This is a genomic window from Serratia sp. SCBI, assembly GCF_000747565.1.
Lineage (GTDB): Bacteria > Pseudomonadota > Gammaproteobacteria > Enterobacterales > Enterobacteriaceae > Serratia > Serratia ureilytica.
The window spans coordinates 3,389,892-3,505,234 of the sequence record NZ_CP003424.1; the positions used below are offsets into that span (position 1 = coordinate 3,389,892).

The 115,343-nt window shown below is 59.5% G+C and carries 95 protein-coding genes, 3 tRNA genes and 5 pseudogenes (2 of these 103 cut by a window edge); 46 read left to right on the plus strand and 57 right to left on the minus strand.

Annotated elements, in window-relative coordinates; genetic code table 11:
- The 8 genes and pseudogenes from SERRSCBI_RS15905 to SERRSCBI_RS15940 form a co-directional block, all read right to left on the minus strand.
- A protein-coding gene (locus SERRSCBI_RS15905) for an FGGY-family carbohydrate kinase (protein ID WP_042785037.1) crosses the window boundary here: on the minus strand, positions 1–1,010 show its 5' portion. The gene continues 478 nt to the left of window position 1, outside the view; 1,010 of the gene's 1,488 nt are visible here — the first part of the coding sequence; the start codon lies at positions 1,008–1,010; its stop codon lies beyond the left edge, outside the window.
- 8 nt (positions 1,011–1,018) lie between these two features.
- Entirely contained in the window at positions 1,019–2,008 is a 990-nt protein-coding gene (locus tag SERRSCBI_RS15910; protein WP_042785039.1) for an ABC transporter permease, read from the minus strand.
- The gene (locus tag SERRSCBI_RS15915) at positions 2,005–3,495 is read right to left on the minus strand and encodes a sugar ABC transporter ATP-binding protein (RefSeq protein WP_042785040.1); all 1,491 of its coding nucleotides are present in this window, start codon (positions 3,493–3,495) and stop codon (positions 2,005–2,007) included. Before SERRSCBI_RS15915 ends, SERRSCBI_RS15910 begins: the two co-directional genes overlap by 4 nt.
- 54 nt (positions 3,496–3,549) lie before the next feature.
- Positions 3,550–4,467 carry an ABC transporter substrate-binding protein gene (locus tag SERRSCBI_RS15920; RefSeq protein ID WP_016927010.1) on the minus strand — a complete coding sequence of 306 codons (918 nt, stop codon included), beginning with the start codon at positions 4,465–4,467 and terminating at the stop codon, positions 3,550–3,552.
- A 137-nt stretch (positions 4,468–4,604) separates the two neighbouring features.
- Positions 4,605–5,671, minus strand: a pseudogene (locus tag SERRSCBI_RS15925) (alcohol dehydrogenase catalytic domain-containing protein).
- 355 nt (positions 5,672–6,026) lie between these two features.
- On the minus strand, positions 6,027–6,344 hold the full coding sequence (tmaR, locus tag SERRSCBI_RS15930) for a PTS system regulator TmaR (protein WP_004935612.1): 318 nt from the start codon (positions 6,342–6,344) through the stop codon (positions 6,027–6,029).
- A 160-nt stretch (positions 6,345–6,504) separates the two neighbouring features.
- Positions 6,505–7,572 (minus strand): FUSC family protein, encoded by a 1,068-nt coding sequence (locus SERRSCBI_RS15935; protein ID WP_033643781.1) that lies wholly within the window; start codon positions 7,570–7,572, stop codon positions 6,505–6,507.
- Positions 7,573–7,666: 94 nt separating this feature from the next.
- Entirely contained in the window at positions 7,667–8,434 is a 768-nt protein-coding gene (locus SERRSCBI_RS15940; protein ID WP_042785041.1) for an N-acetylmuramoyl-L-alanine amidase, read from the minus strand.
- A gap of 176 nt (positions 8,435–8,610) precedes the next feature.
- Between SERRSCBI_RS15940 and SERRSCBI_RS15945 the strand changes: the two genes are divergently transcribed.
- Positions 8,611–9,357: a helix-turn-helix transcriptional regulator gene (locus SERRSCBI_RS15945; RefSeq protein WP_033643785.1), complete on the plus strand. Its 747-nt coding sequence runs from the start codon at positions 8,611–8,613 to the stop codon at positions 9,355–9,357.
- Between the two features lie 36 nt (positions 9,358–9,393).
- Here the strand turns inward: SERRSCBI_RS15945 and SERRSCBI_RS15950 are convergent, their stop codons facing one another.
- Positions 9,394–10,503 (minus strand): SDR family oxidoreductase, encoded by a 1,110-nt coding sequence (locus tag SERRSCBI_RS15950; RefSeq protein ID WP_033644325.1) that lies wholly within the window; start codon positions 10,501–10,503, stop codon positions 9,394–9,396.
- Positions 10,504–11,021: 518 nt separating this feature from the next.
- Between SERRSCBI_RS15950 and SERRSCBI_RS15955 the strand changes: the two genes are divergently transcribed.
- Together SERRSCBI_RS15955 and sbcB are read left to right on the plus strand one after the other, a co-directional pair.
- Positions 11,022–11,210, plus strand: coding sequence for a DNA polymerase III subunit theta (locus SERRSCBI_RS15955; RefSeq protein WP_033643787.1), 189 nt, complete (start codon positions 11,022–11,024; stop codon positions 11,208–11,210).
- A gap of 90 nt (positions 11,211–11,300) precedes the next feature.
- The gene (gene sbcB / locus SERRSCBI_RS15960; protein WP_033643788.1) at positions 11,301–12,728 is read left to right on the plus strand and encodes an exodeoxyribonuclease I; all 1,428 of its coding nucleotides are present in this window, start codon (positions 11,301–11,303) and stop codon (positions 12,726–12,728) included.
- A 70-nt stretch (positions 12,729–12,798) separates the two neighbouring features.
- Here sbcB and SERRSCBI_RS15965 read toward each other — a convergent pair whose 3' ends face one another.
- Positions 12,799–14,166 carry an APC family permease gene (locus tag SERRSCBI_RS15965; RefSeq protein ID WP_025303526.1) on the minus strand — a complete coding sequence of 456 codons (1,368 nt, stop codon included), beginning with the start codon at positions 14,164–14,166 and terminating at the stop codon, positions 12,799–12,801.
- Positions 14,167–14,701: 535 nt separating this feature from the next.
- Complete coding sequence (locus SERRSCBI_RS15970) at positions 14,702–16,120, minus strand: glutamine synthetase family protein (RefSeq protein WP_042785043.1); 1,419 nt, start codon at positions 16,118–16,120, stop codon at positions 14,702–14,704.
- A gap of 395 nt (positions 16,121–16,515) precedes the next feature.
- Here SERRSCBI_RS15970 and puuR point away from each other — a divergent pair, with 395 nt between their 5' ends.
- The 5 genes from puuR (at position 16,516) to SERRSCBI_RS15995 (ending at position 22,966) form a co-directional block, all read left to right on the plus strand.
- Complete coding sequence (gene puuR, locus SERRSCBI_RS15975; protein WP_042785044.1) at positions 16,516–17,073, plus strand: HTH-type transcriptional regulator PuuR; 558 nt, start codon at positions 16,516–16,518, stop codon at positions 17,071–17,073.
- Positions 17,074–17,227: 154 nt separating this feature from the next.
- On the plus strand, positions 17,228–18,739 hold the full coding sequence (locus SERRSCBI_RS15980) for a sugar ABC transporter ATP-binding protein (RefSeq protein ID WP_042785046.1): 1,512 nt from the start codon (positions 17,228–17,230) through the stop codon (positions 18,737–18,739).
- Positions 18,736–19,731: an ABC transporter permease gene (locus SERRSCBI_RS15985; RefSeq protein WP_042785047.1), complete on the plus strand. Its 996-nt coding sequence runs from the start codon at positions 18,736–18,738 to the stop codon at positions 19,729–19,731. The genes SERRSCBI_RS15980 and SERRSCBI_RS15985 overlap by 4 nt, the downstream gene beginning before the upstream one ends.
- A gap of 244 nt (positions 19,732–19,975) precedes the next feature.
- Positions 19,976–21,964, plus strand: a complete 1,989-nt coding sequence (locus SERRSCBI_RS15990; protein WP_042785048.1) for a ligand-gated channel protein — start codon at positions 19,976–19,978, stop codon at positions 21,962–21,964.
- A gap of 78 nt (positions 21,965–22,042) precedes the next feature.
- A complete protein-coding gene (locus tag SERRSCBI_RS15995; protein ID WP_042785049.1) occupies positions 22,043–22,966 on the plus strand; it encodes a siderophore ABC transporter substrate-binding protein in 924 nt (307 codons plus the stop codon).
- 32 nt (positions 22,967–22,998) lie between these two features.
- On the opposite strand, the gene SERRSCBI_RS16000 is transcribed toward SERRSCBI_RS15995, so the two are convergent.
- Both SERRSCBI_RS16000 and SERRSCBI_RS16005 read right to left on the minus strand, forming a co-directional pair.
- Positions 22,999–23,787, minus strand: a complete 789-nt coding sequence (locus SERRSCBI_RS16000) for an ABC transporter ATP-binding protein (protein ID WP_033643795.1) — start codon at positions 23,785–23,787, stop codon at positions 22,999–23,001.
- The gene (locus SERRSCBI_RS16005) at positions 23,784–24,761 is read right to left on the minus strand and encodes an iron ABC transporter permease (protein WP_071883567.1); all 978 of its coding nucleotides are present in this window, start codon (positions 24,759–24,761) and stop codon (positions 23,784–23,786) included. The genes SERRSCBI_RS16000 and SERRSCBI_RS16005 overlap by 4 nt, the downstream gene beginning before the upstream one ends.
- Before the next feature lie 477 nt (positions 24,762–25,238).
- Between SERRSCBI_RS16005 and SERRSCBI_RS16010 the strand changes: the two genes are divergently transcribed.
- Entirely contained in the window at positions 25,239–26,339 is a 1,101-nt protein-coding gene (locus SERRSCBI_RS16010; RefSeq protein ID WP_042785051.1) for a diguanylate cyclase domain-containing protein, read from the plus strand.
- A 46-nt stretch (positions 26,340–26,385) separates the two neighbouring features.
- Here the strand turns inward: SERRSCBI_RS16010 and SERRSCBI_RS16015 are convergent, their stop codons facing one another.
- From SERRSCBI_RS16015 to SERRSCBI_RS16025, 3 genes are all read right to left on the minus strand, one after another.
- Positions 26,386–27,864 (minus strand): amino acid permease, encoded by a 1,479-nt coding sequence (locus tag SERRSCBI_RS16015; protein ID WP_033643798.1) that lies wholly within the window; start codon positions 27,862–27,864, stop codon positions 26,386–26,388.
- Positions 27,865–28,085: 221 nt separating this feature from the next.
- Positions 28,086–28,952 (minus strand): DNA-binding transcriptional regulator YeiE, encoded by an 867-nt coding sequence (yieE, locus tag SERRSCBI_RS16020; protein ID WP_021505917.1) that lies wholly within the window; start codon positions 28,950–28,952, stop codon positions 28,086–28,088.
- 98 nt (positions 28,953–29,050) lie between these two features.
- Positions 29,051–29,248 carry a hypothetical protein gene (locus SERRSCBI_RS16025; protein ID WP_033643799.1) on the minus strand — a complete coding sequence of 66 codons (198 nt, stop codon included), beginning with the start codon at positions 29,246–29,248 and terminating at the stop codon, positions 29,051–29,053.
- A gap of 193 nt (positions 29,249–29,441) precedes the next feature.
- Here SERRSCBI_RS16025 and SERRSCBI_RS16030 point away from each other — a divergent pair.
- Positions 29,442–30,511 (plus strand): annotated as a pseudogene (locus tag SERRSCBI_RS16030) (YeiH family protein).
- Positions 30,512–30,609: 98 nt separating this feature from the next.
- Positions 30,610–31,449, plus strand: coding sequence for a deoxyribonuclease IV (gene nfo / locus SERRSCBI_RS16035; RefSeq protein WP_033643802.1), 840 nt, complete (start codon positions 30,610–30,612; stop codon positions 31,447–31,449).
- 62 nt (positions 31,450–31,511) lie between these two features.
- Here the strand turns inward: nfo and fruA are convergent, their stop codons facing one another.
- The 3 genes from fruA to fruB are packed head-to-tail and all read right to left on the minus strand — an operon-like array spanning position 31,512 to position 35,277.
- Complete coding sequence (fruA, locus tag SERRSCBI_RS16040; protein WP_042785052.1) at positions 31,512–33,194, minus strand: PTS fructose transporter subunit IIBC; 1,683 nt, start codon at positions 33,192–33,194, stop codon at positions 31,512–31,514.
- An 11-nt stretch (positions 33,195–33,205) separates the two neighbouring features.
- Positions 33,206–34,147, minus strand: a complete 942-nt coding sequence (gene fruK, locus SERRSCBI_RS16045) for a 1-phosphofructokinase (protein WP_015378523.1) — start codon at positions 34,145–34,147, stop codon at positions 33,206–33,208.
- Positions 34,144–35,277, minus strand: a complete 1,134-nt coding sequence (fruB, locus tag SERRSCBI_RS16050) for a fused PTS fructose transporter subunit IIA/HPr protein (RefSeq protein ID WP_033643805.1) — start codon at positions 35,275–35,277, stop codon at positions 34,144–34,146. Before fruB ends, fruK begins: the two co-directional genes overlap by 4 nt.
- A 247-nt stretch (positions 35,278–35,524) precedes the next feature.
- Between fruB and SERRSCBI_RS16055 the strand changes: the two genes are divergently transcribed.
- From SERRSCBI_RS16055 to SERRSCBI_RS16070, 4 genes are all read left to right on the plus strand, one after another.
- On the plus strand, positions 35,525–35,947 hold the full coding sequence (locus SERRSCBI_RS16055) for an NUDIX hydrolase (protein ID WP_042785053.1): 423 nt from the start codon (positions 35,525–35,527) through the stop codon (positions 35,945–35,947).
- A 231-nt stretch (positions 35,948–36,178) separates the two neighbouring features.
- Positions 36,179–37,339 carry a NapC/NirT family cytochrome c gene (locus tag SERRSCBI_RS16060; protein WP_042785054.1) on the plus strand — a complete coding sequence of 387 codons (1,161 nt, stop codon included), beginning with the start codon at positions 36,179–36,181 and terminating at the stop codon, positions 37,337–37,339.
- Between the two features lie 12 nt (positions 37,340–37,351).
- A complete protein-coding gene (gene torA, locus SERRSCBI_RS16065) occupies positions 37,352–39,826 on the plus strand; it encodes a trimethylamine-N-oxide reductase TorA (RefSeq protein ID WP_033652537.1) in 2,475 nt (824 codons plus the stop codon).
- A 155-nt stretch (positions 39,827–39,981) separates the two neighbouring features.
- Complete coding sequence (locus tag SERRSCBI_RS16070) at positions 39,982–41,157, plus strand: sugar efflux transporter (protein WP_042785055.1); 1,176 nt, start codon at positions 39,982–39,984, stop codon at positions 41,155–41,157.
- On the opposite strand, the gene SERRSCBI_RS16075 is transcribed toward SERRSCBI_RS16070, so the two are convergent.
- Positions 41,154–41,408 (minus strand): YkgJ family cysteine cluster protein, encoded by a 255-nt coding sequence (locus SERRSCBI_RS16075; RefSeq protein ID WP_019453627.1) that lies wholly within the window; start codon positions 41,406–41,408, stop codon positions 41,154–41,156. The genes SERRSCBI_RS16070 and SERRSCBI_RS16075 overlap by 4 nt on opposite strands.
- A gap of 271 nt (positions 41,409–41,679) precedes the next feature.
- Here SERRSCBI_RS16075 and mtr point away from each other — a divergent pair, with 271 nt between their 5' ends.
- Complete coding sequence (gene mtr / locus SERRSCBI_RS16080) at positions 41,680–42,924, plus strand: tryptophan permease (RefSeq protein ID WP_042785056.1); 1,245 nt, start codon at positions 41,680–41,682, stop codon at positions 42,922–42,924.
- A 126-nt stretch (positions 42,925–43,050) separates the two neighbouring features.
- Positions 43,051–43,623: an elongation factor P-like protein YeiP gene (yeiP, locus tag SERRSCBI_RS16085; protein WP_004935725.1), complete on the plus strand. Its 573-nt coding sequence runs from the start codon at positions 43,051–43,053 to the stop codon at positions 43,621–43,623.
- A 42-nt stretch (positions 43,624–43,665) separates the two neighbouring features.
- On the opposite strand, the gene uxuA is transcribed toward yeiP, so the two are convergent.
- Complete coding sequence (gene uxuA / locus SERRSCBI_RS16090; protein WP_042785058.1) at positions 43,666–44,856, minus strand: mannonate dehydratase; 1,191 nt, start codon at positions 44,854–44,856, stop codon at positions 43,666–43,668.
- 292 nt (positions 44,857–45,148) lie between these two features.
- Here uxuA and SERRSCBI_RS16095 point away from each other — a divergent pair, with 292 nt between their 5' ends.
- Positions 45,149–46,621, plus strand: coding sequence for a mannitol dehydrogenase family protein (locus SERRSCBI_RS16095; RefSeq protein ID WP_042785059.1), 1,473 nt, complete (start codon positions 45,149–45,151; stop codon positions 46,619–46,621).
- A gap of 61 nt (positions 46,622–46,682) precedes the next feature.
- Here the strand turns inward: SERRSCBI_RS16095 and SERRSCBI_RS16100 are convergent, their stop codons facing one another.
- Positions 46,683–46,991, minus strand: coding sequence for a type 1 fimbrial protein (locus tag SERRSCBI_RS16100; protein ID WP_004935734.1), 309 nt, complete (start codon positions 46,989–46,991; stop codon positions 46,683–46,685).
- Positions 46,992–47,311: 320 nt separating this feature from the next.
- Between SERRSCBI_RS16100 and SERRSCBI_RS16105 the strand changes: the two genes are divergently transcribed.
- The 8 genes from SERRSCBI_RS16105 to yejF all read left to right on the plus strand — a co-directional run bounded on the left by SERRSCBI_RS16105 (position 47,312) and on the right by yejF (position 57,679).
- A complete protein-coding gene (locus tag SERRSCBI_RS16105) occupies positions 47,312–48,286 on the plus strand; it encodes a GTP-binding protein (RefSeq protein WP_033652532.1) in 975 nt (324 codons plus the stop codon).
- 78 nt (positions 48,287–48,364) lie between these two features.
- Positions 48,365–49,075 carry a phosphatase PAP2 family protein gene (locus SERRSCBI_RS16110; protein WP_033643814.1) on the plus strand — a complete coding sequence of 237 codons (711 nt, stop codon included), beginning with the start codon at positions 48,365–48,367 and terminating at the stop codon, positions 49,073–49,075.
- Between the two features lie 410 nt (positions 49,076–49,485).
- On the plus strand, positions 49,486–50,061 hold the full coding sequence (mepS, locus tag SERRSCBI_RS16115; protein WP_033643815.1) for a bifunctional murein DD-endopeptidase/murein LD-carboxypeptidase: 576 nt from the start codon (positions 49,486–49,488) through the stop codon (positions 50,059–50,061).
- A gap of 393 nt (positions 50,062–50,454) precedes the next feature.
- Positions 50,455–52,047 carry a cyclic di-GMP phosphodiesterase gene (locus SERRSCBI_RS16120; RefSeq protein WP_042785060.1) on the plus strand — a complete coding sequence of 531 codons (1,593 nt, stop codon included), beginning with the start codon at positions 50,455–50,457 and terminating at the stop codon, positions 52,045–52,047.
- An 82-nt stretch (positions 52,048–52,129) separates the two neighbouring features.
- Entirely contained in the window at positions 52,130–53,941 is a 1,812-nt protein-coding gene (locus SERRSCBI_RS16125) for an extracellular solute-binding protein (RefSeq protein WP_042785061.1), read from the plus strand.
- Between the two features lie 9 nt (positions 53,942–53,950).
- Entirely contained in the window at positions 53,951–55,045 is a 1,095-nt protein-coding gene (locus tag SERRSCBI_RS16130; RefSeq protein WP_033643818.1) for a microcin C ABC transporter permease YejB, read from the plus strand.
- Positions 55,042–56,067, plus strand: a complete 1,026-nt coding sequence (locus SERRSCBI_RS16135) for an ABC transporter permease (RefSeq protein WP_042785062.1) — start codon at positions 55,042–55,044, stop codon at positions 56,065–56,067. The genes SERRSCBI_RS16130 and SERRSCBI_RS16135 overlap by 4 nt, the downstream gene beginning before the upstream one ends.
- Position 56,068: 1 nt before the next feature.
- Complete coding sequence (gene yejF / locus SERRSCBI_RS16140) at positions 56,069–57,679, plus strand: microcin C ABC transporter ATP-binding protein YejF (protein WP_042785063.1); 1,611 nt, start codon at positions 56,069–56,071, stop codon at positions 57,677–57,679.
- An 8-nt stretch (positions 57,680–57,687) separates the two neighbouring features.
- Here yejF and SERRSCBI_RS16145 read toward each other — a convergent pair whose 3' ends face one another.
- The 3 genes from SERRSCBI_RS16145 to rsuA all read right to left on the minus strand — a co-directional run bounded on the left by SERRSCBI_RS16145 (position 57,688) and on the right by rsuA (position 60,579).
- On the minus strand, positions 57,688–58,032 hold the full coding sequence (locus SERRSCBI_RS16145) for a YejG family protein (protein ID WP_004935763.1): 345 nt from the start codon (positions 58,030–58,032) through the stop codon (positions 57,688–57,690).
- A 595-nt stretch (positions 58,033–58,627) separates the two neighbouring features.
- The gene (locus tag SERRSCBI_RS16150; RefSeq protein WP_042785064.1) at positions 58,628–59,824 is read right to left on the minus strand and encodes a Bcr/CflA family multidrug efflux MFS transporter; all 1,197 of its coding nucleotides are present in this window, start codon (positions 59,822–59,824) and stop codon (positions 58,628–58,630) included.
- Positions 59,825–59,865: 41 nt separating this feature from the next.
- Entirely contained in the window at positions 59,866–60,579 is a 714-nt protein-coding gene (gene rsuA, locus SERRSCBI_RS16155; RefSeq protein WP_033652527.1) for a 16S rRNA pseudouridine(516) synthase RsuA, read from the minus strand.
- A gap of 315 nt (positions 60,580–60,894) precedes the next feature.
- On the opposite strand from rsuA, the gene SERRSCBI_RS16160 reads away from it, so the two are divergent.
- Together SERRSCBI_RS16160 and rplY are read left to right on the plus strand one after the other, a co-directional pair.
- A complete protein-coding gene (locus SERRSCBI_RS16160; RefSeq protein ID WP_042785066.1) occupies positions 60,895–62,652 on the plus strand; it encodes a DEAD/DEAH box helicase in 1,758 nt (585 codons plus the stop codon).
- A 162-nt stretch (positions 62,653–62,814) separates the two neighbouring features.
- Positions 62,815–63,099 carry a 50S ribosomal protein L25 gene (rplY, locus tag SERRSCBI_RS16165; protein WP_004935776.1) on the plus strand — a complete coding sequence of 95 codons (285 nt, stop codon included), beginning with the start codon at positions 62,815–62,817 and terminating at the stop codon, positions 63,097–63,099.
- An 84-nt stretch (positions 63,100–63,183) separates the two neighbouring features.
- Here the strand turns inward: rplY and yejK are convergent, their stop codons facing one another.
- Positions 63,184–64,191 carry a nucleoid-associated protein YejK gene (yejK, locus tag SERRSCBI_RS16170; RefSeq protein WP_042785067.1) on the minus strand — a complete coding sequence of 336 codons (1,008 nt, stop codon included), beginning with the start codon at positions 64,189–64,191 and terminating at the stop codon, positions 63,184–63,186.
- Between the two features lie 211 nt (positions 64,192–64,402).
- Between yejK and SERRSCBI_RS16175 the strand changes: the two genes are divergently transcribed.
- The 3 genes from SERRSCBI_RS16175 (at position 64,403) to SERRSCBI_RS16185 (ending at position 66,576) form a co-directional block, all read left to right on the plus strand.
- Entirely contained in the window at positions 64,403–64,630 is a 228-nt protein-coding gene (locus SERRSCBI_RS16175; RefSeq protein ID WP_004935782.1) for a YejL family protein, read from the plus strand.
- A 9-nt stretch (positions 64,631–64,639) separates the two neighbouring features.
- Positions 64,640–66,421: an LPS biosynthesis-modulating metalloenzyme YejM gene (yejM, locus tag SERRSCBI_RS16180; RefSeq protein ID WP_033652524.1), complete on the plus strand. Its 1,782-nt coding sequence runs from the start codon at positions 64,640–64,642 to the stop codon at positions 66,419–66,421.
- A 78-nt stretch (positions 66,422–66,499) separates the two neighbouring features.
- Positions 66,500–66,576, plus strand: a tRNA-Pro gene (locus tag SERRSCBI_RS16185).
- A 138-nt stretch (positions 66,577–66,714) separates the two neighbouring features.
- On the opposite strand, the gene maiA is transcribed toward SERRSCBI_RS16185, so the two are convergent.
- From maiA to SERRSCBI_RS16205, 4 genes are read right to left on the minus strand one after another with little or no spacing between them, the layout of a single operon-like run.
- On the minus strand, positions 66,715–67,359 hold the full coding sequence (maiA, locus tag SERRSCBI_RS16190) for a maleylacetoacetate isomerase (protein ID WP_033643826.1): 645 nt from the start codon (positions 67,357–67,359) through the stop codon (positions 66,715–66,717).
- A 20-nt stretch (positions 67,360–67,379) separates the two neighbouring features.
- Positions 67,380–68,081, minus strand: a complete 702-nt coding sequence (locus SERRSCBI_RS16195; protein ID WP_042785068.1) for a fumarylacetoacetate hydrolase family protein — start codon at positions 68,079–68,081, stop codon at positions 67,380–67,382.
- 15 nt (positions 68,082–68,096) lie between these two features.
- Positions 68,097–69,134 (minus strand): gentisate 1,2-dioxygenase, encoded by a 1,038-nt coding sequence (gene gtdA / locus SERRSCBI_RS16200; RefSeq protein WP_042785069.1) that lies wholly within the window; start codon positions 69,132–69,134, stop codon positions 68,097–68,099.
- A 19-nt stretch (positions 69,135–69,153) separates the two neighbouring features.
- Complete coding sequence (locus SERRSCBI_RS16205) at positions 69,154–70,503, minus strand: aromatic acid/H+ symport family MFS transporter (RefSeq protein WP_042785071.1); 1,350 nt, start codon at positions 70,501–70,503, stop codon at positions 69,154–69,156.
- Positions 70,504–70,628: 125 nt separating this feature from the next.
- Between SERRSCBI_RS16205 and SERRSCBI_RS16210 the strand changes: the two are divergent.
- Positions 70,629–71,539, plus strand: a pseudogene (locus tag SERRSCBI_RS16210) (LysR family transcriptional regulator).
- 177 nt (positions 71,540–71,716) lie between these two features.
- Entirely contained in the window at positions 71,717–71,959 is a 243-nt protein-coding gene (locus SERRSCBI_RS16215; protein ID WP_042785072.1) for a DinI family protein, read from the plus strand.
- Between the two features lie 157 nt (positions 71,960–72,116).
- Here the strand turns inward: SERRSCBI_RS16215 and SERRSCBI_RS16220 are convergent, their stop codons facing one another.
- The 16 genes from SERRSCBI_RS16220 to SERRSCBI_RS16295 form a co-directional block, all read right to left on the minus strand.
- Positions 72,117–74,138 (minus strand): prophage tail fiber N-terminal domain-containing protein, encoded by a 2,022-nt coding sequence (locus tag SERRSCBI_RS16220; protein ID WP_071883568.1) that lies wholly within the window; start codon positions 74,136–74,138, stop codon positions 72,117–72,119.
- Positions 74,135–75,295, minus strand: coding sequence for a tail fiber domain-containing protein (locus SERRSCBI_RS16225; RefSeq protein ID WP_042785073.1), 1,161 nt, complete (start codon positions 75,293–75,295; stop codon positions 74,135–74,137). Before SERRSCBI_RS16225 ends, SERRSCBI_RS16220 begins: the two co-directional genes overlap by 4 nt.
- A 50-nt stretch (positions 75,296–75,345) precedes the next feature.
- A complete protein-coding gene (locus tag SERRSCBI_RS16230) occupies positions 75,346–78,933 on the minus strand; it encodes a DUF1983 domain-containing protein (protein WP_042785074.1) in 3,588 nt (1,195 codons plus the stop codon).
- A gap of 53 nt (positions 78,934–78,986) precedes the next feature.
- Positions 78,987–79,505, minus strand: a complete 519-nt coding sequence (locus SERRSCBI_RS16235; protein WP_369795935.1) for a tail assembly protein — start codon at positions 79,503–79,505, stop codon at positions 78,987–78,989.
- 120 nt (positions 79,506–79,625) lie between these two features.
- A complete protein-coding gene (locus SERRSCBI_RS24800; protein WP_127554718.1) occupies positions 79,626–79,958 on the minus strand; it encodes a hypothetical protein in 333 nt (110 codons plus the stop codon).
- Between the two features lie 37 nt (positions 79,959–79,995).
- Positions 79,996–80,700, minus strand: a complete 705-nt coding sequence (locus SERRSCBI_RS16240; protein WP_033652515.1) for a C40 family peptidase — start codon at positions 80,698–80,700, stop codon at positions 79,996–79,998.
- Positions 80,701–80,709: 9 nt separating this feature from the next.
- Positions 80,710–81,462, minus strand: coding sequence for a phage minor tail protein L (locus SERRSCBI_RS16245; RefSeq protein WP_033639816.1), 753 nt, complete (start codon positions 81,460–81,462; stop codon positions 80,710–80,712).
- A gap of 9 nt (positions 81,463–81,471) precedes the next feature.
- Positions 81,472–81,810 carry a phage tail protein gene (locus SERRSCBI_RS16250; protein WP_019453671.1) on the minus strand — a complete coding sequence of 113 codons (339 nt, stop codon included), beginning with the start codon at positions 81,808–81,810 and terminating at the stop codon, positions 81,472–81,474.
- Positions 81,810–84,149, minus strand: a complete 2,340-nt coding sequence (locus tag SERRSCBI_RS16255) for a phage tail tape measure protein (protein ID WP_042785076.1) — start codon at positions 84,147–84,149, stop codon at positions 81,810–81,812. The genes SERRSCBI_RS16250 and SERRSCBI_RS16255 overlap by 1 nt, the downstream gene beginning before the upstream one ends.
- A 231-nt stretch (positions 84,150–84,380) precedes the next feature.
- Positions 84,381–84,746, minus strand: a complete 366-nt coding sequence (locus SERRSCBI_RS16265; RefSeq protein WP_025160180.1) for a phage tail protein — start codon at positions 84,744–84,746, stop codon at positions 84,381–84,383.
- A gap of 126 nt (positions 84,747–84,872) precedes the next feature.
- Positions 84,873–85,328: a major tail shaft subunit gene (locus SERRSCBI_RS16270; RefSeq protein WP_033652513.1), complete on the minus strand. Its 456-nt coding sequence runs from the start codon at positions 85,326–85,328 to the stop codon at positions 84,873–84,875.
- A gap of 40 nt (positions 85,329–85,368) precedes the next feature.
- Entirely contained in the window at positions 85,369–85,761 is a 393-nt protein-coding gene (locus tag SERRSCBI_RS16275) for a hypothetical protein (protein ID WP_042785077.1), read from the minus strand.
- Positions 85,758–86,147, minus strand: a complete 390-nt coding sequence (locus SERRSCBI_RS16280; protein WP_042785078.1) for a hypothetical protein — start codon at positions 86,145–86,147, stop codon at positions 85,758–85,760. The genes SERRSCBI_RS16275 and SERRSCBI_RS16280 overlap by 4 nt, the downstream gene beginning before the upstream one ends.
- Positions 86,148–86,204: 57 nt before the next feature.
- Positions 86,205–86,645 (minus strand): lysozyme, encoded by a 441-nt coding sequence (locus SERRSCBI_RS16285; RefSeq protein ID WP_042785079.1) that lies wholly within the window; start codon positions 86,643–86,645, stop codon positions 86,205–86,207.
- Complete coding sequence (locus tag SERRSCBI_RS16290) at positions 86,632–86,952, minus strand: phage holin family protein (RefSeq protein WP_033652509.1); 321 nt, start codon at positions 86,950–86,952, stop codon at positions 86,632–86,634. Before SERRSCBI_RS16290 ends, SERRSCBI_RS16285 begins: the two co-directional genes overlap by 14 nt.
- A 901-nt stretch (positions 86,953–87,853) precedes the next feature.
- Complete coding sequence (locus SERRSCBI_RS16295) at positions 87,854–88,216, minus strand: antiterminator Q family protein (RefSeq protein ID WP_042785760.1); 363 nt, start codon at positions 88,214–88,216, stop codon at positions 87,854–87,856.
- A 242-nt stretch (positions 88,217–88,458) separates the two neighbouring features.
- On the opposite strand from SERRSCBI_RS16295, the gene SERRSCBI_RS16300 reads away from it, so the two are divergent.
- Positions 88,459–89,136 (plus strand): LexA family transcriptional regulator, encoded by a 678-nt coding sequence (locus SERRSCBI_RS16300; RefSeq protein WP_042785081.1) that lies wholly within the window; start codon positions 88,459–88,461, stop codon positions 89,134–89,136.
- Between the two features lie 91 nt (positions 89,137–89,227).
- On the opposite strand, the gene SERRSCBI_RS16305 is transcribed toward SERRSCBI_RS16300, so the two are convergent.
- The 4 genes from SERRSCBI_RS16305 to SERRSCBI_RS16320 all read right to left on the minus strand — a co-directional run bounded on the left by SERRSCBI_RS16305 (position 89,228) and on the right by SERRSCBI_RS16320 (position 90,479).
- Positions 89,228–89,303: transfer RNA gene (locus SERRSCBI_RS16305), tRNA-Thr, on the minus strand.
- 6 nt (positions 89,304–89,309) lie between these two features.
- Positions 89,310–89,397 (minus strand) — tRNA-Ser (locus SERRSCBI_RS16310).
- A 157-nt stretch (positions 89,398–89,554) separates the two neighbouring features.
- A complete protein-coding gene (gene osmE, locus SERRSCBI_RS16315) occupies positions 89,555–89,884 on the minus strand; it encodes an osmotically-inducible lipoprotein OsmE (RefSeq protein WP_004935874.1) in 330 nt (109 codons plus the stop codon).
- Positions 89,885–90,011: 127 nt separating this feature from the next.
- The gene (locus tag SERRSCBI_RS16320) at positions 90,012–90,479 is read right to left on the minus strand and encodes a nuclear transport factor 2 family protein (protein WP_033643833.1); all 468 of its coding nucleotides are present in this window, start codon (positions 90,477–90,479) and stop codon (positions 90,012–90,014) included.
- Between the two features lie 108 nt (positions 90,480–90,587).
- On the opposite strand from SERRSCBI_RS16320, the gene SERRSCBI_RS16325 reads away from it, so the two are divergent.
- Positions 90,588–91,166, plus strand: coding sequence for a TetR/AcrR family transcriptional regulator (locus tag SERRSCBI_RS16325; RefSeq protein WP_033643834.1), 579 nt, complete (start codon positions 90,588–90,590; stop codon positions 91,164–91,166).
- On the opposite strand, the gene SERRSCBI_RS16330 is transcribed toward SERRSCBI_RS16325, so the two are convergent.
- Both SERRSCBI_RS16330 and ompC read right to left on the minus strand, forming a co-directional pair.
- Positions 91,160–91,576 carry a VOC family protein gene (locus tag SERRSCBI_RS16330; RefSeq protein ID WP_033651921.1) on the minus strand — a complete coding sequence of 139 codons (417 nt, stop codon included), beginning with the start codon at positions 91,574–91,576 and terminating at the stop codon, positions 91,160–91,162. The two genes, SERRSCBI_RS16325 and SERRSCBI_RS16330, sit on opposite strands and share 7 nt — an antisense overlap.
- A gap of 157 nt (positions 91,577–91,733) precedes the next feature.
- Complete coding sequence (gene ompC / locus SERRSCBI_RS16335; RefSeq protein WP_033651922.1) at positions 91,734–92,870, minus strand: porin OmpC; 1,137 nt, start codon at positions 92,868–92,870, stop codon at positions 91,734–91,736.
- Between the two features lie 695 nt (positions 92,871–93,565).
- Here ompC and SERRSCBI_RS16340 point away from each other — a divergent pair.
- From SERRSCBI_RS16340 to rcsB, 4 genes are read left to right on the plus strand one after another with little or no spacing between them, the layout of a single operon-like run.
- Positions 93,566–93,973 (plus strand): DUF4186 domain-containing protein, encoded by a 408-nt coding sequence (locus tag SERRSCBI_RS16340; RefSeq protein ID WP_071883569.1) that lies wholly within the window; start codon positions 93,566–93,568, stop codon positions 93,971–93,973.
- 54 nt (positions 93,974–94,027) lie between these two features.
- On the plus strand, positions 94,028–95,182 hold the full coding sequence (locus SERRSCBI_RS16345) for an MFS transporter (protein ID WP_042785082.1): 1,155 nt from the start codon (positions 94,028–94,030) through the stop codon (positions 95,180–95,182).
- 20 nt (positions 95,183–95,202) lie between these two features.
- On the plus strand, positions 95,203–97,905 hold the full coding sequence (rcsD, locus tag SERRSCBI_RS16350) for a phosphotransferase RcsD (RefSeq protein WP_042785083.1): 2,703 nt from the start codon (positions 95,203–95,205) through the stop codon (positions 97,903–97,905).
- Positions 97,898–98,548: a response regulator transcription factor RcsB gene (rcsB, locus tag SERRSCBI_RS16355; RefSeq protein WP_004935900.1), complete on the plus strand. Its 651-nt coding sequence runs from the start codon at positions 97,898–97,900 to the stop codon at positions 98,546–98,548. Before rcsD ends, rcsB begins: the two co-directional genes overlap by 8 nt.
- A 61-nt stretch (positions 98,549–98,609) precedes the next feature.
- Here the strand turns inward: rcsB and rcsC are convergent, their stop codons facing one another.
- The gene (gene rcsC / locus SERRSCBI_RS16360; protein WP_042785084.1) at positions 98,610–101,471 is read right to left on the minus strand and encodes a two-component system sensor histidine kinase RcsC; all 2,862 of its coding nucleotides are present in this window, start codon (positions 101,469–101,471) and stop codon (positions 98,610–98,612) included.
- Between the two features lie 166 nt (positions 101,472–101,637).
- A complete protein-coding gene (gene gyrA, locus SERRSCBI_RS16365) occupies positions 101,638–104,280 on the minus strand; it encodes a DNA topoisomerase (ATP-hydrolyzing) subunit A (RefSeq protein WP_033643840.1) in 2,643 nt (880 codons plus the stop codon).
- A gap of 212 nt (positions 104,281–104,492) precedes the next feature.
- Between gyrA and ubiG the strand changes: the two genes are divergently transcribed.
- The 4 genes from ubiG (at position 104,493) to yfaE (ending at position 109,407) form a co-directional block, all read left to right on the plus strand.
- Positions 104,493–105,218, plus strand: a complete 726-nt coding sequence (ubiG, locus tag SERRSCBI_RS16370) for a bifunctional 2-polyprenyl-6-hydroxyphenol methylase/3-demethylubiquinol 3-O-methyltransferase UbiG (protein WP_033644327.1) — start codon at positions 104,493–104,495, stop codon at positions 105,216–105,218.
- A 438-nt stretch (positions 105,219–105,656) separates the two neighbouring features.
- On the plus strand, positions 105,657–107,945 hold the full coding sequence (gene nrdA / locus SERRSCBI_RS16375) for a class 1a ribonucleoside-diphosphate reductase subunit alpha (RefSeq protein ID WP_033632525.1): 2,289 nt from the start codon (positions 105,657–105,659) through the stop codon (positions 107,943–107,945).
- Between the two features lie 67 nt (positions 107,946–108,012).
- Positions 108,013–109,143, plus strand: coding sequence for a class Ia ribonucleoside-diphosphate reductase subunit beta (nrdB, locus tag SERRSCBI_RS16380; protein ID WP_019453694.1), 1,131 nt, complete (start codon positions 108,013–108,015; stop codon positions 109,141–109,143).
- A 3-nt stretch (positions 109,144–109,146) separates the two neighbouring features.
- Entirely contained in the window at positions 109,147–109,407 is a 261-nt protein-coding gene (gene yfaE, locus SERRSCBI_RS16385) for a class I ribonucleotide reductase maintenance protein YfaE (RefSeq protein ID WP_015378558.1), read from the plus strand.
- A gap of 59 nt (positions 109,408–109,466) precedes the next feature.
- Here the strand turns inward: yfaE and SERRSCBI_RS25280 are convergent, their stop codons facing one another.
- Together SERRSCBI_RS25280 and SERRSCBI_RS16395 are read right to left on the minus strand one after the other, a co-directional pair.
- Positions 109,467–109,619 carry a Hok/Gef family protein gene (locus SERRSCBI_RS25280; RefSeq protein WP_004935921.1) on the minus strand — a complete coding sequence of 51 codons (153 nt, stop codon included), beginning with the start codon at positions 109,617–109,619 and terminating at the stop codon, positions 109,467–109,469.
- A 231-nt stretch (positions 109,620–109,850) separates the two neighbouring features.
- Positions 109,851–110,672 carry a helix-turn-helix domain-containing protein gene (locus SERRSCBI_RS16395; protein WP_042785086.1) on the minus strand — a complete coding sequence of 274 codons (822 nt, stop codon included), beginning with the start codon at positions 110,670–110,672 and terminating at the stop codon, positions 109,851–109,853.
- A 116-nt stretch (positions 110,673–110,788) separates the two neighbouring features.
- Here SERRSCBI_RS16395 and SERRSCBI_RS16400 point away from each other — a divergent pair, with 116 nt between their 5' ends.
- Positions 110,789–111,997 carry an NAD(P)/FAD-dependent oxidoreductase gene (locus SERRSCBI_RS16400; RefSeq protein ID WP_232094465.1) on the plus strand — a complete coding sequence of 403 codons (1,209 nt, stop codon included), beginning with the start codon at positions 110,789–110,791 and terminating at the stop codon, positions 111,995–111,997.
- 3 nt (positions 111,998–112,000) lie between these two features.
- On the opposite strand, the pseudogene SERRSCBI_RS16405 reads toward SERRSCBI_RS16400, so the two are convergent.
- Positions 112,001–113,198, minus strand: a pseudogene (locus tag SERRSCBI_RS16405) (nicotinamide mononucleotide deamidase-related protein YfaY).
- 245 nt (positions 113,199–113,443) lie between these two features.
- On the opposite strand from SERRSCBI_RS16405, the gene tyrP reads away from it, so the two are divergent.
- Positions 113,444–114,652, plus strand: coding sequence for a tyrosine transporter TyrP (gene tyrP / locus SERRSCBI_RS16410; RefSeq protein WP_004935940.1), 1,209 nt, complete (start codon positions 113,444–113,446; stop codon positions 114,650–114,652).
- 115 nt (positions 114,653–114,767) lie between these two features.
- Positions 114,768–115,343 (plus strand): annotated as a pseudogene (locus SERRSCBI_RS16420) (IS3 family transposase) (it continues 670 nt past the right edge of the window).

The window sequence follows — 115,343 nt, forward strand, 5'->3', positions numbered from 1 at the left end:
CCGCTCGGCTGCTCGCGGCGCTCGGCCACCCAGGCGTTGAATTGGGCGTAGCGCTGTCGGTCGTCGGCGCAGAACTGGCGCAGGAACCAGGCCAGGTTGCCGGCCGAGGTCGGGCTGCCTTCGTGCACGAAATAGCGGCCGTCGATGCAGTAGCGCCCCCAGGCGTAGGGATAGTCGGCAGGAATGATGCGCTCGGTCACGCAGGTGGCGATCGACCAGGTGCCCGCCACCGCGCTGAGCGTGCGATCGTCGGCCACGCCGGAGCTGAGCGCCGCGCCCACCACGTCGAACAGGCCGCCATACACCGCGGTGCCCGTTCGCAGGCCGCACTGCGCCGCCGCAGCGGCCGTCACCCGCCCGGCCAGCTGCGCCGAGCCGATCGTTGGCGCGGTCTTCTCCTGCGCCTCTTCGATGCCGAAGGCCGCCATCAGCGCCGGATCGTAAGCGCCGCTGCGCTGGTTAAACAGGTTGCTGCCGGAGATGTTGGTCACTTCGGCAGCCGCCTCGCCGGTGAGGCGAAAGCGCAGGTAGTCGTGCGCCATCAGGATGCGATCGACGGCGGCGTACTGCGCCGGTTGCCGCTGCTTCAGCCAGCGCAGCAGCAGCGCCGGGTGGCTGGGCCACAGCGGCTGCAGGCTGCGCGGGTAGGTCTGCGCGTCCACGCCGGCGCGGCGCAGCTCAGCCACTGTTGCCGCCGCGCGGTTGTCCGAAGAGAGGATGCCGTTGCCGACCGGTTTGCCGTGGCGGTCGATGGCGTACAGCCCTTTGCCGTGCGCCGAGAAGCTGACGCCGCGCACCTGCCCGGCCGCCAGCCCCGCCGCATGCAGCGTCTGGCGGATCGCCGCGCAAACGTCATCCCACAGCGCGTCCATATTGCGTTCGCTAAAGCCCGGCTGGGCGGCAATCGCCGCGCCGTCGCGCTCGGCGACTGCCAGCTCTTCGCCGCTTGCCCGGTACAGCCCGGCCTTGATCACCGTGCCGCCGACGTCTATGCCAAGAAAGACTGACATCGCGCCTCCTATTTGCGCCGCACGGAGCTGAGGTAGATGGCGGCCAGGATGATGCCGCCCTTCACCACGTTCTGGATATACGGCGATACGTTCATCAGATTGAGGCCGTTGTTGAGCACCCCGAGCATCATCGCCCCCACCAGCGTGCCGACGATGGCGCCGCGCCCGCCGGAAATCGCCGCCCCGCCCAGCACTACGGCGGCGATAGCGTCCAGCTCGAAGCCTTCGCCGGCGTTGGGCTGCCCGCTCATCAGGCGCGAGGTCAGCACCAGCCCGGCCAGCGCGGCGGTCAGGCCGCTGATCACGTACACCAGCATCTTGTAGCGCGGCACGCGGATGCCGCTCAGGCGCGCCGCCTCTTCGTTGCCGCCCATGGCATAGACGTAGCGGCCGAACGGCAGCTGGTTGAGCATCAGCCAGGCCAGCAGGTACACACCGAGCATGATCAGGATCGGCACCTGAATGCCCAGCACCGTGCCGCGGCCGAAGAACGAGAAGACGTCGGGCAGGCCGGAGATCGGGTAGCCGCCGGTATAGAGCAGCGCCAGGCCGCGGGCGATGCCCATCGACGCCAGGGTGACGATGATCGGCGGCATGCGCAGGTAGGCGATGCAGGCGCCGTTGGCCAGGCCGAACAGCGCGCCGAGCGCCAGCGCCGCCACCATCGCCAGCGGGATCGGCACCGCCGCCAGCATCAGCCCGGCGGCGACCGAGCCGGCCAGCGCCATCACCGGCCCCACCGAGAGATCGATGCCGCCGGTCAGGATGGCGCAGGTCATGCCCACCGCGATGATGGCGTTGATCGACACCTGGCGCGCTACGTTGGTCAGGTTGTTGACGCTGAGGAAGCTGTCGTTCAGCAGGCTCATTAGCACGAACAGGACAACGAAGCCGATAAACGGCAAAACCGCCGGGTGATGCAGCAGTTTTTCCCAGCGCTTGCCGAGGCTGGGGCCGGCGGCGCGGCGCGCCACGGCGGGTTGTTCAATTCCGATCATAAGGCACTCCCGGTCGCGTGAAGCATGATGTGGTTGGATTCGATGTCGTCGCCGGTCAGTTCGGCAACGATGTGGCCGCCGCGAAACACCAGCACGCGGTCGCACACGCCGATGATCTCCGGCAGTTCGGAAGAAATCATGATGATGGAGATGCCCTGCTGGGTCAGTTGCTGCATCAGCTGGTAGATCTCGGCCTTGGCGCCCACGTCGATGCCGCGCGTCGGCTCATCGAAGATCAGGATGTTGCAGTCGTTGTTGAGCCAGCGGGCGATCACCACCTTCTGCTGGTTACCGCCGCTCAGGGTGCTGACGGCGGTCTCGGCATCCGGGGTTTTCACGCCCACGGCGCGGATCAGCCGCTGCACCACGTCGCGATCTTTGCGGGCGCTGACGAAGATCTTGCCGCGCCGGTGGTGCCGGTTGAGGGTGATGTTCTGCGCCACCGAAAACGGCAGCACCAGGCCCTCGGTTTTGCGGCTCTCCGGCAGCAGGCCGATGCCCTGCGCCAGCGCCTGCGCCGGGGAGCGCAGCGCCGCCGGTTGGCCGCCGAGGCGGACGCGTTTACGGTGGCAGCGGCTGGCGCCGATCAGCGCCGAGACGGTCTCGGTGCGCCCGGAGCCCACCAGCCCGGCGAAGCCGAGGATCTCGCCCTTGTGCAGGTGGAAGCGGTCGGTCGCGCCGTGCTTCTCGCGCTGGATCTCCGCCTCCAGCAGCACCGTCGCGGTATCGACCGGGTGCTGTTTCACCGGGAAGGCGTTCTCGATTTTGCGCCCGACCATCAGCCGCACCAGCTCTTCCACGTTGGTGTCGCCGGTGGCCAGCGTTTCGATGTAGGCGCCGTCGCGCAGCACGGTAATGCGATCGCAGATGGTGAAGATCTCGTCCAGGTGGTGCGAGATAAACACCATGCCGACGCCCAGCAGCCGCAAATCGTTCATCACGCTGAACAGGTGTTCGGCCTCGCCCGGCGTCAGCGTGGCGGTCGGTTCATCCAGCACCAGCACCCGCGCCTCCAGCGACAGCGCCTTGGCGATCTCAACGAACTGCTGCTGCGCCACGCTCAGCTGCTCCACCGGGCAATCGAGATCGATAGCCACCGTCAGCCGCTTGAAGATCGCCTCGGCCTTGCGCCGCATCGCCCGCCGATCCAGCAGGCCCCAGCGGTTCCTGATCTCCCGGTTGAGGAAGATGTTGTCGATGGCGCTCATGTACGGAATCAACGAGAATTCCTGAAAAATAATGCCGACGCCGGCCTCGATCGCCTGGCGATAGTTGTTAAAGCGGCGCTGCTCGCCGTCGATAAAAATATCGCCCTCGTCCGGCTGATGGATGCCGCACATGATTTTCACCAGCGTCGATTTGCCGGCGCCGTTTTCGCCCAGCAGGGCGTGCACCTCGCCGCGTTGAATGGCCAGATCGATGCCGTCCAGCGCCTTCACGCCGGGAAAGCTTTTCTTGATTCGCTTCAGTTCCAGTAAAGGTGTCACCGCATTGCCCTCCGCGCCGAACGCCCCGCCGCAGCGGGGCGAACCTGGCCGCTGTTACCAGCTAAAGCCGGCCGCATTGCTGCGGTCGATCAGCTTCACTTTGACCGGCACGGTTTTCGGCACCGTGGCGCCCCAGTAGCGGGCCAGCGCAATGCCAAGCGCGATGCGCAGCTGGTCGCGCGGGAACTGCGCTGAGGTAGCGATAAACGGCGAATTCGGCTTGAGGATCTCTTTGATGGCTTCCGGCTGGCCGTCGACGCTCACCAGCTTGACCTTGGCGCCGTTGCTTTCGATCGCCGCCAGGGCGCCGAGCGCGCCGACGTCGTTGACGCTGAAGATGCCCGCCAGATCCGGCGCCGACTGCAGCATGTTTTCGGTCACGGTCAGCGCGGTGTCGCGCTCCTGCTTGCCGTTTTGCTTGGTGACGATCTTGATGTCGGGGTATTTTTTCATCGCCGCTTCAAAGCCGCGCACGCGCTCCAGGATCGGCACCACCGGGATACCGTCGAGGATCGCCACCTTGCCTTTGCCGCCCAGCGCTTTCGCCAGGTACTCGCCCGCCTGGAAGCCGGCGTCGTAATTTTCCGATCCGACGAACGAGTCCAGCGGCCCTTCCGCCTGCGCGTCGATCGCCACCACCACCGCGCCGGCCTTATGGGCGGAGATCACCGCCGACTGCACCCCCACCGAATCGGTCGGGTTGATCAGCAGGATATCCACCTTCTTCTGCAGCATGTCTTCCACGTCGCCGATCTGTTTGGCGACGTCATGGCGCGCATCGGCCACGTACACCTTGGCGCCGATATCCGCCGCCGCCTGATCCAGCGCCTGCTTCATGGTGACGAAGTAGTCGTTGTTCATTTCCTGGAACGACATACCGATCGTGATTTGCTTGGCCAGCGCCACCTGGCTGGCCGCCAACATTCCACCGGCGACGATAAAAGGCAGGGTCTTTTTGAATAATGAAAACATAGCCAATTCTCCTGTAGGGAAGCTTCTTGTTGTGGTTATCAGAGCAACAGCATGTCTTTACGTTTGGCCGACCGGCCGGCCCCTCCGTTGCGGAACGGGCCGGCGGTCGTGACTGCAACAGCGGTACGGCGGGAGGGTCAGGGAACCAGGATCACCTTGATGGAGTCGGTCGAGTCCGCCAGGGCGAAGGCTTCGTCCCAGTCGTTCAATGAATAGCTGTGGGTGACCACGCCGTTGGAAGTCACCAGCCCGCGTTCGAACAGATCGATGGCGATTTCGTAGCTGTAGGGCGCCAGGTGCGCGCCGCGAATGTCCAGCTCTTTGCGATCGCCGATGATGGACCAGTCGACGGTGGTTTCCTTGCCGAACACGCTGAACTCCACGAAGCGACCCAGCTTGCGGATCATCTGCAGCCCCTGGGTGACGCCGATCGGCGCGCCGGTGGCCTCGATATACACGTCGCAGCCGTAGCCGCCGGTTAGCGATTTGACGATCTGGTCGGCGTCTTCCTTCAGCGGGTTGATCACCACGTCGGCGCCGAATTCCTTCGCCAGCGCCAGTCGCTCGTCGATGGCGTCGATCACGATCAGTTTCTTTGGCGTCTTCAGGCGCGCCACCTGCACCATGCACAACCCGAGCGGCCCGGCGCCAGCCAACACCACCACGTCGTCCAGCTGGATGTCGCCGCGCGCCACGGTGTGGATGGCGCAGGCCATCGGTTCGATCAGTACCGCGTCTTCATGGCTCAGGCTTTCCGGGATCTTGTGCACGATGGCGTTCTCGGAAAAGCGCATGTACTCCGCCATGCCGCCCTCCGCCACGTCTTTCTGGAAGCCGTAAATGTTATGCGTCTCACACATCCAGTAGCTGCCGGATTTGCAGTAGCGGCACTCCCAGCACGGCACGATCTGCTCGGCGATCACCCGCTCGCCGAGCCGGTATTTGCCTTCCGCGCCCTCGCCCAGCGCGGCGATGCGGCCGTAGAACTCGTGGCCCGGCACCACCGGCGGTTTAACCCACGGGTTCTCCCCCAAAACATCTGCGCGCCGTTCTTGCATTTGCAGTCGCCGGCGCAAATGCCGCAGCCTTCCACCTTGATCACCAGCTCGCGAGCCTTCGGCAGCGGCGTAGGCACCTGTTCGAAACGATAATCCTGCGGGCCATGGCAAACGACCGCGCGCATTTTTTCCGGCAACTGGCTCATCTCTTCCTCCAATACATTCGTTAAACGCTTGAATTTTTATTAATGTTGACGTTGTCATTTTTATTCAACAAAAAATGAGCAAAGACACAACATGTTAAATTTCAATGAATTAATCATCACACATCCCGAAAACTCAAAATGACAACGTGAACATTGATCGACATATAACCAAAGCTGCAAAAAGAATTGTTTGAGCAAAATCACAGTTCGTTAACATTGCGGCTAAAAATGCTACAAATGCGGATCGCGATCCCATTTACAGGATCGGTGAGGATCGGGAGATGATCGAAACGGCGGGAAGAAAATGATTGGCAGGAATGCGGGCCAGGCATCGCGCCCGGCCCGATAACGCGGGTTACTTCACTTCGCCCATCGCTTTCAGCTTTTTGGACAGCTCGCGGCGCTCTTTGGACAGATCGGCATTTTTGATGATGTAGTCATCAACGCGATCTTCGTAGTCGCTGCGCATGTTGGCGATGATGCCCTGAATGTCTTCAATGCTCATGCCGGGCTTGATGTACTCACTCAGGTTGTCGAGCAGCAGCACGCGCTTCTGGTTATCACGAATTTTCTTTTCGTTGTCGACGATCTCGCGTTGCAGTTTGTTTTTGCGGCGGAACATACGCACAAACTCCAGCACGTCCTGGAAACTCGGCTTATTTGCATTATCCATCTTTATACCCTTGCTTTAGTAATACACAGATTCATTTGCTTACGGCCACATGGCACCAAGATACAGGTTTGTGGCGGTCCGGCACAACAGTGATTGGTTTATCTTACCCACTTTGCCCCGACGGCCAAAACCCAAAGCGCCGCCTTCATGATCTGACCCCTTATTCGCGCCCGGCGGCGGTGCAAACCTGGAGCAAATCCCCCAACTCTTCCAACTGCTGCGCCAGCTCCATACTGAGCCAAACGTAGCCGTAAATCGGCGCTTCGCCGTGTTGGCCGACGCTGACTTCCTGCATCAGCGTTTTCAGCTCGCCGGCGATTTCCGCCAGCTGCCCCGCCGCCGCCTGGCGCTGCGCCTGCGGCCCTTCGCGCATCAGCACCGCCAGCGACTCCAGCGAGCTCAGCGTCAGCAGCTGGGTGCTGCGCAGCGTGCGGGCGTTCAGCATGATGAAGTGCGTTTCGCGCGAGGCCCAGTAAGCATCGGCCATCAGCTCCAGCGTGCACACCAGATTGCGGCTGAGGGTTTGCACCGCTTCGAACACCGCTTTGGGGATGCGAGTTTCCTTGCTGGCGGGCACGATCAGGCTGCGCAGCTTCACCACCTGATTCAACAGATCCTTGAGCTGCGGCTCCAGCCGCGGCCGCTCGATAACGTTCGGCGAAAAATACGCGCCGTAGAGGCGGGCGGCGGTTTGCAGGCAGTCCGCCATTTGCATGCGCCACAGAATGTAGGCGCGCTGCGGGTAGATGCTGGTGAACAGCAGCGCCAACAGCGAGCCGAAGATCACGTCGCCGCTGCGCCACAGCGCGGTGTGCATGTCGCCGGCGCCCGCGCCGCACACCACCGCCAGCGTGATCCCCACCAGCAGCGCCATATACGGCCGTTTGCCTAGCGTCAGGTAACCGCAGACGAACATCACCACGCCGCACCAAACCAGCATCAGCGGCAGCGAATAGAGCTCCAGATACAGGGCGATCAGGCCGGAGGCGGCGCCGAACACCGTGCCGGCAATGCGTTGCAGCGCGCGCTGCAGCACGTTGCCCCAAAACGAGATCGGCCCCATCACCACCACCAGGGTGATCAGCGGCCAGGTGCCTTCGGGCACCGCCAGCAGGCGGATCAGCAGAAAGGTCAGGATAAACGCCAGCCCGATGCGCACGCCGTGTACGATGCGATAGTGGCGATAGGTCAGCAGTTCAAGGGAAGAGATTTTTCGATCGAGGCGCACAGTGCCTCCGATAAAGACCAACCAGGCCGCTATTTTAGCGGAGGAAGCCCGGCGAGGAAAAGGCGAATGAGGCGTCCCCCATTCACCTTCAGGCTCAGGCGACGTACTTGTCGACCAGCGCGCGCAGAACGGCGGCGGTTTCAACATCCATCACGCCGTCATACTTCTGCTGACGGAAGTGCAGCTGGAACGCGCGCACCAGCTGGCGATAGCCTTCTGCGGTGTTCGCCGCCGAGGTGTCGTAGCCGTATTGGGCGAACAGTTTCAGCAGATCGGCCTGCGTCGGCAGGCCCTGGCTGCAGTATTCCTGCTGGCGCTGCTGCTTGGTCGCTTCGTCATACCAGGCGCCGACGCCGGCCTGATACAGCTGCTGCCACGGGAACTGCGGGCCCGGATCGCTCTTGCGGCCCGGCGCGATGTCGGAGTGCGCCACCACGTTCACCGGCGAGATGTCCGGATAACGCTGCAGGATGTTCTGCGCCAGCTGGGTGACGGCCTCGATCTGCTGCGGATTGAACGGCGGGAAGGTGATGTTTCCACCGTCGCCGCTCGCCAGGTTGACGATCTCAATGCCGATCGAGGTGTCGTTGATATTGCTGCGGGTGCCCCATTGGCTGCTGCCGGCATGCCAGGCGCGCTCATTCTCGTCCACCAGGTTGAAGATGCGCACGCCGCTGAAGCCGGCCGCCTGATAGGTCGCCTCGGTCGGATCCGGCACCAGATAGTGCGCGCTGACCGATTTTCCGGTCAACGACTTCACCGAGTCGGCGAAGTTTTGCGCCGTGTAGTGCAGCACCAGAAAGCGCACGCGGTGGCCGAAGCTGGCGACCGATCGGTAGCTATTGTAATCAATCTTGTACATCGTAAAGTCCCTCTCTCGTTTGATTTCACTGAGCGGCCCCTCATCATGACAGACCGCCCCGCACGGGTGAACCCTTGGCCCACCCTTTTTGTTTTAGCTAATTGCTAAATCATGCGCAAGTATTTTTTAGCAAAATCGTTATTTACCTTTTTGCTAAAGAGTGCGATCATTGCACGATGGAAACTAAAGAAATCAGGCGCAACAATCTGCGCGAATTGATGGCCCGCTACGCCCGGCAAGGCGTCAACCAGAATGAATTCGCCACGCTGGTTGAGTCTTCCGCGCCGACGCTGAGCCAAATCATCGGGGAGAAATCCTCCCGCAATCTTGGCGACAATCTGGCCAGGCGGATCGAGGCCAAGCTGAATTTGCCCAAGGGCTGGTTCGACGTGTTTCATGAAAAGCAGCTGGTGCGCCCGTTTGACAACGTGGCGGCGGAGTCGGACTTCCAACCCGCCCGCTTGAAACCGGTGGTATGGGAAGATACCGAACAAGACAAGGAAGAGTTTGTGGAGATCCCGCTGCTGGATATCGATTTTTCCGCCGGCGACGGCTGCTACGAAATCGTCGATCGCGAGGAGTTTTCGCTGATCTTTCGCCGTTACTATCTGCACAAGATGGGGGTGGCGGTCAACGCCGCGCGCATTATCCGCATCTCCGGCTCCAGCATGGAACCGCGCCTGCAGGACGGCGACGTGGTCGGCATCAACACCGACGACACGCGCATCCGCGAGGGCAAGACCTACGCCATCCGCCACGGCAATTTGCTGCGGGTGAAGGTGCTTATCGAGCAGCCGGACGGCGGCGTCATCATCCGCTCCCTCAACCGGGAAGAGTACCAGGACGAGCATCTCAGCTATCAGCAGCGCAAAGAGCAACTGGTGGTGCTCGGCCGCGTCTTCTGGTCATCTTCGTCCTGGTAACGGACCACAGCGTCGGGCGCCCAGGGCGCCCGGCGGTTATTTGAAGTCCACCACCATCTGCTGCTGAATGGACAGCCCGCGGGTCGACTGCACGCAGCCGGCGATGTAGTCGGTGAAGCGCGGCGGTTTCGGCATGCCCAGCTTGAGAATTTTCTCGTTGCTGAAACGCACGTTGAGCATGGCGAACGATCCGTACAGGCGCATCGCTTTGAGCATCAGCCGCTCGTTGCACGGGCCGAAAATGTCTTTCAGCTGACGGCGCATTTTCACCAGCGCGTCATACGTCACCTGCGCATACTCATCGCCCACCGGCGCCTTTTCCAGCGCCGCCGCCATGGCGCGGTCGATTTCGGCAAAGCTGACGCTGCTCTCCTCACCGGCGGAGATATGATAAACGTCGTTCTCGAGCGTTTCGCTGTTCATCAGCATCACCAACGCATCCGCACAGTAGTCCGCCGGGATCACATCGATATTGTCCTGCAGCGAACACATGAACTTGCGCAGCATCAGCGCCATGCCGAACACCCAGAAAATGCTGCTGGAAGGCTGGCAGCCCAGGCGAGTGTGGCCAACGACGATCGACGGACGGGCGATGGTCAGCGGCATGTGCGGGCAGCGCTGGCGCATCAGCTGTTCGATGGTGGATTTGGAACGCGTATATTCCACCAGGTGCTCGGCGTCTTCCTCAAACTCGCCGCTCTCCGACACCAGCGAACCCGGCTCCGGCGAACAGGACATGGCGGTACCGACGTGCAGGAAGCGTTTTAATCCCGGCACCTGCGCCATTCTTTCGGCAAAGGCCAGTGTGCCTTCTACGTTTACCTTCCAAATGAGCGGGTTATTACCGAAAGAAGCAACGGCCGCGCAGTTAATAACGTGCGTGACTTTGTTAATGCGTGCGTCAGTTAAAAAGTCGGCCGGCTCGGAAAGGTCGCCCAACAATATATTTTCTATCGTAATTTTAGACAGCAGATTCGCGTCGATATTAAATTTTTCCATATTCGCGCGAATACGGGCCAGCCCTTGCTGCGCATCGTCGGCGCGCACCAGTAAAAGATAATTAATAGACTGATTTTCAATCAATAATTTTTCAAGAACCGCACCACCGAGAAAGCCGGTAGCGCCGGTCAACAGCAGCGTTTTCATAATTGTCACCCACATTGGCATTGAATGTGGAAGATTGTATCTGCGGATAATTAAACAATTATTAAATAGAATTACGGCGCCCTTAAACACTTTTCTTAATATTATCTTAAGGAATCTTTTGAAACATCCATCATGGGTTTAGTAACAAAAGAGTCGGGACAAGATTACGATTAATCCCTACTGTTTAAATACCATTGATGTAACCCCTGATTTAATTTAACGGTCAATGTTATTTCTCTTAGCGTCCGTGGAGGACTTATGACCTATAACCAAAAATCTGGTTGGGGGTTTTGCTGCTATGCACCCTGTTTTGGGTGGCGGTGATCGGCGGCGCCTGTTCGCTTTATCAACGCGTGGATCGCTTCCAGGCACATCACGCAGAGAGCGAGTTCGCCGCCCGCCACGGCCAGGCGCCTTGCGCGCAACCCGGCGCTCAGGCGTCGACTGCCCCCCGGAATGGGTAGGGACAATATCCGCTAACGATCCTATTATGCCCTAAGGTTAACAGGGAGATAACGATGGCTCGAAAGCTGGATAGCTTACCGCAGGCGCAACGCGAGAAAATAGAAACCGATTTGCTGGCCATCAGCGTGATCTACAACGAACGCTACGGCATCGCCTCCACTCAGGCGGAAACAGAACAACAGGTCCCCGACCACCTGCTCCCCTACTTTCATCAACGGCTGAATTATTATCGCCGTGCGTAATTGCGCGCATTTCGCTAACCGCCGCTTGGCATCGCTCCCCACGCCGTTACAATAGAGGCATATTGTATCCGCCACTGAAGAGACGCGATTTTGAGCAGCAAGGCAACGGCCACATTTTACATTCACGATTACGAGACCTTCGGCAAGAGCCCGTCGCTGGACCGCCCGGCGCAGTTCGCCGGCGTGCGCACCGATATGGATTTCAACATTATCGAAGAGCCGCTGGTCATCTACTGCGCCCCGGCCGACGATTACCTGCCGGAACCGGAGGCGGTGATGATCACCGGCATCACGCCGCAGGTGGCGCGCGCCAAAGGCGTTAACGAAGCCGAGTTCACCCGCCAAATCCATCAGGCCTTCAGCGTGGCCGGCACCTGCATTCTCGGTTACAACAACATCCGCTTCGATGACGAAGTGAGCCGCAATATCTTCTATCGCAACTTCTACGATCCCTACGCCTACAGCTGGCAAAACGGCAACTCGCGCTGGGATCTGCTGGATGTGATGCGCGCCTGCTACGCTCTGCGCCCGGACGGCATCGTTTGGCCGGAAAACGAAGACGGTTTCCCCAGCTTCCGCCTGGAACACCTGACGCGCGCCAACGGCGTCGAGCACACGCAGGCTCACGATGCGATGTCGGACGTTTACGCCACCATCGCCATGGCCAAGCTGGTCAAGCAGGCGCAGCCGCGGCTGTTCGATTTCCTGTTGCAGCACCGTAATAAACACAAGCTGAACGCCCTGATCGACGTCGCCGACATGACGCCGCTGGTGCACGTCTCCGGCATGTTCGGCGCGGCGCGCGGCAATACCAGCTGGGTATCGCCGCTGGCCTGGCACCCGGACAACAAGAACGCGGTGATCATGTGCGATCTGGCCGGCGACATGACGCCGCTGTTGACGCTGAGCGCCGAGCAGCTGCGTGAGCGGCTGTACACCCGCCGCGACGATCTGGCGCCGGATCAGGCGCCGGTGCCGATCAAGCTGGTGCACATCAACAAATGCCCGGTGCTGGCGCCGGCCAAAACCCTGCTGCCGGAGAACGCCGAGCGGCTGGGCATCGATCGTCAGGCGTGCCTGCAAAATCTGCAGCTGCTGAAACAGCATCCGGAAGTGCGCGAGAAAGTGGTCGCGCTGTTCGCCGAAGCCGAGCCGTTCAAAGGTTCCGAGGACGTCGACGCCCGCTTGTACGACGGTTTCTTCAGCGACGCCGACAAGGCGGCGATGAGGATTATCCAGCAGACCAAGCCGCAGAACCTGCCGGCGCTGGATCTGGCCTTCAGCGACGGCCGCATGAAAGAGCTGCTGTTCCGCTTCCGCGCGCGCAACTACCCGAATACGCTGGACGACGCCGAGCAGCGCCGCTGGCTGCAACATCGTCAGGAAGCCTTGAGCGCGGAGCGCGTGCAGAGCTATCTGCTGCAGCTCGAATCGCTGTATAACCTGCACGAAGGCGACAAAGAGAAAACCGCCCTGCTGAAAGCGCTGTTCGATTACGGCAAAGAGTTGGTGGGATAAAATCCGCCGCAGCAGAAAAGGAAAAGGCCGCGAAAGCGGCCTTTTTTGTGGCTGAGGAGACGGCTCGCGCTTAGGCGGCGTCTTCACTCGCTTGCGGCACCGGCAGACGGAAGCTGCGGGTGACGAAGGCCAGGTAGATCAGGCCGATGGCCGCCCAAACCAGGCCCAGCGTCATCGAGCTGGCTTCCAGGTTGATCCACAGCGCGCCGACGGTCAGTGCGCCCATCACCGGCAGGATCAGGTAGTTGAACGTGTCCTTCACGGTGCGGTTCATCTTGTCGCGAATATAGAATTGCGAGATCACCGACAGGTTAACGAAGGTGAAGGCCACCAGCGCACCGAAGTTGATCAGCGCGGTCGCGGTCACCAGGTCAAACGACACTGCGGACAGCGCGATGGCGCCTACCAGCAGCACGTTCAGCGCCGGGGTACGCCACTTCGGATGCACATAGCCGAAGAAGCGAGTCGGGAACACGCCGTCGCGGCCCATCACATACATCAGACGCGAAACGCCCGCGTGTGCCGCCATGCCCGACGCCAATACCGTCACGCAGGAGAACACCAGGATCACCGACTGGAAGAATTTACCCGCCACGTACAGCATGATTTCAGGCTGCGACGCGTCCGGATCCTTGAAGCGCGAAATGTCCGGGAAGTACAGCTGCACGAAGTAAGACACCACGATAAAGATGATGCCGCCGATCAGCGCCGTCAGGAAGATGGCTTTCGGGATCACTTTTTCCGCGTCTTTGGTCTCTTCGGACAGCGAGCTGATGCCGTCGAAGCCCAGGAACGAGAAGCACAGGATGGTCGCGCCGGTAATCATCGGCACCACGTGAGCGTTATCGGACCAGAACGGGCGGCTGCTGACCAGCGTACCGGCGCCTTCGCCGTGGTAAATGCCGTTGATCACCAGGCCGAGGAACACGATCATGATCGCCACCTGCACCACCACGATGATGGAGTTCAGGTTAGCCACCAGCTTGATGCCGCGCAGGTTGAAAATCGTCATCAAGCCGACCAGCACCGCCACGAAGATCCAGGACGGTACGCCCGGGAAGATCGCTTCCAGGTAAATCTTGGCCAGCAAAATGTTGATCATCGGCATGAACAGGTAGTCCAGCAGCGATGACCAGCCCACCATAAAGCCGACGTGCGGGCTGATGGCTTTCTGGGCGTAGGTGTAGGCGGAACCGGCGGAAGGGAACTTCTTCACCAGCTTGCCGTAGCTCAGGGCGGTAAACAGGATCGCCAGCAGAGCGAAGGCGTACGCGGTCGCGACGTGACCATCGGTCAGGCCGGATACGATGCCGAAGGTATCGAAAATGGTCATTGGCTGCAGGTAAGCCAAGCCCATCATCACTACCGGAACTAAAGTCAGGGTTTTACGCAGCTGAGTGCGCTGAGCCGGAGCGGCGTTGATGGTGTTATCGGACATTGTTCAGCCCCCCCTTACCTTGAGCCTTGCGGATGGCGGACACGCCAAGACTTAAGGTTGCGGGGAAACTTCGCAACGAGCGACTTAATTCTAAAAGAAGGGGGTTGTAAGCTGGATAACGGGTCGAGGTAACCTCGGCTGCTCCATAGTCGCTGCGGCCACAGCGGAAACCGGCGGGCACCGGCGCTAAAGTGAAAAATTGCCCCATCTTTCTAATCCTCATGAGTCACGACCATAAAGTTTTGTTTGATCGTGCACGAAACTATTTATCTATCCGGATCGGTGTCCGGCCTCGCTTGGTGTATGAAACGCTACGTTGGTAAAACATAATGCAAAAAAAATAACCGACGCTTTCAAAACGTCGGCTATCTGCATTTGAGATATTTTGCACCAGAATGCCTCCGAATGACAAGATCCGGAAACCCTCAAATACAAATTCTTTTTGTCGATCGCACGGAAAACCAGCCCGGCAGGCGAATTAATCCGCTGCCGGCAGGCCAGTCGCCCGCACATACCTCTTACTTTATACGCCTATTCAGGCATTTTTCAACATCCAGTCGATCTCGGTTTCCGTCACTCGCCGTTCAAACTGCAGCAGTTCGTCGGTCTTGCAGGCGTGATAAACGCGGGTGAAACGCTCGCCGAGATAGTGCGTCAGCGCGTGCTGATGTTCAAACTCGTACAGCGCGTCGCTCTGGCGGATCGGCAGCGGCAGCCCCTCTTGCTCCAGCCCGTTGCCGGTCACCGGCTCAGGCAGCGGCAGTAGGTTGTCCAACCCGTACAGCATGCCGGCCAGGATCGCCGCCATCACCAGATACGGATTGGCGTCGGCGCCGGCCACGCGATACTCCACCCGATGGTTCTCCGGTTCGCCGCAGGGAATGCGCAGCGCCACGGTGCGGTTATTGTGGCCCCAGGCGGCCTGGATCGGCACATACATCCCCGGCTGGAAACGCCGATAGGCATTGACGTTCGGCGCCAACAGCGCCATCGACGCCGGCATCAGGGTGATCATCCCGGCCAGCGCCTGTTTCAAGAGCGGCGAATCCTCGCCTTCGCCGTCGGCGAACAGGTTGTTGCCCGCGCCATCCTGCATGCTGACGTGCACGTGCATGCCGCTGCCGGCGTACTCCTCATAGGGCTTGGCCATAAAGGTGGCGTGCATGCCGTGGTTCTCGGCCACCAGCCGCACCAGCCGCTTCAGCGCCAGCGCGTGGTCGCAGGCCTGCAAGATATCGTCGGTATGGCGCAGGTTGACCTCGAACTGCCCTGGCGAGGCCTCCGCCACCGCGCCGTCCGCCGGCAGCCCCTGCAGCTTCGCCAGCGCGTCGATATCGTTCAACACCTCGGCGAAATGGTTCAGGTTATCAACGGAGTACACCTGGCTTTGGGTGTTGCGCTCCTGCGTGCCGGGCGCACACGGCGGTTGCAAATCGCCTTCCGCGTCGCGCTGCCGATCGATGAGATAAAACTCCAGCTCTACCGCTGCCACCGGGAACAAGCCGCGCTGTCGCAGCGCCTGCCACACGCGGTTCAGCACATTGCGGGGTTCAACGTCAAAGGGAGTGCCATCTTCATCCAGCATGGTGAGCAGCACCTGGCCGATGTGCTGCGGATCGGCCGCCGACGGCGTCAGCGAACCGAGCACCGGCAGGCATACGCGATCCGGTTCGCCGAGTTCCTGCCCAAGGCCGGCCTCCTCCACCACGTTGCCGAGGATATCCATAGCGAACACCGACGCGGGGAAGTAGCTGCCTTTTTCCAGTTTTTTCAACCCTGAGACGGGTATGCGTTTGCCGCGGAAGGAACCATTGAGATCGGTGAGAAGGATATCGATATACTGCGTGGCGGGATGGCGTTCCAAATAATGAGCGACCTCATTTTGGAACGCGCTACTTCGCCTCTCTTCATGATGCTGTGCAAAATGTTCAACTGCTGCGCTATTGGTTTGCATACGTCACCCGCCATTATGCTCTTAAGGCGCGTTGGCGCCCGTCCGCCGTTCGATTCAACACATGATTGGATTTCTCGCCAGGTCGCGCCGCTGCGGGCGCTCAAAATAACATCCACAACATGAAACATAGTCTTAACAGAATGGGTTTGCAAATGTTACAATCCTGTTTGATTATTCGCCACCGGCTGCTAAATTGATAAAATATTGACCGAAAAAGGCCTTGATGCCATTTTCACGTCAACTATTTTGTCCGCCGCGCCGACGGTGAGCATGGGCAATATATTTTCCAAACCTACCCTAACTACCGATATCATGCAGCATCGTTATCGACCAGGCAGGCGCCCGATACCGATCGTCATTTCAGCCTGTCGCCCTTACCAGAAGGAAGTACCGCTATGAGCGAAGCCAGCTTGGCACCGGGCAAACGCCTGTCGCAGATCCGCCAGAAATTGGGTTTGTCGCAGCGCCGGGTCGCCGAACTGTCCGGGTTAACCCACAGTGCGATCAGCACCATCGAACAGGACAAAGTCAGCCCGGCCATCAGCACGCTGCAAAAGTTGCTTAAGGTGTATGGCCTGTCACTGTCGGAATTCTTTGCCGAACCGGAGGCCGTCGACGAGCCGCGCGTGGTGATCGACGCCGAGGATCTGATTGAGATCGGCAGCCAGGGGGTGTCGATGAAGCTGGTGCACAACGGCAGCCCGACGCGCAACCTGGCGATGATGCTGGAAACCTACCAGCCCGGCACCACCACCGGCGAAAAGATCAAGCATCAGGGCGAAGAGATAGGCACCCTGCTGGAGGGCGAGATCGTGCTGACCATCAACGGCCAGAGTTACTGCCTGACCGCCGGTCAGAGCTACGCCATCAACACCGGCATTCCGCACAGCTTCAGCAATACGTCGGCGCGCATCTGCCGCATCGTCAGCGCACACACCCCCACCACCTTCTGACCGTTTATCGCTCCGGCGCAGCCTGACGCGGGTTGCGCCCCTGTCCGCCCACGCTTTCATCGCCGTTATGCCATTTTGTTGGTTGCCAACGGCGCAATCTGTGTTACAACAGAGCAAAACAGCCATCTAAACATCTAAACGGCCTCACTACGCAATGTCAACCGCAACGCCTTCGCGCCTCGAGATGCGCAATATCTCGATCGCCTTCGCCGGCTTCAACGCGCTGCAGGACGTGGACTTCACGCTGCACGGCGGCTCAATCCACGCGCTGGTCGGCGCCAACGGCGCGGGCAAGTCGACGCTAATGGCGATCCTCTCCGGCGCCCACGATCACTACCGCGGCGAGATCCTGATCGACGGCCGGGCGGTGGAAATTCATTCCCCGCTGCAGGCGCGCCGCCACGGCATCCACGTGGTGCAGCAAGAAGTCGATGTCGCGCTGATCCCCACGCTGTCGGTGGCGGAAAACATCATGCTGGACTGGCTGAACGAACCGGGCCACTGGCTGAACTGGGCGGAACTGCACCGCCGCGCCGCACAGCTGCTGCAGCAATGGGCGCTGCCGCTCAATCCGCGCAGACGTCTGGCGGACTGCACGCTGGCGGAAAAACAGCAGGTGCTGCTGGCGCGCGCGCTGTCGCACCGCTGCCGTTTTCTGGTGCTCGATGAACCGACCGCGCCGCTCGATCGCGCCGAGAGCGAGCGCCTGTTCAACGTGGTGCGCCGCCTGCAATCCGAAGGCATCGGCATCGTATTCATTTCTCACCGCATCCACGAACTGAGCGACATTTGCGATTGGCTGACGGTGCTGCGCGACGACCGCCGCGTCAGCGAAGACGCCATGCGCGGCCTCGGCGGCGAACAGATCGTCGAGAAAATGCTCGGCCACCGGCTGGACGACATTTTCCCGCCGCCGCGCCCGCCGCACGCGGAGCGTACGCTGCTGCAGGTGGAGGGCTTGCGCGATCGCCATAAGCTGCGCGACGTTTCGCTGCGGCTGCATGAAGGCGAGATCCTCGGCATCGCCGGTCTGGCCGGGGCCGGGAAAAGCGAGCTGTGCAAGGCATTGTTCGGCGCCGGCGCCGCGCAGCTGGAACGCGGCGAACTGCACGGGCAGCCCTGGGCGCCGCGTGCGCCGCATCTGTCGGTCGAACAGGGGCTGGCGCTGGTGCCGGAAGAACGCCGCAAAGAAGGCATTTTTATCGATGAGGCGATCCCGATGAACCTGAGCGTCAGCGCCGATGACAGCTTCTCGCGCTGGAGCCTGTTCAGCCGGCGGCAAGAGCTGCGCTGGGCGCGCGAGATCATGCAGCGTCTGAACATTCGCGCCTCCGGCCCGCAACAGCGGCTGGCGCGCCTGTCCGGCGGCAATCAGCAAAAAGTGGCGATCGGCAAGTGGCTGCGCGGCGACGCCGACGTGCTGATCTTCGATGAGCCGACCAAGGGCGTGGACATCAAGGCCAAACAGGAACTGTTCAGCCTGATCGACGGCCTGGCCCGCGCCGGCAAAGGCGTGATTTACGCCTCCGGCGAGTTCGCCGAGCTGGTTGGCCTGTGCGATCGCATCTGCGTGCTGTGGGACGGCCGCATCGTGGCGGAGCTGAACGCCGCCGATACCGACGAAGAAACCTTATTGCTCTATTCCACCGGAGGAACCCCTGCGTGAGTAAAGAATTTGCCTTGCGGCCGGCGCTGCCCTGGCGCCAACAGCTGTTTGATTTCCTCTACAAGTGGGGCATGCTGCTGACCGTCGCGGCGCTGGTCGCCCTGTTTGGCCTGGCGTCGGACAACTTTCTCGATGCCAACAACATCATCAATATCCTGCGTTCGATCGCCATCGTGACGGTGATCGCCATCGGCGTCTCTATCTCGCTGTCGGTCGGCGGTTTCGATCTGTCGGTCGGCTCGACCGCCTCGCTGGCCAACGCGCTGGTGATTTCACTGTTCGTCTGGCACGGGTTCGGCACCGCCGGCGCCATCGTGGTGACGCTGTTGCTGTGCACGCTGGTCGGCCTGTTCAACGCCCTGCTGATCGTGGTGCTCAAAATCCCCGATATGCTGGCGACGCTGGCCAGCCTGTTCGTGATCCAGGGCGTGGCGATGACCTACAGCTACGGCGGCTCCATCACCCAAAACATGGTGCTGCCGAATGGCGACATGGCGGAAGGCCTGATCCCGGAGGTGTTTTCCGCCCTCGGCCAAGTGCCGGTGATCGTGCTGATCATGCTGGCGGTCACCGTGGCGGTGCAGCTGTTCCTGTCGTTGACCAAGCACGGCCGCCGCATGTACGCCATCGGCGGCAACCCCGAGGCGGCGCGCCTGTCGGGCATTCGCACCGTGCGTTACAGGGTTGCCGCTTACGTCATTTCTTCCTGGCTGGCGGCGCTTGGCGGCATCCTGCTGGCGTCACGTATCGGCTCTTCGCAGGTCAACGCCGGCGGCGGCTATCTGATGGATGCGGTGGCGGCGGCCTACATCGGCTTCTCGCTGGCCGGCTCCGGCAAACCCAATGCGCTCGGCACCCTGATCGGCGCGGTGATCCTCGGCGTGCTGCAAAACGGCCTGGTGATGCTGTCGGTGCCCTACTACGCCATGGACATTATCAAAGGCCTGGTGCTGGCGCTGGCGCTGGCCATCACTTACATCCAGAAACGCTGATCCTCCCCGGCGCACATCCGCTGCGCCGGTTTTCCCTTTAATTCATCCGGTTACTCTTTCCCGCCAGAATAACAAGCATACAAATGATATGAATTATCATTAGCGTTTACATTAAGTAAAAAATCCTTACAATACCCTCACGCAACGCTGACGAAGCACCGGATTTCTCAGCGAACGATGAATAATTTCATTAGAAATTCAATTGGTTAATTACTTTCACTTCAATCCAGGAAAGGTTTACCTCATGGAAACGCCACGTTACAGCAAGCTCGCCGCCATGGTCATCGCCTCGCTCAGCGCCACCGCCGCGCTGGCCGCGCCGCAGACTGACGCCCAGGACACCATGGTCGTCACCGCCTCCGGCTTTCAGCAAAAAATTCAGGACTCCGCCGCTTCCATCTCAGTGATCCCGCGCCAGCAAATTGAAGATAAAGCCTATCGCGATGTGACCGATGCGCTGAAAGACGTGCCGGGCGTGGTCGTCACCGGCGGCGCCAGCAGCAGCGACATCAGCATCCGCGGCATGTCCTCCAAGTACACGCTGATTCTGGTGGACGGCAAGCGCGTTGACACCCGCGGCACCCGGCCGAACAGCGATAACGCCGGCATCGAACAGGGCTGGCTGCCGCCGATGGAAGCCATCGAGCGCATCGAAGTGGTGCGCGGGCCGATGTCTTCGCTGTACGGTTCCGACGCCATGGGCGGCGTGATCAACGTCATCACCCGCAAGACTTCCCGCACCGAGTGGAAAGGCTCGCTGCACGGCGACGCCACCCTCCAGGAAAACCGCGATTCCGGCGATCTGTTCCAGACCAACGCCTACGCCTCCGGCCCACTGATTGAAGGCCTGCTCGGCGTGCGGGTCAACGGCCTGCTGTCGCGCCGCGCCGAAGATAAAATCGCCAACGGTTACAACGAACAGCGCATGCGCAGCGGCACCGCGGTGTTCACCTTGACCCCGGACGAGAAAAACGAATTCGACTTTGAAATCGGCCGCTCGCTGCAGGATCGCAACAGCACGCCGGGCAAATCGGTGGTGGCGGAGCGCTGCAGCAAAGGCAAGTGCAAACCTACCTCTCGCAGCGAAAATCTCTACACCCGCACCAACTACGCGCTGACCCACAACGGTTATTACGACTTCGGTAACTCCACCAGCTACGTTCAGCGGGAAGAGACCAATAACCCGGGCCGCAAGATGAAGATGTACAACACCATCTTCAACACCCAGAACCAGTTCGAGCTGGGTGCCCACATGCTGAACCTCGGCGGCCAATACCGCTATGAGAAACTGGGCGACAGCGGCAACCAGCTGAGCTCGGCGCAAGACGTCAACCAGCTGACGCGCTGGAGCTGGGCGCTGTTCGCCGAAGACGAATGGGCGCTGACCAACGACTTCAGCCTGACCAGCGGCATCCGTATGGATCGCGATCAAAACTTTGGCAGCCACTGGTCGCCGCGCATGTACGGCGTCTGGCACCTGACCGAACAGTGGACGATGAAAGGCGGCGTCTCCGCCGGCTATCGTTCGCCGGATCTGCGCCAATCCTCCGCCAGCTGGGGCCAGGTCACCGGCGGCGGCGTGCGTAACGGCATCATCGTCGGCAACCCGGATCTGCAGCCGGAGAAGAGCCTGAGCGAAGAGATTGGCCTGATGTGGGATAGCCTGAAAGGCGTCAATGCCGGGGTGACGATCTTCAACACCGACTTCAAGAACAAGATCACCGAAGTGCGCCGCTGCGAAGACACGCCGGACTGTAAGATCGGCAATGACGTCTACGACTTTATCAGCGATCGCGTCAACGTCGACAAAGCCAATATGCGCGGCGTAGAGGCCACCTTCGGCTGGCAGATCAATAAAGACTGGAAGTGGAACGCCAACTACACCTACACCGCTTCCGAGCAGAAGAGCGGCGAGTTCCAGGGCAAGGCGCTGAACCAGATGCCTAAGCACATGATCAACACCGTGCTGGACTGGCAGGCCACGCAAGACCTCAGCCTGTGGTCGCGCGTTAACTTCCGCAGCCGCACCTCAGACTACCTGAGCCGCACGTCGATGGAGACCAGCACCCCGTCCTACACCTTCGTCGATGCGGGCCTGAGCTACCAGGCGGCGAAAAACCTGCAGTTGACCGGCGGGGTCTACAACATTCTCGACAAGACCGTGGATTACGATCACTACCGCACCACGCTGGACGGCCGCCGTTACACCGTCGGCATGACCTACAACTTCTGATGCCCCCGGGCGCGCGCTGCGCGCCCTTTTCATTCCATCACCGAGAGGAAGCCCCATGAGATTACGCCGCTCCCCCTGATGATCGCCCTGCTGGCCGCGATGGCGCTGGCGGGTTGCCACAGTAAAACCGACGCGCCGGCGGCCTCGGCCACCGTCAACGTCCAGCACCTGAACGGCAGCACCGAGGTGAAGAAGCACCCGCAGCGCATCGTGGTGCTGGATTACGCCTCGCTGGAAACGCTGCAGCTGCTGGGCGTCGAGCCGCTGGCGCTGCCCGGCAACCGTAAGAACTTGCCGGATAGCCTGAAGCGCTATCAGGATGACAAATACCTCAATGCCGGCACCCTGTTCGAACCGGATATGGCCGTGCTGCGCGCCGCCAAACCGGATCTGATCCTGATCGCCGGCCGGGCGTCCAAAGCCTATGACGAGCTGAACGCGCTGGCGCCGACGTTGAACATGTCCGTCGATCAGCAGGATCAGTTGGGCAGCCTGAAACAGCGCACCCGCCAGCTGGGCGAGCTGTTCGATAAACCGCAACAGGCGCAGGCGGCGATCGATAAGCTGGATGCGCAGATAGCGGCGGTCAAACCGCAGGCCGCCCAGGCCGGACGCGGGCTGGTGGTGCTGTTCTCCGGCGGCAAGATCAGCGCTTACGCCCCCAAGAGCCGTTTCAGCTTCGTCTATGACGCTCTCGGCTTCTCGTCCGCGCTGCAGTCCGATGAAAAAGACGTGCGCGGCAATAAGCTGACGCCTGAGCAGGTCGCCAAACTGAACCCGGACTGGCTGTTCGTCATCGACAGAGATGCCGCGACCGGTCGGCCGAACGCGGTGGCGCCGCAGAAAATCCTCACCGGCACCGCGCTGAAGAAAACCACGGCGGTGAAAAAAGGCCAGGTGGTTTACCTGCCGGCGGCCGAGGTCTATCTGTCCGGCGGCATCGTCACCGCCCAGCACGTCGTCGAACGCGTGAGCGAAGCACTGAACCGCGCTGCGCGATAAAAAAAGCCCGGTGATGCCGGGCTTATCTTGGACTATATCGTCGGCTGGTTCACCAGACCGTCTATCAGCACCTGCGGCGTGCCCTGCGAGCAACGCTCGATGCGCCCGCGCACGCCATAGACCCGCGCCAGGCTCTGCGGCGTAATCACCTGATCCGGCGCGCCGTCGGCGATCAGATCGCCATCCTGCAGCATCAGCACGTGGTCACCGTGACGCAGCGCAATGTTGATGTCATGCACCACCACCACCGTCACGATATCGCGCTTGCGGGTTTCGCGGCGCACCAAATCCATCACGTGGAACTGGTAGTTGAGATCGAGCGCGCTCAGCGGCTCATCCAGCAGCAGCAGCGACGGCTGACGGATCAGCGACTGCGCCAACCCCACCAACTGTTTCTGGCCGCCGGACAGCTGATCGAGATAACTCAGCGCCAGGTGGGCGATGCCCAGCTGTTCCAGCAAAGCCATCACTTCCGCTTCGCTGCCGGCGTTGCTGCGGCCGCCCGAGGCGCGCTGCGCCACGATGATCGACTCCAGCACGTGCAGATGCACCCCGGCGGGCAGCGACTGCGGCAGGTACACCACTTTCTCCGCCCGACGGGCGAACGGCATCTGCATCAAATCGCCGTCGTCCAGCCACAGCTTGCCCTGCGCCGGGTTCAGCCCGGCCAGCGAGCGCAGCAATGTCGATTTGCCGCTGCCGTTCGGCCCCAGCAACACGGTGATTTGCCCGCGCGGCAGCATCGGCACCGAGAGATTGTCGATCACCTGGCGTTTCGGGTAACCCGCCGAGAAGTTTTCTATCCGTAAACCCTGGCTCATACGTTCCCCCGGTGGCGCAGAATAATGCTCAGGAAGAACGGCACCCCGACCAACGACGTCACGATCCCCACCGGGATGATTACCCCAGGCACCAGGTTTTTCGACGCCACCGAGGCCATCGACAGCACCAGCGCGCCAATCAGCGCACTGGCCGGCAGGTAGAAACGGTGATCTTCGCCGAAGATCATGCGGGCGATGTGCGGCGCCACCAGACCGATAAAGCCGATCGGCCCGACGAAAGCCACCGCCAGCGCCGAGAGCATGCTGATGCGCAGCAGCGTGGTCAAACGCAGCCGACGCACGTCGATGCCGAAGCTCACCGCCCGGTCTTCACCCAGACGCAGCGCGGTCAGTTTCCACGAGCTCATCATCGACAGCGGCAGCAGCACGGCGAACACCCCGAACAGAATGCCCAGTTTGTCCCACGAGGCGCGCGCCAGGCTGCCCATGGTCCAGAACACCAGCCCCTGCAGCGTGTCCTCGCTGGCGATGAACTGCATCATCGAGACCAGCGCGTTGAAGGTAAACACCAGCGCGATGCCAAACAGCACCACGCCGGAGGTGGCGACCCGCGTCCAGCGCGTGATGCCGTCAAGCATCAGCGCGGCGAACAGCGCGAAGATAAAGGCGTTGGCGGAGATGAACCACTGATCGGGGATCCCCGGAATGCCGATGCCGAGCACGATCGCCAGCGCAGCGCCAAAGGCCGCGGCGGAAGACACCCCGAGGGTGAAGGGGCTGGCCAGCGGGTTATTCAGGATGGTCTGCATTTCCGCCCCGGCCAGGCCGAGCGCAAAGCCCACCACCACCGCCATCAACGCATAGGGCAAGCGGATTTCCCAGACGATCACCCCGCGTGCCGGCATCGGCCGCGGCGGGATCAAGCAGCGTTTGCCCATAAGGACGACAACGACAGGCCGGACGGCCCCATGGGTGAAATCCAGCAGCAGCGAGCCCAGGATCGCCAATGCCAATACGCCCCATCATCAACAGGCGATGGGGAAGAATATGCTGATAACGCCCCATCACGCCGGCGTCGGGTTGCCCCTTGGCTTCAGTCATGGGATCGGTGGATACGCTCATTAGTTAAGATACCTGTTGCAACCATCATGACAGCGGCGCGAAAGCGGCCGCCGTGAACCGAAAAGTGTGCGGCAGCAGCCTGCGCACAGCCGTTAACAATAAAACAAACGATAATACTTATCAATCATATCAATAGGTGAAAACGGCGTTGTCGAAATGTAATAATTTGTTTTTTATCGCCATTTTTCAAACCGCCACGCTTTCCACCGCCAACGGCCAGTAGGTTAATTATTCTGAAAATTCTTCCTGATCCGACCAGACTCTGACAAATAACGGCAAAACCACATAGAATCCAAAATCACAGCACCGCGCGTGCAAAAAAACTTCAGGCCGCCGCAAGAGCGGCCTTATTGATTGACGAGGCTGTAATGAGAAGTCCATCTCCGGCGGTAACGCCCAAACGCCCGGCGCTGCTGAACTGGCTGTTATACAGCCCGCTGCACGCCGATGACGAGCCGTTTCAACGCCAGCTGCGTCTCACGCTGACGCCCTCTCGTCTCACGCCCTGGCTGAATGCCGCAGGGCCGGCCGCGCTGCTGGCGGGGTACGCCTGGCTGGTCCAGCGGCCGCTCGGCATCGGTTTGTTGCTGCTGCTGCTGTTGTTGACCGCCGGGCGAGCCTGGCTGGCGCGCCGGCGTCAACCGGCCTGGCCGAACGCCATGCTGGTGACGGTGCTGCTGTGGGCGCTGCTGGTCGGCGCCAGCGCCGCTCTGGCGATGCTCTCGGGCCGCTTCGTCTTAATGCTGTTCGCCGGCCTGACGATCACCGCCCTGGCCTGCTGGCTGATGCAGCGCCACGCCGCCGCCCCGCGCTTCGCGCTGCTTGAGGTGATCGCGCTGACGCTGCCCTACCTGCTGGCGGCGCCGCTGTCGCGCGTGCAAAACCTGTTTGTCCTGGCGGACCTCGCGCCGCTGTGGCTGGTGCTGGCCCACGGCATGATCGCGCGCTACCACCGCCAGCTGGTGCAGCACGTCACGCTGGCGTGGGAGAAGCAGCAGGCGTCGCACCGCGATCGCCTGACCGGCTTTCTCAACCGCGCAGGCGGCGAGGCGGTGATGCGCAGCATCTGCCGTCCCGGAACGGCGCAGCCGATCTCCCACCTGTTCATTCTTGAATTCGGCCCGCTGGCGGCGCTCTACCAAAGCCACGGCGTCCAGATCGGCGACGACGTGCTGCGCACCGTCGGCGAGCGCCTCAAGACGCTGATCCGCCCAGCGAACTATATCTGCCGCTATACGGCGGGCCAATTTCTGATTCTGGTGCACGATCTGCCCTACGGCGCGGAAAGCGAGTTCCTGGCGCGCATTGTGCCGCCGCTGGAAGCGCCCTACGATTTTGGCGCGTTCGGCGAGGTGAACATGCAGCTTAACGCCGGCATTGTGGCGCTGACGCAGGATTACGCGACGGTAGAGAGTTTGATGAGCTCGGCGCAGCAGGCGCTGGCGGAAGCCAAAGGCGGGAAAAAGTAAAACAAAAACGCGGCGGGAGCCCCCGCCGCGTGTCACTCACCGAAAATTACTTCACGTCCATCTTCGGGAATTCCATCTCGCTGTACTTCACGACACGGGTGCCTTGCGACAGCTTGTAACCAAACCAAATCAGCAGGAACAGCGGAATACCGATGTAGGTCGCGGTCACGCCGTACCAGTCGATCTTGTCTTGCAGGAAGGCCTGGTAGTTCTGCCCCAGGGTGATGATCAGACACAGCACGAAGGCGAAGATCGGCCCCAGCGGGAAGAAACCGGAACGGTACGGCAAATCATTCAGATCGCGCCCCTGCAGCATGTAGCCGCGACGGAAACGGTAGTGGCTGATGGCGATGCCCAACCAGGCGATGAAACCGGTCATGCCCGAGGTATTCAGCAGCCACAGGTAAACCGACTGGTTACCGAACATCGACGTCAGGAAGCACAGGCCGGCCACCACGCAGGTCGCGTACAGCGCGTTGCGCGGCACGCCGCCTTTCGACAGCTTGGCGAAGATGCGCGGCGCCTTGCCTTCCGAAGCCAGGGTGTACAGCATTCGGGTCGACGCATACATGCCCGAGTTACCGGCCGACAGCACCGCCGTCAGGATCACCGCGTTCATCACCGCCGCCGCCGACAGCAGGCCGGCATGTTGGAACACCAGCGTGAACGGGCTGACGCTGATGTCTTTCACGTCGTTGCGCAGCAGGCTCGGATCGGTGTACGGAATGATCAGGCTGATGATCAGAATGGCGAAGATATAGAACAGCAGGATACGCCAAAATACCTGACGCACCGCGCGCGGGATGTTTTTACCCGGGTTTTCCGATTCGCCGGCCGCGATGCCGATAAGTTCGGTGCCCTGGAACGAGAAGCCGACGATCATGGCCACGCCGATCATTGCCGAGAAGCCACCGGCAAACGGCGCGTCTCCTATTGTCCAGTTCTGCCAGCCGGCATGCTCGCCGCCCTTCAGAATGCCGACGATCATCATCACGCCGACGGCGATGAAGATAATCACGGTGCTGACCTTGATCAGCGCGAACCAGTATTCCGCCTCGCCGAACCCTTTCACCGAAATGTAGTTCAGCAGGAACATCAGGCCGAGGAACAGCGCGCTCCAGATCCAACCCGGGGTGTCCGGGAACCAGTAGCTCATCACCAACTGCGAGGCCACCAGGTCAACGGCGATGGTCACCGCCCAGTTGTACCAGTAGTTCCAGCCCAGCGCGAAGCCGAAGCCTTCTTCTACGTATTTGGCGCCGTAGGTGGAGAATGAACCGGAGACCGGCATAAAGGCCGCCAGTTCGCCCAGGCTGGTCATCAGGAAGTACACCATCAAACCGATCAGAGCGTAAGACAGCAGCGCCCCGCCGGGGCCTGCCTGAGAAACCGTGGCGCCCGAGGCGACGAAGAGGCCGGTGCCGATGGAGCCGCCGATGGCGATCATGGTCAAATGCCGGGCTTTCAATTCACGGCGCAATCCGGGTGCTTGCTGCCCCGATGTTTTTATATCCTGCTGAGCCATTCGTTCCCTATCTATCTGCTCTTCGAAAAATGAGGGCGGATTGTAACAAATACCCGCCGGTGAACTAGCAACATTGCACCGATATAAGATAGCTTCATAATTCAGAGGCAATTATTAGCTGCGGCCCTTATAGCCTTACTTACTCTCATTAATGTGAGCGCGCGCAGGTTTTTATGCTTTTTCCGGCCTGCGCGGCAGCAGAGCGCTTGACGTGCCGCCGGTTACAGCACGCAATAGCTGAGAAAACGTTGCAACGCGTTGGAGACGTGCTTTTGCCGATGGCGGATCAGGTACAGGGTGCGGCGCAGCGGCGGCAACGGCACCGGCAGTTCCACCAGCGCGCCGCTGGCCAGCTGTTCCGCCACCACCCGCCGCGACAGGCAGCTGATGCCGATGCCGTGCCGCACCGCATGCTTGATCGCCTCCGAGTTGCCCAGCTCCATCACCAGCTGGAAGTGCGGCAGATGCGCCAACAGCAGATGGTCCAACACCTCACGGGTGCCGGAACCGCGCTCGCGCAGGATCCACGGCGCATTGGCCAGCGCCTCCAGCGTCGGCGGTTGACGGGTCAGCGGGTTATCCGGCGCGGCGAACACCACCAGCTCGTCCTCCAGCCACGGCTGCGTCACCAGCTCCGGCATATGGCAAGGCCCTTCGATCAGCCCCAGATCGACGCGAAAATCCGCCACCGCCACGATCACGTCCTGGCTGTTGCCGACGTTCAGCTCCAGCGGCGTGGCGGGAAAATCCCGGCGGTAGCGGGCGATCATCTCCGGCAGCATGTAGTTGCCGATGGTGCTGCTGGCGGCGATGCGCAACGCCCCGCCGTCATGGCGAAACAGCTGCTCTATCTCCCCCGCCTGTTCCAACAGCGCCAGCGCCTTGGGATACAGCAACCGGCCGTGCTCGTTAATCACCAGCCGTTTGCCGACGCGATCGAACAGCTGCACGCCCAACTGCCCTTCCAGATCCGCCAGCGCCGCGCTGACCGCCGACTGCGACAGCGCCAGCACCACCGAGGCCTGCGTGGTCGAACCGCTTTTCAGCACTTCGGTAAAGACTTCCAGTTGACGCAACGTGATATGCATAGCTGTCCCGGTATTGAAAGAAGGTTCTGCCAGAGAACCCCCACATGGTGTGGTGGGCAGCCCTGCCAGGCTACCCTGTTTGCGGCCAGATCGGCGCGCTATTTGCCCAACGCGACCAGCTGCGCCGCCGCGGCCAGCACCGGCTCTCGCGGCGTGCCGGTTTCGTCCCGCAGTATCAATTGCAGCATCGCCGCGAGATGGTCGCGGTCGATCGCCTTGTTTTCTTCAATCAACCGCCGCACCGCGCGGCCCACTTCCTGATCTACCTGCTCTCTGCGTTGATCGTCGGTATCCATCGCCTGCTCCTGTTAGTTGGAAAATTGACGGCGGCTCGCCGCTCCTCCACACCCTAGCCGCAATGCGGCGTTATGCCAATGGCTGACCCCATACCACTTATTCAGATAGGTTATAAATATATAATCAATTTCTCTTTTATTCAGCCCAAACGTACTCTTGACCGCAAGAAACAGACTGAAGGACTGACTTTATATGGCGACTGATACCACTCACACTTACCCCGAGCGACGCTTCCCGCTGTTCGGCCTGCCGCGGCTGGTGCCGGGGCTGGCGCTGACCGGCGCGCTCACCGCGCTGGCCGTCTGGGCCGGCGACATTCCTGGGTGGCGGAGCTGGGGCGTGGGGGCGCTGACGCTGGCGATCCTGCTCGGCATTCTGGTGGGCAACACGCTGTACCCCCGCAAACCGTTTGTCACAGCGGCGTACAGCTGGCCAAACAGCGCCTGCTGCGTCTGGGCATTATCCTTTACGGCTTCCGGCTGACCTTTCAGCAGATCGCCGACGTGGGCGCCAGCGGCATCATCATCGATGCGCTGACCCTGATCACCACTTTCCTGCTGGCCTGCTGGCTCGGCAAGAAAGTGTTCGGCATCGACAGCCAAACCGCGATACTGATCGGCGCCGGCAGCAGCATTTGCGGCGCGGCGGCGGTGATGGCCACCGAGCCGGTGCTGAAGGCCGACTCCAGCAAAGTGGCGGTCGCGGTCTCGACCGTGGTGGTGTTCGGCACCCTGGCGATCTTCGCCTATCCGTGGCTGTATCAGTTGAATGAGCACTTCCAGTGGCTGCCGTTCAGCCAGGAAACCTTCGGTATCTACGCCGGCTCCACCATCCACGAAGTGGCTCAGGTGGTCGCCGCCGGGCACGCCATCGGGCCTGACGCCGAAAATGCGGCGGTGATCGCCAAGATGATCCGCGTGATGATGCTGGCGCCGTTCCTGCTGCTGCTGTCGGGCTACATCAGCCGCGGCAGCGCAGGCAAGGCGGAAAAATCCGCCATCACCATTCCGTGGTTCGCCGTGCTGTTTATCGCCGTCGCCGGGCTGAACTCCTTCAACCTGCTGCCGGCCACGCTGGTGCGGCACCTGATCACCGCCGACACCTGGATGCTGGCGATGGCGATGGCGGCGCTGGGGCTGACCACCCACATCAGCGCCGTGCGCCAGGCCGGGATGAAACCGATTCTGCTGGCGACGCTGCTGTTCGTCTGGCTGCTGGTCGGCGGCGGCGCGATAAACCAACTGGTGCAACACCTGCTGTAATCTCCCTCGGCGGCCCGCTTCGGCGGGCCGCCGCTTTTCGCCATTCAATCCGCCCGCCATCAATGCCATAATGTCACCGATAACACAGGAGAATGAAGATGAAGTTTGTCGGTGCACATGTCAGCGCGTCAGGCGGCGTGGATCAGGCGGTTATCCGCGCGCACGAATTGGAGGCGACCGCGTTCGCCCTGTTCACCAAAAATCAGCGTCAATGGAAGGCCGCCCCGCTGGCCGCCGACGTGATCGATAAGTTCAAGAGCGCCTGCGCCCAGTACGGTTACGGGCCGGGGCAAATCCTGCCGCACGACAGCTACCTGATCAATCTGGGGCACCCGGTAGCCGACGCGTTGGAAAAATCGCGCGAGGCGTTTATCGACGAGCTGCAGCGCTGCGAACAGCTGGGGCTGACGCTGCTGAACTTCCACCCCGGCAGCCACCTGCTGCAAATCGACGAAGATAAGTGCCTGGCGCGCATCGCCGAATCGATCAACATCGCGCTGGATAAAACCGCTGGCGTGACGGCCGTGATCGAGAACACCGCCGGCCAGGGCAGCAACCTGGGCTTCAAATTCGAGCACCTGGCGGCGATCATCGACGGCGTCGAAGACAAAAGCCGCGTCGGCGTTTGCATCGACACCTGCCACGCCTTCGCCGCCGGGTACGATCTGCGCACCGAAGAAGAATGCGAGCGCACCTTCAAGCAGTTGGGCGACATCGTCGGTTTCAACTACCTGCGCGGCATGCACCTGAACGACGCCAAGAGCGAGTTCAACAGCCGCGTCGACCGCCATCACAGCCTGGGGGAAGGCAACATCGGCAAAACGGTGTTCAGCTACATCATGCGCGATCCGCGTTTCGACAATATCCCGCTGATTCTGGAAACGGTAAATCCGGATATCTGGGCCGAAGAGATCGCCTGGCTGAAGGCGCAGCAGTAACGCAGCGCCCAAACGACAAAACCGGAGCCTGGGCTCCGGTTTTTTTTATGGCTGGATCGCCGTTACGCCACGCTGGCCGCCGGTACTTCAGCACGTTTCAGCAGGGCATAAGCCACCCCGGCCAACAGCGTGCCGGCGGCGATCGCCACCAGGTACAGCAACACCGGCGAAATCGCGCCCGGGATCAGCAGCACGAACAAGCCGCCGTGCGGCGCCATCAGCTTGGCGCCGAAGGCCATCGACAGCGCGCCGGTCAGCGCCCCGCCGGCGATACAGCACGGCAACACGCGCATCGGATCGCGGGCGGCGAACGGAATCGCCCCTTCGGTGATGAAGCACAGCCCCAGCACCAACGCCGCCTTGCCGCCTTCCTGTTCGGATTTCGGGAACTTGCGGCGCGCCAGCAGCGTCGCCAGGCCCATCGCCAGCGGTGGCACCATGCCCGCCGCCATGATGGCCGCCATCGGCGCATACACCGAGGAGCTGAGCAGCGCCACACCGAACGCGTAGGCCGCTTTGTTCACCGGGCCACCCATGTCGGTGCACATCATGCCGCCCAGGATCGCCCCCAGCAGCACGGCGTTGGCGGTGCCCAGAGACTGCAGCCAATGGGTCAGGCCTTCCATGATTTTCGCCACCGGCGTGCCAACCACGTAAATCATGATGAGGCCGGTGATCAGGCTGGCCACCAGCGGAATGATCAAGATGGGCTTCAGCGCTTCCATACTTTGCGGCAGGCGCAGCTTGCTGCTGATCGCCCTGGCGACATAACCCGCCAGGAAACCGGCGATGATGCCGCCAAGGAACCCGGCGCCGGTGCTCACCGCCAGCATGCCGCCGATCAGGCCCGGCGTCAGGCCCGGACGATCCGCGATGGAGAAGGCGATGAAACCGGCCAACACCGGCACCATCAGCGCGAAGGCGGAGCCGCCGCCGATCTGCATCAGCGCCGCCGCCAGGGTGCCCTTGACCTCAAACGCCTTGATGCCGAACACGAACGACAGCGCGATGCACAAACCGCCCGCCACCACCATCGGCAGCATGTAGGACACGCCGGTCAGCAGGTGACGATACGGGCCGCTGCCCTCTTTCTTCTTCGCCGTCGGCGCCGCGCCGCTACGCTGCTGCGGCTGGAACACTTCGGCTTCGGCCAGCGACTTGTCCAGTTCCTGCGCGGTTTTCTTCAGCGCCAGACCGGTGGAAGTACGATACATCGGCTTACCGGCAAACTTGTCCAGATCCACTTCGATGTCCGCCGCGACGATCACCAGATCCGCCGCCGCCACTTCTTCCGGGGTGATGGCGTTGCCGGCGCCGACGGAGCCGCGCGTTTCCACCTTCACCCACCAGCCGCGTTTCTTGGCTTCACTTTCAATGGCTTCGGCCGCCATAAAGGTGTGCGCCACGCCGGTCGGGCAAGCGGTGATCGCCACGATGCGTTTTTGTCCATCGGCTTTCACCGCAGCCGCCTGCGGCGCCTGATAGGTTTCAGCTTCGGCCTGGGCGCGCGCCAGAAACGCGTCCGGTTCACGCACCGCCTGTTCTACCTCGCCCACATAGATCAATTTGCCGTTCAGCGCGGCGTCAGCAGGAGCAGCCTGCCCCGCCACCGCCACCAGTTCGGCGTCCTGCAGCGACTCGACCAGCGTCAGGCCGGCTTTGGCCGCGGCGGCCTCCAGCATGCGTTTCGCCAGGTGGCCACGGGCCTGTCCCTGCGAACTGTCTACCATCAGCAGCGTTTTCATTCTGCCTCCTGCTATTGATTGAAAGGTTTCAGATCGACGCGCGCCATCATCGCGGCCAACTGGGGACGATCGGTCACGCCGACGTTGCTCTGGCTGACCGCCAGCGCCGCTACCGCCGTGGCCAGACGCAGGGTGTGTTCGCTGGATTCGCGCATCAGCAAGCCATAAATCAGGCCGCCGACCATCGAATCGCCGGCGCCCACGGTGCTGACCACCTCACAGGACGGCGGTTTGGCGATCCAGGCGCCGGATGCGTTAACCCACAGCGCGCCTTCCGCGCCGAGGGAGATGACCACGTGGGCGATGCCCTGTTCGCGCAGCGCATGCGCGGCCTCGACCACGTCCGCCAGCGTCGGCAGAGGGCGCCCGGCCCAGATTTCCAGCTCGCGGCGGTTCGGTTTGACCAGCCACGGCGAGGCCTTCAGCCCGGCGACCAGCGCTTCGCGGCTGCTGTCGAAAATGATGCACGGGCACTTGGCGCGCAGTTGGGTCATCCAGTCGGTAAACGCGTCAGGATCGACGCCGGCCGGCAGGCTGCCGCTCACCGCCACCATGTCAAACTGGCCCAGCCAGCTCAGCGAGTCGCTGACGAAGCGATCCCAGTCCTGCGGCGTCACTTCGAAGCCGGAGAAGTTGAAATCGGTCACTTCGCCGTCTTTTTCCGTCAGCTTGACGTTGATGCGGGTGCGCCCCGGCACCACCTGAAAGCGGTTGGCGATCCCCAGATCGCTGAACAGCAGTTGGAAACCGTCCTGATTATCTTTGCCCAGGAAGCCGCCGACGGTGACGTCGATGCCTAAATCCTTCAACACCTTGGCGACGTTGATGCCCTTACCGGCGGCGTGCAGGCCGGCGGTTTTTACCCGGTTGACTTCCCCGCGTTCAATCTGCGGGCAGAAACCCACCAGATCGTACGCCGGGTTCAGGGTGATTGTTGCTACTCTTCTGCTCATGCTGCGCCCTCGCCCAGTCCTTCATTAATCGCTTCGCCAATCGCCTTCAGCGCGGCTTCAGCATCTTCTCCATTGGCGGTAAAGCGCAGGTGATGCCCTTTCTTCACGCCCAACGCCACCACCTTCATCAGGCTGCGCCCGTTGGCCGGCTTGCCGCTGCCGTCCAGGTTGGTGACGGTGATGTCACTGTTGAAACTTTTGATCACGTTGACCAGCGCCGTGCCCGGCCGCGCGTGCAGACCGTGCTCGTTGCGGATCACGAATTCGGCGCTCAGCACGCTACTCTCTTCCGCCACGTCGCTGGTCAGCAGCGCCAGCACGCCGGCGGCATCCGCCTTCAGCAAGCGTTCAGCTTTGTTGGCCAGCAGCAGATCGCTGAGGTAGTTGAGCACCGCCAGCGGCTGCGCGTCGGCGACCGACACCGTCAGCAGCAGCGCCACCGGCTCGCCGTCTTCCACGAAAGCCTGCGCCGGGCGGCTGACGGTGGCCGCGCTGGCCAGGTTGCCTTCAACGCTGTCGCTGAGCCAAATGCCCTGCCCCAGATTCAGCGGCTTGCGGGTGATGGCATCGCTGACGAACTGCGCGTTGACCGCCCCGATTTTTTGCAGACGGCCGGCGTTCAGCGCCTGTAGCGTCATCAGGCTGTCGGCGGCGACGTCGAGCGCAATCAGCGAAACGTCGAACTGGAATTCAGCGCTCTGCCGTTCGCCCATCAACAGGCTGCGCAGCTCTTCCGCGGAGGTGGTTTTCGCCAGCCGCTCCGCCACGCTGTCATCGCTCAGCACGTGGGTGAGCTGACGCAGCAGCGCCAAATGCTCGTCGGAACGGGCGGCGATGCCGATCGCCACATAGGCGGTCTGGCCCTCCCCCCACGCGATGCCCTGCGGGAACTGGAACACCTGCACGCCGGTTTTCAACACCAGATCGCGGGTATCGGTGGTGCCGTGCGGAATGGCGATGCCGTTGCCCAGGTAGGTGGACGTCTGCAGTTCGCGCTGCAGCATGCCGTCCACATAACCGGCGCTGACGCAGCCGGCGTCGGTCAGCGCGGCGGCCACCTGACGGATGGCCTCCTGCTTATCGGCGGCAGCGGCGCCCAGATGAATGTCTTGCGGTGACAACTGGAACATGATTCTCCTCTCCTGCTGAATTGAATCGTTTCAGCTTCATTGAGAAAAAGGAGCGTTACCCGCTGCCCACAAGCGGTCGGATAACGCTGAAACGTTTCAAGGAGTGTGTAAGCAGCGCAAGATGAAAGCAAGCTTTCTCCCTTTCGCCATTGCAGATTTTTGAGCTTACGCACACTTTCATCGGCGCATTGGTCAGCGCCGGGGCAAAATGACATACTGTGCTGAAACTTTGCTGACGGAGAAAAGCATGAATGTAGTGACGGGCGTCGGGGTGATCATCGTGAACCCGCAAGGCGAGATTTTGCTGGGCAAACGCTGCGGCTCCCACGCGCCCTTTTGGTCGATCCCCGGCGGGCATCTGGATGCCGGTGAAACCTTCGAGCAGTGCGCCCAGCGCGAAATTGCCGAAGAAACCGGGTTGATCATCGATCCGCCGCGCTTCGTTGGCGTCAGCAACAATCTGCACACCTGGCGCGCCGAAGGCAAACACACGGTGTCCATCTGTCTGCAGGTGGCGCATCCCGGCGGCGAAGCCGAGCTGAAAGAACCCGAAAAATGCGCCGAATGGCGCTGGTGCGCGCCAGACTCTCTGCCGGAACCCCATTTCGAAGCCAGCCGCACGGCGATCCGCCTGTGGCTGAGCGGCCAAACCTACTTGCCAACGGCCTGAGCCCTTCGCGAGCGCGCGGCGTTCGCGTTGCCTGCCTCACAGCCCATCGCTATGTAAAATAGAATATAACGCTATTTTTTGCGATATACGCCATTTTTTTGACTACGGATAACCCCATGGGGTTAACCCTCTTCTATCATTACCCCTGCAATCGACGTGGCATTCTGACCTCCGGTCGGCGGCCTTTTGGCAAGATTTTATTTTAAATTCATAATTATAAGCGGGTTTACCATGAGCAAAAAACTGACTGGCTTTGAAAAAAAGCGCCGGTGGGCATGGCTATGGCTTTTGCTGCTGGGGATTATCCTCGGCGCGGCGCTGTTGGCCGGGACCGCCACCGTATTCCATAAAACCAGCGATACCGCCTTCTGCGTTTCCTGCCACACCATGCAACAACCGCTGGCCGAATATCAGGGCAGCGTCCACTTCCAAAACACCAAGGGCATCCGCGCCGAGTGCGCCGACTGCCACGTGCCGCACCAGCCGATCGATTACCTGTGGACCAAGATCCGCGCGGTAAAAGACATCTACGGCGAGATGGTCGGCACCATCGATACGCCGGAAAAATATGAAGCGCACAAGCTGGCGATGGCGCAGTCGGTCTGGAAGACGCTGAAAGAGAACGACTCGGCCACCTGCCGCTCCTGCCACAGCTACGACGCCATGGACATCACCGCCCAGCGTCCCGAAGCGCGCCTGCAGCACCCGGTGGCGATCAAACAGGGCGAAACCTGCATCGACTGCCATAAAGGCGTGGCCCACATCCTGCCGGACATGAGCGGCGAAACCCAGGCCGGCGCCGCCGAGCTGGCCAAGGCCGCGGCGCTGACCGCACCGGGCGCCACCACCCTCTACACCATCGCCACCGAACCGTTCTTCCTCAGCGCAGACGACAGCCATAATGCCGGTAACCTGATGCCGTCCACCGAAGTGCAGGTGGTGAAACAGGATGGCGACAAGGTGCTGGCCACCGTGAGCGGCTGGCAGCAAGACGGGGTCAGCGAAGTGTTCTACGCCGCGCAGGGCAAACGCATCCTCAGCGTGCTGCTGGGTGAAGACGCGCGCAAACAGCTGAAGACCGCGTCCACCCAGACCGATGCGGAAACCGGCCTGGTCTGGCATCAGGTCTCTTTGCAAGTGTGGCTGCCGCGCAAGCAGCTGATCGACGATCAGCAAAAAATCTGGCGCTACGCCGCGGACATGATGTCGGCCAACTGCACCGGCTGCCACGGGCTGACCGCGCTCGATCGCTTCAACGCCAACCAATGGATCGGCGTCATCAAAGGCATGGCGCCGCGTACCTCACTGACGCAGGAACAGCTGCGCGTGCTGACACAATACGTACAAAAACACGCCAGCGACATGCCACCTGCCGCACCGGCCAAGCTTTAAGGGAGAAGCGCAATGAGCAACCAAAAACCGTTAACCATGAGCCGCCGCCGCTTCCTAACCGGCGCCGCCGCGCTGACCGCCGCCCCGCTGCTGGCGGGATTATGGCCCAAAGCGGCGCTGGCGCAGGCCATCAGCGAAGCGCTGCCGCAGTTCATCGTCTTGCGTCAGGCGCAGAAAGGCATTCTGACCGGCGCCCACTGGGGCGCGTTTGAAGCCATCGTGCAGGACGGCAAGATGGTCGGCGTGCAGCCGGTGCAGGACGATCCGTATCCCAATGAGCTGATCACCATGGCGCCTTATCAGGTGCACGCCGAGAACCGCATCAAATATCCGATGGTGCGCAAAAGCTGGCTGGAAGGCGGCCCCGGCAGCCGCACCGAGCTGCGCGGCCGCGACGAGTGGGTGCGCGTCAGCTGGGACAAAGCAACCGAGCTGGTGTGCAATGAGATCACCCGCCTGCAAAAAGATCACGGCCCGCAGTCGATCTACGCCGGTTCCTACGGCTGGAAAAGCGTCGGCATGCTGCACAATAGCCGCACGCTGCTGCAGCGCCTGATGAACCTGACCGGCGGCTTCCTCGGCTACGCCGGTGACTACTCCACCGGCGCGGCACAGGTGATCATGTCGCACGTGGTCGGCTCGATGGAGGTCTACGAACAGCAGACCGCCTGGCCGAACGTGATCGAGAACAGCGAGCTGGTGATCCTGTGGGGCTGCAACCCGATGGTCACGCTGAAAAACAGCTGGAACGTGCCGGATCACGTCGGCCAGACCGGCTTCGAGGCGCTGAAGAAAAAAGGCACCCGGGTGATCAGCATCGATCCGGTACACAACGACAGCGCCAAGTTCGTCAATGCGCAGTGGATCGCCCCGCGCCCATACACCGACGGCGCCATGCTGATCGGCATCGCCCATACGCTGCTGACCGAGAAGCTGCATAACCCGGACTTCCTGAAAACCTATACCGTCGGCTTTGACAAGTTCCAGGCCTACCTGCTGGGCGAGAGCGACGGCGTGGCGAAAACCGCCGAATGGGCGGCCGACATCAGCGGTGTCGATGCCGACACGCTGCGCGCGCTGGCGCGCGAGATGGCGAAGCATCGCACCATGATCATGGGCGGCTGGGGCATTCAGCGCCAGCATCACGGCGAACAGCAGCACTGGCTGCTGGTAACGGTGGCGGCGATGCTCGGCCAGATCGGCCTGCCGGGCGGCGGCTTCGGCTTCAGCTACCACTATTCGTCCGGCGGCAGCCCGACCGCCAAGGGCGGCATCATCGCCGGCATCTCCGCCGGCAACGCGCCGAAGAACTCGCCGGCGCCGATCCCGGTGGCCCGCATCGCCGAATGCCTGAGCAATCCGGGCAAAACCATCGACTTCAACGGCGCCAAGGTCACCTACCCCGAGGTGAAAATGGTGTATGTGGCGGGTGGCAACACCTTCCACCAGCATCAGGACACCAATAACCTGGTCAAAGCCTGGCAGCGGCCGGACACCATCGTGGTCAACGAGCCTTACTGGACCGCCACCGCCAAGCATGCCGATATCGTCCTGCCGGCCACCACCAGCTACGAGCGCAACGATCTGGAAATGGGCGGCGACTATTCGCAGCTCTACGTGTTCCCGATGCATCAATGCGTGCCGCCACAGCACGAGTCGCGCAGCGACTTCGACATCTTCTCGGCGATGGCGGCCAGGCTGGGCGTGCAGGAGGCCTTTACCGAGGGCAAGGATGAAACCCAGTGGCTGAAAGGCATGTACGACGACATGAAAAACCAGGCGCGCGCCGCGCGGGTGGCGCTGCCGCCGTTCGACATGTTCTGGCAATCCAATAACTACGTGCGTTTCCCGGTGCCGGAGGCCAATAAGCAGTGGGTGCGCTTCGCCGATTACCGCGACAACCCGCTGCTGAACCCGCTGGGCACGCCGTCGGGCAAGATCGAAATCTACTCCGACGCCATCGCCAAAATGCATTATGCGGATTGCCCCGGCATCCCGACCTGGATGCCGCCGCACGAGTGGTATCGCGGGCCGGAAGCGGCCAAGTATCCGCTGTCGCTCAATACCGCGCACCCGACCAACCGGCTGCACTCCCAGCTCGACAATACGCCGCTGCGCAAGAAATACGCGGTGGCGGATCGTGAAGCGATCCTGATCCACCCGCAGGACGCGCAGCCGCGCGGCATTACCGGCGGCGATCTGGTGCGGGCGTTTAACGATCGCGGCCAGATCCTGGTAGGGGCGGTGGTCAGCGAAGACGTGCGGCCTGGCGTGGTGCGCATCAGCGAAGGCGCCTGGTTCGATCCGGCCGATCCGGCGCAGCCCGGCTCGCTGTGCAAGAACGGCAACGTCAACTGCCTGACCTTCGACATCGGCTCCTCCAGCCTGGCGCAGGGCAACTGCGGGCAGATGGCGCAGCTGCAGATCGAGAAGTATCAGGGGCCGGCGCTGAAAAATACCGCGCACGCCGTGCCGCAAGGCGCCTGATCCCGCGATAAACAGAGGGCGCAACGCGCCCCCTGTTTTCCTCGTCGCCGCGCGACATAGCCGCTTACCCTCCACCGAGGGATAGCGGTTTGCGTTTCTTTTCAACGGGCGTATGATGCGCGCGACCTCACTTTTTCGACGAATTCTCCATCGCCATGCCGACTTCATCCGCAGTAACGCGACGCACGCCCGATCTCACTTCGCTGGCCTTTTTGGCGGTGGCCTTCCTGACCGGCATCGCCGGCGCGTTGCAAACCCCGACGCTGAGCCTGTTTCTGGAAACCGAAGTCAAGGTGCGGCCGGCGCTGGTTGGCCTGTTCTTCACCGGCAGCGCGGTGATCGGCATTCTGGTCAGCCAGTTTCTCGCCGGCCGCTCGGATAAAAAAGGCGACCGCAAATCGCTGATCTTCCTCTGCTGTATGCTGGGTGCGCTGGGGTTCACGCTGTTCGCCTGGAGTCGCAATTACTACCTGTTGCTGCTCGTCGGCGTGCTGCTCACCAGCTTCGGTTCCACCGCTAACCCGCAAATGTTCGCCCTGGCGCGCGAACACGCCGATCGCACCGGGCGCGAGGCGGTGATGTTCACCTCCATCATGCGCGCGCAGGTCTCGCTCGCCTGGGTGATAGGCCCGCCGATCGCCTTCGCGCTGGCGCTGGGTTTCGGCTTCAAAACCCTGTATCTGGCGGGCGCGGCGGCCTTTGTCCTGTGCGGCCTGCTGGTGTGGAAACGGCTGCCCTCCATGCCGAAAAGCGCCGTGGCGAGCGCGCCTCTGGCCGCACCGCGCCAGCATCGCCGCGACGCGCTGCTGCTGTTTGGCGCCAGCACCCTGATGTGGACCGCCAACAGCATGTACCTGATCAACATGCCGCTGTATATGGTGCACGAACTGCGGCTGCCGGAGCGGCTGGTCGGCGTGCTGATGGGCACCGCCGCCGGGCTGGAGATCCCGATCATGCTGATCGCCGGCATGGTGGCGAAACGCTGCGGCAAACGGTGTTTGATGCTCGGCGCCGCCGTCGCCGGCGTACTGTTCTACTGCGGCCTGCTGTTTATCACCGGCAGTGGGCAACTCATCGCTCTGCAGCTGTTGAATGCGGCGTTTATCGGCGTACTGGCGGGGATCGGCATGCTCTACTTCCAGGATTTGATGCCCGGTCAGGCCGGCACGGCCACCACGCTGTTCACCAACACCATTCGAGTCGGCTGGGTTATCGCCGGCGCTATCGCCGGCGCGGTGGCGGAAATCTGGAACTACCATGCGGTGTTTTACGCCGCGCTGGCGATGGCCGTAGGCGCGACGCTGTGTCTGTGGCGGTTGAAAGACGTTTAAGGCGCGGTGTCCGCTTCCAGCCTGGCGAGGTAGATCAGCGCCTGATCGCGGTGATCGTGGCACATGTCGCGGCTCGGCTGCAGGCTGCCACACACCTTCGGCCGCAGCGGCGAATGAAACAGGCCGCAGCGCAGCTGTTCATCCAAATGAATACAGCGGGTATTGGCGGGCTTGCCGTTCGGCATGCCGGGGATCGGGCTGGATATTGACGGCGCGATACAGCAGGCGCCGCAGTCGCTGCGACAGTCCATCAGCGCTACTCCTGGTGGGCTGGGGAAAAGAAGCGCGACAATAGCAGCCGCGTGCGGCGGCCGCCAGCAGAATCCCTGCGCCTTGGCGATCTTTACACTCGTCCCGCAACCGTCTTGCCCCGCCGGATTCGCCGCCTGGCGAATAAACGCCCAAAAAGCCGCAATTTAAAGACAAAAACGCGTGAAGCGTGCAATTTCCACGCTTTACATGCGCCATGCACCCATGTACCATTGAGCTAGTACAAAAGAACCTCTTCCATCAGGAGCGCACATGTCTACGGACACCATCCAGAAGCTGGCCCGCCCTTCCGTTCTCGGCGGCGCGATGATCATTGCCGGTACCGCCGTAGGCGCCGGCATGTTTTCCATTCCGATCGTCACTTCCGGTGTCTGGTTCAGCGGCTCCGTCGCGCTGCTGGTGTATACCTGGGCCTGCATGTTGCTTTCCGGCCTGATGATCCTTGAAGCCACGCTGCACTACCCGAGCGGCGCCAGCTTCAACACCATGGTCAAGGATCTGCTGGGCAAAGGCTGGAACGCCGTGAACGGCCTGTCGGTGGCGTTCGTGCTGTACATCCTGACCTACGCCTATATCTCCGCGGGCGGTTCGATCATCGCGCACACGCTGGAGGGCATCGTCGGCGTCGGCCAGGCCACCGCCGGCCTGGTGTTCGCGCTGGTCGTGGCGTTTATCGTCTGGCTCTCCACCCGCGCGGTCGACCGCCTGAGCACCATTCTGATCGGCGGCATGGTGATCACCTTCGTGATGTCGGTGGGTGACATGTTCACCCACGTGCAGCCTGCGGTGCTGTTCAATACCGGCGATGACCAGGCCAGCTATCTGCCTTACGCCCTGGCGGCATTGCCTTACCTGCTGACCTCGTTCGGCTACCACGGCAACATTCCCGGGCTGGTGAAGTACTACCACAAGGACAGCGGCTCCGTGGTGCGCAGCCTGGTGTACGGCACCCTGTTGGCATTGGCTATCTACATCCTGTGGCAGTATGTGATTCAGGGCAATATCGCGCGCGACGCCTTTAAGCAGGTGATCGCCGAGGGCGGCAATATCGGCAGCCTGCTCAAGCAAATGGGCAACGTCTCCAGCAGCCAGACCGTCAGCCAACTGCTGAACGCTTTCTCCTATATGGCGCTGGCCAGCTCGTTCCTCGGCGTGTCGCTGGGCCTGTTCGACTACCTGGCGGACTTCTGCAAATTCAAGGACGACGCCGTCGGGCGCAGCAAGACCGCGCTGGTGACCTTTGTGCCGCCGACCCTGGCCGCGCTGCTGTTCCCGAACGGTTTCCTGTACGCCATCGGCTTCGCCGGGCTGGCGGCCACCATCTGGGCGGTGATCGTGCCGGCGCTGATGGCGCGTGCCAGCCGCCGCCGCTATCCGCAGGCCGGTTATCGCGCACCGGGCGGCAACGGCGTGATCCTGTTCGTCATCCTGTTTGGACTGATCAACGCCGCCGCGCATATTCTGTCGCTGTTCGGCCTGCTGCCGGTCTTCCGGTAATCCCCGACGGGAGGGCTGCCGCCCTCCCTTTCCCGCACTGTTTTTGCGCCGGGCTATTGCCTGAAATCGGCGGCGCGAGTACCTTGTCGCAACTTCTCTAATACTCTTCATTGCGGATGAATTGAAATGGCAAGAGCTAACGAAATTAAACGCGGCATGGCGATCAGCTACAACGGCAAGCTGCTGCTGGTAAAAGATATCGACGTGCAGAGCCCGAGCGCCCGCGGCGCCAGCACCCTGTACAAAATGCGCTTCTCCGACGTGCGCACCGGCCTGAAAGTGGAAGAACGCTTCAAGGGCGACGATATCCTGGACACCATTTCCCTGTCGCGCCGCAAGGTGAACTTCTCCTATATCGACGGCGAAGAATACGTGTTTATGGATGACGAAGATTACACGCCGTACATCTTCAAGAAAGACCAGATCGAAGACGAACTGCTGTTCATTCCGGAAGGCGGCCTGCCGGGCATGCAGGTGCTGACGTTGGACGGCCAGGTCCTGGCGCTGGAGCTGCCGCAGACCGTGGATATGGAAATCGTCGAGACCGCGCCGGGCATCAAAGGCGCTTCCGCCAGCGCCCGCAACAAGCCGGCCACCATGGCGACCGGTCTGGTGATCCATGTGCCGGAATACCTCAGCGCCGGCGACAAGATCCGCATTCATATCGCCGAACGCCGCTACATGAGCCGCGCCGACTAGTCGCGCCAGCGGGGCCGATACTCGGCCCCGTTTCATTTTCCGCTACGGCAATTCCGGGAAAAAGCGCCGCTTGAGCGCCAGCTCGACGCCGCGCAGCTCCGCCAGCCCTTTCAACCGCCCGATGGCCGAATAGCCCGGATTGGTTTTCTTTTTCAAATCGTCCAGCATCTGATGCCCATGATCGGGGCGCATCGGGATCGGCCGCCGATCGCCCGCCCGCTGCCGACGCCGTTCTTCGGTCAGGATCGCTTCGATCACCGCCACCATGTCCACATCGCCCTGCAGATGCGCCCCCTCGTGGAAGCTTTTCGGGTTTTCCTCGCGGCAGGTGGCGCGTAAGTGGGTAAAGTGAATGCGATCGCCGAAGGTTTCAATCATCCGCACCAGATCGTTGTCGGCGCGCACGCCGTAGGAACCGGTGCACATGGTGAAGCCGTTATGAATGCTGTCGACGGTCTGCTTCAGCCACTGCATGTCTTCGATCGTGGAGACGATGCGCGGCAGGCCGAGGATCGGCCGCGGCGGATCGTCGGGATGCACCGCCAGCCGGATGCCGGCCTCTTCCGCCACCGGCACGATGGCGCGCAGAAAGACCGCCATGTTTTCGCGCAGTTGCGCCTTGTCGATGCCGTCGTATTCCGCCAGGCGGCGGCGGAACTGCTCCAACGTATAGCCTTCTTCCGCCCCCGGCAGCCCGGCGATGATGTTGCCCGTCAGCGTGGCTTTCTCCTCCTCGCTCATGGCGGCGAAATAGGCTGCCGCCTGACTGCGCTCTTGCGCCGTATAGTCCGCCTCGGCGCCGGCGCGTTGCAGGATATGCAGCTCGAACGCGGCGAAGGCGATGTGATCGAAACGCAGCGCTTTGGCGCCGTCCGGCAGCGAATAGGCCAGATCGGTGCGCGTCCAGTCGAGGATCGGCATGAAGTTGTAGCAGACGGTGTCGATGCCGCAGGCCGCGAGGTTGCGCAGCGTCTGTTGATAGTTGGCGATATGCCGCCGCCAATCGCCGCTGTGGGTTTTGATCTCTTCATGTACCGGCACGCTCTCCACCACCGACCACACCAGCCCTTTTTCCGCCAGCAGCGCCTGCCGCGCGCGGATCTCGTCGATCGGCCAGACTTCGCCGTTCGCAATATGGTGCAGCGCCGTGACCACCCCGGTCGCTCCAGCCTGACGCACGTCATCCAAAGAGACCGGATCGTTCGGGCCATACCAACGCCATGTTTGTTCCATGTTGTATCCTTATGCCTGTCTCGCATCGCGATGTTGTTATACCAGTTTAATTTAGATGTCAGCTATCTTTAACTTACTCTTTCGCCGCGCGCTGTCAAAATTGAACCATCCATTGGTTGATCCGCTTCACGATTCTGGCTTATTTTGGCCTGACCAATTCCCTTAACCTGCCGACAACTTTAGACTGATGGCAGTTTTTTATCGCCGGCGCCCCGCTGTCCATGCGTCGGCAAACTGGTCCGCTAACTTGACGCAAGTGGCCCGCCAGCTGTCTACTCGCTTTGGAGATGAGATGAATACGATCGCCAACACCCCGCTGCCGGGCGCCGTCCGGCAACCGAATTATGATCGCCGGGCCCTGCGCAGCCGCATCGTGCACCTGGGTTTCGGCGCGTTCCACCGTGCGCATCAGGCGCTGCTGACCGATCGGGTGTTGAACGCCCAGGGCGGCGACTGGGGCATTTGCGAGATCAGCCTGTCCGGCGGCGTGCCGCTGTTTCAGGCGCTGCGGCAACAGGATCATTTATACAGCGTGCTGGAGAAAGGCGCGGACGGCCATCAGGCCCTGGTGATCGGCGCAGTGCATGAGAGCGTGCACCGCAAGCTGGAGGGCATCGCCGCGGTGTTGGAGAAGCTGGCCGAGCCGCAGGTGGCGATCGTCTCGATGACCATTACCGAAAAGGGCTACTGCATCGAACCCGGCAGCGGGCGGCTGGATCGGCGGCATCCGGGGATCGTCGCCGATCTGGCGGCGCCGCATCAGCCGCAGACCGCGCCCGGCATTTTGGTGGAGGCGCTGCGGCTGCGGCGTGAACGCGAGCTGCCCGCCTTCACCCTGCTCTCCTGCGACAATATTCCGGAGAACGGCCACGTGCTGCGCCGGGCGGTGCTCGATTTGGCGCAGGCGCGGGATCCGTCGCTCGCCGACTGGATCGCCTCCGCCGCCACCTTCCCCTGCACCATGGTCGATCGCATCGTGCCGGCCGCCACGCCGGCCACGCTGGACGAGATCGCCGCCGCGCTGGGCGGCGTGCGTGACGAATGCGCCATCGCCTGCGAGCCCTTCATTCAATGGGTCGTGGAAGACAATTTCGCCGCCGGACGCCCGGCGTGGGAGCTGGCCGGCGCCCAGTTGGTCCGCGATGTGCTGCCGTTTGAGCATATGAAGCTGCGCATGCTGAACGGCAGCCACTCGTTCCTGGCATATCTCGGTTACCTGGGCGGCTACCGCTATATCAACGAGTGCATGGCGGACGAGCACTACCGCCGCGCCGCACAGCGGCTGATGCTGTGCGAGCAGGCCCCAACCCTGAGCGTCACCGGCATCAGTCTGCCCGACTACGCCGCACAGCTTATCGCGCGCTTCAGCAATCCGGCGCTGCAACACCTCACCTGGCAGATCGCCATGGACGGCACGCAAAAGCTGCCGCAGCGCCTGCTGGACGCCGTGCGCTGGCATCTGCGGCACGGCGGCGACTATAGCGGGCTGGCGCTGGGCGTGGCGGGCTGGATGCGGTACGTCGGCGGTGTCGATGACGCCGGCCAGCCCATCGACATTCGCGATCCGCTGGCAGATGTCCTGCAACAGACGATCGCCGCCACTCCGGACGATCGGCGGCGCGTAACGGCGCTCCTGGCGCTGAAATCGGTGTTTGGCGAACAGCTGGCGACGCATGCCGCGTTTATCGAGGCGGTGACGCAAGCCTATTTGTCACTGCGCGATCGCGGTGCGCGTGAAACGGTGAAGGAGTGGGTGAAGCGGTGAAGTGCCTGCAGGCTGAGAATAACCATGCCGGCGTAACGTTACGCCGGCATGGCGGAACGACTTAACGATAAACGACCGTCATAACAGCAAGTTTCTTCTGTTGGTCTACCCACTTCATTTCGGTTGTGCCAAGATTCAGCGGAAGTTCTTTGCGTGTAGTATCAAAACCTGACAACGCTTGCTGGGCCTGATAATGCTGGCCGTTGCGGTAACATTGCGTATTCGCCTTAGAATCTGCAATCTTGACCGTGCAAGGACTTTCAACGATAGAGCCGACGAAGCGAATTACCCCGCCGGCCACTCCTGCCTGACTCACTGCCGTCCATGAAAACAACATTCCTACGATCAAAAATAACCGAAAGGTATTCATGGCAACCTCATTTTTAGTTAAGCCAATTTAACCATAGAGGATCTTGTTCGGAATAATCGCAAGGAAAGGGACGAGATTTGATCGTTAATCGCGTCATTAACAATGTAAAAACAAGCTACTAACAAAAGTTAACCGTATCTAATACAGGGTTTTATCTAAGAATTTTCTTGCCAAAAAAAAGTGGATTTTGCCGGTTGAAAAGCGCAGGGTGGCGTGCAAAATTTGCGAGGCAGAGCACAAATTAAATCGCGCTCGCCGCCGCGACCGCGCAGAATCGCTCATTTATTAGGCAGGTTGATTTTTGCACCCAGGAATGATTAATGACTAAAACCAATCTGATTACCGGCTTCCTCGGCAGCGGTAAAACCACCGCCATCCGCCATTTGCTGGCCCATAAGCCCGAGCATGAACGCTGGGCGGTACTGGTCAACGAATTCGGCGAGATCGGTATCGACGGCGCGCTGCTGGCGGACAGCGGCGCGGTGCTCAAAGAGATCCCCGGCGGCTGCATGTGCTGCGTCAACGGCCTGCCGATGCAGGTGGGTCTGAATATGCTGTTGCAGCAGACCAAACCGGACCGTCTGCTGATCGAGCCGACCGGGCTCGGGCATCCGAAGCAAATCCTGTCGCTGCTGACCCAGGAGAGCTATGCCGGCTGGATCGATCTGCAGGCCACGCTGTGCCTGCTGGATGCCCGTCAACTCAGTCAGCCCCGCTACCGCGACAACGAAAACTTCCGCGATCAGCTGGCCGCGGCCGACGTTATCCTGGCCAGCAAAAGCGATACCTATCGGCCGGAAGACAGACGGGCGCTGGAAGCCTGGACGGCGCAAGATCCGCTGCAGCGGCCCTGCTACGCCATCGCGCAAGGCGAGGCGGATGTCGCGTTGTTGTCACTTCCTCGCACAAATCGTACAGAATTGCCGGACGCACGACATCATCATGGTCAGGCGAAAACGCAAGGACTGGCGGCGTTGCGGCTGCCGGAGAACGCGCGTTGGCGGCGAGCGCTGAACGAAGGGCAAGGCTTCACCAGCTGCGGCTGGATTTTTGACGGCGACACCCGGTTCGACACCGTCGGCTTTATGGAATGGGTGCGGCTGGCGCCGGTCGAACGTGCCAAAGGCGTGGTGCGCATCCCCGAAGGCACGTTGCTGATCAATCGCCAGGGCCAGGATCTCAACATCGAAACCCGCCCGAACGCGCCGCTCGACAGCCGGGTTGAACTGATCCACAGCGAAAATGCCGACTGGAACGCCCTGCAATCCGCCTTGTTTAAGATTCGTTTAAGTTAAACCCCGTACCGTTGCCCCCCCGGTTGCCGCAGGGCGGCCGGTTTTGTTTCATTTTCATTTTTCCAACAGGTTTATGTCATGACACGCCGCAATTTACCCTTCATTCTCTTCTTCAACTTACTGGGCGTTGCGCTGTTTCTGTCCTGGTTCCTGCCGGCCAATCACGGCGGCTGGTTTACCCTGGATTCGGCGATCTTCTTCTTCTTTAACCGCCATCTGGCCACCGACCCGGCATTTTTGCACCTGGTCGCCATCACCAACAACCGCGCGTTCGATGTGATTTCGCTGCTCGCCATGGGCCTGCTGTATTTGTACTTCTACCTGAAGCAGGACGCCGCCGGCCGCCGCCGTCTGGTGATCACCGGCGTGGTGATGCTGCTGACCGCCGTGGTGCTGAATCAGCTTGGCCACCTGCTACCGGTGAAGCATCCGAGCCCCACCCTGACCTTCGACAATATCAATCGCGTCAGCGCATTGACCGGCATCCCCACCAAGGACGCCTCCGGCGACAGCTTCCCCGGCGACCACGGCATGATGCTGATTATTTTTTCCTGCTTTATGCTGCGCTATTTCGGCCGCGGCGCCTTCGCCGTCGCCCTGCTGATTACGCTGATCTTTTCATTGCCACGCGTGATGATTGGCGCCCACTGGTTTACCGATATCGCCGTAGGCTCGCTGTCCGTGGTCTTGGTTGGCGCCAGTTGGGTGCTGATGACGCCTTGCAGCGACTGGATTATCGAACGGTTGAATCGCCTGTTGCCCGGCAAGCACCGCCCCGGCCAACCATAACTTACGTCTATGAGTCATTCCGGGAGGCGCCCGCCTCCCGCGTTTTATCCCCTCGCGATGCGCAAAATTTCTCCGCCCCCCGTTAACGCTTTTGCAACCTGATTTCACGCCAGATTCATACATCGGACAATTGGCGTTTTTTATATGAAGATTTACATTATGTTACATCACAAATTCATATAAAAAAGACCGGAAAAAGACTCGCAATCCCCTATTTGTTCCGGTAATCTCAGATGCGTTTGTGCCTGGTTTAAGTCGAATCAGTACGGAATCCGATAAAAATGTGCGTTCCCGCACGTTTTCAACGGTAACTGATTGTCGATGCAACAGGTGCGGACTAGGCTCGTTTCGTTTGGCATTTTTCAGGTAGCGACTTTCGTCGTTAAGGACTTCAAGGGAAAACAACAACAATGGTCAAATCTCAACCGTTTCTGAGATATTTTTTGCGGGTAGTCCCTGCAATTGCCGCTGCGGTTATGCTGTCAGCGTGCAGCTCGACTCACACTTCGAACTTGAGTAACGCACAAACTGAGATGCGTGCAGTTAATGACAAAGACGGTCTTTTACTGCAAGCCTCTCAGGATGAATTCGAAGCGATGGTCCGCAACGTTGACGTCAAGTCAAAGATTATGGATCAGTACGCGGACTGGAAAGGCGTTCGCTACCGTTTAGGCGGTGACACCAAGCGCGGCATCGATTGCTCGGCGTTTGTACAGCGCACCTTCCGCGAACAGTTCGGCATGGATTTACCGCGTTCTACCTACGAACAGGAAGATCTCGGTAAGAAAATCCAGCGCACCAAACTGCGCGCCGGCGATTTGGTGCTGTTCCGCGCCGGTTCTACCGGGCGCCATGTCGGCATCTATTTAGGCAACGATCAGTTCGTTCACGCTTCTACCAGCAGTGGCGTCATGATTTCCAAGCTGACCGATAACTATTGGAATAAACGTTATCGAGAAGCGCGCCGAGTGTTGACCAACGGCTGACGGCGCAACGCCCTGAAGATCCTGAATACCAAACGAGCGATAAACGCCGCCTACGGGCGGCGTTTTTTTTGGCTGTCAAACGAGAGCCACCGGGGCTGAACCAGGCCTTATCGTCACCTCACACCATTATTTTGATAAACTGCCGGCCGGAAATCGCGCCGACGAGGAAAAACTCGCCTATTATCGTCAGATGACGGCAACGGCGCGCCCGGCGTTATTTAAAACGTTTCCGCTTAATAGGTGCATTATATTTCTGTCGGCGACGCCTTGTATTTAAACGACGTCGCCGGTTGGGTACGGGATAAAAGGCAAAAAATAGAAAAAAAAGCCGTTGGCACAATCCATTAAATGGCTGCGCGACACGCCTGACGCCCCGTTGCAGAGGTCTCGGTTATGGGCTTGAAAAGGGCGTTCTCTCGCAGCGTGTCGCACCGACAGCGCAGTCTGGCCAAAAGCGTTGTCGCCGCCCTGCTATTTTTTACGCTATTCACCGCGGTCACACTTTCTTTGATCAACCACCAGCGCACGCAATATCAACACAAGGTTGAAGCGCGTACGCAAAAATTCGCGCTGGGTTATATCTCGCACCTGACGGATGTCATGCAAAAAATGATGCCGCTGCTAGACAAACCCTGCCTCTCAAGCCAGTCGGACATCACCTATCAGGCGGCCTTTACCAGCGGCGTACGCACCTTCCTGCTGGTGAAAGACGGTTACGCCTACTGCTCCTCCGCCACCGGCGACATGATGCTGCCGATGAAAAACCTGTATCAGGACATCGATACCCACCTGCCTTTGGATCTGAAGCTGCAGCAGGGCACGCCGATCGTGCCGGACAAGCCGGCGGTCGCGGTTTGGCTACGGCATCCTGGCGCATCGGCGACCGGCATCCTCGCCACGCTGGACATCAATTTGATGCCCTACCTGCTGTTCACTTCGCATGACGAGCAGGCGCCGGGCATCGCCATCGTGATGGGCAACCGCGCGCTGACCACCTTCAGCCCGAACCTGATGCCGATCGCGCAGTTGCCGCAAGACAAGGCGGACACCCTGACGCTGCCCAATCTGCCGCTGAGCATCCTGTTCTACAACGAGAAACTGACGCCCAACGATATTCGCCTGACGCTGCTGGGCAGCCTGGTGCTGTCGCTGATGATCGGCGTGCTCTGCTACTACATGCTGCTGTTGCGGCAAAGCCCGGAGCGCGCGCTGCTGCGCGGCATTAAGCGCAACGAGTTCTTCATCGAATATCAGCCGGTGTTCCATACCGGCAGCAACAGCATCGGCGGGCTGGAAGCGTTGATCCGCTGGCAGCATCCTATCGAGGGCCGCATTCCCCCGGATGTCTTTATCCCGTACGCCGAAAGCAACGGGCTGATCGTGCCGCTCACCCGCCATCTGTTCAGGCTGATTGCCGAAGATGCGCCGCAGCTCGCCAAGGCGCTGCCGCGGGGAGGCAAGGTCGGCCTCAATATTTCCCCCGCCCACCTTAGCGCGCCGTCATTCCATCAGGACGTGTATGAACTGTTGGCGCAGCTGCCGGGCGATTACTTTACGCTGGTGTTTGAAATCACCGAACGCGGCATGGTGGAAGAAGAGAGCGCGCTGGCGGAGTTCGACTGGCTGCATAAACAGGGCATCGAGATCGCGGTGGACGATTTTGGCACCGGCCACAGCGCGTTGATCTATCTTGAGCGTTTCACCATGGATTACCTGAAGATCGATCGCGGCTTCGTCAACACCATCGGCCAGGACACCGTCACCGCACCGGTGCTGGATGCGGTGATTTCGCTGGCGAAAAAGCTGAAAATGCTGACGGTAGCCGAAGGGGTGGAAACCGCCGAGCAGATGCAGTTCCTGCAAGAACGCGGCGTTAACTTCATGCAGGGCTATTACTTCAGCAAGCCGCTTAGCATCGCTAATTTCGTCGCTTACTGCAATGCTCATCAGGTCTTTGATTATCAGGAAAAAATAGTTAATCTTTAAGCATCTTTACCCTGCGCCCGCCCGAAGAATGTTATGCTGGGCGCCGGTTGTACTTTATTCCACAGCAGGAGCTTACCGTCTGATGTCCGTGCGCATTTTCGCTGCTCTGGTGCTCTCGGCACTGAGCTTCGCCTCGCAGGCCGAAGCCCTCAACGAAAGCTACGCTTTCGCCCTTCTCGGTGAACCGAAATACGCCGCCGACTTCAGCCATTTCGACTACGTCAATCCGGCGGCGCCCAAGGGCGGCGACGTGCGCCTGGCGGCCATCGGCACCTACGATAACTTCAACCGCTTCGCTACCCGGGGCGTGCCCGGCGAGCGCACGGATCAACTTTACGACACGCTGTTCGCAACGTCCGACGACGAACCCGGCAGCTTTTATCCGCTGATTGCCGAATCGGCGCGCTTCCCGGCCGACATGCGTTGGGTGGAAGTGGATATCAACGCCCGCGCGCGTTTCCACGACGGCAGCCCGATCACCGCCGCCGACGTGGCCTTCACCTTCAGCAAATTCATGGCCGAGGGCGTGCCGCAGTTTCGCTCCTACTACAAAGGCGTCACGGTCAAAGCCATCTCTCGGTTGACGGTGCGCATTGAATTCCCGCAGCCGAACAAAGAAGCGATGCTGTCGTTATTCGGCAGCCTGCCTATTCTCCCGGCCGCCTTTTGGCAAAACCATAAGCTCAACGAGCCGCTCAACACGCCGCCGCTGGCCAGCGGCCCGTATAAAATCGGCGATTATCGCCTCGGCCAGTACATCACCTATCAACGGGTGCGGGACTACTGGGCCGCCAACCTGCCGGTGAACCGCGGCCGCTATAACTTCGACAGCATTCGCTACGATTATTATCTGGACGATAAAGTGGCGCTGGAAGCGTTCAAGGCCGGCGCTTACGATTTCCGCATCGAGCCGTCGCCCAAGAGCTGGGCCACCCAGTATCAGGGCGGCAACTTCGCGCGCAACTACATCATCAAACAGGACGAGACCAACCAGGCGGCGCAAAACACCCGCTGGCTGGCGTTCAACATCCAAAAACCGCTGTTTGCCGACCCGCGCGTGCGCGAGGCGATCACCCTGGCTTTCGACTTTAACTGGATGAACAAGGCGCTGTATTACAACGCCTATCAACGCGCCGACAGCTATTTCCAAAACACCGCCTACGCCGCCCGCGGCTATCCGGACGCCGCCGAACTGGCGCTGCTGGCGCCGCTCAAAGGCCAGGTGCCGCCTGAGGTGTTCACCAGCATCTATCAACCGCCCGCCTCCGACGGCAGCGGCAACGATCGGCAAAATCTGCTGAAGGCGACCCAACTGTTGAAAGAGGCCGGTTGGGTGGTCAAAAATCAAAAGTTGGTCAACGCCAAAACCGGCCAGCCGTTCGCCTTTGAGCTGATGCTGCTGAGCGGCAGCAACTTCCAGTACGTGTTGCCGTTCCGCCACAACCTGCAGCGGTTGGGCATCGATATGGCAATCCGCGAGATCGACGCCTCGCAATATACGCGCCGCATGCGCGAACGCGACTTCGATATGATGCCGACGGTGTACATGGCGATGCCGTTCCCCACCGCCAATTTACGCATCATTTGGGATTCGGAGTACATCAACTCCAGCTATAATACCCCCGGCGTCAAGGACCCGGCGGTCGACAGCCTGGTCAGGCAAATCGCTGAGCATCAGGGCGACGAAAAAGCGCTGCTGCCGCTCGGCCGCGCGTTGGATCGGGTGTTGACCTGGAACCGCTACATGCTGCCGATGTGGTACTCCAACCACGACCGCTATGCCTATTGGGACAAGTTCTCCACGCCGCCGATCCGCCCGGCCTACGCCATCGGCTTCGACAACTGGTGGTACGACGTCAACAAGGCGGCGCGCTTGCCGGCTCAACGGCAATAAGGAGTCGGCATGGCAGCCTATCTGATACGCAGACTGTTGCTGGTGATCCCTACGCTGTGGGCGATCATCACCATCAACTTTTTTATCGTGCAAATCGCCCCCGGCGGCCCGGTCGATCAGGCCATCGCCGCCATCGAACTGGGTCAGGGCAGCGGTTTCGGCAGCGGCGGGGTCAATGAAGGCCTGGGGCACGCCAGAGCCGGCGTCCCGGCCGCGACCGAAGGGCAATACCGCGGCTCGCGCGGCCTGGATCCGGAGGTGATCGCCGAGATCACCCAGCGTTATGGCTTCGATAAACCGCTGCACGAACGCTATTTCACCATGCTGTGGAACTACATGCGCTTTGACTTCGGCGACAGCCTGTTTCGCGGCGCTTCGGTGATGCAACTGATCGGCCAAAGCCTGCCGGTCTCCATCACGCTGGGCCTTTGGAGCACGCTGATCATCTATCTGGTGTCGATCCCGCTCGGCATCCGCAAGGCCGTCCACAACGGCAGCGCGTTCGATACCTGGAGCAGCACGCTGATCATTATCGGCTACGCCATTCCGGCGTTCCTGTTCGCCATCCTGTTGATCGTGCTGTTCGCCGGCGGCAGCTATCTCGACTGGTTCCCGCTGCGCGGCCTGGTCTCCAGCAACTTCGATACCCTCTCGTGGCCGGCGAAGATCGCCGACTATCTGTGGCACATCACGCTGCCGGTGCTGGCGACGGTGATCGGCGGTTTCGCCACCCTGACCATGCTGACCAAAAACTCGTTCCTCGACGAGATCCGCAAACAGTACGTCACCACCGCTCGCGCCAAGGGCCTGGACGAGAAAAAGATCCTGTACCGCCACGTGTTCCGCAACGCCATGCTGCTGGTGATCGCCGGTTTTCCGGCCACCTTTATCAGCATGTTTTTCACCGGCTCGCTGCTGATTGAGGTGATGTTCTCGCTCAACGGCCTGGGGCTGCTGGGTTACGACGCCACGCTGCAGCGCGACTACCCGGTGATGTTCGGCACGTTGTATATCTTCACCCTGATCGGCCTGCTGTTGAACATCCTCAGCGATATCACCTATACCCTGGTCGATCCGCGCATTGACTTCGAGGCCCGCCAATGAGCCGCCTTAGCCCAATCAATCAGGCGCGCTGGGCGCGTTTTCGCCGCAACCGCCGCGGTTACTGGTCACTGTGGATCTTTCTGGCGCTGTTCACGCTCAGCCTGGCCGCCGATCTTATCGCCAACGACAAACCGCTGTTGGTGCGTTATGAAGGCCGGCTATACCTGCCGTTTATGATCAACTACAGCGAAACCGCGTTCGGCGGCGAACTGAACACCGAAGCCGACTATCAGGATCCGTTCGTCCAGCGCCAAATCGACCGACATGGCTGGGCGATCTGGGCGCCGATCCGTTTCAGCTACGACACGATCAACTTCGCCACCGAGGTGCCCTTCCCCTCCCCGCCTTCGCGCCATAACCTGCTGGGCACCGACAGCAACGGCGGTGACGTGCTGGCCCGCGTGCTGTATGGTTTTCGCATTTCGATGCTGTTCGGCCTGGCGCTGACGCTGTTTTCCAGCCTGATCGGCGTGTGCGTCGGCGCGACACAGGGGTATTACGGCGGGCGTTTCGATCTGTGGGGGCAACGCTTTATCGAAGTGTGGTCGGGCATGCCGACGCTGTTTCTGATCATTCTGCTGTCGAGCATCGTCCAGCCCAATTTCTGGTGGCTGCTCGGCATCACTATTCTTTTCGGCTGGATGAGCCTGGTGGGCGTAGTGCGCGCCGAGTTCCTGCGCACCCGCAACTATGACTATATCCGCGCCGCGCGCGCCATGGGCGTGCCGGATCGCGTGATCATGTCCCGCCACATGCTGCCCAACGCCATGGTGGCGACGCTGACCTTCCTGCCGTTTATCCTCTGCGGCTCGATCACCACCCTGACGTCGCTCGATTTTCTCGGCTTCGGTCTGCCGATCGGTTCGCCGTCGCTAGGCGAACTGCTGCTGCAAGGCAAAAACAATCTGCAGGCGCCGTGGCTCGGCATCACCGCCTTCCTGGTGCTGGCAGTGCTGCTGTCGTTATTAATCTTTATCGGCGAAGCGGTACGCGACGCCTTTGACCCCAGCAAGGCGCATTGATATGGCTACACCTCTGCTCGCCATCCAGGATCTCAGCATCGCCTTCCGCCAGGGCGACGCCGTCACGCCGGTGGTCAACGAACTCTCTTTGCAAATAGCCCCGGCGGAAACGCTGGCGCTGGTGGGAGAATCCGGCTCCGGCAAAAGCGTCACCGCCCTGTCGATACTGCGACTGCTGCCCGCGCCGCCGGTGGTTTACCCTGGCGGCGATATTCTGTTCAACGGCAACTCGTTGTTGCATGCGCCGGAGGCTGAACTGCGCAAGGTGCGCGGCAATCAGATCGCGATGATCTTTCAGGAACCGATGGTGTCGCTCAATCCGCTGCACACCATTGAGAAGCAACTGGCGGAAGTGCTGATGCTGCACCGCGGCCTGCGGCGCGAAGCCGCACGCGCAGAGATCGTCGACTGTCTGGAGCGCGTCGGCATCCGCCAGGCCAAAACCCGGTTGCAGGACTATCCACATCAACTCTCCGGCGGTGAACGCCAACGCGTGATGATCGCCATGGCGGTGTTAACCCGCCCGAAATTGCTGATTGCCGACGAACCCACCACCGCGCTCGACGTGACTATCCAGGCGCAGATCCTGACGCTGTTGCAAGAATTGAAACAAGAAATGGGCATGGGGTTGCTGTTCATCACCCATAACCTGAATATTGTGCGCCGTCTGGCGGACAACGTGGCGGTGATGCGTCAGGGCCGTTGCGTGGAGCAAAACGGCCGCGCACAGCTGTTCAGCCGGCCGCAGCATCCCTACACACGGCAACTGCTGGCCGCCGAGGAGGTCGGCGAACCGCTGCCGCTGCCGGCCGCAGCCAGCGCGCGCCCCGGCGATGAGCGGCCGCTGCTCAAGGTGGAAGATCTGCAGGTGCGATTCCCCATTCGGCGCGGCCTGCTGCGCCGCACGGTGGACTATCACTATGCGTTGAAGTCATTGAGTTTCGAACTGCGCGCCGGAGAGAGCGTGGGGCTGGTGGGGGAATCCGGATCGGGTAAAAGCACCACCGGGCTGGCGCTATTGCGTCTGCTGGCCTCGCAGGGGGCCATCTGGTTCGACGGCGAACCGCTGCACCCGCTGACGATGAAACAAATGCTGCCCTACCGCAGCCGGATGCAAATCGTCTTCCAGGATCCGTATTCCGCCCTCAACCCGCGCCTGAACGTACAGCAGATCATCGCCGAAGGGCTGGAAGTGCACCAGCGGCTGAACGCCGAGCAGCGGGAACAGCGCGTGATCGAGGTGTTGCAGGAGGTCGGCCTGGATCCGCAGCTGCGCCACCGCTACCCCACCGAGTTTTCCGGCGGCCAGCGCCAGCGCATCGCCATCGCGCGCGCGCTGATCCTGCAGCCGCAGCTGCTGATCCTCGACGAGCCGACCTCTTCACTGGATAAATCGGTGCAGGCGCAGATCCTGACGCTGCTGAAATCGCTGCAGCAACGCCACCGGCTGGCTTATCTGTTCATCAGCCATGACCTGCAGGTGGTGCGTTCGCTGTGCCACCAGGTGATTGTGCTGCGACAGGGAGAAGTGGTTGAGCAGGGAGACTGCCGGGCGATTTTCGCGGCACCCGCAGCCGACTATACCCGACAACTGTTGCAGTTGGCGGATTAGCGGCGAATTCAGAAGGGGTATTGCGCGCTGAGCGGTTCGGCGATCGCGGCGCCGACGTTTTTCAGGCGGCACATCGTCGCGCTCTCATCGCTGCGCTGCACAAACAGGCAAGGTTCCCCTTCCCATTCGACGATCGCGCAGTCGACCTGAATCTCCTGCAACGACAGATTAAGCTGTTGCATCACCTGCCAGGCCTCGGCCCCTTCATGGCTGAGCAGCTTCAGCCCAATCAGGTTGTTATCCTCGTCTATTCCGTTAAACGGAATCGGTTCGACCTTTACGCCGGTGAAACCGGATAGCCAACGATAACTTTGCGGCAAGCGATGCACTACCGAAAGTTGGATACTCTCCACATGAAATCCCTAGTTTGAAAAGGTGAAACACTTTTACCTGACAGGGTTACTAAGTTATAGCCGTTGACTCCCGACTCTGCCGCGCACAAATGTTATTTATATGTAAATTTTGCCGCAAGCCATTAACCTGACCCCGTGCTTGCCGATGCCGTGCCATTTTTTGGCGCGCCGTGCGGTGTTATTTCACGGCATTTTGCGACTCAGCTCGCATTTTTGCGTTATATGTAACCCTTTCCCGCAGCGATCTCAACTCTTTTTTCTTGCAATGCGACTACTTTTTCGTCGCCATATTTTTACATTGAAGAAACATTTCACCCGTCGCGTTAGCGCACCGTCGTCCGCTAATGCCTTGATTTACATCACCCCTATTGCAAACCGCCCGCACCGACCCGCCGGCAAAACGCCGCGCATACCGGAGGATATCGGGCAGCTCAGCGACGATATTTTTTAACAAAAAGCACACAGAAGGGTAAATGACTCATTGATTAGCAGGCATATGTTTAGCAACAAAATTTTCATTGCCGGTTGCACCACAAACTGGCAAGGCGCAACCCTGTGACGGCTCGGGACAACCTCGCCCCGAACCTGGAGAACGTCAGGCTGCGCGATCGCGCGGCCGGCTGGCGTACAGATAGAACAACACCGCCACAATGCTGCACAGCGCCATCGAGGTGACCATCGGCCAGGCACTCTTGCCCGGCGCCATCGACAGAATCGCGCCCACCAGCGCGCCGATGCTGAACCGCAACGTACCGGCCAGGGAAGACGCGGTGCCCGCCATATGCGGAAAATCATCCAGGATCACCGCCATGGCGTTGGAGGAGATCATCGCGATGCACCCCAGATAGACCGCTACGCCGATCACCAGCGCCCAGAAGCCCAGCCCGACGGCGCTCACCGCCAGCAGCCACAGCCCCATCGCCAGCTGCACCAGCAGCCCCAGTTTGAACATCTTGACCGCGCCGAATCGCCGCACGTTGCGGCTGTTGATCAGCGTCGTCAGGAACAGGAAGACGATATTCAGCGCAAAGTAGTAACCGAAGTGCTGCGGCGAAACCTGGTTCAGTTCGATGTAGACGAACGGCCCGGCGCTGAGGAACGAGAACATGCCGGCGAACGAGAAGGCGCTGGCCAGCATGTAGCTCAGCACCCGCTTGTGGCGGAACAGCGAACCGAAGTTGCCCAGCGTAGTGCGCAGGTGGAACCGCTGTCGCCGCTCTTTCGGCAACGTCTCCTTGATGAACAAGGCCACCAGCAGTGAACCGATCAGCGCCGCGGCGCCCATGGTCCAGAAGATGGCATGCCAGTTGAACCACAGCAGCAGCGCCCCGCCGATCATCGGCGCCAGCAGCGGCGCGATGGTCATCACCAGAATGACGAACGACATCATGCGCGAGAACTCGTCCTTGGTGAACATGTCGCGCATCAAGGCGTTGATCACCACGCTGGCGGCGGCGGCGGCCAGGCCGTGCAAGAAACGCAGTCCGATCAGCTGATCGATCGACTGCGCCATGGCGCAGGCGCAACCGGCGATGGCGAAGATCAGCGTTCCCCACAGGATCACCGGTTTGCGGCCGATGCTGTCCGACATCGGCCCATAGAACAGCTGCCCGAAGGCGAAGCCGAGCATATAGGCGCTGAGCGTCATCTGCACGCTGCCGGACTCGACGCCAAACTGGGCGGCGATCACCGGCATGCTGGGCAGGTACATGTCGATGGCCAGCGGCATCAGCATGGACAGCAGGCCCAGAATGAAAATCAAACCGAGATGAGAGGTTCGGTTCTGTTGCACGTTCCACGACTCCTTAATCGGCCGCAATCAATGATCGGTTATCAGTCCTGCAGGTGCGGCGCGCCCACGCTGGCGATCTCTTCTTCGGTCAGTGGGCGGTATTCGCCCGGCGCAAGATCGTCATCCAGCACGATGGCGCCGATGCGCTCACGGTGCAACTCGATCACCCGGTTGCCGACCGCAGCGAACATCCGCTTCACCTGGTGGTAGCGCCCTTCGCTGATGGTCAGGCGCACCACATGCTCGTCAACCTGCTCCAGCGTCGCCGGCCGCGTCAGATCTTTCTCGTTGTGCAGTTGCACCCCTGCGGCGAAACGCTGCGCGGTGTCTTCCGCCAGCGGGTGCTCCAGCGTCACCAGATAGGTTTTCTCGCAGTGGTGGCGCGGCGAGGTGACGCGGTGCGACCACTGGCCGTCATCGGTCATCAGCACCAGCCCGGTGGTGTCGATATCCAGCCGCCCGGCGGCGTGCAGTTTGTACGCGACCGGCTCATCGAGGAAGTACAGCACCGTCGGATGATCGGGATCGTCGGTGGAGCAGACGTAACCCTGCGGTTTGTTGAGCATGAAATAGCGCGGGCCGTTCTGCTGCTGCAGCGGATTGCCGTCGAACGCCACCTCTTGTTCCGGGGTCAGTTTGACAGCCCCGCTCTTCACCACCTCACCGTCTACGGTGACGCGTTTAGCCCGAAGTTCGCGCGCGACCAGCGCACGGCTGATGCCTAACTGCTGAGATAAAAACTTGTCCAATCGCATGGGATCTGCTTTGCCTGTCGTTGTTATGATCGCATTGATCGTATTGCCAAAATATGACGCCCGCCGTTGCACCGGGTGCAAATGGCAGGCTCAGGGGGGAAATCGCGTGGGGGCACAGCGATTGCTGTCACACGAGTATAGCGGCACAACGCGCTGCCCGACAGGGGTAATTTTCACGCTTCTCGCACCGCGCGCGCTCAGAAGGCATAATATAGACATTTCTCGGTCGCCCGGGGCGTAAAATGTCAGCGTTTCTGTGGCAACAGCGCTGACAAACCTAACCCCGCGGCCCACTCCAACCTACGGCGTTCATTTATGGCCTTTACCCTACGCCCCTACCAACTGGAAGCGGTCGAAGCCACCATCAACCATTTCCGGCGGCATCCCGAGCCTGCGCTGATCGTGCTGCCGACCGGCGCCGGCAAAAGCCTGGTGATCGCCGAGCTGGCGAAGCGCGCCCGTGGGCGAGTGCTGGTGTTGGCGCACGTCAAGGAACTGGTGGCGCAAAACCACGCCAAATACTGCGCCTACGGCCTGGAGGCGGACATCTTCGCCGCCGGGTTGCAACAAAAAGAGAGCGCAGGCAAGGTGGTGTTCGGCAGCGTGCAGTCGGTGGCGCGCAACCTGCCGCTGTTCGACGGCGCCTTCTCGCTGCTGATCGTCGATGAATGCCATCGCATCAGCGACGACGACGACAGCCAGTACCAGCAAATCATCCAGCACCTGCAGAAAACCAACCCGCAATTGCGGCTGCTGGGGCTGACCGCCACGCCGTACCGGCTGGGCACAGGCTGGATTTATCAGTACCACTACCACGGTTTCACCCGCGGCGACAGCGCCAGTCTGTTTCGCGACTGCATCTATGAGCTGCCGCTGCGCTACATGATTAAACACGGTTTTCTGGTGCCGCCGGAGCGGCTGGATATGCCGATCGTGCAATACGACTTTAGCCGTCTGGAGGCCAGGAGCAACGGCCTGTTCAGCGAAGCGGACCTGAACCGTGAGCTGAAACGGCAAAACCGCGTCACGCCGCACATCATCAGCCAGATTGTGGAGTATGCCGACGATCGCAAAGGGGTGATGATCTTCGCCGCCACCGTCGAGCACGCCCGCGAGATCCACGGCCTGCTGCCGAACGGCGAAGCCGCGCTGGTCAGCGCCGAAACGCCGCCCGCCGAGCGCGATGCGCTCATTGAGGCGTTCAAGCAGCAGCGGCTGCGCTATCTGGTCAACGTGGCGGTGTTAACCACCGGCTTCGACGCGCCGCACGTCGATCTGATCGCTATCCTGCGCCCCACTGAGTCCGTCAGCCTGTATCAGCAGATCGTCGGGCGCGGGCTGCGTTTGGCGCCCGACAAAAAGGATTGCCTGATCCTCGACTACGCCGGCAACCCGCACGATCTGTTTACGCCGGAGGTCGGCGTCAGCAAACCGCACGGCGACAGCCAGCCGGTGCAGGTGTTCTGCCCGGCCTGCGGTTTCGCCAACCTGTTTTGGGGCAAGTGCACCGAAAACGGCGACATCATCGAACACTACGGCCGCCGCTGCCAGGGCTGGCTGGAGGACGACGACGGCCACCGCGAACAGTGCGATTACCGCTTCCGGTTCAAGAGCTGCCCGCACTGCGGCGCGGAGAACGATATCGCCGCGCGCCGTTGCCATCAGTGTCAGGAGGTGTTGGTCGATCCCGACGACATGCTGAAGGCGGCGCTGAAGCTGAAAGACGCGCTGGTGCTGCGTTGCGGCGGCATGGAGTTGCAAAGCGGCCGCGACGAAAAGGGCGAATGGCTGAAGGCCACCTATTACGACGAGGACGGCACCAGCACCAGCGAGCGCTTCCGCCTGCAGACGCCGGCGCAGCGCAAAGCGTTCGAGATGCTGTTCCTGCGCCCGCACCAGCGCGCGCCGGGCGTGCCGTTCGCTTGGCACACCGCCGCCGACGTGCTGGCGCAACAGCAAGCGCTGCGCCATCCGGATTTCGTGGTGGCACGCAAGCGCGGGCAGTTTTGGCAGGTGCGTGAGAAAGTGTTCGATTATCAAGGCCGTTTCCGCCGTGCCAATCAGTTGGCCTGAGCGAACGGCCCTCAATCTGGGCAGGTTTTCGTTGCCCTGTGGGCGGCTTTCCGTTAAAATGCCGCGCGCTTTACCTGGGCCTGCCCAGCGTTAAAGCGGAATTCCGAACTTGCTACTTGGGTCGCCTGTAGCAGGGTAAATTTTCTTTTAAGAGAAAAAACAATGTTCACTATCAATGCAGAAGTACGTAAAGACCAGGGTAAAGGTGCGAGCCGCCGCCTGCGTGCAGCAAACAAATTCCCAGCTATCGTTTACGGTGGCAAAGAAGCTGCAGTTTCCATCGAATTGGATCATGATTCTGTCAAGAACATGGAAGCTAAACCAGAATTCTACAGCGAAGCAGTAACTCTGGTTATCGACGGTAAAGAAACCAAAGTTAAGGTTCAGGCTGTACAGCGTCACCCGTTCAAGCCAAAACTGGCTCACATCGACTTCGTTCGCGTTTAATCGCTACGTTTTCGAACCTTTCGGGACGCCGAAATAAAGAACGCCGCAATTGCGGCGTTTTTTATTGTCTGCGATTCGGCAAGCTTACTTGCCGCTGCCGGTCCGGCGCTGCAGCTGATCGCGCAGGTTCGGCGGCGTGCCTCTGATGGTCAGCGTGTCGGTGGCCGCATCCCAGAAAATGCGCTCGCCCAGCAGCATGGCGTCGAAGTTCAGACTGATACCGCCGCCGCTGCCGGCGAATTTGGTCAGCTGGCGCAGCGTGCCGCGATCCGCCGGGAAGCTGTCTTCCAGCTGATAGCCTTGCTCGCTGGAGAACTGCATGAAGTCTTTCTCACCGACCGGCGACAGTTCCTGCGACAGCGCCTGCAGTTCGATCTCTTCGCCCGCCTGCAGCTGTTCGTTGCAGTAGCTGTACACCTGCTGGCGCACCGACTGGCGCTCATTCTTGTCCAGCTGCGCGTCGGCGCAGTAGTCATCCACCGCCTGCAGCAGCCCGCGGTTTTGCGCCTTGGTGTCCAACCCTTCGGACGCCGCCAGGAAATCCATGAAGAAGTCGGCGACCTTACGGCCCACGCGCCCGCGCAGGAAGGTCAGATAGCGGGTCGATTCCGGGTTGGTTTCCCACTCGGTCAGATCGATGCGCGCAACGATATCGGCGTTGTTGATGTCCAGATAGTGCGTAGTGTTGATATCCAGCTCTTCGTTGACGCGCATGCTGTTACGGCTGTTCAGCACCGCGATCAGCAGGTACTCGACCGCCAGATAACGGTATTGACCGAACAGCACCACGCCGCCTTCGGCGAATGGATACTTCGCCAGTTCGTCGCGCAGACGGCCGGTCGCCGCGCGGCTGAAGGCCAGAAAGTCCTTATCGTCCTTGCGGCAGGTGCGCAGCGCTTCCGCCAGCTCGCTGCCCTCGTTGAACAAGCCCAGGGCCTTGCTCTTGGCGCTGTAGACGCGATGCAGTTCCGCCATCATTTCTTCCACCGCCGCGTTGGTGGGAAGCAAGGAATCGCGCAGCACCACGTCCAGCGTTTGCTCGTCGCGTTTCACCAACTGGTGCAGAGCGATCTGGTCGATATCCAGACTCATGGTAAATCCTCCTGTTCTTTAGGCGCGTATTCAAACACTGAAGGCCCCGCCCTGCAATACTAAAAAACCGCGGCAAACCGGAAAGGCGCAGCGGTGAGCCGCCCCGCCGCGGGCGAACCCTTTCCCGAATGACAGGAAGTGATAAAAGAGCGGAAAATCACTGTCCTATACGGTAAGATAGGGCACTTTGCAGATTACTAAGCGCAATTTTATGCCACAATCATCCCGTTACAGTGACGAACACGTTGAACAACTGCTCTCAGAGCTGGTCAATGTTCTGGAAAAACACCATACCCCCACCGATCTTTCCCTGATGGTGCTGGGCAATATGGTCACTAATTTGATCAACACCAGCGTTGCCCCCGCGCAGCGGAAAACCCTGGCGAGATCGTTCGCGGAAGCCCTGCAGGCTTCTGTCCGTGAAGATAAAGCGCATTAATATTTATTTATGGTGACAAACCGTCAGCGTTATCGTGAAAAAGTCTCCCAGATGATCAGCTGGGGGCACTGGTTCGCCTTATTCAACATCCTGCTCGCCCTTGGGCTGGGCAGCCGCTACCTGTTTGTCACCGACTGGCCCGCTTCCCTGCTGGGCCGGGTCTATGCCTTGGTCAGCCTGCTGGGGCATTTCAGCTTTATCGTATTCGCCGGCTATTTGCTGGTGATCTTCCCGCTCACCTTCGTGGTGATGTCGCAGCGGCTGCTGCGATTTATTTCCGCCGCGCTGGCCACCGCCGGGCTCACGCTGTTGCTGGTCGACAGCGAGGTGTTCTCCCATTTCCACCTGCACCTCAATCCGGTGGTGTGGGATCTGGTGGTCAACCCGGATCAAAGCGAGCTGTCGCGCGACTGGCAGCTGATGTTTATCTGCGTGCCGGTGATCTTCCTGGTGGAGATGCTGTTCGGCACCTGGAGCTGGCAGAAGCTGCGCAGCCTGAACCGCCGCCGTTTCGGCAAGCCGCTGGCGGCGCTGTTCATCAGCGCCTTTTTCGCCTCGCACCTGATTTACATCTGGGCCGACGCCAACTTCTATCGCCCGATCACCATGCAGCGGGCCAACCTGCCGCTCTCGTACCCGATGACCGCGCGCAAGTTCCTCGAAAAACACGGCCTGCTCGATCAGCAGGAATATGAACGCCGCCTGGTGCAACAGGGCAATCCGGAAGCGGTGGCGGTGGAGTACCCGCTCAGCGATCTCAGCTACGGCGATAAAGGCAGCGGCTATAACCTGCTGATGATCGTGGTGGACGGCATTCGCGCCAAAGACGTGGCGCAGGACATGCCGACGCTGACGCGTTTCGCCCAGGAAAACGTGCGCTTCAGCGATCACTACAGCTCGGGCAACCACGCCGACACCGGGCTGTTCGGCCTGTTCTACGGCATTTCCCCGACCTATCTGGACAGCGTGCTCGCCGGCCGCAAGCCGTCGGCGCTGATCAACGCGCTCGGCGAGCAGGGTTACCAACTGGGGCTGTTCTCGTCCGACGGCTTCAACGCCAGCCTGTACCGTCAGGCCCTGTTGACCGACTTCTCGCTGCCGACGCCGGCGCCGCAAAGCGACGCGCAAACCACGCAGCAATGGCAACGTTGGCTGACGGATCAGGGCGACAAAGAGCCGTGGTTCTCCTATATCAACTTCAGCGGCGCCGAGCCGGCCGAAGGCGCTAAAACTCCGGCGCCGGCCGATTTTATCCAACGCTATCGCACCGGCGCTCAGGACGTGGACGCCCAGATAGCCCAGGTGCTGGATACCCTGAAACAGCGCGGCCTGCTGGATAAAACCGTGGTGGTGATCACCGCCGAGCACGGCGTCGAGTTCAACGACAGCGGCAAAGGCCAATGGGGCGCCGGCACCGCCTTCAACCAGGCGCAGCTGCAGGTGCCGCTGGTGATCCACTGGCCGGGCACGCCGGCGCAGACCATCAACAAGCTGACCGGCCATAACGACGTGATGCGTACCTTGATGCAACGGCTGCTGCACGTGAAAACCGCGCCGAAAGACTATTCGCAAGGCGAAGATCTGTTTACCGCCCAGCGCCGCAACAACTGGATCGCCACCGGCGATGGCAATCAGCTGGTGATCACCACGCCGACGCAGACGCTGATGCTGGACAACAGCGGCAACTATCGCGTCTACGATCAGAACGGCGATGAAATAAAAGACGAGAAACCGCAGCTTGCTCTGCTGTTGCAGGTGCTGACCGATGTAAAACGCTTTATCGCCAACTAACTGCTTAAAACTAAAGCAATCAAGTGGTAAGGCGCTTGCATAAACATCGAGAATCGGTAGTATGATTTTTCATAGCGTCGGCATGTAGCGCAGCCTGGTAGCGCACCGTCATGGGGTGTCGGGGGTCGGAGGTTCGAATCCTCTCATGCCGACCAAATTCAAGAAAACCTGCTGTAACAGCAGGTTTTTTTTCGTCTGTACGTGAGAGGATGAGAGCGCAGACGCTGCCCCCCTGCCTCCCCCAACGATCATTGCGCGCCTCGCTTTCGCGACGGCCTTTCTCTTTACCAGGCTCAGGCTGAGATTTTGTCTTGTTGGTTTTCGGGCGCTGCGGCGATGAACGCCGGTAGCTGAGTACAGGCGTCGTAAATCGCTTTACAGCGCGGGTACCCGCTCAGATCGCACCCCATCCGCAGGGCATTCGCCCACTGAGGGATCAGACAGCAATCTGCCAACGTCGGGCTGTCGCCAACGCAGAAGGGCCCTGGCGGCCTCTGGAGCAACAGCTGTTCCACGGCGCTCAGCCCTTGCCGGATCCAGTGCGCATACCAGCGTTTTTTCTCTTCCTCACTCACCTTCAGCTCTTCACTCAGGTAGCGTAACACCCGTAGGTTATTGACCGGGTGAATATCGCAAGCGATGACATAAACGATTTCCAGTACCCGGCTGCGCGCCGGATCGGCCGTCGGCAACAGCGGCGACTGGGGGAAATGGCGATCCAGCCAGTCGGTAATCGCCAGCGACTGGCTGAGAGACTCGCCGTCGTCCGTGAGCAGCGTCGGCACCAGCCCGACCGGGTTCATACGCCGATAAGCCAGCTCATTCTGCTGCCCGATGCGAATATTGACGCCCACCGTCTGGTAATGGATACCTTTCAGCGCCAGCGCAATGCGCACGCGGTAGGACGCAGAGCTATTAAAAAAACTGTACAGCTTCATCATTCACCTCAGAATCAGCCTCAGACAATCTTCACGGCGATAGGGGTAAGCCCCTCTACATTCCCGGTAATCACATCGCCTTTCACCACCGCCCCCACCCCTTCCGGCGTGCCGGTAAAAATCAGATCGCCGGGCTGCAGCTCAAAAAAGCCGGACAGATAGCTGATGGTTTCATTCACCGACCAGATCAGATGACGGATGTCGCTGCGCTGACGATCGCTGCCATTGACCTGCAGCCAGATAGGCGCATGGTTGACGTCTGCGCTGTCGCCGGCTTTATGCAGTGGCGCGATGGGCGCAGAGAGATCGAACGACTTACCGATTTCCCATGGGCGCCCCATTTGACGCATGTCCATCTGCCGATCGCGGCGGGTCATATCCAGGCCCGTGGCATATCCCCAGATATATTCATGCGCGTTTTCCAACGGAATATCGCTCCCCCATTTACCAATCGCCACCACCAGTTCGATTTCGTAGTGATAGTTGTCCGTTTGCGCCGGATACGGCAGCGCCAGCGTTTCGCCGGCCGCCACCGGCACCACCGCATCGGCAGGCTTGCAGAAGAAGAACGGCGGCTCACGATCCGGATCAAAGCCCATTTCGCGAGCATGGGCGGCATAGTTGCGCCCGACGCAGTAGACACGGTGCACGGGGAACTGTTTATCACTCCCCACGACAGGAACAGTCACGGGGGCTGGCGGTGCAAATACGTATTGCGTCATTTTGTCTCTCCCAAATTAATAACGTGCTTCACGGAACAGCCCCAGGGCTTCCTGAACCGGCCGGTCCGAAAAACTGAATAACACGGTGTCTTCATGCGCCTGAAACGACACGTCGAACCAGGTCGGCGCCACAAAGATATCTTTTGCCGAAAAGTGAAGGGTTTCGTTGCCGATGCTGACCTGGCCGCGCCCTTCCACCACGTGGTAGAGGGTGCTGTCCGTGGTGCGCGCTTTTCGTGAGGAAAAGCCTTTCGGCAACAGTTGCAGGAAGGCGCCCATCGAGGGCATGGGATAGCCGCCGGTCACCGGATTGACGTAGCGCATCTTGTAGCCGTCCCACTCGTCGGCGTCCCCCATGCGGGTGAGGTCGTACAGCGTTTCGCGGCTGCGATCGTAGCGGTAGTTGAAAATGGGCGATGAGTTGCCTTTCTGATGGCGCAGCGGCAGCATATTGGCCGCATAACGCGGTAAATAGTCCCCCTCCCGGCGCGTCACGGGCTGCTGTTCTTGCGGATAGTCTTCCGCGAAACCGCAGCCCAGCAGATTCACCAGCGGCAAATCCAGCCCGTCCAGCCATACCACCGGCTCAGCGCCGGGATTGCCGTGATCGTGCCAGCGCCACTGCGGCGTCAAAATGAAGTCGCCTTCATGCATTTGCGTTCGTTCGCCGTCAACGGCGGTAAACGCCCCTTTCCCTTCGACGATAAAACGCAACGCGGACTGATTATGGCGATGGCTCGGCGCAATTTCGCCCGGCATGATCAACTGCAATCCGGCGTACAGCGTCGGGGTGATGGCGGCTTGTCCGCGCAACATCGGGTTTTCCAGCACCAGCACGCGGCGCACTGCTTCTTTGGTGCCAATCAACTCGCCGCTGGCCAGCAGGTGCGGGCGAATCTCCTGATAGTTCCAGTAAGCCGGGGCGCAGTTTGCATTCGGCGTTGACGGTACCAGATGGTGCAGCGACTCCCACAACGGGGTCAGGTTCTGCCCGGAAATCTGCCGGTAAAACTGCTGGCGGCTGGGGTTAACATCCTGATGGCGTTCAGGCATAGGGATTCTCCTTTTTCATTCACGACGCTGCGCGAGGCAACGTGTCAGGGGCTGGGGCAGACAGACGAACGACAGCCGTCAACAGCATTAACATCACCGTACTGAGCGCCGCCGGAAGGGCAATAATGAAAAATAGCGTATCGAATGAGAAATTCATCGCCATCATCACGCCGCCGGAAAGCGAGCCGACAATCGCGCCGCAGCGGCCAATGGCATTGGACCAGCTGACGCCCGTCGCCCGGCTTTGCGTCGGATAGAGCGTGGCGGTCAAAGCATTCAGCCCGACCTGCGACCCGCTGATGCCGATGCCGGTGCCGAAGATGGCCAGCGCCATTTGCCACAGGCCGTTCTCGCTCAGGCCAATCATGACGATACACACGGCGCCCAAGGCGTAGCTCACCGCCAACACCCGGAAGGGATTGCATTTGTCCATCAACACGCCCAGCCCCAGCGCGCCCACCGTGCCGCCTATCTGGAAAGCGGCGGTTACCCAGGAGGCATGCCGCAGATCAATACCGCGGTGGTTAAGCAGCGTCGGCATCCAGCTGGAGAGCAGGTAGATGATCAGCATGCTCATGAAAAAAACCGCCCAGAGCATGAGGGTGATGCGCAACTGGCGGCCGGCGAACAGCGGGCTGATGCTGCCTTTGGCCGCCGTGGCGGCTTCGTTCAGATAAAAATGGGTTTCTTCATCGCACTCGCCAGTCATGGCGCTGACCGTTTTGGCAATCACCTTTTGCGGCAGTTGGCGGCGAACCTGCCAGCGCGGGGATTCCGGCAGGGCAAACAGCAGCGCCGCAAAGAGCATCAACGGCAAGACGCCGCCGAGCACCAAAATGCCGGACCACCCCACCCTCGGCACCAGTTGGGCGCTGACGATCCCGCCCAGGGCCGAACCGAGCGTGAAACCGCAGAACATCAGCGTGACCAGCGCGCCACGGCGGCGAGCGGGCAGATATTCAGAGGTCATCGTGATGGTGTTCGGCATCGCGCCCCCCAGGCCCAGGCCGGTGAGAAAACGCAAAACGACCAGCGTTTGCAGATCGGGGGAGAAGGCCGAAATCAGGCTCAGCGCGCCAAACAGCGCCACGCAGAGTTCGATAACGCGCTTGCGGCCAAAGCGGTCAGAGAGCGGACCGCAAAGCAGCGCGCCCGCCGTCAACCCCAGCAGCCCCGCGCCAAACAGCGGCGCCAGCTCACCGGCGGACAGCTGCCACTGGGCACGGATGTCGGGCGCGATGAAACCAATGGCCGCGGTGTCAAAACCATCGAGCATCACCACCAAAAAGCAGCAGAGAATGACGCGCCACTGCGTCTTGCCGATAGGGGCTGCGTCGATCAGTGCTTGTAAATCACGCCGTTGAGTCATAGTGAGCGCCTCGCAGCAGGTAGGGAGATGTCTGTGTTGTTTTAGGTATGTTACGAATTTGTATCTTTAGCGATAAAATGTACAATGGCTTTTCGGGCGGAGACATAACCGGAGGGTTATAACAAATGGCGAACTGGGCGCAGAAATTGAAGCTGCACCATCTGCAAATGTTGGTGGCATTGGGTGAACAGGGAAATCTGACCCACGTTGCGCGGATGATGAACATCTCCCAACCCGCTCTGTCAAAATGGTTGTCGCAGCTCGAAGATGAGATTGGGCTCACGCTCTTTGAGCGGCATAGCAAAGGGCTACGCCCCTCCGAGGGGGGGAAATTGCTGCTTCAGCATGCGCAGCGTTTGATCAATGATCTGGAGCGTTCGCAGTCTGAAATCGCCCGCTTTAAGCAAGGCGGGCTGGTGGGAAGCCTGAAAATCGGCTGCTCGCCGGTGGCGACCGACTGCGTTTCACAGGCCATATTGAGCCTGCTGCAGGAAATGCCGACGCTGCATCTCAATATTGAGGAAAAGGTGATGACCCCACTGCTGCACGATCTGCTCGCGGGCGCGGTGGATGTCGTCGTGGGCCGCGTCGGGGGCGGGCGCTGCAGCTGCCGCTCAACTATCAAGTGCTCTACACCGAACCGGTATGCTTCGTTGCCCGCCCTCACCATCCGCTGGCAAAATCCGCCTCCCTCACCTGGCACGATCTCACCCACTGGCGCTGGATAGTCTGGCCGACCGGCACGCCAATCCGCCTCAGCATCGATAATGCGTTGGCAGATAACGGCGTGATGCTGCCTGAAAACACGGTTGAATCGGCATCGATGAACGTCAGCACCAACCTGCTGCAAAGCAGCGACATGATCTCCATTCTTTCACTACGGCTGGCGCAGCGTTATGCCAGCCAGGGGCAACTGGCGATCCTGAACCTGCCGAAGATTGAGCAGAAAGGCAGCGTGGGTGTTTTCTGGCGCAACAGCGAGCCGCCTTTTGCCGCGCTGAGCCGCTTTTTGCAGCTGCTGACGCAGGCCAGATAAAAATCGCCTTAACGCGACGGCTCCCTTTTCTCGCAGAACGGGGATTCAGCGGCGGGCTTTACCGCACGCCGCGCAAGCAAGAATGATCGCATCATGCAAAATTCCGTCCCCCCTCTTGCCAACCCGAGCGGCTCAGGCCAGAATACTGTACATTAAATCAGTGTTTACAGGTGAGTCATGTTTGTAGAATTGGTATACGACAAACGCAACGTCGCTGGGCTGCCCAACGCCGCCGAGATTATTCGCAGCGAGCTGGAAAAACGCGTGCATGTGCTGTTCCCGGAGGCGGAAGTGCGCGTGAAACCGATGCAGGCCAACGGCCTGAACTCCGACGCCAGCAAAAGCGATCGCGAAAAGCTGAACCGGATGTTGGAAGAGATGTTCGAAGAAGCGGATCAGTGGCTGGTCACTGATATTTGACGGGAAAGAACGTTATTCGCAGGGGCGAACTCCCACTCAGCGGGAACCCTGCATAGCGGAACGGGCAGTGACTCTGCCCGAGCCTGGCGGCGATGATGCCGGCGCAGATACCTGAAACCGACTGCACCGGCATTATTTACCTGGCATCCATTCGAGTTTATGAAACCGCGTTGGTTTCCGATGGCGTGTCATCGTTTAACACCAGCGCCTCCGGCGGCAACACTTCCACCTCTTCACGCACCGGCATGGCGAGGCGCAGATCGATCCAGCGCCCCTCAGGGATATCCATCGCTTCGCCGGCCACGACCGTCGCGGTATCGATGTCAAAACGACGTTTGCTGATTTTCACCGTAATGACGCCGTCGTTATCGGTGGCGGTTTCCACAAAGCACAGGCGGTTGCCGTTCACGTCCTGCGGCACTTCGATAGTCCAGCCCTCCTTTGCCAACCCCAGCGATCCATTCAGCTGATAAAGTCCGGTAGCGATTCGTTCCGCGCTCACCCCGGCCGCTTCGCCATTAACGGCGACATAGCCGGCCAAATCAAAGCCGCCGTCCAGATAGTCCGCTTGCATATGCTGCGGCGCCGCGGATAATCTGGCGATCGGCGAGGCTTTCTTGATAAAGCCGTTGGCGTCAACGGTGGTGTTGGCTTCCGACCACATCCAAACCCAGGGGGTAAACGTAGCGCCATTCCAGCTGCGCACGGCAATTTTCCCCGATTGCGCCGCACTTACACCATAGCCGTAACAGGTTTGCACCGTACGGTAACTGTCGTCGGTTCCCGCCTGCGTCACCGCCCACGATCGCGTATCGAGAAAGTGAGTGCCGACATCTTTGAAGGGATTGCCAATGGGATCTGTGCTCACATAACCCCGTCGGCTCTGCATTTGCGCATTGAAATTGCCTTTGCTTGCGGCGGTAGCACCTTTACTCAAGCCCCAATCTTTCAGGTTTGCAATATCCGCGACGGTGGGTTGATCGGACGAGCTAAATAACCGCGACCAGGTGATAGTCGAAGGCAATGCGGTAGATGAACTCCCCACCCAAGCCTGCCGCGAAACCGATGTGGCAAAATACGCGCAAGATGGCCCGCCATCCACCGGCAACGTTAATATGCCCCCAGACACGTTGCCCGGCCGATTGGCCGTCGCTACCGTGTAGCGCTGAATGGAGGATTTATTATCCTTCGCAAATGCATCCTCGGTATGAATTGGTCCGGTACCAAAACCACCGATAGCAGATTGGGCGACAGTAGCATAATCGGGTAACGCCTGGGATTGCGAAAACGAAACGCCCGTGCGCATATCAATTTTCATCACCCCGCTCGGTTCCACCGATTGCTTTACCGCCTTATGCTCCCAGCGCAAGCCGGCCGCGTTCGCGTAGGTGATTTGCTCAACCGTATACCAGCAGTTGATGGTGAAAGTATTCACTTTCACATAGATATCATAATTATCGCGACTGGATTCAATAACCTGAATATCCAAGATCGCCGTTCCGGTATCGTTAAGAAAGGTGCCGCCGATACGATTGGCCTTATTGGTCGTATCGCTGGCGCCAAGATTACCCGTCCTCAGCATCAGGCGTGACAGGCCAGCGTTATAAACAAATCCGTTATAGCCGTTCGAACCGTAGAAATTGAGCGCGATCCCGACACCATTTTGCCCCACATTTTTAAACTGCCCCAACAGGAACCAAGTGGCGATATTGGTGTTGTTTTCCGGGAACTTGAACCGCACATTATCAAAGGCGGTCACCACCTGTGCGGCGCTCTTCGCCGCATTTTGCTCGCTGGTTTTCGCCGCCGCAGCGGAGGAAGAAGCCTTGCCTGCGGAGGCGGCCGCCTCTGCACGCAAACGATCGACGGTTTGCACAATCTCCGGCGTGATATCGCTTTCCCCTGGCCGGCTCAGGAAATCATTGAGCGTGCCGGGCAAGGAATCGCTATACACCTCGATAGCCCCCACCCGTTCCGGCTGTGCGCCATAGACAGAGATGATAACCTCGTAAGCGCCCGGCTCCACGGATAGAGCGTATTTACCGCTGTCATCCGTCACCGATTGTGATTTAGCCAGGCTCAATACCGTTGACGAGGTTCTGACTGCGCGCATGGTAATGGTTACGCCGGAACGAGGATCGCCATAAGGCCCTTTTAATACGCCGCTGATTAAAGTCATTGCACTTTCTCCATGAGTTCTTTGATTAATTCATCCTGGCGATCGATTCTATCCAGAGCCTGATTCAAGGCAGCCAAGGCCACATATCCCAACGTTGAATAATCGACGGATTTTACTCGAGTAACGGTTTCGCCATTTTGCAACTCTAAAGAACCACCTTCAGCAACAACCTGAGGAAGCTTCTTTTCAATTTCTTGTGCGATACCACCGATAAAGGGCTTGCCATCGCGCTTGCCGGTATAGAGTTTTAGACCACGAATGAGTGTTATGGGATCTTCAATTTCTTTTACTTCAGTTTTAATTCTAAGATCTGAGCCGGTCACCCAATTTCCAGTTAAGTTATTAAAGTCTCCGTTATTCTGTAGACGAACCTCATGCCAAACATTGGCATAATCCTTAAATGAAATCGCACCATAATCAGTTACACCAATTTCACGGCGACAAAACATTTGCATAGCTGTGACAACACCACCTGCAGTTGTCATAACCGATAGTAATGTCGGGCCATCTACAGTTCCGGTAGATCTAGTAAACGTCTTTTCAGCACGGACATTAGACGACCCCGTATCACCAGAGTTCAAATGAATCCCATTTCGCCCCATCATGGTATCATCAAATGTCGTTGACTTACGGAAGCGTGAATATCCCCCCACGTCAAGGTTTGCCGTTTGCCCTGTCACCAAAGAACCCTGTAAAGACAGTGAACCTTTAATTTCCTGGGCAGCGCTAATCGTCTTGTCTAATTTATTATTGAGTGAATCTGCAATATTATTCCAGGCTGGACCGGTATAGGTGCTGCCATCAGGGAGCGTTACCGTAATATTTCCGCTGCCGCTGAAGACCTGCTGCCAATTCTCTTTATCGGAATTCAACCCACGCAGGGCTTTCGCCGTCTCGGCAGCCAGCTGGGCAGTGATGGCGTTCATTGCATCGCGCGGTACAGCATTCCAGGCAACACCGACCTGAGTCGAGCCGTCATAGGCTTTAACCAGCGTTGCCTGCGTAGCATTATCAACGGTTTTAACCGGCAGCGTATAGGTTACGCCGCCGACCACGCTCACGATGAAATCACCGGCTTTCAGCTCGGTATTAAAGGCCGTTCCGGTACCTTTTACTATTGTGGAATTATTTGTTAGGGTAAGAGTGCCTGCTGGCATAAATATCCTCCTGAATTAGCCTGATAAAAACCTCGTTACGGAGATGATGGTTACTCCAGCCCAAAGGCTGTATATTGCGGAGTGGCAAAGATGTTCACAATAAAAGTCGTTGAGTGCGATTGTCCTTGGTCAAGCTCTCCTGCGGCAAGCTGCCAAAAGGCAGTCGAAGACTTTCCAATTAATGTATCGATATAAACGATGGATACTGAAGGTTGCCCGCTACTAGAACTGGAACTAACGGAAACCTCTGGCATATAGCCTCCGCCGGTTGTGTTTTGCCTAACCCCGCCATAACCGTGAGGATAGCCTCGTCCACTTCTTTTAATTTGAATCTGTCCAAAGACACGAACGGGAATAACATTATTACCGCCAAAGCGTAATAACCGACTCGCATTAGTATGATAACCCGTCCAGCTTAACATCGAGCCATCCATGATCGCGCCTTCGATATTCGCGGCGGAAAGTTTTCCCTCAATGGAGCAATTCTCAAGGATCCGGCAATTGCCAATCACGCCATTTTTAAACTCACCAGTGTCGGCATATATCGCTCCACGGGCGCTAATGTTATTGAATTGTGCCCCGCCATCTTTATTTATCGCCCAGCCACGCTGCCCACTTACCCAATTAGAAGACTGGATATGCTGTGCGATCTTTGCGCTATCGATAGTACCATTGCGAATAAACGCGTCGCTAATAAACACCTGCCCATCCACCACGGCAAACGGTGAATACTGATTGCTGTTGTTGCCGCTCATCAGCACGAACTGGTTGGCGTTAAAGCCCACGCGGGTGGTGACCGGCCTGCCGTTTTCCGCCAATACCGCGATCGACATGCCGGCGTTGTAGAAGGTGCCGTTCACCCGCACGCCCGCTTTCAACGTATGGATGGCCGTGGCGCCGTCGGCGTCTACCGTCGCCGTCAGTTTGTCTTCCAGCACCGCCGCCACGTCGTCAATCTGCGCCTGCACCTGGGTTTTCATCTCGGCCAGCCCGCGATCGACCTCCGCGATGGTGGTTTTCACCACCATGATATCGGCGCGCACCGTACCGTACTGCGCCCATTGGTGATCCACCGTCGCGTTGTTGGCCAGCGCATTCTGCAAGATAGCGTCGATGTTGGTGTCGATATCGCCCACCAGCCGCTCGCCGTCTTTCGCGGTCAGGAGATCGTCGCCGATGTTCTCGAGATAATCGCCGGCGTCCGCGTTCGCCTGCCCAGCGGTCCAGCCTGTCCAGTCGCCCTGATTGCCGGTGCGGTCTTGCAACCGCGCGCGGAACCAGAACTCCTGCCCCGCCTTCAACCCTGTCATGGCGTGGGTGTGCAGCGGGTACGGGATATCGGCCAGCAGCATCGCGTTATTTCCGGCGGCGTTGTCCGCATACTGAATTTCGGTCTTGAGCGTATCTTCAGCGCCGCCAGGGAACGCCCAGTCGAGCTGGATGCCCCACAGCAAAGGCGATGCCTTGAAGCCAACCGGTATCGGCGGTTTACCCTCTTTGCCCTTGAGGTAGGTTTCCATCGACGTCGCCCAAATAGACGATACGTCACTGGCGTTGATGGCTCGCACCCGCACCCGATAACGACCGGCGTAAATCCCCGGCACCTCGAAGCCGAGCGCCGAGGTGCGCGGCACCGACACCCAGTTGCCGTTATCTTTGCGCCATTCCGCCTCATAGGCGATGGCATTTTCAACCGCGCCCCAGGCGGCGCGCAGGGTGGTAATGGCGATACCCTGGCTCACCAAGGAGTAGCTGTCGATGATGATGTTCTTCGGCGGCGCCTGCACGCCGGGCGGAATGATGGAGATCGGACGATCGTCGATACGCGCGCCGGTATCGATGCGGGCGTACTTGTTCGGATCGTGTTCCGCCGCGTTGACGGTATAGGTGTTGTCGCCGTTGTCGGCGATACCCACCACGCGGTAAAGCTGCACCGCCAGGTCGTCCGCGTCGATGGACCAGGCCGCTTCCGGCGCCGGCGTCTCGCTGTAGGCCGTGGTGACGGTCACTACGCGTTCATTCACCGCCTGCACGGTGCGCGCCTGCGCCCGGCCGGAAGGCAGGTTGACGATCAGGCGATCGCCGGCTTTGGCGCCCGGCGTCCTGTCCAGCGTCAGTTTACGGCCGTCCACGCCGCTGAGGCGCCCGCCAATCACCCGCCCGGCCAGCATCTGGTCTGCCACGCCGACGATATGCCCCGGCATGGGGATCATGCCGTCCAGCCCCACGGAAAAGCTGACCGTACGATCCTTGCTGTTAGTCAACAGCGCCCAGCGGCCGCGGCGGTTCGCTTCGCTCGGCGTGGTGCAGCCGATAGCCGTCAGCTCGGTCTGGTTCACGTCGTAGCGGCGCACCAGATCGCTGTCGAATACCGCCTCTATCGCATCGGCGTAATGGTTGCCCGGATCGGACCAGCTGACCATCGCCGTACTGTAGCGGGTGCGTTCGCTGGCGGATGAGTAGGTAAACTTGCCGTCGATCACGTTGGCGCGGGTGTAGGTGAAGTCCATATCGCGCGGCATGTCCGCCAGGGCGACCATTTGGTTTTGTCCCCAATAGGTCATACCGCGGAAAATGCCGGCCAAATCGCTCAGCACCGTCCAGGCCTCTTCCCGCGACTGCAGATAAACGTTGCAGGTGAAACGCGGCTCCATGCCCTCGCCGCCGCGCCCGTCCGGCACCGGCTGATCGCAATACTGCGCGATGCGGTACAGTTCGGACTCGGAGACCTGGGAGGCGTCGATGCGATCGCCCAGGCCAAAGCGCTCGGCCAAAATAATGTCGTAAAACACCCACGCCGGGTTATCGCTGTAGGCCCACTTAAAGCCGCCGCTCCAGAGGCCGGTATAACTGCGCGTTTGCGGATCGTAGTTGTCCGGCACGCGGATCAGGCGGCCGCGCGGTTTGCAGCTGATCTTCGGGATGTTGGGGAACTGCTTTGAATCAAACTCCACGTAAAGCAGCGCAGTGTTCGGGTAGCGCAGCTTGGCGTCGATGATTTCGGTCAGCGCCTCGATGTTCATCCGGTCGGCGATCCGGGCGCTGTTGGCGTTAGGCGTCAACCGGCGCACGCGCAGCTGCCATCCCGTGGTGGCCTTCGGCAAATTGATGCGGTGCGAGCGTTCATACAGCGAGGTGGTTTTATCGTCGATCGCCGCCGTTAGCACCTCCTGGTAGCTGCCGCCGTCGGTCGCCACGTCGATGGCGTACTCGATGCGATAGCCGTTGACGTCGCCGTTGTCCGCCTGTTTTTGCAGCATAGGCCAACCCAGGCGCAGGCGGACGGCGGAAAGTTGCAGGTTCGAGACGGAGCGCACCCACGGCGCGCCGCTTTTCAGTTCGCTGCCGACCGAGATCTCATTTTCAACGGCGGGAATGCCCTGGATATATTCCTGCGCCTGCGAGCCAGGGCGGAACTCCCAGCGGAAACCGGGAAAGTTTTCCGTGCCGTCGATGTTCAGTACCGGCGTACCGTCAACAAAAATGTTTGTGCCATCCAGCCCGCCGGCAAATTCCCCTTCGCCTAATGCGAACAGCATCTTCGCTCTGGCGATCGACTGAATGCTGTCCGGCGATTCTACCGGCGTGTGGCCGCCACCGCCGCCGCCTTTTCGCCCACGGATCATGTTCTGTGCCATATTTCGCCCATAAAAAAAGCCGCTATTGCGGCTGTCTGTTCAAACGGATGTCGTTATTGCTGGTCTTCGGTATAAATACCTGCGGAGATAATCGCCCCGCCAATTTCACGCGTGCCGTACAGCACGCCGACGGGGTTGCCCTGCGCCGTGGTGTTGACCGGCCCGCCAAAGGCATAGCTCGGTTTATTTTCCGGGCCTTGCCGCATGCGCAGCCCGCCCATTTGCGGGGAAAGCATTTGGACGACACCGCCGAGGGCAAGGGAAGCGCCAGCAACACCAATACCTTGTGCAACGGCTGTCGACATACCTAAAAGGGCAGGATTCCAAATGGACAAAGCCACTAATGCAGCCCCAAGAATTGTTTGAAACAGCCCAGCTCGCTTGCTCCCAATCACGACGGGAACAAGGTGAATATCTTCCGACCCTTTGGTGAGCTCTAGCTCATCCTGCCGGACATTGCGTTTACCAACGAAAATAGAAAATGTCAGGCCGCGTTTGTGCGCCTCCAGCATGTAGCGCTCGAAGCCGGGTAACAAGTTCTTCATTGCATCAATGGCTTTGGTAACAGTCATGGCCCGGTATTTAAACTCCCGGCCAAACAACTGAATCATCGGACCATGAAACCGGACAGTTCTTAGAGGAATATCGATAAAAGACATAATGCCACCATAAAAAAAACCTGCCGAAGCAGGTCATTTACATTGCGTGATAGCCTGCTCATAGAAATCTATTTCTTTACTTCTATATAAGCGATAACTGCTACCTTCACTATTACTGACAACATCAAGGATGAATACGGGACCACGCCAGGGATCGTTAAACTGTAGCGAATGTCCATCCGGTAATGGTTGAGTGATCATCGGTTGCAAATATGAATGCTTATTCCACTCAGCGATCACACAATAGACGAACGCCTGTTCCGATTTTTTCGAGTTCCCCGAAGCAATGGGAGTACTCTCTTTCAAACTGCTTACCGTATTACACCCAGAAATAAACAGAGCCATAATTAATAAAATCTTCTTCATTACCCTTTTCCTTAAGCTGAAAAGTGGAATGATAGCATCACATCAGGGCTTTGTAGCGCAACACCTTCACCGTTCGTTCTTTCCAATACCCACCGTAAGGCACCCGCTGGCTGAGCATGCCGTACATATGGTGCAGCAACAGGCCATCTGCCAACAGAATGCCGGCGTGGTTGGCCACCGGCGCCGAAACCTGCATGATCGCCATGTCCCCCGGCTGCGGCGGGCCATCGAACTCGCGAAAGCCACAGGCATGCCAGTTTTCCAGATAGCGGTTTTCACCCTGCTCCCACCACGGGTAATCAACGCGGTAATCCTGGAGCGTTATGCCGTGCTCCTGGCGGAAATAGCTCATGACCAGCCCCCAACAGTCGGTATGCCCCAGCACGAACTGGCGGCCCACCAGCGGCAGTTCGCCGCGCGGCAAAATGGTGCGCAAATCCCCCTCCGGCCAGCTGGCTATCGCCCAGGGCAACTCCATCGCGTCGCACTGCGCCTTGTCCAGTTCACTCGGCTGCGTGGTGGCGTCCGGGTGGCTGTGCACTATGAGGGTGATGGTGCCCCATTCGGCGGCGGCCACGTAGTCTTCCGGCGCCAGATGAAACTGCTCGGTGGGGTTGTCCGCCAAGTTACGACACGGGAAATAGCGCTCCACGCGGGACTTTTGCGCCACCACACCGCAACATTCGCGCGGATACTCGGCCCTGGCGTGGGCCATAATGGCCGCCGCGGTTTTTTCTTTCATGCTCGCCCCCTACTGCCGGATCAACGCCGCGCCGGGGAAGCCGCCGAACGGCAGCGGCTCGTGCTCGCCAAAGCGTTTTTGGCAGTCGCTCAACAGCCCGCCGCAGCGATCCTGGCTCGGGTCATCCACCGGGTTGCCCTTGTCGTCAAAGTAACGGCTACCGGCGTAATCGCAGCCCTTGCCGGTGCGATAGCCGCCGCGCGAGCACCAGGTGCACAGGCTGTGGATTTGCCGGGTCGGGATGCGCAATCCCCGCAGGTCCGCCGGACTGGAGAGTTCGAACTCCACCGCTTCGTCGCTTTCCGTCGCCTTGCGATCGATGTAGAACACCTGCAGCTTTTCCTGCAGCGGATCGGCCGAAGAGTTCCCTTGCGGGAAATTGCGGGCATCAAGGTAGTGCACCAGCGTGTCGTGGATCCGCACCTTAGCCTGCGCCATGTCCTCAAACTGCAGGCAGAGCGCGCTGATCAGGCCGTTGATATTGGCGACCGACAGCTTGGGCGCGTTGCCCTGGCTGTCGGCGGAAATCTCCAGCCCTTCAACGCTAAACGGCCACGGGCCGTACTCCAGCCCCTGCCACCAGACCGATTTCGCCGGCAGTTTGCTTTCATCACCGCCGGCGGCGGCCAGCTCTTGCGGCGTAAACGGCAGGGTATCGCAATGAAAGCGCAGAATATCGGCGCCAAACCGGGTGCCGTCCACCTCAATCAGGCGGATGCGGTTGCCCGGCTCCAGCTTTTGCAAATCTGAATTCAGCATCATCTCCCCCGGTTAAACGTGAAAAGCCTCGGTAAACGTGGCCGTCAGTGAATAGTTGCCCCCGCCCATCGCGACCGGCTTATAACCCTCGCAGCGGTAGAGGCCGGGAACCTGCGTCGGTGGCGTCCATTGGAAAGACTTCACCCCATGATGATTTTCCAGAAAGACGATGATCGGCGTGATGTAGTCATACTTGCCGACAAAGGTCAGATCCCAGGAGCGCACGATCGGGTTAATGCCGTCGCCGGAGACCTGCGCATAGCCGTCGCCGAACTGCGCCTTTCTGACGCGAAAGCGCATATCGCCGGCGGCATTGACGCGCGCCGGAAATTCAAATGTCTGAATGCCCATTACATCCCCTTGATTGCTTTCCAAATCGGCTGGCCCGGCATCAGGTTGCGGTTGATCACCTTCTGGCTTTCCTGCGCGGCGATATTGCCCATCCGTTTACCGAACTCGCCCCATCCCGGATCGGCCTGCGAACTGACGTTGCCGCCGTTCTCGATAGTGATGTAGACATTCGGCGCCGCCGCAGACTGCTGGCCGCCGCCGATCGCCCGCACGCCGAGCGAACCGTCCGCGCCGCGTTTGAGCGGCATAATGGCCTCCGGCCCGGCTTCGCCCATCAAGCCGGCGCCTCTGGCGAACGCGAACAACGTGGGATTGCTGACGATCTGGCCGCTGAATGCGCTCAGCGAGGGCGAGGCATATACGCCGCCTTTGGCGTTGGGGACATAGCCTTGCCAACCGGTCGGCATGCCCATCGCGCCTGAACCGGCCGCGCCCGCGCCGGCGCTTGCAGCCCCGCCCAGCAAGCCGCTGCCGATATTCATAAAGGTGGAAAGAATGGTTCTGGTCAACAGCGCCTGCATCGCCAGATCGATCAGTTGCTGAATGATGGACTGCGTCATGGAGGTCATCAAACCGAGCATGCTTTGCTTAAAGTTTTGCGTCCCGGTCAGCAGATCGAACATCATGCCGGAGGTCCGTTCCCGCGTCATGTCCACCAGCCCCAGCGCCATCTTGTGCACGCGGCTCTGCCCGCCGAACAGACTTAGCGCCTGCTGATACTGAGCGTCCGACGATTCTTGCGTCGCCACCTGCATCAGCTGTTCATAGCGCTGTTTATCCAGAATGCCTTTCTGGTAGTAAGCCTGGTATTGCGCCTGCTGCTGCACCAGCTGGTTGTTAAGGCGAGCGACCGGATCCACATCACCGGCAATGTTCATACGCGGCGCGGCAAGCGCATCGGTTTCAGCCTTCAACCGCTGGCGCGTCGTTTCTTGCTGCTGCATCCGGCTGGCGGTGTGGTACTCGCGTTCGGTCAACAGCCGCCCGTCATACAACGCCTTCAGCTCCTTGCCAACCTCCTGCTCTTTGCGCACCGCCGCCTGCCCTGGCGCGTATTGTTCAGCGAGCTGTTGCCGCTGCCGCTGGTACTTCTCGGCGTTCAGCGCCATCGCACGCTGCACATCGGCCTGCCCGGCACCGGCCGCCTTGGCCGTTGACGCCAGCTTGGTCTGCGCACTTTGTTCATCCTGGGTGATTTTTTCGAGGCTGCTCAGATGCGCCTGCTCGATTTCCTGACGCAGTTGTTGGTACTGATCAAGAGCCTGCTGTCGCTCACGTCCAAGATTATCTGTATTTACAATATCCAATGTATAAGCAGGGGGCGGAGAGGGCATCAACTGCGCCTGCGCAGTTGCAGTAGCGGGCAAAATATTACCTGCTGGCTGATTAAAATGACGAGCAGCCCCTGTCAAAACAAGAAGGTTAGCTTGGTCAATATTTTGCATGCTAGTGCGAGTATTTTGAATCCCGATATCTATTGACTCGAGAGCCGCTTCTGCACGCACCCGCGTAGCTTGCAACTGCTTTTCAACACCAAATATGTCACCCAGCCGACCTGGGTTACTCTGGATTCGTTCTATTCTCTCGTTTGCGTAATTCAACAAATTCTGCTGCTTATCTCGCTCACTAAGCTGTTCCTCGAGCTGCTCACTGAGATCTAACTTTCTCAGGGCAAGTTGCTTACTAGACAGTTTTATAAGCTCTGACGTGGTTAGAATCGCAGCATCTTTCAGACTCACCGCAGCCTCTTTGGCTTGCATTGTTTGCTCATAAAAGTATGCCATCCCCAATCCCGCCTGGATGGCGACACCGATTGGGCCGCCAAGCGCCCCCAGCGCGACGTTGGCGACGCGAGAGGCAGAACCGACGCCGGCCGTCGCCTGAGCCGCCCCGCGCGCCGCCGCCGCCTGATCGCGCCAGGCCGCCGCGCTGTCATTCAGGCCGCCGGCCAGTTTCAGCATCTCCTCCGCGCGGCTGCCGCCGTCGCCGGAGGCGCTGCTCGCCTGGCGAGCCGTGTCGTCCAACTGCTTCATCTGCGCCGTCGCGGCGACGGTGATGGACGCAAGTTCGGTGAGCGCCTGTCCATACTGGCGCGAGGTGGCGGCGAGGCCCTGCAGCGACAATTCAACGCCGGCCAGCCCCGCCAGTTTCCCCGCCAGGCCGCCAAGCGTGCCGCCGATGCGTTGATAGGACTCGTCGGTCTTTTTCGCGTCCTGCTGAGCCTGGCGGTTAAATTTGGCGGATTGTTCCCCGGCGGTACGGTAAGCCGCCGTCAGTTTGTTTTTAAAGTTGGTGTCATTCAGTTGCAACCCGACGACCAACTGTGCGGTATCAGCCATTTCCCAGCACTCGCATAACGTCAGCACACTGCATATCAATACTGCTTTGCGCGGGCTGACCGGATTGATGAACGGGGGCACTCTCCGCCGCATCGGCCGTCATGCCTTGCAGTTTGAAGTATGCCCGCCAGTGATTCAGGATGTGCGCCGGCATCGCGGCGATCTTGCGAGGATCCGACTCACCCCAGCGATCGGCCAGTTGGAACACCAACATCAGCCAGGGCGAGTCAGTCAGTTTTTTTCCGCTTCCTCCAGGCTGCCGACCGCATGGCGCTTGACGGCACCGATGGCTTCGACCAGCGTTGGGTTATCGTGCGCCGCCAGCAGATCGTCAACGCTCGGCAAGGCGCCGGCCGGGATACGTTTGCCGTCCGGCGTCATCAGGCATGACAGCAACAGCTGCACGTTAAGCTGCGCGGCTTTGTTCATGTCACCGCTGTCGATGGCGGCCTTCATGCCGTCTTCATTTTCCTGCAGCTCCGCCGCTTTCAAGCGGCGGATAAAGGCTTTGGCGCCAAAGATCTGCGTTTCAATCACGTGGTCGTCGGATTTCAGCAGCGCCGCTTTCAGCGCTTTCAGATCGTATTTCTCTGTCATCAGTTTTTCCTTGTTCAATTCGGTTTACTCTGTACATAAGCGGGTTGCCGCAGGCCACATGGCCCGCGGCGGAAGCGTTCGCGCCGAACACCCTCAGACGTTAAGCCAGCGCGAACCGTCGGTTTGTCACACTTTCGGGGTGACCGTGCCCCAGGTGTTGCTGTTTTGCTTGCCCTGGACGGTAATCTGAATGACTTCGCTCGCCGGGGCGGTAATCTCATTCATTTTCCAGCCGGACAGCGACAGGATGGAGGTGGAGGTGCGGCCGTTCGGCAACTCGACGTAGAACTGCACCGTTTCGCGCTTGTCCGCCGCATTCAGCAGCGCCGCAAAATCGGCGTTGGACGGATCGTCGATGAAACCGATGGATTTCTCCGCGCCTTCCGGCAGGTCGGAAATAAACTGCTTGGCGGTATCCAGCAGCGTGGTGCAATCGACAAAACCGCCGGTTTGCCCCATTTCACCTACCGCTTTACAGTTGGTCAGCGCCTTCATGGCCGTGGTTGCAGCCCCGACGGTGCCCCATTTGACGATAGTGCCGGCAGGCAGCATGGCGTATTCTGGCGAAGTTTTATCAGCCATAGTTTTTCTCTCTCTTTTTGATGAAGGATGGTAGCGGTCGCTACCGGTTTTCGATGCCATAGCGGACGTGAGCCGCCAGGATGCGTAACACTTGGTGCTTGTGGTGATCCAGCGCAGGGCGAATAAACGGGGCGGCGGCTTGCGTTGCCATGCCGTACTCCTGTTCCAGGGCTCTGCGGTAATGCTGTTTACTGGGGCCGACGCGCAACGTCACCGCGTTCCATCCGGTAACGGCCGGGCGTATCGCGATACCGGCGCTCAGCGAGGGTTCGCTGTTTGGCGCCCCTCGTTCGGCGCACTGCCGCATGGTGCCAAGAACCGGGGCCAATGCGGCGTGGCCGGCCTCCGGCAGAATGTGACTGGCGACCTCGCGCCGAATCGCTTCCAAACGGCGAGTCAATTCCGCCATGCCGGTAACGTTTATGGCGATCACGCCGCCACCTCGGAATGAGTGATGAGGTAATCGCGGGCCATCCGATACTGGACGCGGTTATCCGCCAGGGGCGTGGCGCTCTGCAAAAGGGTGCTGCGCGTGACCGCTTGTACCGGCCATTCGCCGATATGACCATGTTGAACCCCTTCCCAGGCATTCAAAACCGCTTTGTCCAGAGCGATCAGCCGGGAGTAATCGTCGATCACGTACAACACGACCTGAAAACGGCTCTGCACCAGCGAGCTGTCAACCAGACCGGTGTTCACTTTCAGATCGCTGATCTTCTGATAGGTCACGCCTTCTTGCTGCGGATCCGGCAGGATCAGCGGATGAACCGCCAGATGGGTTAGCGCAGTCAGCGAGCGTTGAATTTCATCTTCAATCATTTGGACAAGGTCTCCGTCGTTTCGAGAGTTGAATCGTTCTGCAGATGCATTTGGGCATCAGGAAAGGAATAGCGCGCGTTCCGCCGCGCGCCGGGCAACCAGCCCATCGAGCCGCACACCGCCCGCATTCACCCATCGGCCGAACTGGTCGGCCGCCCCCTGCCGATCGCCGGCGTTCAGCCTGCGCAACAGCGTCGAGTTTTCCAACGCGCGCAGGCCCAGGTTATAGGCGAAGCTCACCAGCGCATCGAACTGCCCCTGCGTGACTGTCACCGCCACCAGCCGTTCGACGCCCTGTTCGAATTGAGCGACACCGCACACCAGCAAACGCTCGGCCGTTGCGGCATCGATCGCCATGCCGGCCCCAACTTTTCGTCCCGCTACCGGTTGAGTCCACCCGTAGCCGATCGTCCAAACGCCGACCGAGTCCTGATAAGCCTGCAACCGCAGGCCTTCGAAACGCTTAATCAGCGCCATGCCGTCGTCACTTATCTTCATGGTTTCCTCCTGACGCTTTATTGAGAAATCGGCGTTCCAATGCCTTGATCAGCGATGCTCCCGACCATCCCGCCATACCGCATACGCCGCCCATCACCTCCGAAGGCCAGTCGTAATGCAGCGCAATCATCACCATGGTCAAACCAGCGAAAATAGAAACGAACAGCTGCAAAAACAGCGTCCTCCAGCTAAAGGTTTCGCCGTTCAAGACCTTGAAGGAATAGCTGGCGATCGCCCCCAGCAGCGTCATACCGAAAGCAAGCAGCATTGAAAGGATGTTTGGTTCATTTTTCCAAGGCATAGTCATCACCCTCCCCTTACCGGGGCATAGCCCGATCGTCGGGAGTCATGGAAAAGAGCGGCGAAATGCAGCCCCTAACCGTCATTCCTGCTCCATTTAAAAAACGGCCATTTACGCTGTCGAAAATGGCTTATCCGTTCTGCCCAACCTGAGCAGATAAATAAGGATTGCGCCGTTTTATAAAGGAGAAGGATTAGCCTCCCGTCGTGGCCATTCAACGACAGTCATTATTCAGTGAGTGATTGACCGTTTTGACAAGGAGGCTAAAAATGAAAAACCCCGTCGAAGCGAGGTTTATTTGTCGTGCGGCGGCGCCGGCAATAATTCAGTTTTATCAGATTACACGCTTATTTGCGTACACGTGAGTCTTTTATCATAAAAAATAAAACCCCGCCGGAGCGAGGTTTAGCTATCGTGCGGTGGCGCCGGTAACAATTCAGTTTTATCAGATTACACGCTTATTTGCGTACGCGTGAGTCTTTTATCATAAAAAATAAAACCCCGCCGAAGCGAGGTTTAGCTATCGTGCGGCGGCGCCGGCAACAATTCAGTTTTATCAGATTACACGCTTATTTGCGTACGCGTGAGTCTTTTATTATAAAAAATAAAACCCCGCCGAAGCGAGGTTTAGCTATCGTGCGGCGGCGCCGACAACAATTCAGATTTATCAGATTACACGCTTATTTGCGTACGCGCGAGCCTTTTATTATAAAAAATAAAACCCCGCCGAAGCGAGGTTTAGCTATCGTGCGGCGGCGCCGGCAACAATTCAGTTTTATCAGATTACACGCTTATTTGCGTACGCGTGAGCCTTTTATTAATTATTGCAACGCGCATGCGCTATTGTTATTCCTGACGCAATAGGGAAACAAGAAATAAACCCTCATCAACGTCAACGACAGGCGTTTCAGCGATCCATACTCAACTTTATATCCAACATCGCCAGGCATCCCCCGATAAATCCCTCCGCCGTTTGCATCTCTTTGCGTATCGTACCGTCTGAACATTTCCTTTTCAGGGCGATCTTACGCAGAGATATGCCATAAACATGGTGGGCAATGATGAGATCGAACTCTTCGGGTTTGTATTTCTTCAATCTGCCCACGCAACCGTCGATCACCAGGCCGTCATCATCGCAGCAGGAACGCTCGCCATTCGACTTATAGGACAACAGCCCTTTGAACCCGGCAGCAATGGGGGAATAGTCGATGCCGCTGTTATCCCTGGCCCATACGCCCCACCGCTCCAAAACCTCATTCATATCTCTCATGCTTCCACCTCCTTTGGGCGTTTGCCATATCGCCAGGGCTCCATGTTGTTGACCGACGTCGATCGAGCCGTTCTTCTGCTCGGCGTGCGCCAAGACGCAACAACCGATCCGCCCGGCGGACCCACCGAGGGATATCATCCAAAGCACTGTATAAATAGCCAGTATCAAGTATACCCAGAGGTATCTTTTTTTCAATAGCGAAAATCCATTTACCTGCAGGTAAATTTAGGTACGATGGCCTCATGAAAAACGAGCAAAAAATGCACCTGCAGGAGATGCGGCGAGAGCGTCTGATCATCCTGATCGATAACCTCGGCGTGGGGGGGCAAAAGCGCCTTGCCGAGGCGCTCGGCATTGCCGCAGACTATGTTTCTCGTCTGCTCTACCCGCCGGGCAAGAAGGGTAAAAAGGGCATCAGTGGGGACATGGCGCGAAGGATTGAACAGTACTTCGCCGTGCAAATCGGCTGGCTGGATGGCCTGGAGCAGACCGGGCAACGCCCCGTCAGGCAGAAGGCCGCACAGGCCTTGGCTAAAACGCTGCCGCTGCTGGCGTGGACATTGCCGTTGTCTCATGAACAGTTGCGCAAAGGAACGACCGTCCACTACCCGGCGATGGTGCAATGCAGCGCTCTGGCCTACTGGTTGCCGGTGCGGGATGACACGATGAGCGGCTCTGCCGGCGCCAATTACCCAAAGGGAGCATTGATTCTTGTCGAACCCATGACTGCCGGTATAGCCGAGCTCGTGTCCGGTGATAAGGTGATAGCGAAACGCTGCGACAGCGCAGAACTTATCTTTAGAAGGTATGTTGAGGAAGCCGGTCATCAGTGGCTTAAGGGGAACATGCCGGGTTGTCCGACTTTGAATGCCGATGAGTACATGATTCTCGGGGTGGTGCTCGGTGCCTGGCTGCCCTGACCTACCCGTTTGAGACGACATAATGCAAAAAACCGCCAACCTTACGGCTGACGGTTTTTTTTGCACTCAGGGCGCCGGTACTGCTTTATCATGGTGCCGGCTACCGGAATCGAACTGGTGACCTACTGATTACAAGTCAGTTGCTCTACCTACTGAGCTAAGCCGGCTGAATTTGGCGGAAGGACAGAGATTCGAACTCTGGGAGCTGTTACACTCGACGGTTTTCAAGACCGTTGCCTTAAACCACTCGGCCATCCTTCCAATGGGCGCTGATATTAGCGATACCGTTATGAAATGTCTATCGTTTTGATGCAAAAAAATCGCATCGGCGGCGCAGTTGCCTAAACTTCAGGCCTTAAACGCTTAAAAAATGAAAAGCCCCGCAAAAGCGAGGCTTTTATGTTCGGCTGAAACGCGATTACTTCGGCTGCGAATCGTAGTCTGAACAGGTTTGATAGCCCTTGTTCATGACATGGCCCGTGTCGTTGTAGCTGACAAAATACGTTTGCACTTTGCCATCGCGCGGCGCGACCGCATAGGTGTCGCAAGTGCCCTGCGCATGGATCAGCGTGGCGGACGTCGACGGCGGACCGGCAATCGCCCGCACCTGCTGCTTGGTCATCCCTACTTTGACATCGCTGACCACCGGCTCATTGACATAACTGGTTGCACGGTCATAGGCGGTGCAGCCGGCAAGAATGGAAAATACCGCCGCAGTGCCGACGGCCAAAACCAACTTCTTCGTCATAGCTTGTCCTCTTGGAGTACGTTTGTTGTCCCCTAAGTCTAGAAGTGGAAAGGCTTTTCTACAAACTCCCCTTTGTCGATCGGTGCGCTTTTTCTCACGTTCGGCCGGCGCGGGCGCGACATCGGATTCAAAAGCCGAAATCGCTCAGCGCCGGGACATCGTCCGGGCGCCGACCGAGCGGCCAATGAAAACGCCGATCCTGTTCGCGAATCGGCATGTCGTTGATGCAGGCATGGCGGTTGATCATCAACCCTTCCTGATTGAACTCCCAGTTTTCGTTGCCGAAGCTGCGATACCAGTTGCCGGAATCGTCGCGCCACTCATAGGCGAAACGCACCGCGATGCGCGCGCCGTCAAACGCCCACAGTTCCTTAATCAGCCGATACTCCAGCTCTTTCGCCCACTTGCGTTGCAAAAATGCGACCACCGCCGCGCGGCCGTCGACAAACTCCGCGCGATTACGCCAATGGGTATCGAGGGAATAGACCTGCGAAACCCGCTCAGGATCGCGGCTGTTCCAGGCATCTTCCGCCAACCGTACTTTTTCGATGGCGGATTCACGGGTAAAAGGCGGCAATGGGGGTTTAATGCTCATGATCATCTCCTGCGTATAGGTAAGTAGACAACTCTGTCTACATCATTACGCTAGCGCATGTAGACAGAGTTGTCTACAATCACTCGAAAATAGCTTGGGAGAAAAATGATGACCGTTGATCGCAACACCTTGCCCGCCCGTCAGCGCATCCTGCTGACGGCCCACGATCTGTTCTATCAGGAAGGGATCCGCGCCACCGGCATCGATCGCATCATCAAGGAATCAGGCGTCACTAAGGTGACGTTTTATCGCCACTTTCCCAGCAAGAACGATTTGATTACGGCGTTTTTGGCCTATCGCCACCAGCAGTGGCTAACCTGGTTCAGTACAGCGTTGGATCGACATGTGGCGCAGAGCGGCGGGTTACTGCCGGCGCTGGCGCCCTGCCTGGCGGAATGGTTCGACGATCCGCGTTTTCGCGGCTGCGCGTTTATCAATACGGCCGTGGAGATCGCCGATCTGCTGCCGGAAAGCCTGCACCTCGCCGGCCGGCATAAGCAACAGATGACGGATGAACTGGCGCGCCACCTGCCCGCAGGCCCGCAGCGGGAACAGCACGCCGCGATATTGGCGATGCTGATCGACGGCGCCATCGTCAGGGTGCAGATTGAGCGCCAGCCGCAGCCGGCGTTGCAGGTGCTGAATGCCGCGCTGGCGTTGTTGGCGCAAGGCGGGTTCGATCAGTAATTGGCCCAGATGCCCGGCGTCACCAGTTCCAACAGGTGGGCGTCGGGATCGCGAAAGTAGATGCTCTCGCCACCGTGATCCCAACGCATGCGCCCCTCAATTTCCACGCCGTTGGCCGTCAGATGCCGTTCCCAGTGCGGCAGTTGGTCTTTTGCCACCGCCAGCCCGATATGCGCCGGCCCCACGCCATCGTGCGCGGGAATAAAGCCGGTCGGATAATGCGCCCCACGCAGCGAATCGCCCTCGACAAACAGCAACAATACGCTCCGATCGCCAACGTTATAGGCGCGGAACCGCTCGTTGGCGACCATCGCCGGCAACCTCAGCACTTCTCGGTAGAAGGCGTCCGCTCGCTCAATATCGCTGACGTACAGCACCGTTTCGATCACCTTATCGATCTTGAGTTCCATATCATCCCCCTCTTTTTTGTACTGACAGCGTAGGCTTAGAGGAGGAAAACCACGGTGCTTCCCGTGCCGATAGCGGATCAATCCGTGCTTTTTTACCGGTTTACAGGCAAAAAAAACGCGGCCCGAAGGCCGCGCGATGACGTTCACACTGAGGTGCTTAGAACTGGTAAACCAGGCCCACGGCAACCACGTTGTCGGTGTTGATACCGGCAGCGTCGGTGAAGTCGTTGTTGTCCATCAGGTTGATTTTGTAATCAACATAGGTAGACATGTTTTTGTTGAAGAAGTAGGTCGCACCCAGGTCGACGAATTTGACCAGGTCTTGATCGCCGTAGTCCTTGCCGTTACCGGCGCGGCCCAGGTCTTTACCTTTGGTCTGGTTATAGCCGACGAACGGACGCAGACCGAAATCGAACTGGTAGTGCGCATAGGCTTCGAAGCTCTGCGCCTTGTTGGCGTAGCCGTAAGCACCATCATCCTTGGCAGAGCTGCCGAAACGCGCCGCGTTGTAGGACTGGGTGAACATCACCGCCAGGTAGACGTCGTTGGCGTCATATTTCAGACCGCCGGAGTAACCTTCGGCCTTGTCGCCGCGGCCCATGATGTTCTGGTGACCGTTAGCGCCGTTCTGCTCGCTGGTGCGGCGAGAGTTAAAGAAGGCGCCCGCCGCGCTGATGCCGTAGCCCATGTCATAGCTCATGGACATACCGTAGCCTTCGCCGTTCTGGCCAAGGACGTCGCGACCGTTGTTGGTCTCTTCGCCATTGCCATTTTTACCCTGGTACTGCAGGGCGAAGTTCAGGCCGTCAACCAGACCGAAGAAGTCGTTGTTACGGTAGGTCGCCAGGCCGCTGGAACGCTGGAACATGAACTGGTCGGCGCCGTAGGTCATACCGTCGAACTCAGGCTGCAAGTCGGTATACGCCGCGACGTCGTACAGCACGCCGGTATTACGGCCGTAGTCGAAGGAACCGTAGTCGCCGAATTTCAGACCGGCGAAGCCGTAACGGGTGAAGTTCTTGTTGTCCTGGTTTTCAGCGTGGTTCAGGTTAGCCTGATATTCCCACTGGCCGTAGCCGGTCAGCTGATCGCTGATTTGCGTTTCGCCGCGCAGGCCAAAACGCATATAAGACTGGTCACCGTCCACGCCGTTGTTGCTGGAGAAATAGTGAAGACCGTCGACTTTACCGTACAAATCCAGTTTATTACCGTCTTTGTTGTAGATTTCCGCCGCGCCTGCTGTGCCTGCAACCAGCAGTGCGGGTACCATCAGAGAGAGTACGCGAAGTTTCATCGTTATTATCCTCGTTAATTATGTCGAGCTACGGCCACTGCCCTTTTCGAGCATTATTAGCACGACTGTGCATTACCATTCTGGTAACAAGGGTTATATTAATCCAGAAAGAAAATGATACCAAGTATCCGATAGTGTTTCAGCGTGATTAATAAAGGTTTCAAAATGTAAATACGCGCGAACTTTCACAAAACATTACCGACAAACAAAATAAAGCACTTAAAGACAAAGAATAGATTAATTGATAAAAAATCATGTAGTTATACAAATCTTTAAGAAAAAAAAGCCAACCATACAATTGTGCTGGACAATAAGCACATTGTGCCAAAACGCCGCCTGCACGCAGCCGCTATAATCACCTCGCTATCATCATTATTTTCATTATTACCTTCATTATCCGAAGATAATTTCTGCATACCTTTAACCGGCTTCTGGCCGGTTTTTTATTTTCCTCCACACTGTCCTCACAATTTCAATTCGCACAAATAGCACGCAAATAAATAACCTCGCGATATAGTTTCGCCAATTTACATCCGCACTAATTGCTAATCTTTTCTCTTATTTTGGTCTACAAATTGAATTTGTTTTTCATTTCGTGCTTTATCTCGCCGAATATTGTGTGTCACAGGCAAAATTGGCCGCAGAGTTTCACTTCTGGTAGCCTGAAAAAAAGCTCACCCTCAGCGAGTAAAGTCATGATGCCATTTCACCCAGAGGCGCTATGGCGGCGGCTGCAAGGCTCCCCCTTCCGCGCCCGTTTCCGTTTGAATCCCAAAGACCAGAGCTATCTTGACGACAAAGGCTTGCCGCTGATCCTCAGCCATGCCCGCGACTTTATCGATCGCCGTCTGGCCGCCGACCACCCCAAAAACGATGGCAAGCAGACGCCGATGCGCGGCCACCCGGTGTTCGTCGCCCAACACGCCACCGCCACCTGCTGCCGAAGCTGCCTGGAAAAATGGCACGGCATACCGCAGGGCATCGCGCTGGACGAGCAGCAAAAAGACTATATTGTCCAGGCGATCGCCCTATGGCTGGTGCGCCGAGGCGGCGCCAGAGAGGAATCAGGCGCGAATCTTTTCGACCCGGATCGCGGATTGTGATAAAAACTGTCAGTAACTTTCGCCACTCTTTTGACCCAAGATCCTGACGCTTACATGACAGCCACCTTGTGCAATGAACAGCAAACGCCCGGCGTTCCTCAACAGATCGCCACCCGCCTGGCCTTTTTCGTCGCCGGCCTGGGTATGGCCGCCTGGGCGCCGCTGGTGCCCTTCGCCAAAACGCGCATCGGCCTCGATGACGGCTCGCTCGGCCTGCTGTTGTTATGTATCGGCGCCGGCTCCATGTTGGCGATGCCGCTGACCGGCTTCCTGACCGGCAAACTGGGCTGCCGCGCGGTGATCCTGATGGCGGGGCTGGGGCTGTGCATCGATTTGCCGTTGCTGGCGCTGATGGACTCCCTCGGCGGCATGGCCGTGGCGCTGCTGTTGTTCGGCGCGGCGATCGGCATGATAGACGTGGCGATGAACGTGCAGGCGGTGATCGTCGAGCGCAACAGCGGCAAGGCGATGATGTCCGGCTTTCACGGCTTCTTCAGTATCGGCGGCATTGCCGGCGCAGGCGGCGTCAGCGCGCTGCTGTGGCTGGGGCTGACGCCGCTGCAATCCACCCTGCTCACCGTGCTGGCGGTGATCGTGCTGCTGGCGTTCGCCAGCCGCCATCTGCTGCGTGACAGCGGCGCCGACGACGGCGGACCGATGTTCGTCTTGCCGCGCGGTTGGGTGATGTTTATCGGCATTCTGTGCTTTATCATGTTCCTGGCGGAAGGCTCGATGCTCGACTGGAGCGCGCTGTTCCTCACCACGCTGCGCGGCGTCGAACACAGCCAGGCCGGGCTGGGCTATGCGCTGTTTTCCATCACCATGACGCTCGGCCGTCTCAATGGCGATCGGGTGGTGAACTCGCTGGGCCGCTACCGGGTGCTGCTGCTGGGCAGCCTGTGCGCCGCTGTCGGTCTCAGCCTGGCTATCGCCTTCAATCACGCCACCGTTTCGCTGGTCGGCTTTATGCTGGTTGGCCTGGGCGCTTCCAACGTCGTGCCGATTCTGTTCAGCGCCGCGGGCAACCAACGCGATATGCCGGCCAATTTGGCGATCGCATCCGTTACCACCGTCGGCTATGCCGGTATTCTGGCAGGCCCGGCGCTGATCGGCTTTGTCGCTCAGTTTTCCAGCCTGACGGTGGCCTTCGCCTGCGTAGCCGCTCTGCTGTTGGCGGTGACCGCCAGCGCCAGGGCCGTCACTCGCTGATTCAGGAATGCGCAGCCACTATGCAAAATAAACAACTGACCATTAGCTCCAGCAATATCACTCGCTGTTTCCTGCTGTTTATCGTGCTGCTGACGATCGGCATCGGCCTGTATGGCTACAACTACACCAACGCCTGGCTGGCGGAAAAGAAGTACACGCTGAACAGCATCGCCGGTTCGCTGCAAAAGCGCATCGATACCTATCGCTACATGACCTATCAGGTCTATGACAAATTCGGCAACGCGCCGGCGCAGAATGTCGATCCCGGTTTGCAGGAAACCCGCCTGCGCCCCGACGTCTACTATGTCGAGAAGCCGCACAAGAAAACCGACGCGGTGATCTTCGGCAGCCATGACGAGAACACGCTGGCGATGATCGCCAACATTTCGGACTACCTGGACAACCGTTGGGGCGCCAAGACCGAGAGCTACGCCATGTATTACCTCAATGGTCAGGACAACAGCCTCAGTCTGATCACCACTCAGCCGCTCAAAGAGCTGGCTTCGCGCTTTAGGGAAAGCTACCTGACCACTTCGGCGGACGAACGCCGCGCCGAGATGCTGCAACAGGCCAATATGCTCGACGAACGCGAGAGCTTTTCCGATCTGCGCAAACAGCGCTTCCAGAACGCCTATTCGTTCTCGATTCGCACCACCTTTAATCAGCCGGGGCATCTGGCGACGGTGATCGCCTTCGACTTGCCGATCAACGACATCATTCCGGCCAACCTGGCCCGCGCCAATTTCCTGCTGCAGCCGGACGATGTCGAGCTCGACGACAGCGCCATCCCGGCGGAAACCGCCCTCGGCGCCCAGGCGGCGATGAGCGGCGGCTGGGTGGAGTTCAGCGCCGCCCTGCCCAATGCGCCGCTGAAGGTGGTGTATCGCGTTTCGGCCATTAATCTGGCCATCGATCTGCTGCGCAACAACATCTGGCTGATCGCGGTCAATCTGCTGCTGTTGGCGCTCTCGATGCTGAGCATCTACTTTATCCGCCGCCAGTACATCCGCCCGAGCGAAAACATGGCGGTTGAGCTGGAGGCCGAGCGCGCGCTGAATCAGGAAATCGTCTCCAGCCTGCCCTCCGGCCTGCTGGTTTACAGCTTCGCCAACAATGCGGTGATCGCCAGCAACAAAATCGCCGAGCACCTGCTGCCGCACCTCAGCCTGCAAAAAATCGCCCATATGGCCGAACAGCATCACGGCGTCATTCAGGCAACGGTCAACAACGAGGTGTATGAAATCCGCATTTTCCGCAGCCAACTGTCGCCGGATACCTACCTGTTCCTGATGCACGATCAGGATAAAGAGGTCATGGTGAACAAGCGGCTGCAGCAGGCACGGCGTGAATACGACAAAAACGTGCAGGCGCGCAAACTGATGTTGCACAACCTGGGCATCGAACTGAATCAGCCGGTGCGCCAGATGCACGATCTGGTCGACAGCCTGCGCAACCAGCCGGATGAGGAACAACAGCAGGCGCTGCTGGGCCAACTGACGGCGGCGTCGTCGTCGGTGCTGGGATTGATCGATAACATCACTCTGCTGACGCGGCTGGAAACCCAGGACTGGCAACCGACGCGCGAGCCGTTCAACCCGGCGGCGATGATCGACGAGTTGCTGCAGGAAGCCCTGCCCGCCCTCAATCAAAAGGGGCTGGCGCTGTTCAAGCATTTCCAGCTGGACGTCGAACAGAACTACATCGGCGACGCCAACGCGCTGCGCAAAGTGATCTCGCTGCTGGTGCATTACGCCATTATCACCACCGCCTGCGGCAAGATTTCTCTGGTCATCGACCATGAGCCCGAACACCCGGATCGCCTGATTTTCCAAATCAACGACACCGGCTCCGGCATCTCCAACGAAGAGATCAGCAATCTCAATTACCCGTTCCTCAGCCAGACGCTGGTGGACCGCTTCAACCACGGTTCCGGCCTCACTTTCTTCCTGTGCAATCAGCTGTGCAAGAAGCTTAACGGCCAGTTGGACATTCGCAGCAAAGTGGATATCGGCACTCGCTATACCATTCGCGTCGCCATGGAGATGGAGAGAAAAGAGCCGCAGGAACAGGAAAAGCTGCTCGACGGCGTCACCGCCCTGCTGGACATCACGTCAGATGAAGTGCGCGGCATCGTGACCCGCCTGTTGCAGGCTTACGGCGCCGACTGCCTCGTCGCCGAAGATCGCGCGGTCAACCGCGATTATGACGTGCTGCTGACCGATAACCCGCAGCGAGCCGATGATTACACGCTGTTGCTGGCGACCGATGAACCGGGTTGGCAAGCGCTGGATAAACGCTACATTCGGGTGAACTATAACCTGAACGGCGCATTAATCGACGCCGTGCTGATGCTGATCGAACAGCAAATGGCCGCGCTGGAGCAGGAAGAAAGTCCGCTTTCATTGAGCTCAGAAGATATCCAACTCTATGAAAAACAATTGAAATCAAGTGATTACTATGGGCTGTTTGTCGATACAGTACCCGATGATGTCAAAAAACTGTATACTGAGGCGGGCAGCAGTGATTTCAATGCGCTGTCACAAACCGCACACCGCCTGAAAGGCGTGTTTGCCATGTTAAATCTGCTTCCCGGCAAGCAGCTGTGCGAATCGTTAGAACAGCGCATCGCAGAAGGTGATGCGCCCGAGATCGAGAATAACATCAGTCAGATTGATTTTTTCGTCAGCAGACTGCTGAAGCAAGGTAGCCAACAACATGAATAACCTGAACGTAATTATTGCTGATGACCATCCTATCGTACTGTTTGGCATCCGGAAGTCACTTGAGCAAATTGAATGGGTGAATGTCGTTGGGGAGTTCGAAGACTCAACCGCACTGATCAACAATCTGTCCAAGCTGGATGCCAACGTGCTGATCACCGATCTGTCGATGCCGGGTGACAAGTATGGCGACGGCATCACGCTGATTAAGTACATCAAGCGTCATTATCCGCAGTTGTCGATCATCGTGCTGACCATGAACAACAACCCGGCGATCCTGAGCGCGGTATTGGATCTGGATATCGAAGGCATCGTGCTGAAACAAGGCGCGCCGACCGATCTGCCGAAGGCGCTGGCCGCCCTGCAGAAAGGCAAGAAGTTCACGCCGGAAAGCGTCTCCAAACTGCTGGAGAAAATCAGCGCCAGCGGCTATGGCGACAAACGCCTGTCGCCGAAAGAGAGCGAAGTGCTGCGTCTGTTCGCCGAAGGTTTCCTGGTGACCGAAATCGCCAAGAAACTCAACCGCAGCATCAAAACCATCAGCAGCCAGAAGAAATCGGCGATGATGAAGCTGGGCGTAGAAAACGACATCGCCCTGCTCAACTACCTCTCGTCCGTCAGCATGACGCCGTTGGACAAAGACTAAAGCCCGCCTCACGGCAGGTTAACGCCAAACAGGCACGGCATCCGCCGTGCCTGTTTGCTTTTCAGGCCTCGCTGCGGTTGTAGCGTACCTGCTGGCTGTAATAAGCCAATGTCTGCTCCAGCGTCTCCAGCGTAACCGGTTTCGACAGGCAATTATCCATGCCCGCCTCGAGACAGCGCTGCTTCTCCTCCGCCAACGCGTTCGCCGTCACGCCGATCACCGGCGCGCTGAACTGCATCTCCCGCAGCGCCTGCGTCAGGCGATAGCCGTCCATGTTCGGCATATTGACGTCGGTCAACACAATATCGACGTGGTGCTGTTTCAGTACGGCGAGCGCGTCTACGCCGTCGTTGGCGGTCACCACCTGATACCCCAGCGACCCCAGCTGATCGGAAAGCAGGCGACGGTTGATCGGATGATCGTCGACCACCAGCAGATGAATATCGCCGTTGTCCGTCGCGCTGGCCTTGGCGGGCACCGGCAGCTGCACCAGCGCCTCTGCCGCGCCGTTGCCGACGCCGAACAATCGGTTGATCAAGGTCAGCGTTTCACGCGGCGTAGAGGTGCTGTGCATCCAATAGCCTGGCCGGGTTTCCAGCGACGGGCCGATATGTTCGGTCGAGAACTGGATCTGAGCCAACAGCGGCGTGTTCAGCATCAGCGGATAATCGCTGAGCATCACCTCGTCGGCGGCGGTCTCCTGCCCGTCATAGCGCTGGATATCGGCGCCGTAGCCGCCCAGAATCGCCATCAGGTAGCTTTCCAGCCGCTGATTGCGGATATCCAGCCACAGCCGCCGGCCCTGCCAGGTATCGCTGGCCTGCGGGATCGGGAACTGGGCGTTAAACAATGGAATGCGAATGCTGAACAAGCTGCCCAGCCCCGGTTCGGACTCGACGGAGACGTCGCCGTCCATCAAGTTGACCAATTTCTCGCAGATCGCCAGCCCCAAACCGGTGCCCTGGAAGTGGCGCTGCACGCCGGTGCCCACCTGGAAGAACGGATCGAACAGGCGTGAGATCTCCTTCTCCGGAATACCGACGCCGGTATCGCGCACGCTGAATTCCAGGTAGCTGCCGCGGGTGCAGACCTGCAGCACGATGCAGCCGGTATCGGTGAACTTGATGGCGTTGTTCACCAGGTTGGACAGCACCTGCTGCAGCCGCACCGGATCGCCGAAGATACGCTCCGGCACGTTTTGCTCGATAAAGCAGTACAGCCCCAAACGTTTCTTCACCACCAACGGCAAATAGTTGCCGGCGATATGGGTGATCACCTCCAGGCAGGAGAACTCACGCGGTTCAATCTTCAGCTGCTCGGACTCGATTTTGGAGAAGTCGAGAATATCGCTGATGATTTTCAGCAGCAGCCCGGAAGAGTTGTTCATCGCATTGACCAGCCGATCGACCCCTGGCGGTAACGCCTTGGTCTGCAGCAGATCGAGGTTGCCGATAATGCCGTACAGCGGCGTGCGCAGCTCATGGCTGACGGTGGCCAGGAACATCGATTTAGACTGGCTGGCCTGCTCCGCCGCCGCCGCCATCTCCTGCAGCGACTCTTCCATTTTCACGCGCGCGCTGACGTCCACCAGCACGCAGATCGCCACCTCTTCGTTGCGGTAACGCGAATGGACAAAGCTGATCTGCAGATTATTGTTGTTGCTGGTCATCACATCGACGAAGTTCGCCTGCTGTTCGCAGATGATGCGCGTAATGCGATCGCGATCTTCGTGGGTCAACAGGTTGATGTAGTTGTGCGCCAGTTCGTTACTCAGAATATTGGTGCCATCGCTGATGCGCAGGATACAGATGCCCACCGGCGCCGAGGCGACGATCTTGCGGTTGAACTGTTCGTGTTCTTCCAGCCGGAAGGCATTGTCCTCCGCCGGCAGGAACATCTTGCGCTCAAACAGCCACGCCAGCGTGAACAGCACGATAGCCGACAACAGGTTCAGCAACAGCGCATTGAGGATCAGCATTTTGAAGCGTTCCACCACGCTTTTCACCGGCAGCGCATAAACGATGCTCAGCGATGAAGGCGGCAGCGCTTTTTTCAGGATCAGATCGCGGTAGTTATCGACATAACCGAAGTAAGCATGCTCTTCGGGGTAGCTGTTGAGCGCAGCGGCATAGCGATCGCCATCCGCCAGGCGCAGTATCGGATCGTTGTTTTCATCCAGCAGCGTGACGCCGATCGGCAGGTTGCCGGCGGTGACGAAATCTTCCAGCCGGACGGTTTGCTCGATGCCCAGCAGCGCCTCCAGCTTGTTGCCGATATAGAGAGGCGTCAGCACATACAGATAACCGATGTCAGGCCGCTGCGCGCTGGGACTAATCCAATACAGGTTGTTGTCTTTGTCCAGATTCTTGGCGTTGCGATATTTCAGAATGCGCTCGTGCAGCAACTTCAGCATGTTTTCCCGGTTGGCGACCGCGTTGCCGCCGCCGAATTCCGCCAGACACAGGCTGTCGCCGCCGATAAAGAACACCCGGTTGAGATCGTAGGCTGCCACGAAGTTCTCTTTCCAATACTGGATCAGGCCGCTCAGCGAATCGAGTGAACTGCGGTAAGTGGCGCTCAGGGCGCAGTTAGACTCTGGATACAGCGGATAGAATTGCGGTGGGCTGCCCTTGCCGGGGATCACACCGCTGAACATGTCCAGGCCGCTGACCGAACCGTTGAGGCGGTTTTCCGCCATGTACTTGATGTCGCGTATGATGTCGGCGGAATGGCGAATATAGCCCTGCGCCTGATCGAAATTGAGGTTGTACTCCTGGCGGATGTCCGATTCTTTCTGATGCAGGATATTCAGAATATAAAAGGTGGTGAGCAGCGCTCCCAACGACCACAGCAAAATCGCCAGCACCCGGAACAGATAGCGGGATATCTTCAGCGTAGTTCGAAAAGAGGCTAAATATTTCAATCGGATACCATACGAAAGTCAGTGGCGGCGCGCGTTGTCGCCGGCGCAGCGGCCGGCGGCTCGGTGCGCCAATTAAACCATATAACTGAAAAAGGGCCTAGCATCGCTGCCAGGCCCTTTTGTCTCAGTGCATTACGGTGTCGGCATGCCGACGCCCTCACCTTGCTTAAACGTTGTCGTCGTCCATCGGCTCAGCCGCGTCGTCGCCATCGTCCAGCGGCGTAGTGTCTTCTTCCACCGCTTCCGCGCCCGGTTCCAGGCTGTCCAGCTCTTCGTCTTCCACCGGCTCGGCCACGCGCTGCAGACCGACGACGTTTTCGTCTTCCGCCGTACGGATCAGCGTCACGCCCTGGGTGTTACGACCGACCACGCTGACTTCCGAAACGCGGGTACGCACCAGCGTGCCGGCATCGGTGATCATCATGATCTGGTCGCTGGTTTCCACCTGCACGGCGCCGACCACCTGGCCATTACGCTCGCTCACCTTGATGGAGATAACCCCCTGGGTGGCGCGTGACTTGGTCGGGTACTCGGTGACTGCAGTACGTTTACCGAAGCCGTTTTGCGTGACGGTCAGAATGTCGCCCTCGCCGCGCGGCACGATCAGCGAAATCACGCTGTCGCCTTCGCCGAGGTTGATACCGCGCACGCCGGTCGCGGTACGGCCCATCGAACGCACCTGCGTTTCCGGGAAGCGCACCACTTTACCGTTGGCGGAGAACAGCATCACTTCGTTGGTGCCATCGGTCAGATCGACGCCGATCAGCTCGTCGCCCTCGTTGAGGTTGACGGCGATAATGCCGGCGCTGCGCGGACGGCTGAACTCGGTCAGCGCGGTTTTCTTCACGGTACCGCTGGCGGTGGCCATGAACACGTGACGCCCTTCTTCATACTCGCGCACCGGCAGAATGGCGGTGATACGCTCATCGGCTTCCAGCGGCAACAGGTTGACGATTGGGCGGCCGCGCGCGCCACGGCTGGCTTCAGGCAGTTGATACACCTTCATCCAGTACAGGCGGCCACGGCTGGAGAAGCACAGGATCGTATCGTGGGTGTTGGCCACCAGCAGGCGATCGATAAAGTCTTCTTCTTTAATACGCGCGGCGGACTTGCCTTTGCCGCCGCGGCGCTGAGCTTCATAGTCGGACAGCGGCTGATACTTCACGTAGCCCTGGTGAGACAGGGTCACCACAACATCTTCCTGGTTGATCAGGTCTTCGATGTTGATGTCGGAAGTATTGGCGGTGATCTCGGTGCGACGGCCGTCGTTGTACAGCTCTTTGACCGCCACCAGCTCTTCGCGGATCACTTCCATCAGGCGCTCTGGGCTTTCCAGAATAAAGATCAGCTCGGCGATGAAGTTGAGCAGCTCTTTATATTCGTCCAGCAGCTTTTCGTGCTCCAGGCCGGTCAGTTTCTGCAGACGCAGATCCAGAATCGCCTGAGCCTGCTGCTCGGTCAGGTAGTACTTGCCGTCGCGGATGCCGAACTCCGGCTCCAGCCACTCAGGGCGAGCGGCGTCGTCACCGGCGCGTTCCAGCATGGCGCTGACGTTGCCCAGATCCCACGGCTGAGCCACCAGCGCGACTTTCGCTTCCGCCGGCGTCGGCGCACGGCGAATCAGCTCGATGATCGGGTCGATGTTGGCGAGCGCGATAGCCAGCGCTTCCAAGATATGGGCGCGGTCACGGGCCTTGCGCAGTTCGAAGATGGTGCGGCGGGTGACCACTTCGCGGCGGTGGCGCACGAAGGCTTCGAGGATATCTTTCAGGTTCAGCAGCTTAGGCTGCCCCTGATGCAGCGCGACCATGTTGATGCCGAAGGTAACCTGCAGTTGCGTCAGCGCATACAGGTTGTTCAGCACCACTTCGCCGACCGCGTCGCGTTTGACTTCGATCACGATGCGCATGCCGTCTTTATCGGACTCGTCACGCAGCGCGCTGATGCCTTCTACGCGTTTTTCTTTCACCAGCTCGGCGATCTTTTCGATCAGACGCGCCTTGTTCACCTGATACGGGATCTCGTGAACGATGATGGTTTCGCGGCCGGTTTTGGCGTCGGCTTCCACTTCCGCGCGCGCGCGCAGGTAGACTTTGCCGCGCCCGGTGCGGTAGGCCTCTTCAATGCCGCGACGGCCGTTGATGATCGCCGCCGTCGGGAAGTCCGGCCCCGGGATGTGTTCCATCAGCCCTTCGATGCTGATGTTTTCATCATCGATATAGGCCAGGCAGCCGTTGACGACTTCAGCCAGGTTGTGCGGCGGAATATTGGTGGCCATGCCCACGGCGATGCCCGACGAGCCGTTTACCAGCAGGTTCGGGATCTTGGTCGGCATAACGGCCGGGATCTGCTCGGTGCCATCATAGTTAGGCACGAAGTCGACGGTTTCTTTTTCCAGATCCGCCAAAAGTTCGTGAGCAATCTTGGACATGCGCACTTCGGTATAACGCATCGCCGCGGCGGAGTCGCCGTCGACGGAACCGAAGTTACCCTGACCGTCCACCAGCATGTAGCGCAGTGAAAACGGCTGAGCCATACGCACGATAGTGTCGTAAACCGCGCTGTCACCGTGCGGGTGATATTTACCGATCACGTCCCCGACGACACGGGCCGATTTCTTGTATGGTTTATTCCAGTCGTTACCCAATACACTCATCGCGTAAAGAACGCGGCGGTGAACCGGCTTCAGTCCATCACGAACATCTGGCAGCGCACGTCCGACAATAACGGACATCGCGTAGTCCAGATACGAGTTTTTCAACTCGTCTTCGATGTTTACCGGTGTGATTTCTCTGGCAAGGTCGCTCATGGAGCTGCTATCCCTCTACTAATGATTCATCTGCCCGCTGCCATAGTGGCAAAGGTGTAAAACTATATCACAAAGCACGCTTTACGGGAAAATAACCGCCGCTGTTTCACGGAAATTGTACAGATTAGTGCGCTAAAAACGCATCGACGCAGACGATGCCGCGCCGGAACATGTATAATCCGCGCAACGAGAATAAGGAGCCAGACAAGCCCATGAACGCAGAATCATCCAGCCGAGTGCAAAACGTTGACCACCAGGAAATCGCCAAGTTCGAGGCCGTCGCCTCCCGCTGGTGGGATCTGGAAGGCGAGTTCAAACCGCTGCACCGCATCAACCCGCTGCGCCTGAACTACATCATGCAGCGCGCCGGCGGCATTTTTGACAAGCAGGTGCTCGACGTGGGCTGCGGCGGCGGCATTCTGGCGGAAAGCATGGCGCGCGAAGGCGCCGAAGTGACCGGCCTGGACATGGGCGGGGAGCCGCTGCAGGTCGCCCGGCTGCACGCGCTGGAAAGCGGCGTGAACGTGACTTACGTGCAGGAGACGGTGGAAAGCCACGCTCAGGCCAACCCGCAGCGCTACGACGTGGTCACCTGCATGGAAATGCTGGAGCACGTGCCCGATCCGGCCTCGGTGGTGCGCGCCTGCGCCCAACTGGTGAAACCGGGCGGCCACGTGTTCTTTTCCACCATCAACCGCAACACCAAAGCCTGGCTGATGGCGGTGATCGGCGCGGAGTACGTGCTGAAGATGGTGCCGCAGGGCACCCACGATCATAAGAAGTTTATTCGCCCTTCCGAACTGATCGGCTGGGTCGACGGCACGCCGCTGCGCGAAAAGCACATGATCGGCCTGCATTACAACCCGATCACCGATCATTTCAAGCTTGGGCGCAACGTTGACGTGAACTACATGGTGCACACCCAGCACGAAGGCTGAGCGCTGTAAACCGCGCCGGCCCTGCGTTATCGGGGTTCGGCGCCAACGCGCTGTTAGGAAAAATACCTAATTTCCGCGACTTCGATCAAAATAGCGGTTGTAGACAGTTTTTTAGAATATTAAATCAGATCAATATGCCGTTTTTTTCTAACGTTTAATAAAGCGCCAAACGATCGGTTTTTTCAGTTTTTCAGTAAAATCTGATCTCGCTTATTGACAAGCTTGTCGCGCCAGTCACGGCGCGCACTGCGAACGGCAAGTTACATTTCACCCCCAAGTTATCCACAAATTAGGCCGGTTTTGTTCACTTGCAAACGCCGTTTTTTCTCACTATCTTGTTACCTCACCGACATACAACCCCTATATATAGTGTTTACATACTGAGCAGAGCGACTACACTTCTGCTTAGGGGCACCATACGGACAGGTAAAACACCACATGAACCAAAGTCTGCTTGTAACTAAACGCGATGGCCGTAAAGAGCGCATCAACCTCGACAAAATCCACCGGGTCATCGATTGGGCCGCAGAAGGATTGCACAACGTCTCGGTTTCTCAAGTAGAGTTGCGTTCCCACATTCAGTTTTATGACGGCATCAAAACCGCCGACATTCACGAAACCATCATCAAAGCCGCTGCCGATCTGATCTCCCGCGATGCGCCGGACTATCAGTACCTGGCCGCTCGCCTGGCGATCTTCCACCTGCGTAAAAAGGCTTACGGCCAGTTCGAACCGCCGAAGCTGCACGCTCACGTGACCCGCATGGTCGAGATGGGCAAATACGATAAACATCTGCTGGAAGACTACAGCGCTGAAGAGTTCGAGCAGATGGACTCCTTTATCGATCACTGGCGCGACATGAACTTCTCTTATGCCGCCGTCAAGCAGCTGGAAGGCAAGTATCTGGTGCAGAACCGCGTCAGCGGCGAGATCTACGAAAGCGCCCAGTTCCTGTACATGCTGGTGTCCGCGTGCCTGTTCTCCAACTACCCGCGTGAAACTCGTCTGGATTACGTCAAACGTTTCTACGACGCGATTTCCACCTTCAAGATTTCGCTGCCTACGCCGATCATGTCCGGCGTGCGCACCCCAACCCGCCAGTTCAGCTCTTGCGTGCTGATCGAGTGCGGCGACAGCCTGGACTCCATCAACGCCACCTCCAGCGCCATTGTGAAATACGTTTCGCAACGCGCCGGCATCGGCATCAACGCCGGCCGCATCCGCGCGCTGGGCAGCCCGATCCGTGGCGGTGAAGCCTTCCATACCGGCTGCATCCCGTTCTACAAACACTTCCAGACCGCCGTCAAATCCTGCTCGCAGGGCGGCGTGCGCGGTGGCGCGGCAACGCTGTTCTACCCGATGTGGCACCTGGAAGTGGAAAGCCTGCTGGTGTTGAAAAACAACCGCGGCGTTGAAGGCAACCGCGTGCGCCACATGGACTACGGCGTGCAGTTGAACCGCCTGATGTACCAGCGTCTGATCAAGGGCGAAGACATCACTCTGTTCAGCCCGTCCGACGTGCCGGGGCTGTATGACGCGTTCTTCGCCGATCAGGACGAATTCGAGCGCCTGTACACCCAGTACGAGAAAGACGACAGCATTCGCCAGAAGCGCGTGAAAGCGGTTGAGCTGTTCTCGCTGATGATGCAAGAACGCGCCTCTACCGGCCGTATCTATATCCAGAACGTCGACCACTGCAACACCCACAGCCCGTTCGATCCGCAGATCGCGCCGGTGCGCCAGTCCAACCTATGTCTGGAAATCGCACTGCCGACCAAGCCGCTGGAAGACGTCAACGACGAAAACGGCGAGATCGCGCTGTGCACCCTGTCCGCCTTCAACCTGGGCGCGATCGACAGCCTGGACGATCTGGAAGAGCTGGCGACCCTGGCGGTACGATCGCTGGACGCCCTGCTGGATTATCAGGATTATCCGATCAAGGCCGCACACCGTGGCGCAATGGGTCGCCGCACCCTGGGCATCGGCGTCATCAACTTCGCCTATTATCTGGCGAAGAACGGCGTGCGCTACTCCGACGGCAGCGCCAACAACCTGACCCACAAGACGTTCGAAGCCATTCAGTACTACCTGCTGAAAGCCTCCAACCGTCTGGCGCAGGAACAAGGCGCTTGCCCGTGGTTCAACGAAACCACCTATTCGCAGGGCATCCTGCCGATCGACACCTACAAGAAAGACCTGGATGCGATCTGCAGCGAGCCGCTGCACTACGACTGGGAAACCCTGCGTAAAGAGATCCAGGAAACCGGTCTGCGCAACTCGACGCTGTCCGCCCTGATGCCGTCGGAAACCTCTTCGCAGATTTCCAACGCCACCAACGGCATCGAGCCGCCGCGCGGTCACATCAGCATCAAGGCGTCGAAAGACGGCATCCTGCGCCAGGTGGTGCCGGAGTATGAGCGTCTGAAAGACAACTACGAGCTGCTGTGGGAAATGCCGAGCAACGACGGCTATCTGCAGCTGGTGGGGCTGATGCAGAAATTCATCGACCAGTCGATTTCGGCCAACACCAACTACGATCCGACCCGCTTCCCGGGCGGCAAGGTGCCGATGAAGCAGCTGTTGAAAGACCTGCTCACCACCTACAAGTTCGGTGTCAAAACGCTGTACTACCAAAACACCCGCGACGGTGCGGAAGACGCCCAGGAAGATTTGCAGCCTGCCAAGGCCGGCGATGACGACTGCGAAAGCGGCGCCTGCAAGATCTAAAGTTTGACCTAGCGGGCCGGAATTTTCCGGCCCCTTCATTTAGCCACGTTACGATGGATTCAGGCTTATGGCTTACACCACTTTTTCTCAGACCAAAAACGACCAGCTGCAAGAGCCGATGTTCTTCGGCCAGTCGGTAAACGTTGCGCGTTTCGACCAGCAAAAGCATGAAATCTTCGAAAAACTGATCGAAAAACAGCTCTCCTTCTTCTGGCGCCCGGAAGAGGTTGACGTTTCCCGCGATCGCATCGATTACCAGGCGCTGCCGGAGCACGAGAAGCACATCTTCATCAGCAACCTGAAGTATCAGACCCTGCTGGACTCCATCCAGGGCCGCAGCCCGAACGTCGCCCTGCTGCCGCTGATCTCGATCCCTGAGCTGGAAACCTGGGTGGAAACCTGGTCGTTCTCCGAGACTATCCACTCCCGTTCCTACACCCACATCATCCGCAACATCGTCAACGATCCGGCGCTGGTGTTCGACGACATCGTCACCAACGAAGAGATCAAGAAGCGCGCGAAAGACATTTCCGGCTACTACGACGATCTGATCGAGATGACCAGCTACTATCACCTGCTGGGTGAAGGCACCCACCAGGTGAACGGTAAAACCGTCACCGTCAATCTGCGTGCGCTGAAGAAGCAGCTGTACCTGTGCCTGATGAGCGTGAATGCGCTGGAAGCGATCCGCTTCTACGTCAGCTTTGCCTGCTCCTTCGCTTTCGCCGAGCGCGAATTGATGGAAGGCAACGCCAAAATCATCAAACTGATCGCCCGCGACGAAGCGCTGCACCTGACCGGCACCCAGCACATGCTGAACCTGATGCGTTCCGGCGCCGACGATCCTGAAATGGCGGAGATCGCCGAGGAATGTCAGCAGCAGTGCTACGATCTGTTCGTGCTGGCCGCCCAGCAGGAGAAAGAGTGGGCGGAATACCTGTTCCGCGACGGCTCGATGATTGGCCTGAACAAAGACATCCTGTGCCAGTATGTGGAGTACATCACCAATATCCGCATGCAGGCGGTCGGCCTCGGTCTGCCGTTCGAAACCCGCTCCAACCCGATCCCGTGGATCAATGCCTGGTTGGTGTCCGACAACGTGCAGGTAGCGCCGCAGGAAGTGGAAGTGAGCTCTTACCTGGTTGGCCAGATCGACTCGGAGATCAACGCCGACGACCTGAGCGACTTCGAACTGTAAGCGATGGCGACGCCAACCGTAACGCTGCGCGCCGCCGGCACGCAGCTCTCTTGCCCTAACAGTGAAAACTGCCTGCTCGACGTGCTGGAACTGCACGACGTGCAGGTGGAGTACCAATGCCGCTCCGGCTATTGCGGCGCCTGCCGCCTGAAGCTGGTGAAAGGCGAAGTGGCCTACCGCCAACAGCCGCTGGCGTTTATCAACGCCGGTGAAATCCTGCCCTGCTGCTGCATGCCGCTGACGGATATCGAGCTGGAAATGTAAAGTCGGGTGCCGGAAACCGCGCCAGGAGACCAGAAGGCGGGGTTGCCCCCGCCCTAGGATTACCGCTTCACCTCACACGCCAACCTGATCAGGATAGTGATATTTTCCTGGTAGATTTTCAGCTCGCACAGCGAGTCTCTTATCATCCAGATAAATAACAAAACCGTAATACATACAACGGTTAGCGAATGAAACACATGCCTTAAGCGCATGCTTGCCTCCTTGCTGTGAAGGGGCTACCATACCGGTGTCTAGGCGGTATGTGCAGCCCCATTCTGATTGAGAGTCAGTCTGGGGCTTTCATCTATCCGCCTTGTCACACAATGCCCAAGACGAACAGTCTCAAGCACCCGTCAAGAGAGTAACAGCATTCCCTCACCGCGAATATCCCCTATAAGATTATGATTAATCAGGGATATATAACTATCCTCAAAGTATTTCGCTTAGCGCCCCTTTCCCGCCGATGTGGAAAAATAACGCGCCGGGGAATCGCCGAAGGCTTTACGAAACATGGCGATAAAATTGCTCGGCGAGGCATACCCCAGCGCCTCCGCAATCTGCAGCACCGTTTCGCCTTCGGCCAGCTTCGCCAACGCATATGACAACCGAGCCTGCTGACGCCACTGGGCAAAACTCAACCCCGTCTCGCCGATCATCAGCCGCCGCAGGGTACGCGGCGACATCGCCCCCCATTCAGCCCACGCCTCCAGTGAACGTTCGCTCCCCGGTTGCGCCAGCAAGGCCTGCAGAACGCCGGCCAGGCGCGGATGGGACGACATCGGTAAATACAGCGGCTCCGTCGGCGCCAGCCGTATCTCGTCACGCATCACCTGCGCCATACGCTCCTGCTCCAGGGTAAGCGCGCTGCGTTTGTCCCAACCTTCCGCACGCTGAGCCAGCGCCTGTAGCACTGCGCTGATGCCGATAACGCAAGGTGTATTCGACAGATCGTGGCAGGCCTCCGGCGCCAGCAGTAAACTCCAGCCGCTCAGCGCGCCGCAAACCTGCACCCGGTGCTCCGTCGCCGGCGGGATCCAACCCGCCCGCTGAGGCGGCAGCACCCAATCGCCCTGCGCCGTGCTTACATGCAGCAAACCGCTTTCAACGCACAGCAACTGCCCGCGCACATGCTGATGCCAGTCGTATTCGCGCGTGCCCAACCGATACTCCCGGCCTGCCGCGTCGCGGCCGCCGAGGGCGATCAGCCAGGGGCCCATCGACCATTCGCTGCAGTCAGCATCGAGGGCGTGAAGGTTCGCATTCATATTGGCCACTAATCACTATTTTTAGTCCAGATACCGTTATACCAACCTTTTCCTGCACCGACATAATGAAATGCTTCCGGCCGCGACCGTCTGCGGCCACTGACTCACGAGGGAACATGATGACAACACTCAGCATTGGCATTATCGGCGCCGGGCCCGGCGGCCTGTGTCTGGCTCAGGGACTGCGCCGCTTTGGCATCCACGCCACGGTGTTTGAACGCGACACCACACCGCAAGCACGCGATCAGGGCTACCGGCTGCGCATCGATCCGTCGGGCCAGCAGGCGCTGGCCGCCTGCCTGCCGCCGGCGCACTACCGCTTGCTCTGCGCCGGCAGCGCGCAAAACAGCGGCGAGAGCAATCTATGGGATCCGCAGCTTGCCCCGCTCACCGGCCGGCGCCCCGAGCACTGGTTGCCCTCCAGCCAGCGCCAAACACAAGAACCGGGCGGCGATCTCGGCATTCATCGCCAAACGCTGCGCGAGATCCTGCTTGCCGGCCTGCAAGACCGGGTGCGTTTCGGCCATACCTTGCGTGAATTTGCACAAACGCCGCAGGGTGTGGAACTTCAGTTCGCCAACGGCGAACACGTGCGGGTCGATGTGCTGATCGCCGCCGACGGCGTCAACTCGCTGGTGCGGCGGCGCTGCCTGCCCGAGGCGGGGCCAGAAGACAGCGGTGCGGTCACCCTCTACGGCAAAACGCCGCTCGATGCGGCGACCCGGGCCCAATTGGCCCCTGAGCTGCTGAACGGCGTATCGGTGATCTTCGCCGACGGCGTGTCGCTGGTGGTTGAGCCGATGCGCTTTCAGGCCCCCATGGCGCAACTGGCGGCCGACTACGCGCCCGATTGCCGCCTCTCGCCGGTCGACGACTATCTCTATTGGGCCTGTATCGGTTCGGCTGAACGTCTCGGCGGAGCCCCGGGACTGGAGGAGAACACCGCGTTGCAGGCGCGCGTACGGCATATCTCGCAAGGATGGGCGCCCGCCTTGCAAACGGCGTTAGCGCTGGCGGATCCCCTGTCGCTCAGCGTGCGGACGGTGCAGGTTACGGCGGCGATGCCGGAATGGCACAGCGAACGCATCGCCTTTCTCGGCGACGCCGTGCACGCCATGAGCCCGGCAGGTGGGCTCGGCGCCAACACCGCGCTGGTAGACGCCGCCAGCCTGGCGGCGCATCTGGCGCACTCAGACAGCGCCGCGCAGGCGCTCAGGAACTACGGTACAGAGCTGCAAACGCGAGGCGCGGCGGCAATACATCTTTCACGCCTGGCGTCCGAACGGCTACAACAAAACAGTGAGGCAGACAACTCAGCGCCATGAGCGTCACTCGATAATTTCCACCACCTCCAGCCAGGCGTTTTTTACCGCACGCCTGGCCCCCATTCAGCCAACGGCGCAGCATATCCAGCGCCAGCATCGCCACCGACTCCTGCCGCAGCCGCAGCCCGTGGCGCGACGCGCGATAACGCACGGTCTGGCCAATCCCGCCGCGCGGCGTGTGCAGCGCAATGCTCACCTGCTCATCGCGCATGGCGCTGACCGCCAACGCCAACGGCGCGCCGGTCAATTCCGCCAGCGAGCGGGCGCGCGCCAGCGTCGTTTCCAGCGTTTCGATGCAGTAGGCCGGCAGCAGCTCTCCCCCCGCCAGCGGCGCGCCTTCGCTCTGCAGCTGCAGGTTGATCAAGCCGCCGCTGAATTGCTCGCTCAACGCCAGCTTCAGCCCTTGCTGATTCAAGCGCTGCGTCAGCGTCGCCGGCAACCCGACGGTGCCTTCGAAGATGCAGTTGTCCCCCGCTACCTCGCGCACGTGTCGCCAGGCCAGCTCCATCTCCGCGCGCCGGCTTTCCGGCCCGGTCAGCTTCAGCTCAATGATCGGGCTGGACGAGCGGTAACCCAGCACCACGTCCGGCGGCAGCGGCAGGCTGTCCAGTTCGGCGGCCAGATCGCTCTCGGAGGTACCGAACGTCGTCAGACGCAGGCACAGCGGCGGCGCCGGCAAAGTGAAGCGCTGGCGCAGACGCGGCACGATCTGCTGTTCGACCATCACTTTGAATTCCGAAGGCACGCCGGGGGTGAAAAACATCAGGCATTGGTTCAGCTGCAACGCGAAACCGCAGGCGGTGCCCACCGGGTTATCCAGCATTTCCGCATTGGCCGGGATCTGCGCCTGCTTGCGGTTGGAAGGGGCCATCGGCCGCCCGCGCTCGGCGAAATAGGCTTCCATACGCGCCAGCCAGTCAGCCCGTTCAATCAGCTCTACGCCGCAGGCTTTCGCGGCGGCCAGCGCGCTCAAATCGTCGCTGGTCGGCCCCAGGCCGCCGTTGACAATCAGCACATCGGCGATATGGCTGCGTTCCTGCAGGATCTCGATCAAAGCAGAGAGGCTGTCCCCTACCGTTTCCCGCCCGCTCATCGGCACGCCCTGCTGGAACAGGTAGTCCGCCAGCCAGGCGGCGTTGGTATCAATAATTTGCCCGTGCAGCACCTCATCGCCGGTGCTGAGCATCTCCACCCTTAACATTGATCTCTCCCACATTTTTTGGTCATTCCACTATAGAAGCCCGTAAATAACTTTTCACTAGCCGCCGTCGGATTATTTCCGCCATCGCGTCGTTCATCATGCGCCATGCCGCCCGCAAGATTGTAAACTTTAGTTTACAATGCGCGTAACGCCGGTTTGACACAAATTAGGGCTTCCACTATCCTGCCATCCTCATAAATCGTTACCTATAATTTTCAAAATCTTTCGGCTGGTAGAGAAAAAACGTGAAGAATCGCACTCTTGGCAGTGTTTTTATCGTGGCGGGCACCACCATTGGCGCCGGGATGCTGGCGATGCCGCTGGCGGCGGCCGGCGTCGGTTTCGGCGTCACGCTGGCCTTACTGGTCGGGCTGTGGCTGTTGATGTGTTACACCGCGCTGTTACTGGTAGAGGTTTACCAGCATGAGCAGGCGGATACCGGTCTGGGCACGCTCGCCAAACGTTATCTCGGCGGCGGCGGCCAGTGGCTGACCAGCTTTAGCATGATGTTCCTGATGTACGCCCTCACCGCCGCCTACATTAGCGGCGCCGGCGAACTGCTCGCCACCAGCATCAGCCAATGGACATCACAGGACTTCCCGGTGTCGCTCGGCGTCCTGCTGTTCACCCTGGTGGCCGGCGGCGTGGTGTGCATCGGCACCCACTCGGTCGACTTGTTCAACCGCATCCTGTTCAGCGCGAAAGTGGTGTTTCTGGTGGTGATGCTCGGCCTGATGTTGCCGAATATCCACCAGACCAATCTGATGACGTTGCCGCTGGAGCAAGGCCTGGCGTTATCGGCCATTCCGGTGATCTTCACCTCATTCGGCTTCCACGGCAGCGTGCCGAGCATCGTCAACTACATGGGCGGCAACATTCGCAAACTGCGTTGGGTGTTCATCATCGGCAGCGCCATCCCGCTGATCGCCTATATCTTCTGGCAGCTGGCAACGCTGGGCAGTATCAGCTCCGACACCTTCGTCGGCATTCTGGCGCAGCAGGCCGGGCTGAATGGCCTGTTGCAGGCGGTGCGTGATGCAGTAGCTTCGCCGCACGTTGAACTGGCGGTGCACCTGTTCGCCGATCTGGCGCTGGCGACCTCGTTCCTCGGCGTTGCGCTTGGGCTGTTCGATTTCCTGGCTGACCTGTTCAAGCGGCAAGATAACGTGCGTGGCCGCCTGCAAACCGGCGCCATCACCTTCCTGCCGCCGCTGGCCTTCGCGCTGTTCTATCCGCGCGGTTTCGTGCTGGCGCTGGGTTTCGCCGCCATCGCCCTGTCGGTGCTGGCGCTGCTGCTGCCTTCGCTGCTGGTGTGGAAAACTCGCCAAAAGCATCAGGCACAATATCGCGTCTGGGGCGGCACCCCTGCGCTGGCGCTGGTGTTTGTCTGTGGGGTAACGGTGATCGCCATCCAACTGGGCATCGCCAGCGGCATGCTGCCGGCGGTCGGGTAAGCGACGAAAGACAAGGAATGATAAAGAGAAAGGGGCCGCAATGGCCCCTTTTTGCTGAGCGTGACCCGTCCTGAATAGCGTTGACACATTTTACTCACGCACAGAGGAAAATGTGATGAACCAGTATATTAAACGCACACAACGCGATTACTCTCTATCCTTTAAACTGGCCGTCGTCGAACAGGTCGAAAAAGGCGAAATGACTTGCCGTCAGGCCACAGACCGTTATGGTATCCAGGGCAACGTAACCGTCATGAACTGGCTGCGCAAATACGGTCAGCTTGACTGGCGGACTTCTCCTTCCACCAGAACGTGCGGAGACAATATGCCCAAACTCCCCCTGACGCCCGAACAGCGTATTAAAGAACTTGAGCAGCAACTGGCTGAATCTGAAGTCAAAGCCCAGTTCTTCGAGGCTGTCGTCAAAGTGATGAACACCGACTTTGGCGCCACGCTGACAAAAAAGCAGCTAACCGCCTTATCGCGCAAACACAAGTACCGGGACTCACAGTAACACGGGCCTGCCGATGGATGGGCATCAGCCGACAAGCGTGGTATCAGTCCCTGCAGCGTGAAGCAGGCAAAGAGGAGCAGACCCGGCATCTCGTCGAACAGGTGACGGCCATCCGCTTGCACCAGCCCCGGCTGGGGACACGTAAGCTGCATCACCTGTTGCGGCAACGCCCCGAAC

Coding starts and splice junctions, on each gene's coding strand:
- SERRSCBI_RS15910 (WP_042785039.1), bottom strand. CDS start 2,008: ATGATCGGAATTGAACAACCCGCCGTGGCGCGCCGCGCCGCCGGCCCC.
- SERRSCBI_RS15920 (WP_016927010.1), bottom strand. CDS start 4,467: ATGTTTTCATTATTCAAAAAGACCCTGCCTTTTATCGTCGCCGGTGGA.
- tmaR (WP_004935612.1), bottom strand. CDS start 6,344: ATGGATAATGCAAATAAGCCGAGTTTCCAGGACGTGCTGGAGTTTGTG.
- SERRSCBI_RS15940 (WP_042785041.1), bottom strand. CDS start 8,434: ATGTACAAGATTGATTACAATAGCTACCGATCGGTCGCCAGCTTCGGC.
- SERRSCBI_RS15945 (WP_033643785.1), top strand. CDS start 8,611: ATGGAAACTAAAGAAATCAGGCGCAACAATCTGCGCGAATTGATGGCC.
- SERRSCBI_RS15950 (WP_033644325.1), bottom strand. CDS start 10,503: ATGAAAACGCTGCTGTTGACCGGCGCTACCGGCTTTCTCGGTGGTGCG.
- SERRSCBI_RS15955 (WP_033643787.1), top strand. CDS start 11,022: ATGGCTCGAAAGCTGGATAGCTTACCGCAGGCGCAACGCGAGAAAATA.
- SERRSCBI_RS15965 (WP_025303526.1), bottom strand. CDS start 14,166: ATGTCCGATAACACCATCAACGCCGCTCCGGCTCAGCGCACTCAGCTG.
- SERRSCBI_RS15970 (WP_042785043.1), bottom strand. CDS start 16,120: ATGCAAACCAATAGCGCAGCAGTTGAACATTTTGCACAGCATCATGAA.
- puuR (WP_042785044.1), top strand. CDS start 16,516: ATGAGCGAAGCCAGCTTGGCACCGGGCAAACGCCTGTCGCAGATCCGC.
- SERRSCBI_RS15980 (WP_042785046.1), top strand. CDS start 17,228: ATGTCAACCGCAACGCCTTCGCGCCTCGAGATGCGCAATATCTCGATC.
- SERRSCBI_RS15990 (WP_042785048.1), top strand. CDS start 19,976: ATGGAAACGCCACGTTACAGCAAGCTCGCCGCCATGGTCATCGCCTCG.
- SERRSCBI_RS15995 (WP_042785049.1), top strand. CDS start 22,043: ATGATCGCCCTGCTGGCCGCGATGGCGCTGGCGGGTTGCCACAGTAAA.
- SERRSCBI_RS16000 (WP_033643795.1), bottom strand. CDS start 23,787: ATGAGCCAGGGTTTACGGATAGAAAACTTCTCGGCGGGTTACCCGAAA.
- SERRSCBI_RS16010 (WP_042785051.1), top strand. CDS start 25,239: ATGAGAAGTCCATCTCCGGCGGTAACGCCCAAACGCCCGGCGCTGCTG.
- SERRSCBI_RS16015 (WP_033643798.1), bottom strand. CDS start 27,864: ATGGCTCAGCAGGATATAAAAACATCGGGGCAGCAAGCACCCGGATTG.
- yieE (WP_021505917.1), bottom strand. CDS start 28,952: ATGCATATCACGTTGCGTCAACTGGAAGTCTTTACCGAAGTGCTGAAA.
- SERRSCBI_RS16025 (WP_033643799.1), bottom strand. CDS start 29,248: ATGGATACCGACGATCAACGCAGAGAGCAGGTAGATCAGGAAGTGGGC.
- nfo (WP_033643802.1), top strand. CDS start 30,610: ATGAAGTTTGTCGGTGCACATGTCAGCGCGTCAGGCGGCGTGGATCAG.
- fruA (WP_042785052.1), bottom strand. CDS start 33,194: ATGAAAACGCTGCTGATGGTAGACAGTTCGCAGGGACAGGCCCGTGGC.
- fruK (WP_015378523.1), bottom strand. CDS start 34,147: ATGAGCAGAAGAGTAGCAACAATCACCCTGAACCCGGCGTACGATCTG.
- fruB (WP_033643805.1), bottom strand. CDS start 35,277: ATGTTCCAGTTGTCACCGCAAGACATTCATCTGGGCGCCGCTGCCGCC.
- SERRSCBI_RS16055 (WP_042785053.1), top strand. CDS start 35,525: ATGAATGTAGTGACGGGCGTCGGGGTGATCATCGTGAACCCGCAAGGC.
- SERRSCBI_RS16060 (WP_042785054.1), top strand. CDS start 36,179: ATGAGCAAAAAACTGACTGGCTTTGAAAAAAAGCGCCGGTGGGCATGG.
- torA (WP_033652537.1), top strand. CDS start 37,352: ATGAGCAACCAAAAACCGTTAACCATGAGCCGCCGCCGCTTCCTAACC.
- SERRSCBI_RS16070 (WP_042785055.1), top strand. CDS start 39,982: ATGCCGACTTCATCCGCAGTAACGCGACGCACGCCCGATCTCACTTCG.
- SERRSCBI_RS16075 (WP_019453627.1), bottom strand. CDS start 41,408: ATGGACTGTCGCAGCGACTGCGGCGCCTGCTGTATCGCGCCGTCAATA.
- mtr (WP_042785056.1), top strand. CDS start 41,680: ATGTCTACGGACACCATCCAGAAGCTGGCCCGCCCTTCCGTTCTCGGC.
- yeiP (WP_004935725.1), top strand. CDS start 43,051: ATGGCAAGAGCTAACGAAATTAAACGCGGCATGGCGATCAGCTACAAC.
- uxuA (WP_042785058.1), bottom strand. CDS start 44,856: ATGGAACAAACATGGCGTTGGTATGGCCCGAACGATCCGGTCTCTTTG.
- SERRSCBI_RS16095 (WP_042785059.1), top strand. CDS start 45,149: ATGAATACGATCGCCAACACCCCGCTGCCGGGCGCCGTCCGGCAACCG.
- SERRSCBI_RS16100 (WP_004935734.1), bottom strand. CDS start 46,991: ATGAATACCTTTCGGTTATTTTTGATCGTAGGAATGTTGTTTTCATGG.
- SERRSCBI_RS16105 (WP_033652532.1), top strand. CDS start 47,312: ATGACTAAAACCAATCTGATTACCGGCTTCCTCGGCAGCGGTAAAACC.
- SERRSCBI_RS16110 (WP_033643814.1), top strand. CDS start 48,365: ATGACACGCCGCAATTTACCCTTCATTCTCTTCTTCAACTTACTGGGC.
- mepS (WP_033643815.1), top strand. CDS start 49,486: ATGGTCAAATCTCAACCGTTTCTGAGATATTTTTTGCGGGTAGTCCCT.
- SERRSCBI_RS16120 (WP_042785060.1), top strand. CDS start 50,455: ATGGGCTTGAAAAGGGCGTTCTCTCGCAGCGTGTCGCACCGACAGCGC.
- SERRSCBI_RS16125 (WP_042785061.1), top strand. CDS start 52,130: ATGTCCGTGCGCATTTTCGCTGCTCTGGTGCTCTCGGCACTGAGCTTC.
- SERRSCBI_RS16130 (WP_033643818.1), top strand. CDS start 53,951: ATGGCAGCCTATCTGATACGCAGACTGTTGCTGGTGATCCCTACGCTG.
- SERRSCBI_RS16135 (WP_042785062.1), top strand. CDS start 55,042: ATGAGCCGCCTTAGCCCAATCAATCAGGCGCGCTGGGCGCGTTTTCGC.
- yejF (WP_042785063.1), top strand. CDS start 56,069: ATGGCTACACCTCTGCTCGCCATCCAGGATCTCAGCATCGCCTTCCGC.
- rsuA (WP_033652527.1), bottom strand. CDS start 60,579: ATGCGATTGGACAAGTTTTTATCTCAGCAGTTAGGCATCAGCCGTGCG.
- SERRSCBI_RS16160 (WP_042785066.1), top strand. CDS start 60,895: ATGGCCTTTACCCTACGCCCCTACCAACTGGAAGCGGTCGAAGCCACC.
- rplY (WP_004935776.1), top strand. CDS start 62,815: ATGTTCACTATCAATGCAGAAGTACGTAAAGACCAGGGTAAAGGTGCG.
- yejK (WP_042785067.1), bottom strand. CDS start 64,191: ATGAGTCTGGATATCGACCAGATCGCTCTGCACCAGTTGGTGAAACGC.
- SERRSCBI_RS16175 (WP_004935782.1), top strand. CDS start 64,403: ATGCCACAATCATCCCGTTACAGTGACGAACACGTTGAACAACTGCTC.
- yejM (WP_033652524.1), top strand. CDS start 64,640: ATGGTGACAAACCGTCAGCGTTATCGTGAAAAAGTCTCCCAGATGATC.
- maiA (WP_033643826.1), bottom strand. CDS start 67,359: ATGAAGCTGTACAGTTTTTTTAATAGCTCTGCGTCCTACCGCGTGCGC.
- SERRSCBI_RS16195 (WP_042785068.1), bottom strand. CDS start 68,081: ATGACGCAATACGTATTTGCACCGCCAGCCCCCGTGACTGTTCCTGTC.
- gtdA (WP_042785069.1), bottom strand. CDS start 69,134: ATGCCTGAACGCCATCAGGATGTTAACCCCAGCCGCCAGCAGTTTTAC.
- SERRSCBI_RS16205 (WP_042785071.1), bottom strand. CDS start 70,503: ATGACTCAACGGCGTGATTTACAAGCACTGATCGACGCAGCCCCTATC.
- SERRSCBI_RS16215 (WP_042785072.1), top strand. CDS start 71,717: ATGTTTGTAGAATTGGTATACGACAAACGCAACGTCGCTGGGCTGCCC.
- SERRSCBI_RS16220 (WP_071883568.1), bottom strand. CDS start 74,138: ATGACTTTAATCAGCGGCGTATTAAAAGGGCCTTATGGCGATCCTCGT.
- SERRSCBI_RS16225 (WP_042785073.1), bottom strand. CDS start 75,295: ATGCCAGCAGGCACTCTTACCCTAACAAATAATTCCACAATAGTAAAA.
- SERRSCBI_RS16230 (WP_042785074.1), bottom strand. CDS start 78,933: ATGGCACAGAACATGATCCGTGGGCGAAAAGGCGGCGGCGGTGGCGGC.
- SERRSCBI_RS16235 (WP_369795935.1), bottom strand. CDS start 79,505: ATGACTGTTACCAAAGCCATTGATGCAATGAAGAACTTGTTACCCGGC.
- SERRSCBI_RS24800 (WP_127554718.1), bottom strand. CDS start 79,958: ATGAAGAAGATTTTATTAATTATGGCTCTGTTTATTTCTGGGTGTAAT.
- SERRSCBI_RS16240 (WP_033652515.1), bottom strand. CDS start 80,700: ATGAAAGAAAAAACCGCGGCGGCCATTATGGCCCACGCCAGGGCCGAG.
- SERRSCBI_RS16245 (WP_033639816.1), bottom strand. CDS start 81,462: ATGATGCTGAATTCAGATTTGCAAAAGCTGGAGCCGGGCAACCGCATC.
- SERRSCBI_RS16250 (WP_019453671.1), bottom strand. CDS start 81,810: ATGGGCATTCAGACATTTGAATTTCCGGCGCGCGTCAATGCCGCCGGC.
- SERRSCBI_RS16255 (WP_042785076.1), bottom strand. CDS start 84,149: ATGGCTGATACCGCACAGTTGGTCGTCGGGTTGCAACTGAATGACACC.
- SERRSCBI_RS16265 (WP_025160180.1), bottom strand. CDS start 84,746: ATGACAGAGAAATACGATCTGAAAGCGCTGAAAGCGGCGCTGCTGAAA.
- SERRSCBI_RS16270 (WP_033652513.1), bottom strand. CDS start 85,328: ATGGCTGATAAAACTTCGCCAGAATACGCCATGCTGCCTGCCGGCACT.
- SERRSCBI_RS16280 (WP_042785078.1), bottom strand. CDS start 86,147: ATGATTGAAGATGAAATTCAACGCTCGCTGACTGCGCTAACCCATCTG.
- SERRSCBI_RS16285 (WP_042785079.1), bottom strand. CDS start 86,645: ATGAAGATAAGTGACGACGGCATGGCGCTGATTAAGCGTTTCGAAGGC.
- SERRSCBI_RS16290 (WP_033652509.1), bottom strand. CDS start 86,952: ATGACTATGCCTTGGAAAAATGAACCAAACATCCTTTCAATGCTGCTT.
- SERRSCBI_RS16295 (WP_042785760.1), bottom strand. CDS start 88,216: ATGAGAGATATGAATGAGGTTTTGGAGCGGTGGGGCGTATGGGCCAGG.
- SERRSCBI_RS16300 (WP_042785081.1), top strand. CDS start 88,459: ATGAAAAACGAGCAAAAAATGCACCTGCAGGAGATGCGGCGAGAGCGT.
- osmE (WP_004935874.1), bottom strand. CDS start 89,884: ATGACGAAGAAGTTGGTTTTGGCCGTCGGCACTGCGGCGGTATTTTCC.
- SERRSCBI_RS16320 (WP_033643833.1), bottom strand. CDS start 90,479: ATGAGCATTAAACCCCCATTGCCGCCTTTTACCCGTGAATCCGCCATC.
- SERRSCBI_RS16325 (WP_033643834.1), top strand. CDS start 90,588: ATGACCGTTGATCGCAACACCTTGCCCGCCCGTCAGCGCATCCTGCTG.
- SERRSCBI_RS16330 (WP_033651921.1), bottom strand. CDS start 91,576: ATGGAACTCAAGATCGATAAGGTGATCGAAACGGTGCTGTACGTCAGC.
- ompC (WP_033651922.1), bottom strand. CDS start 92,870: ATGAAACTTCGCGTACTCTCTCTGATGGTACCCGCACTGCTGGTTGCA.
- SERRSCBI_RS16340 (WP_071883569.1), top strand. CDS start 93,566: ATGATGCCATTTCACCCAGAGGCGCTATGGCGGCGGCTGCAAGGCTCC.
- SERRSCBI_RS16345 (WP_042785082.1), top strand. CDS start 94,028: ATGACAGCCACCTTGTGCAATGAACAGCAAACGCCCGGCGTTCCTCAA.
- rcsD (WP_042785083.1), top strand. CDS start 95,203: ATGCAAAATAAACAACTGACCATTAGCTCCAGCAATATCACTCGCTGT.
- rcsB (WP_004935900.1), top strand. CDS start 97,898: ATGAATAACCTGAACGTAATTATTGCTGATGACCATCCTATCGTACTG.
- gyrA (WP_033643840.1), bottom strand. CDS start 104,280: ATGAGCGACCTTGCCAGAGAAATCACACCGGTAAACATCGAAGACGAG.
- ubiG (WP_033644327.1), top strand. CDS start 104,493: ATGAACGCAGAATCATCCAGCCGAGTGCAAAACGTTGACCACCAGGAA.
- nrdA (WP_033632525.1), top strand. CDS start 105,657: ATGAACCAAAGTCTGCTTGTAACTAAACGCGATGGCCGTAAAGAGCGC.
- nrdB (WP_019453694.1), top strand. CDS start 108,013: ATGGCTTACACCACTTTTTCTCAGACCAAAAACGACCAGCTGCAAGAG.
- yfaE (WP_015378558.1), top strand. CDS start 109,147: ATGGCGACGCCAACCGTAACGCTGCGCGCCGCCGGCACGCAGCTCTCT.
- SERRSCBI_RS25280 (WP_004935921.1), bottom strand. CDS start 109,619: ATGCGCTTAAGGCATGTGTTTCATTCGCTAACCGTTGTATGTATTACG.
- SERRSCBI_RS16395 (WP_042785086.1), bottom strand. CDS start 110,672: ATGAATGCGAACCTTCACGCCCTCGATGCTGACTGCAGCGAATGGTCG.
- SERRSCBI_RS16400 (WP_232094465.1), top strand. CDS start 110,789: ATGATGACAACACTCAGCATTGGCATTATCGGCGCCGGGCCCGGCGGC.